95 protein-coding genes (1 of these 95 only partly in view) are annotated in these 111,013 nt (G+C 60.4%); 59 read left to right on the top strand and 36 right to left on the bottom strand.

From position 1 onward, the window contains the following. Window positions 1-237 precede the first annotated feature (237 nt). From J4E00_RS04270 to J4E00_RS04230, 9 genes are all read left to right on the top strand, one after another. The gene (locus tag J4E00_RS04270; RefSeq protein ID WP_208173761.1) at window positions 238-2,298 is read left to right on the top strand and encodes a BatA domain-containing protein; all 2,061 of its coding nucleotides are present in this window, start codon (window positions 238-240) and stop codon (window positions 2,296-2,298) included. Between the two features lie 69 nt (window positions 2,299-2,367). Continuing rightward, complete coding sequence (locus J4E00_RS04265; RefSeq protein ID WP_208173760.1) at window positions 2,368-2,928, top strand: DUF4199 domain-containing protein; 561 nt, start codon at window positions 2,368-2,370, stop codon at window positions 2,926-2,928. Between the two features lie 30 nt (window positions 2,929-2,958). Beyond that, window positions 2,959-3,483, top strand: a complete 525-nt coding sequence (locus J4E00_RS04260) for a DUF4199 domain-containing protein (protein WP_208173759.1) — start codon at window positions 2,959-2,961, stop codon at window positions 3,481-3,483. Between the two features lie 19 nt (window positions 3,484-3,502). Next, complete coding sequence (locus J4E00_RS04255; protein ID WP_317196588.1) at window positions 3,503-4,453, top strand: glycosyltransferase family 2 protein; 951 nt, start codon at window positions 3,503-3,505, stop codon at window positions 4,451-4,453. Window positions 4,454-4,565: 112 nt separating this feature from the next. Beyond that, complete coding sequence (locus J4E00_RS04250; protein WP_208173757.1) at window positions 4,566-5,696, top strand: glycosyltransferase; 1,131 nt, start codon at window positions 4,566-4,568, stop codon at window positions 5,694-5,696. 83 nt (window positions 5,697-5,779) lie between these two features. After that, the gene (locus J4E00_RS04245; protein ID WP_208173756.1) at window positions 5,780-6,346 is read left to right on the top strand and encodes a hypothetical protein; all 567 of its coding nucleotides are present in this window, start codon (window positions 5,780-5,782) and stop codon (window positions 6,344-6,346) included. Between the two features lie 29 nt (window positions 6,347-6,375). After that, the gene (locus J4E00_RS04240; RefSeq protein WP_208173755.1) at window positions 6,376-6,948 is read left to right on the top strand and encodes a hypothetical protein; all 573 of its coding nucleotides are present in this window, start codon (window positions 6,376-6,378) and stop codon (window positions 6,946-6,948) included. A gap of 3 nt (window positions 6,949-6,951) precedes the next feature. Further along, entirely contained in the window at window positions 6,952-8,130 is a 1,179-nt protein-coding gene (locus J4E00_RS04235) for a hypothetical protein (protein ID WP_208173754.1), read from the top strand. A 145-nt stretch (window positions 8,131-8,275) separates the two neighbouring features. Continuing rightward, window positions 8,276-8,446 carry a hypothetical protein gene (locus J4E00_RS04230; RefSeq protein WP_208173753.1) on the top strand — a complete coding sequence of 57 codons (171 nt, stop codon included), beginning with the start codon at window positions 8,276-8,278 and terminating at the stop codon, window positions 8,444-8,446. Window positions 8,447-8,612: 166 nt separating this feature from the next. Here J4E00_RS04230 and J4E00_RS04225 read toward each other — a convergent pair whose 3' ends face one another. The 5 genes from J4E00_RS04225 to J4E00_RS04205 form a co-directional block, all read right to left on the bottom strand. Continuing rightward, window positions 8,613-10,754 (bottom strand): WD40 repeat domain-containing protein, encoded by a 2,142-nt coding sequence (locus J4E00_RS04225; protein ID WP_208173752.1) that lies wholly within the window; start codon window positions 10,752-10,754, stop codon window positions 8,613-8,615. 55 nt (window positions 10,755-10,809) lie between these two features. Further along, the gene (locus tag J4E00_RS04220) at window positions 10,810-11,892 is read right to left on the bottom strand and encodes a WD40 repeat domain-containing protein (RefSeq protein WP_208173751.1); all 1,083 of its coding nucleotides are present in this window, start codon (window positions 11,890-11,892) and stop codon (window positions 10,810-10,812) included. A gap of 85 nt (window positions 11,893-11,977) precedes the next feature. Then, complete coding sequence (locus tag J4E00_RS04215) at window positions 11,978-13,075, bottom strand: glycosyltransferase family 9 protein (RefSeq protein WP_208173750.1); 1,098 nt, start codon at window positions 13,073-13,075, stop codon at window positions 11,978-11,980. 104 nt (window positions 13,076-13,179) lie between these two features. Next, window positions 13,180-18,351, bottom strand: a complete 5,172-nt coding sequence (locus tag J4E00_RS04210; RefSeq protein WP_208173749.1) for an IPT/TIG domain-containing protein — start codon at window positions 18,349-18,351, stop codon at window positions 13,180-13,182. Window positions 18,352-18,499: 148 nt separating this feature from the next. Then, window positions 18,500-18,883: a hypothetical protein gene (locus tag J4E00_RS04205; RefSeq protein WP_208173748.1), complete on the bottom strand. Its 384-nt coding sequence runs from the start codon at window positions 18,881-18,883 to the stop codon at window positions 18,500-18,502. A gap of 131 nt (window positions 18,884-19,014) precedes the next feature. On the opposite strand from J4E00_RS04205, the gene J4E00_RS04200 reads away from it, so the two are divergent. Further along, entirely contained in the window at window positions 19,015-19,605 is a 591-nt protein-coding gene (locus J4E00_RS04200; RefSeq protein WP_208173747.1) for a hypothetical protein, read from the top strand. A 4-nt stretch (window positions 19,606-19,609) separates the two neighbouring features. On the opposite strand, the gene J4E00_RS04195 is transcribed toward J4E00_RS04200, so the two are convergent. The 3 genes from J4E00_RS04195 to purB form a co-directional block, all read right to left on the bottom strand. Continuing rightward, the gene (locus tag J4E00_RS04195; protein ID WP_208173746.1) at window positions 19,610-21,418 is read right to left on the bottom strand and encodes a T9SS type A sorting domain-containing protein; all 1,809 of its coding nucleotides are present in this window, start codon (window positions 21,416-21,418) and stop codon (window positions 19,610-19,612) included. A gap of 77 nt (window positions 21,419-21,495) precedes the next feature. Then, complete coding sequence (locus J4E00_RS04190; protein ID WP_208173745.1) at window positions 21,496-23,154, bottom strand: hypothetical protein; 1,659 nt, start codon at window positions 23,152-23,154, stop codon at window positions 21,496-21,498. Between the two features lie 114 nt (window positions 23,155-23,268). Continuing rightward, a complete protein-coding gene (gene purB, locus J4E00_RS04185) occupies window positions 23,269-24,609 on the bottom strand; it encodes an adenylosuccinate lyase (protein WP_208173744.1) in 1,341 nt (446 codons plus the stop codon). A 203-nt stretch (window positions 24,610-24,812) separates the two neighbouring features. Between purB and J4E00_RS29950 the strand changes: the two genes are divergently transcribed. Next, a complete protein-coding gene (locus J4E00_RS29950) occupies window positions 24,813-26,939 on the top strand; it encodes a transglycosylase domain-containing protein (RefSeq protein WP_208173743.1) in 2,127 nt (708 codons plus the stop codon). Window positions 26,940-27,013: 74 nt separating this feature from the next. Here J4E00_RS29950 and J4E00_RS04175 read toward each other — a convergent pair whose 3' ends face one another. The 3 genes from J4E00_RS04175 to hemG form a co-directional block, all read right to left on the bottom strand. After that, window positions 27,014-27,940 (bottom strand): TerC family protein, encoded by a 927-nt coding sequence (locus tag J4E00_RS04175; protein ID WP_208173742.1) that lies wholly within the window; start codon window positions 27,938-27,940, stop codon window positions 27,014-27,016. 100 nt (window positions 27,941-28,040) lie between these two features. After that, window positions 28,041-28,793 carry a polyprenol monophosphomannose synthase gene (locus J4E00_RS04170; RefSeq protein ID WP_208173741.1) on the bottom strand — a complete coding sequence of 251 codons (753 nt, stop codon included), beginning with the start codon at window positions 28,791-28,793 and terminating at the stop codon, window positions 28,041-28,043. A gap of 203 nt (window positions 28,794-28,996) precedes the next feature. Then, entirely contained in the window at window positions 28,997-30,340 is a 1,344-nt protein-coding gene (hemG, locus tag J4E00_RS04165) for a protoporphyrinogen oxidase (RefSeq protein ID WP_208173740.1), read from the bottom strand. A 27-nt stretch (window positions 30,341-30,367) separates the two neighbouring features. Here hemG and J4E00_RS04160 point away from each other — a divergent pair, with 27 nt between their 5' ends. Together J4E00_RS04160 and J4E00_RS04155 are read left to right on the top strand one after the other, a co-directional pair. Then, window positions 30,368-30,973 carry a D-glycero-alpha-D-manno-heptose-1,7-bisphosphate 7-phosphatase gene (locus tag J4E00_RS04160; RefSeq protein ID WP_410779742.1) on the top strand — a complete coding sequence of 202 codons (606 nt, stop codon included), beginning with the start codon at window positions 30,368-30,370 and terminating at the stop codon, window positions 30,971-30,973. Beyond that, window positions 30,970-31,383 (top strand): hypothetical protein, encoded by a 414-nt coding sequence (locus tag J4E00_RS04155; protein ID WP_208173738.1) that lies wholly within the window; start codon window positions 30,970-30,972, stop codon window positions 31,381-31,383. Before J4E00_RS04160 ends, J4E00_RS04155 begins: the two co-directional genes overlap by 4 nt. Window positions 31,384-31,438: 55 nt before the next feature. Here the strand turns inward: J4E00_RS04155 and J4E00_RS04150 are convergent, their stop codons facing one another. Next, window positions 31,439-31,594, bottom strand: coding sequence for a hypothetical protein (locus J4E00_RS04150; protein WP_208173737.1), 156 nt, complete (start codon window positions 31,592-31,594; stop codon window positions 31,439-31,441). 95 nt (window positions 31,595-31,689) lie between these two features. Next, window positions 31,690-33,087 (bottom strand): arginine decarboxylase, encoded by a 1,398-nt coding sequence (locus tag J4E00_RS04145; protein WP_208173736.1) that lies wholly within the window; start codon window positions 33,085-33,087, stop codon window positions 31,690-31,692. A gap of 277 nt (window positions 33,088-33,364) precedes the next feature. Between J4E00_RS04145 and J4E00_RS04140 the strand changes: the two genes are divergently transcribed. The 11 genes from J4E00_RS04140 to J4E00_RS04090 all read left to right on the top strand — a co-directional run bounded on the left by J4E00_RS04140 (window position 33,365) and on the right by J4E00_RS04090 (window position 48,383). Beyond that, a complete protein-coding gene (locus J4E00_RS04140) occupies window positions 33,365-34,339 on the top strand; it encodes an arginase (RefSeq protein ID WP_208173735.1) in 975 nt (324 codons plus the stop codon). Between the two features lie 550 nt (window positions 34,340-34,889). Beyond that, a complete protein-coding gene (locus tag J4E00_RS04135) occupies window positions 34,890-35,591 on the top strand; it encodes a hypothetical protein (RefSeq protein WP_208173734.1) in 702 nt (233 codons plus the stop codon). A gap of 208 nt (window positions 35,592-35,799) precedes the next feature. Continuing rightward, on the top strand, window positions 35,800-36,987 hold the full coding sequence (locus J4E00_RS04130; protein WP_208173733.1) for an alpha/beta hydrolase-fold protein: 1,188 nt from the start codon (window positions 35,800-35,802) through the stop codon (window positions 36,985-36,987). Window positions 36,988-37,179: 192 nt separating this feature from the next. Then, a complete protein-coding gene (locus tag J4E00_RS04125; protein ID WP_208173732.1) occupies window positions 37,180-38,454 on the top strand; it encodes a sensor histidine kinase in 1,275 nt (424 codons plus the stop codon). Between the two features lie 139 nt (window positions 38,455-38,593). Next, the gene (locus J4E00_RS04120; RefSeq protein ID WP_317196587.1) at window positions 38,594-39,334 is read left to right on the top strand and encodes a LytTR family DNA-binding domain-containing protein; all 741 of its coding nucleotides are present in this window, start codon (window positions 38,594-38,596) and stop codon (window positions 39,332-39,334) included. Between the two features lie 171 nt (window positions 39,335-39,505). Further along, on the top strand, window positions 39,506-40,063 hold the full coding sequence (locus J4E00_RS04115) for a hypothetical protein (RefSeq protein WP_208173731.1): 558 nt from the start codon (window positions 39,506-39,508) through the stop codon (window positions 40,061-40,063). Between the two features lie 476 nt (window positions 40,064-40,539). Beyond that, window positions 40,540-41,436 carry an ABC transporter ATP-binding protein gene (locus J4E00_RS04110; protein WP_208173730.1) on the top strand — a complete coding sequence of 299 codons (897 nt, stop codon included), beginning with the start codon at window positions 40,540-40,542 and terminating at the stop codon, window positions 41,434-41,436. Between the two features lie 12 nt (window positions 41,437-41,448). Continuing rightward, window positions 41,449-45,027 carry a M1 family aminopeptidase gene (locus J4E00_RS04105; RefSeq protein ID WP_208173729.1) on the top strand — a complete coding sequence of 1,193 codons (3,579 nt, stop codon included), beginning with the start codon at window positions 41,449-41,451 and terminating at the stop codon, window positions 45,025-45,027. A gap of 315 nt (window positions 45,028-45,342) precedes the next feature. Continuing rightward, entirely contained in the window at window positions 45,343-46,251 is a 909-nt protein-coding gene (locus J4E00_RS04100; RefSeq protein ID WP_208173728.1) for an ADP-ribosylglycohydrolase family protein, read from the top strand. Window positions 46,252-46,551: 300 nt separating this feature from the next. Then, a complete protein-coding gene (locus J4E00_RS04095; RefSeq protein WP_208173727.1) occupies window positions 46,552-47,388 on the top strand; it encodes an AraC family transcriptional regulator in 837 nt (278 codons plus the stop codon). A gap of 257 nt (window positions 47,389-47,645) precedes the next feature. After that, window positions 47,646-48,383, top strand: a complete 738-nt coding sequence (locus tag J4E00_RS04090; protein ID WP_208173726.1) for an SDR family oxidoreductase — start codon at window positions 47,646-47,648, stop codon at window positions 48,381-48,383. Between the two features lie 117 nt (window positions 48,384-48,500). Here the strand turns inward: J4E00_RS04090 and J4E00_RS04085 are convergent, their stop codons facing one another. Then, on the bottom strand, window positions 48,501-48,761 hold the full coding sequence (locus J4E00_RS04085) for a hypothetical protein (protein ID WP_208173725.1): 261 nt from the start codon (window positions 48,759-48,761) through the stop codon (window positions 48,501-48,503). Between the two features lie 153 nt (window positions 48,762-48,914). Next, window positions 48,915-49,412 carry a hypothetical protein gene (locus J4E00_RS04080; RefSeq protein ID WP_208173724.1) on the bottom strand — a complete coding sequence of 166 codons (498 nt, stop codon included), beginning with the start codon at window positions 49,410-49,412 and terminating at the stop codon, window positions 48,915-48,917. A gap of 156 nt (window positions 49,413-49,568) precedes the next feature. On the opposite strand from J4E00_RS04080, the gene argS reads away from it, so the two are divergent. The 8 genes from argS (at window position 49,569) to J4E00_RS04040 (ending at window position 62,466) form a co-directional block, all read left to right on the top strand. Next, the gene (gene argS / locus J4E00_RS04075; RefSeq protein WP_208173723.1) at window positions 49,569-51,365 is read left to right on the top strand and encodes an arginine--tRNA ligase; all 1,797 of its coding nucleotides are present in this window, start codon (window positions 49,569-49,571) and stop codon (window positions 51,363-51,365) included. Between the two features lie 93 nt (window positions 51,366-51,458). After that, complete coding sequence (locus J4E00_RS04070; RefSeq protein ID WP_208173722.1) at window positions 51,459-52,040, top strand: TIGR00730 family Rossman fold protein; 582 nt, start codon at window positions 51,459-51,461, stop codon at window positions 52,038-52,040. Window positions 52,041-52,112: 72 nt separating this feature from the next. Beyond that, window positions 52,113-54,161, top strand: a complete 2,049-nt coding sequence (locus J4E00_RS04065) for a HelD family protein (RefSeq protein ID WP_208173721.1) — start codon at window positions 52,113-52,115, stop codon at window positions 54,159-54,161. A 141-nt stretch (window positions 54,162-54,302) separates the two neighbouring features. After that, a complete protein-coding gene (locus tag J4E00_RS04060; RefSeq protein WP_208173720.1) occupies window positions 54,303-54,890 on the top strand; it encodes a glutathione peroxidase in 588 nt (195 codons plus the stop codon). Between the two features lie 173 nt (window positions 54,891-55,063). Beyond that, complete coding sequence (locus J4E00_RS04055; RefSeq protein ID WP_208173719.1) at window positions 55,064-55,960, top strand: 1,4-dihydroxy-2-naphthoate polyprenyltransferase; 897 nt, start codon at window positions 55,064-55,066, stop codon at window positions 55,958-55,960. Window positions 55,961-56,034: 74 nt separating this feature from the next. Next, the gene (locus J4E00_RS04050) at window positions 56,035-56,859 is read left to right on the top strand and encodes an SDR family oxidoreductase (RefSeq protein WP_208173718.1); all 825 of its coding nucleotides are present in this window, start codon (window positions 56,035-56,037) and stop codon (window positions 56,857-56,859) included. 485 nt (window positions 56,860-57,344) lie between these two features. After that, a complete protein-coding gene (locus tag J4E00_RS04045) occupies window positions 57,345-59,867 on the top strand; it encodes an InlB B-repeat-containing protein (protein ID WP_208173717.1) in 2,523 nt (840 codons plus the stop codon). A gap of 316 nt (window positions 59,868-60,183) precedes the next feature. Continuing rightward, a complete protein-coding gene (locus tag J4E00_RS04040) occupies window positions 60,184-62,466 on the top strand; it encodes an InlB B-repeat-containing protein (protein WP_208173716.1) in 2,283 nt (760 codons plus the stop codon). Window positions 62,467-62,540: 74 nt separating this feature from the next. Here J4E00_RS04040 and J4E00_RS04035 read toward each other — a convergent pair whose 3' ends face one another. Then, window positions 62,541-64,304, bottom strand: coding sequence for a DEAD/DEAH box helicase (locus J4E00_RS04035; protein ID WP_236049409.1), 1,764 nt, complete (start codon window positions 64,302-64,304; stop codon window positions 62,541-62,543). 256 nt (window positions 64,305-64,560) lie between these two features. On the opposite strand from J4E00_RS04035, the gene J4E00_RS04030 reads away from it, so the two are divergent. The 6 genes from J4E00_RS04030 (at window position 64,561) to J4E00_RS04005 (ending at window position 69,089) form a co-directional block, all read left to right on the top strand. After that, window positions 64,561-65,301: a class I SAM-dependent methyltransferase gene (locus J4E00_RS04030; RefSeq protein WP_208173715.1), complete on the top strand. Its 741-nt coding sequence runs from the start codon at window positions 64,561-64,563 to the stop codon at window positions 65,299-65,301. 45 nt (window positions 65,302-65,346) lie between these two features. After that, window positions 65,347-65,679 (top strand): hypothetical protein, encoded by a 333-nt coding sequence (locus J4E00_RS04025; RefSeq protein ID WP_208173714.1) that lies wholly within the window; start codon window positions 65,347-65,349, stop codon window positions 65,677-65,679. Further along, window positions 65,676-66,371 (top strand): ATP-binding cassette domain-containing protein, encoded by a 696-nt coding sequence (locus J4E00_RS04020; RefSeq protein WP_208173713.1) that lies wholly within the window; start codon window positions 65,676-65,678, stop codon window positions 66,369-66,371. Before J4E00_RS04025 ends, J4E00_RS04020 begins: the two co-directional genes overlap by 4 nt. Before the next feature lie 65 nt (window positions 66,372-66,436). Further along, window positions 66,437-66,811: a hypothetical protein gene (locus J4E00_RS04015; protein WP_208173712.1), complete on the top strand. Its 375-nt coding sequence runs from the start codon at window positions 66,437-66,439 to the stop codon at window positions 66,809-66,811. Window positions 66,812-66,827: 16 nt separating this feature from the next. Further along, complete coding sequence (locus J4E00_RS04010) at window positions 66,828-68,003, top strand: CaiB/BaiF CoA transferase family protein (protein WP_236049408.1); 1,176 nt, start codon at window positions 66,828-66,830, stop codon at window positions 68,001-68,003. A gap of 144 nt (window positions 68,004-68,147) precedes the next feature. Beyond that, on the top strand, window positions 68,148-69,089 hold the full coding sequence (locus J4E00_RS04005) for a hypothetical protein (protein WP_236049403.1): 942 nt from the start codon (window positions 68,148-68,150) through the stop codon (window positions 69,087-69,089). A gap of 168 nt (window positions 69,090-69,257) precedes the next feature. On the opposite strand, the gene trpS is transcribed toward J4E00_RS04005, so the two are convergent. The 7 genes from trpS to J4E00_RS03970 form a co-directional block, all read right to left on the bottom strand. Then, window positions 69,258-70,232: a tryptophan--tRNA ligase gene (gene trpS / locus J4E00_RS04000; RefSeq protein WP_208173711.1), complete on the bottom strand. Its 975-nt coding sequence runs from the start codon at window positions 70,230-70,232 to the stop codon at window positions 69,258-69,260. 87 nt (window positions 70,233-70,319) lie between these two features. Beyond that, entirely contained in the window at window positions 70,320-70,931 is a 612-nt protein-coding gene (locus tag J4E00_RS03995; RefSeq protein WP_208173710.1) for a hypothetical protein, read from the bottom strand. A gap of 30 nt (window positions 70,932-70,961) precedes the next feature. After that, window positions 70,962-71,708, bottom strand: a complete 747-nt coding sequence (locus tag J4E00_RS03990) for a queuosine precursor transporter (RefSeq protein WP_208173709.1) — start codon at window positions 71,706-71,708, stop codon at window positions 70,962-70,964. 10 nt (window positions 71,709-71,718) lie between these two features. After that, window positions 71,719-72,630 carry a ribonuclease Z gene (locus J4E00_RS03985; RefSeq protein WP_208173708.1) on the bottom strand — a complete coding sequence of 304 codons (912 nt, stop codon included), beginning with the start codon at window positions 72,628-72,630 and terminating at the stop codon, window positions 71,719-71,721. A gap of 117 nt (window positions 72,631-72,747) precedes the next feature. After that, window positions 72,748-73,122, bottom strand: a complete 375-nt coding sequence (locus J4E00_RS03980) for an STAS domain-containing protein (RefSeq protein ID WP_046246220.1) — start codon at window positions 73,120-73,122, stop codon at window positions 72,748-72,750. 72 nt (window positions 73,123-73,194) lie between these two features. Next, window positions 73,195-74,058: a DUF4198 domain-containing protein gene (locus J4E00_RS03975; RefSeq protein WP_208173707.1), complete on the bottom strand. Its 864-nt coding sequence runs from the start codon at window positions 74,056-74,058 to the stop codon at window positions 73,195-73,197. 23 nt (window positions 74,059-74,081) lie between these two features. Next, window positions 74,082-75,917, bottom strand: a complete 1,836-nt coding sequence (locus J4E00_RS03970) for a glycosyltransferase (RefSeq protein WP_208173706.1) — start codon at window positions 75,915-75,917, stop codon at window positions 74,082-74,084. A gap of 184 nt (window positions 75,918-76,101) precedes the next feature. Between J4E00_RS03970 and J4E00_RS03965 the strand changes: the two genes are divergently transcribed. Beyond that, the gene (locus J4E00_RS03965; protein ID WP_208173705.1) at window positions 76,102-76,731 is read left to right on the top strand and encodes a nitroreductase family protein; all 630 of its coding nucleotides are present in this window, start codon (window positions 76,102-76,104) and stop codon (window positions 76,729-76,731) included. 89 nt (window positions 76,732-76,820) lie between these two features. Here J4E00_RS03965 and J4E00_RS03960 read toward each other — a convergent pair whose 3' ends face one another. Then, the gene (locus tag J4E00_RS03960; protein ID WP_208173704.1) at window positions 76,821-77,714 is read right to left on the bottom strand and encodes a YitT family protein; all 894 of its coding nucleotides are present in this window, start codon (window positions 77,712-77,714) and stop codon (window positions 76,821-76,823) included. A gap of 103 nt (window positions 77,715-77,817) precedes the next feature. Continuing rightward, on the bottom strand, window positions 77,818-79,731 hold the full coding sequence (locus tag J4E00_RS03955) for an alpha-amylase family glycosyl hydrolase (protein ID WP_236049401.1): 1,914 nt from the start codon (window positions 79,729-79,731) through the stop codon (window positions 77,818-77,820). Between the two features lie 194 nt (window positions 79,732-79,925). Here J4E00_RS03955 and J4E00_RS03950 point away from each other — a divergent pair, with 194 nt between their 5' ends. The 3 genes from J4E00_RS03950 to J4E00_RS03940 all read left to right on the top strand — a co-directional run bounded on the left by J4E00_RS03950 (window position 79,926) and on the right by J4E00_RS03940 (window position 81,731). Further along, on the top strand, window positions 79,926-80,630 hold the full coding sequence (locus J4E00_RS03950; protein ID WP_208173703.1) for a hypothetical protein: 705 nt from the start codon (window positions 79,926-79,928) through the stop codon (window positions 80,628-80,630). Between the two features lie 64 nt (window positions 80,631-80,694). Then, window positions 80,695-81,102 (top strand): DUF6960 family protein, encoded by a 408-nt coding sequence (locus tag J4E00_RS03945; protein ID WP_208173702.1) that lies wholly within the window; start codon window positions 80,695-80,697, stop codon window positions 81,100-81,102. Window positions 81,103-81,176: 74 nt separating this feature from the next. Continuing rightward, on the top strand, window positions 81,177-81,731 hold the full coding sequence (locus J4E00_RS03940; protein WP_208173701.1) for a fused DSP-PTPase phosphatase/NAD kinase-like protein: 555 nt from the start codon (window positions 81,177-81,179) through the stop codon (window positions 81,729-81,731). A gap of 26 nt (window positions 81,732-81,757) precedes the next feature. Here the strand turns inward: J4E00_RS03940 and J4E00_RS03935 are convergent, their stop codons facing one another. Together J4E00_RS03935 and J4E00_RS03930 are read right to left on the bottom strand one after the other, a co-directional pair. After that, window positions 81,758-83,836, bottom strand: coding sequence for a CotH kinase family protein (locus J4E00_RS03935; RefSeq protein ID WP_208173700.1), 2,079 nt, complete (start codon window positions 83,834-83,836; stop codon window positions 81,758-81,760). A gap of 324 nt (window positions 83,837-84,160) precedes the next feature. Then, complete coding sequence (locus tag J4E00_RS03930) at window positions 84,161-85,693, bottom strand: YfcC family protein (protein ID WP_208173699.1); 1,533 nt, start codon at window positions 85,691-85,693, stop codon at window positions 84,161-84,163. Between the two features lie 153 nt (window positions 85,694-85,846). On the opposite strand from J4E00_RS03930, the gene J4E00_RS03925 reads away from it, so the two are divergent. From J4E00_RS03925 to J4E00_RS03910, 4 genes are all read left to right on the top strand, one after another. Next, window positions 85,847-86,104: a hypothetical protein gene (locus tag J4E00_RS03925; RefSeq protein ID WP_208173698.1), complete on the top strand. Its 258-nt coding sequence runs from the start codon at window positions 85,847-85,849 to the stop codon at window positions 86,102-86,104. Between the two features lie 92 nt (window positions 86,105-86,196). Beyond that, a complete protein-coding gene (locus tag J4E00_RS03920) occupies window positions 86,197-87,411 on the top strand; it encodes a hypothetical protein (RefSeq protein ID WP_208173697.1) in 1,215 nt (404 codons plus the stop codon). Window positions 87,412-87,504: 93 nt separating this feature from the next. Continuing rightward, entirely contained in the window at window positions 87,505-87,948 is a 444-nt protein-coding gene (locus J4E00_RS03915) for an AAA family ATPase (RefSeq protein ID WP_208173696.1), read from the top strand. Further along, window positions 87,945-88,703 carry a tRNA(His) guanylyltransferase Thg1 family protein gene (locus J4E00_RS03910; RefSeq protein WP_208173695.1) on the top strand — a complete coding sequence of 253 codons (759 nt, stop codon included), beginning with the start codon at window positions 87,945-87,947 and terminating at the stop codon, window positions 88,701-88,703. The genes J4E00_RS03915 and J4E00_RS03910 overlap by 4 nt, the downstream gene beginning before the upstream one ends. A gap of 108 nt (window positions 88,704-88,811) precedes the next feature. Here the strand turns inward: J4E00_RS03910 and J4E00_RS03905 are convergent, their stop codons facing one another. Then, window positions 88,812-89,426, bottom strand: a complete 615-nt coding sequence (locus J4E00_RS03905; protein WP_208173694.1) for a hypothetical protein — start codon at window positions 89,424-89,426, stop codon at window positions 88,812-88,814. 353 nt (window positions 89,427-89,779) lie between these two features. On the opposite strand from J4E00_RS03905, the gene J4E00_RS03900 reads away from it, so the two are divergent. Next, a complete protein-coding gene (locus tag J4E00_RS03900; RefSeq protein ID WP_208173693.1) occupies window positions 89,780-91,333 on the top strand; it encodes a glycosyltransferase family 39 protein in 1,554 nt (517 codons plus the stop codon). A 15-nt stretch (window positions 91,334-91,348) separates the two neighbouring features. On the opposite strand, the gene J4E00_RS03895 is transcribed toward J4E00_RS03900, so the two are convergent. Next, window positions 91,349-91,867: a 2'-5' RNA ligase family protein gene (locus J4E00_RS03895; RefSeq protein ID WP_208173692.1), complete on the bottom strand. Its 519-nt coding sequence runs from the start codon at window positions 91,865-91,867 to the stop codon at window positions 91,349-91,351. Window positions 91,868-92,050: 183 nt separating this feature from the next. On the opposite strand from J4E00_RS03895, the gene J4E00_RS03890 reads away from it, so the two are divergent. Together J4E00_RS03890 and hutI are read left to right on the top strand one after the other, a co-directional pair. Then, window positions 92,051-93,181 (top strand): spore photoproduct lyase family protein, encoded by a 1,131-nt coding sequence (locus J4E00_RS03890; RefSeq protein ID WP_236049400.1) that lies wholly within the window; start codon window positions 92,051-92,053, stop codon window positions 93,179-93,181. Between the two features lie 72 nt (window positions 93,182-93,253). After that, window positions 93,254-94,510, top strand: a complete 1,257-nt coding sequence (gene hutI, locus J4E00_RS03885) for an imidazolonepropionase (RefSeq protein WP_208173691.1) — start codon at window positions 93,254-93,256, stop codon at window positions 94,508-94,510. 204 nt (window positions 94,511-94,714) lie between these two features. Here the strand turns inward: hutI and J4E00_RS03880 are convergent, their stop codons facing one another. The 3 genes from J4E00_RS03880 to J4E00_RS03870 form a co-directional block, all read right to left on the bottom strand. Continuing rightward, entirely contained in the window at window positions 94,715-95,698 is a 984-nt protein-coding gene (locus J4E00_RS03880; RefSeq protein WP_208173690.1) for a hypothetical protein, read from the bottom strand. 87 nt (window positions 95,699-95,785) lie between these two features. Then, window positions 95,786-97,672, bottom strand: coding sequence for a hypothetical protein (locus J4E00_RS03875; RefSeq protein WP_208173689.1), 1,887 nt, complete (start codon window positions 97,670-97,672; stop codon window positions 95,786-95,788). After that, a complete protein-coding gene (locus J4E00_RS03870; RefSeq protein WP_208173688.1) occupies window positions 97,669-98,241 on the bottom strand; it encodes an RNA polymerase sigma factor in 573 nt (190 codons plus the stop codon). The genes J4E00_RS03875 and J4E00_RS03870 overlap by 4 nt, the downstream gene beginning before the upstream one ends. A gap of 344 nt (window positions 98,242-98,585) precedes the next feature. Between J4E00_RS03870 and J4E00_RS03865 the strand changes: the two genes are divergently transcribed. The 4 genes from J4E00_RS03865 (at window position 98,586) to J4E00_RS03850 (ending at window position 102,426) form a co-directional block, all read left to right on the top strand. Then, window positions 98,586-99,659, top strand: a complete 1,074-nt coding sequence (locus tag J4E00_RS03865; protein WP_208173687.1) for a tetratricopeptide repeat protein — start codon at window positions 98,586-98,588, stop codon at window positions 99,657-99,659. Between the two features lie 422 nt (window positions 99,660-100,081). Next, window positions 100,082-100,888 carry a PhzF family phenazine biosynthesis protein gene (locus J4E00_RS03860; protein ID WP_208173686.1) on the top strand — a complete coding sequence of 269 codons (807 nt, stop codon included), beginning with the start codon at window positions 100,082-100,084 and terminating at the stop codon, window positions 100,886-100,888. Window positions 100,889-100,969: 81 nt separating this feature from the next. After that, window positions 100,970-102,037, top strand: a complete 1,068-nt coding sequence (locus J4E00_RS03855) for a tetratricopeptide repeat protein (protein WP_208173685.1) — start codon at window positions 100,970-100,972, stop codon at window positions 102,035-102,037. Window positions 102,038-102,090: 53 nt separating this feature from the next. Beyond that, window positions 102,091-102,426 carry a hypothetical protein gene (locus J4E00_RS03850; RefSeq protein WP_208173684.1) on the top strand — a complete coding sequence of 112 codons (336 nt, stop codon included), beginning with the start codon at window positions 102,091-102,093 and terminating at the stop codon, window positions 102,424-102,426. 15 nt (window positions 102,427-102,441) lie between these two features. On the opposite strand, the gene ruvC is transcribed toward J4E00_RS03850, so the two are convergent. Next, window positions 102,442-103,083: a crossover junction endodeoxyribonuclease RuvC gene (gene ruvC, locus J4E00_RS03845; RefSeq protein ID WP_208173683.1), complete on the bottom strand. Its 642-nt coding sequence runs from the start codon at window positions 103,081-103,083 to the stop codon at window positions 102,442-102,444. Window positions 103,084-103,230: 147 nt separating this feature from the next. Between ruvC and J4E00_RS03840 the strand changes: the two genes are divergently transcribed. Both J4E00_RS03840 and J4E00_RS03835 read left to right on the top strand, forming a co-directional pair. Next, the gene (locus J4E00_RS03840; RefSeq protein WP_208173682.1) at window positions 103,231-104,190 is read left to right on the top strand and encodes a lysylphosphatidylglycerol synthase domain-containing protein; all 960 of its coding nucleotides are present in this window, start codon (window positions 103,231-103,233) and stop codon (window positions 104,188-104,190) included. Continuing rightward, window positions 104,190-105,341, top strand: a complete 1,152-nt coding sequence (locus J4E00_RS03835) for a glycosyltransferase (protein WP_208173681.1) — start codon at window positions 104,190-104,192, stop codon at window positions 105,339-105,341. Before J4E00_RS03840 ends, J4E00_RS03835 begins: the two co-directional genes overlap by 1 nt. Before the next feature lie 9 nt (window positions 105,342-105,350). Here the strand turns inward: J4E00_RS03835 and J4E00_RS03830 are convergent, their stop codons facing one another. Further along, window positions 105,351-105,893 carry a hypothetical protein gene (locus J4E00_RS03830; RefSeq protein ID WP_208173680.1) on the bottom strand — a complete coding sequence of 181 codons (543 nt, stop codon included), beginning with the start codon at window positions 105,891-105,893 and terminating at the stop codon, window positions 105,351-105,353. A gap of 243 nt (window positions 105,894-106,136) precedes the next feature. Between J4E00_RS03830 and J4E00_RS03825 the strand changes: the two genes are divergently transcribed. Continuing rightward, a complete protein-coding gene (locus J4E00_RS03825) occupies window positions 106,137-106,679 on the top strand; it encodes a c-type cytochrome (protein WP_236049399.1) in 543 nt (180 codons plus the stop codon). A gap of 3 nt (window positions 106,680-106,682) precedes the next feature. On the opposite strand, the gene J4E00_RS03820 is transcribed toward J4E00_RS03825, so the two are convergent. Both J4E00_RS03820 and J4E00_RS03815 read right to left on the bottom strand, forming a co-directional pair. Continuing rightward, entirely contained in the window at window positions 106,683-107,840 is a 1,158-nt protein-coding gene (locus tag J4E00_RS03820) for an acyltransferase family protein (protein ID WP_208173679.1), read from the bottom strand. A 70-nt stretch (window positions 107,841-107,910) separates the two neighbouring features. Beyond that, a complete protein-coding gene (locus J4E00_RS03815; RefSeq protein ID WP_208173678.1) occupies window positions 107,911-108,648 on the bottom strand; it encodes a phosphodiester glycosidase family protein in 738 nt (245 codons plus the stop codon). Window positions 108,649-108,762: 114 nt separating this feature from the next. Here J4E00_RS03815 and J4E00_RS03810 point away from each other — a divergent pair, with 114 nt between their 5' ends. The 3 genes in view from J4E00_RS03810 to J4E00_RS03800 are tightly spaced (at most 54 nt apart) and all read left to right on the top strand, a layout consistent with a single transcriptional unit that may run on beyond the window. Next, complete coding sequence (locus J4E00_RS03810; protein ID WP_208173677.1) at window positions 108,763-109,020, top strand: hypothetical protein; 258 nt, start codon at window positions 108,763-108,765, stop codon at window positions 109,018-109,020. A gap of 2 nt (window positions 109,021-109,022) precedes the next feature. After that, a complete protein-coding gene (locus J4E00_RS03805; protein WP_208173676.1) occupies window positions 109,023-110,219 on the top strand; it encodes an ABC transporter permease in 1,197 nt (398 codons plus the stop codon). Between the two features lie 54 nt (window positions 110,220-110,273). Continuing rightward, window positions 110,274-111,013, top strand: partial view of a PP2C family protein-serine/threonine phosphatase gene (locus J4E00_RS03800; protein WP_208173675.1) — the 5' portion only. 577 nt of this gene lie beyond the right edge of the window; the window shows 740 of its 1,317 coding nt (coding positions 1-740); its start codon is at window positions 110,274-110,276; its stop codon lies beyond the right edge, outside the window.

Raw genomic sequence — 111,013 nt, 5'->3', positions numbered from 1 at the left:
GTCGCCGCCAACCTTGTTGCCCAATGCCCCGCGCCGCTTTCACCAGCCGCCCGGGGCATTTTGCGTTTTAAGTGTTTAAATGTTTCCGACATGCGGCCAGATAAGACCGTAAGGGAATAATTTTATATTTAGTCGATGCCATTTTTTGTGAATGCACAAAGCAGCCTTGTCGGTGCTTTATGCGGTTTAGCCGTTTTATAGGATGTAATTTCGGCTGACTTAAGCATTGCGTTACTTATGGAGTTGCTGTTTCCGTGGTTTTTGATGGGTTTGGGGGCTATTGCTATTCCAATCGTTATTCATTTGTTGCAGTTACGGCGGCCTCAAAGGCTGCTATTTACCAATACGGCTTTTATCAGAGAGGTTGAGATGGTGACGGTGCGACACCGGAACTTGCAGCATCTGTTGATATTATCGGCCAGAGTGCTGGGCATTGTGGCCCTGGTAATGGTGTTTTGCCAACCTTTTATTCCCGCCCAACGAACTGCTGTAACTCCTTCGACGGGGGTGGACGTACTGGTTGATAATTCATTCAGCATGCAGGGGAAGGCTTTGGGGCAAGGCTCATTGTTTGGAGAAGCTGTTGCGGGAGCTGAGGCGTTGGGGCGTACTGCTGCTTCTGGAGAGCGGTTTCGTTTGATAAATGGTGGGCAGGTGGCGTTGACTAAAGCTGTTTATCAGGCGAAATTGACCGAGTTGAAGCTGGCGGCGCGTAATCCACTGACGATGCTTCGGGAAACTGTTGCCGATGAGAACGAGCGGGGTCGGAGCCTGTATCTATTTGCTGATTTTCAAAAGCAAACATTCAATACTTCGCTCCTAGATAAGCTAGGAAAAAGAGAGACAGTATTAGTACCGGTAGCTGCCAAAGCCGTAGGAAACATTTATGTTGACAGTGTGTGGCTCGACGATGCATTCTTGCGGGTGCGTACGAATGTGGGGCTGCATATACGCTTGCGAAACGGTGGGGTGACAACCGCAACCGACTGTGCTGTGAAAGTATTTCTTGGGGACAGGCAAGCTGCTGCTTACCGAGTGAGCATCCAGCCGGCTCAGGCGGTGACTTCAGTGGTGCAGGTGCAGGTGAGCGACGCTGCATTGGCGCTTGGCCGAGTGGTGACGGAAGATGTGCCAGTGACGTTTGATAACACTTACTACTTCACTTTGCAGCCTGCGGCGGCAATTCGGGTAATGGAGATTGGGGAGGAGCCGATAGCACAGCAGCTTTATGGAAATGAGCCACTGTTTACGTACACGTTTGTAAAGCCAAGAAGTGTAGATTATGGCGCTTTAAGGCAAACTAATCTGGTGTTGGTTCGGGAGTTGGAGCAAGTGGATGCGGGGTTGCGGGAAGCATTGCGGGGAGTGGTGAAGCGGGGGGGAAGTGTAGTGGTGATTCCTTCGGCAGCAAGCAAAGGCCATGAGTCCTATCAGCAGCTATTTAAGGAAATGGGGCTGGGAGCGGTACAATGGGAAACTCGGGCGGGGGCGCCGGAACTACGAGAAGTGGCCATGCCAAATGCCCGGGAACCGTTCTTTCATGATGTATTTGGGGCGCAGCAGCGCGCCGTGACCATGCCGCGGGTGGCACCTGTATTGCGATGGTCACGGACAGGAAATGATATCCTGAGGCTACGGGATGGCGAGAGCTACCTAGCCAGCTTTGCTAGTGGAGCAGGGCAGGTATATGTGTTCTCGGCACCTTTCGCGAAAGAGTATTCAGACTTTGTTTCACATGCGTTGTTTGTACCTGTGATGTACCGGATGGCCATGCTGAGTTACCAGAATGAGCAGCTGCCAGCCTATCAACTGGCGCAGGCAGCGGTGAGCCTGAAGCTACCGGTAGCTGATGTTGCGGATGAAACTGCTCGAGCTGACGAAGCAGGCTTCCGATTGGTGCGCGACAGCTTAACGCTGATTCCGGCGCAACGATTAGTCGGCAGTGACCTGCACCTGGAATTGCCAGCTGGGATGGATGCGCCCGGCTTTTACCAGGTGCAACGGCGTGGGAAGGTAGTAACTACGCTGGCGTTTAATCAGGACAAGGGAGAGTCTAACCTGGTGGCTTATTCGGCGGATGAGTTGCGGCAAATGATTGGGCCAAACCGACCAAATATTCGGGTAGTAGAGGCCGGAGTTGATGGTACTGGGCTGGCAAAATTCCAGGCAGAGCAAACCGGCTATCCGTTGTGGCGCTATTTTCTGGCCTTGGCACTGGCTTGCTTGCTGATTGAAGCCCTGTTGGTGCGGTTCGGGGGGCGAGGCGCACGTGTTAGAATAGCTGGGGCAGTAGCCTGATAACGGCACTAGCCGGTGGCCTGAAGGAATGGAGGCGCGTATCTTTCGGCTTTAATTGCTGCACGCACTATGGCTGATTCTTCCTTACAACCGAAGCTTTCCGGAACTGACTCGTTGGCGGGACTGGCTACGCGACTGGCAGTGCGAGCCGGCTTGGGTGTTGGGCTGCTGGGCGTGATATGGACGGTGGGCCTGCAGCTAACCGGTAATAATGGTTTCGGACCAAAGCAAATAATGGCGCAAATGCTGGTACCATTGGTAGCCGTGGCCAACGAATGGTGGCTCGGGCAGCAGTTGAAACCGGAGAAGCCTGGCCTGGGCCGCTCATTGAAAGTTGGGTTGCTTACAGTGCTTATTGCAGCTGTCGTATCGGGCCTGGGCGTGCTGGGGCTGGCGTATGGCGCCGGTGAAACAGCCTTGGCGCGCAACCGGGCTGAGGTAACCGAGATAGTGCGGGTACAGCAGCTGGAAAACTCTAAGGTGAAGCAAAGCGAAGCGCAAATCCGACAGCAGGAGCAGAATGTGGTCAGTATGACGACGCCGCAGGGCTTAGCCATCAGTACCTTTGAACGCATTCTGCTTTTTGGATTGGTGTTGGCGGTGCCGGGAGGAATATTTTTCCGGGAATAATTCGATTTACCTTTCACTTTTCGCAAACTCATGGAAACAAACACTACTCCGGTAACCACTACAGCAATAGGTCTGCGCTACGGCTTACTGGTTGGCTTAGTAAGTATTATATTCTCCTTCGTACTGTTCGTTACCCAAACCGACCAGTCGCCCGTCAGGTGGCTGGGCCTGGCAGTGTTAATCGGCGGGATGGTGCTGGCGCATAATGCTTACAAACAGGTGAATGGCGGGTTTATGGATTATTCTGAAGGGCTGGGAATAGGCGCTTTGATGAGCGTAATTTCCGGGGCTTTATCGACGGCATTCAGCTACGTTTACATGTCTTTTGTTGACGAAGGCTACATGAGCCGCGTTATGGAAACTACCCGGGCTAAGATGGAAGCCAAGGGCAACATGACCGACGAACAGATTGACCAAGCCATGAGCATGGCGCAAAAATTCAGCTCCGGTGGCTGGATGTTATTATTCGGCATTCTTGGCTCACTGTTGTTCGGTTTCCTGATTGCGCTAGTGGTTTCGGCAATTACTAAAAATTCCAAACCTGAGTTTGAATAAATCATCTGCAACTTTTCCGGTGGAAATTTCCATCGTAATTCCACTGCTGAACGAAGCAGAGTCGTTGCCGGAACTCACGCGCTGGATTGCGCGGGTACTGGAAGCGCGTGGGTTGACCTACGAGGTAATTCTGATTGACGATGGCTCAACGGATGATTCGTGGGCTGTAATTGAAGCCTTGGCGGTGGACGACGCCACGTTGCGCGGCATTCGGTTTAACCGCAACTACGGGAAATCGGCGGCGCTGAATGTGGGCTTTGAGGCCACACGGGGGCGTGTGGTGTGCACTATGGATGCCGACTTGCAGGACTCGCCGGAAGAACTACCGGAGTTGTACCGCATGATTGTGGAGGATAAATACGACCTCGTGAGCGGCTGGAAGCAGAAGCGCTACGACCCGTTGTCGAAGACGATTCCGACCAAGCTGTTTAATGGCGCGACGCGGTGGATGTCGGGCATTCAGCTGCACGATTTCAACTGCGGGCTGAAGTCGTACGACGCGCGCGTGGTGAAGAGCATTGAAGTATATGGCGAGATGCACCGCTACATCCCGGTGATTGCGAAATGGAACGGATTCCGCAAGATTGGGGAGAAAGTGGTGCAGCACCAGGAGCGCAAGTACGGCGTGACTAAATTCGGCCTGGAGCGGTTTGTCTTCGGGTTTCTGGATTTGATGAGCATCACGTTTGTGGGTCGGTTCCGGCGGGCGCCGATGCACTTTTTTGGCACGCTGGGCACGCTTTCGTTTCTGCTGGGACTGCTGATTACACTGTGGCTGACTGGGGAAAAAGTATGGCTGTCGCTGCACAATCTGAAAGCTCGGCAGGTGACGGCACAGCCGTTGTTTTTCCTGGCTTTAACCGCGGTAATTGTGGGCGTGATACTGTTTGTTGCTGGTTTCCTGGGCGAAATGGTACAGCTGAATGGGCCAAAACGCAATGATTACTTGGTGCGGGAAACGATTAATTAAAGTGTTAAAACTTGCTGTCATCCTGAGCAGCGCGGATGACCTTGTCAAATAGGAACGAATTGTTCCAACATGAGAAGGTCCTTCGCTGCGCTCAGGATGACAGATGTTGTCTATGAAGGTTGTAATTATTGGGCCGGCTTACCCGTTGCGCGGTGGATTGGCGACGTATAACGAGCGGCTGGCGCGGGCTTTTAAGGAGGCGGGGGACGAGGCGCGTATTGTCACATTCTCGCTACAATACCCAAACTTTCTATTTCCGGGCCAAACGCAGTTCAGCACCGAGCCAGGACCAACGGACTTGGCTATCGAGGTGAGCCTGAATTCGGTGAATCCACTTTCGTGGCTGAAGGTGGGGCGCAAGCTGCGAGCGGAGCGGCCCGATTTAGTGGTGTTTCGGTTCTGGCTGCCGTTTATGGGGCCGGCGCTGGGCACGGTGGCGCGGCTGGTGCGCGGCAACGGGCACACGCGGGTAGTGGCGATTACGGACAACGTGATTCCACACGAGAAGCGGCCGGGCGATGGGCCGCTGACGCGCTATTTCCTGAGCGCCTGCGATGGATTTGTGACTATGAGCCGTAGTGTGTTGCAGGATTTGCGGGACTTGGGGTTTAGCCGTCAGCCGGCGCTGTACCGGCCGCACCCGCTGTATGATAATTTCGGCCCAACCAAAACCAAAGCAGCTGCGTTAGCGGCGCTGAAGCTAACCGATACTGCCGGTTATCTGCTGTTTTTTGGGTTTATCCGGGCCTATAAGGGGCTGGATATTTTGTTGGAGGCATTCGCAGATGAGAGAGTGGCCGCGCTGCCTGTTAAATTAATTATCGCGGGCGAGTTTTACGAGGATGCGGCGCCGTACGAGGAATTAATTAAGCGGCTGCAACTGGAGAGTCGAATTGTGCGGGCGACGGATTTCATTCCGAATGAGCAGGTAGTAGATTATTTTTGCGCCGCTGATTTGATTATGCAGCCTTACAAAAACGCCACGCAAAGCGGCGTGTCGCAGATTGCCTACCACTTCGAGCGGCCCATGCTGGTGACCGATGTAGGCGGGCTAGCCGAATTGATTCCCAATGGTGTGGTAGGCTACGTGGTTCCGCCCACGTCGGCCGCCATTGCTGACGCCATTGTGGATTTTTACGCCGGGCAGCGGGAAGGAACCTTCGCGGCAGGCGTGCGTGAGCAGAAAAAGCAGTTTTCGTGGCCGGTAATGGTGGCGGCGCTGAAGGAAGTGGCGGGCACCTGACATTCGCCTTGCTCCTGACTTCCGGAAGGATAGCGACACCGGGAATGCCGGGTTATATTAGCATGGGATTCTTAACCTTACTCATGCGAAATACGCTCTTCACCCTAACTGTTTTTTGGGGGCTTATTGCCGGGCTGGCGCGGCCGGCGCTCGCCCAAACGGCGCGCATTGCGCACTTCAGCCACAGCGGTAGTATGGCGACGCTGAATGTATTGGCGGATAATTTTGGGGAGGTGGCACCATATTTTGTGGTGGACAGCATCAAATTTCTGTCGGATACGACAACCTTAGAATACGGTAGTTGGCAGGGCCATCGAAATGTGCCCACCGATAAGACCTCCATCCATCAGTTTAACAGCCGGCTCTGGGGTGATAATCGAGTATCAGCCAAAAGTTATATTGAAGACGTAAGGAGCGCCCGGCCGCAACTAAAGGTTGTTGGCTACGATACGCTACTACCCACCCAGAAACCTACGCCAGTCCTGAAAAAGCAGAAGACCAAGCGCAAAAAATCTGCCTTTATTCCCGTTACGCCAGTCCCACCCCAACACCCCGGCGTGATGCTGGCCGTGGCAGCTATTCTGGTATTAACGGGGGCGGGTTGGCTACTGGGTGAGCGACGAGGAGGAGCACCGATGGCGGTGCGCTGAGTTGATTTTAATTGAATAATTATCGCACAATGAAAAGGCTGTTTTTCCTGCTCTTTCCCGTTGTCCTACTGGTAGCGGGCGCGATGCGGCCAGTGGCTGCCCAAACGGCGCGCATTGCCCACTTCAGTCACAGTGGCAGTGCGGCGACGCTGGATGCGGCGGTGGATAATTTTGGCACACCGCCCAGCCATTTTGTGGCCGATAGCATTGAAATTTTATCGGACAGCACAGCGCGCGAATACGGGAAATGGATGGGTTACCATTCATCGGCTGAAAAGACCAACATCGTGCAGTTTGCTTATCCCAGGCGAAACCCCGCCTATGGGAAATCGGTGAAGGACTACATTGCCGGCCAGCAGAAATACCGACCGCAAGTCAAGGTCATCAAGCACGACACGGTGACGGCTGCGACCAAGCCTGGCTCGGAGATACCCGCACCGAAAAAGCAGAAAACCAAGCGCAAAAAATCTGCGTTCCTGCCTGCCACCCCGGCCCCGCCCCAACACCCTGGCGTCGCACTAGCCGTGGCGGCTATTCTGGTATTGACGGGGGCAGGCTGGTTGCTGGGTGAGCGTCGCCCAGCCCAACCCCAAGCTGTCTAGCCGATGCCAGGAGCTTTTGCCCGCCGCTGGCTGCTGCTGTTTGCCGGGCTGTTTGCACTAACGGTGCCGTTTCGCTACCAAGTGCTGCCCAATGTGGGCGTGTGGCTGCGCCCGGTATTGGAAACTGGGCTGACGGCCCTGACCGGGCCGCGGGCGGCGCTGTTTTCTGATTCGGCGGGGCTGTGGCTGTATGCGGGCTTGCTGGCGGTGGGTACGGCTGTAGCGGCGGCACTGTGGTTGTGGCTCGGGCCCCGCACCCCGGTCGGTGAGGCGCGGCTGAGGTATGGGCTGCACACCGGCGCGGCGTGGTGGCTGGCGCTGCACCTGCTGCTTTACGGATTCGATAAGGTCTTCAAAAGTCAATTCTACCTGCCTGAGCCAAATACGCTCTATACGCCGCTCGGGCAGCTTTCGCCGGACCTAGCTTATTGGAGCGTGATGGGGACCTCTCACGCATACAGCGTGTTTGCGGGGTTGCTGGAGGTGTTGCCGGGGCTACTACTGCTGTGGGGGCGCACCCGGCTGCTGGGCGGGCTGCTGGCGCTGGCAGTGCTGGCCAATGTGCTGGCGCTGAATATCGGGTTTGATATTTCGGTGAAGCTGTGGTCGGGGTTTCTGCTGCTGCTGGCGGGTGTAGTGGCGGGGCCGGGACTGCGCACGCTGTGGGCAGGGCTGGTGGCGGGGCGTTGGGTGCCGCCGACCCGGCCGCTACGCCCAGCGGGCTGGCAGGGGCGAGGAGTGGGGGCCTTGCGCGGCCTGCTGCTGGGAATACTACTGCTGGAAACCGCCGGACCACTCATCGGTCGCGGTGCGTTCGACGATGATGCGGTTCCACGCCCGCTCCTGCATGGGGCCTATGCCGTGCAGCCTGACGTCCCGGCAGCCCCACCGGCCGGCCCACTGCCGCGGCGGGTGTTTGTGCACCGGCAGGGCTACTTCATCACTCAAAGCGCTTCCGACAACTTTCGCAGCTATACCTTACGCTACGCTCCCGGTCGTCTGCTGCTGTGTGACGAAGCCGGCCGGCCCGGCGAGCTACGCTACCACCTCGACAGTGCCGGGCTGCACCTGCGCGGCACCCTCAGCGGCCCCGACTCGGTGCAATGGCTTGCCCGGCCGCTGCCGGGGCGTGAGCTGCCACTGCTGCGGCCAGGGCGATGGTCGGCCGAGAGCGGGGAATAGCGGCGGGTTTATACCTTTAAATCATCACTCAATACCCTAACGGATGTCCACTGATAAAGCTCTGACGCTTGACGAATTCATTGCAGCCCTGCCTGCTGAGCGGCAGTAGCCCGCCGCGCAGGTGTGGCAGTTGGTGCGCCAAGCTATGCCGACGGTATATACCAAACACATTGGCCCGAAATCCCTGGAGTTTCGGGCGGGAAAAGACATGTACATCGGGCTGGCCAACCAGAAAGGCCACCTGAGTCTGTATGTAGTGCCCATATACCTGATGCCCGCCCTCCAGGAACAATTGGCAGCGGCAGCCCCAAGCTGAAAATGGGCAAAGGCTGCGTCGGTTTCAAACAGGTAGAAGAGTTGCCCTCGGAGGCCCTGGCTGGGCTAATTGCTGCCACACCGCCGGCCGGTTATGTAGCCAATCTACAGGCGGTGCGCAGCGCATCGCGCAAGAAGTAGGCGGATTAGATAAAACGCGCAGTAACCTACCGGTCGCGGTAAATTCCCCAGCAGCCCAGCGACTGCGTGCCGTCGCCGGTGGCAGTAAACTCGCCGCCCACCACAATGTCGCCATTGGAGGCCACTACCAGCGCGTGAACCGGGCCGTTGAGGCCGGCCCCATCCAAAGGCTGCCAGGCTCCGGCGTGCCAGCGGGTCAGGTTGCGGGCCGGCTGGCCAGCGGCATGGCTGAAGCTGCCTCCCGCAATGACGTCGCCATTGGCCGCAATGGCTACCGCATTCACGTAGCCATCGAAAGAGGTAGGCGAATAGCCCCAACCATCGCCGGAGGCAGGGTCGAAATGCACCAGGGTGCCATTCTGGGATTGGTATTCGTGTACATGGCTGGTAGCACCAGTGCCCACTACCGATTTGCCGTTAGCCGCCACGGCCAGACAATGGATAAACGGTTCGGCGTGGTTGCCTACCAACAGGTGCCAGCGGCGGCCATCCCAGCGCATCACCGCGGCGTGCTCACGAGGAGCAGCGCCGACAAAGTGCCCGGCTGCCACCACGTCGCCATTGGGGGGCACGGCCAGTGCCCCGAGGTAGGAAGGGTCGGAAAGGTCTTCTGCGCCGGCGGCTGGAAATGGGGTCGGCAACGGCAGCGGCTGCCAGCGCTGGCCATCCCAGCGCCTGATGCCGAAGCTGCCCCCGGCCAGCACCTCCCCGTTGGGAGCCACCACCATCGCGCGCGGAACGGCGGGCAGCCCGGGGCCGAGGGGCTGCCACCGGTGGCCATTCCAGCGGGCAATGTCGCGGATACTATCGGCCCCGTTGGCGATGGCGAATGAGCCAGCGGCCAGCACGTCGCCGTTGGGGGCTACGGCCAGCGCGGTTACGCGGCCCGCGAAACCCGGCCCGAGGCAGCGGCGGTACTGTCCATTCCAGCGGTATATCCGGGTTTGCGCCTGGTAAGAGGTGGAGCCGATGGCATCGGCGTCGAAAAAATTTCCCGCCAGCAGCACGTCGCCGTTGCGAGCTGCCGCCAGTGCCGTTACGCCCCCACCCACATAAGTAGTTGTGGCCGCAAACCCTGCGGGCAGGCTGCCGCTTGGCCAACCGGGGGCCGTAGCAGCCCCCCAATATTTACTATTGCTCAAGCTGGGGGTAGCAGCTTGGTAAGCTTGCCAATCCATGACTTGCCACGCGGTACCATTCCACTGCTCCACAATATCGCGGCGGGTGTCGAAGCCACCATTTTGCGTTACGGTGGTGGCCCTTACCTCGCCTGATGGGGTTACTGTCAGTGTTTCGACCCGGCCCTTCAGGCCGGGGCCCAGGTCCTGCCAGGCACGGCCATCCCAGCGGGCTACGTAGTTGGAGCTGTTGCCGTGCGCATCAAATAACAGGCCGCCTGCCAGCACCTCGCCGCGCGGGGTCAGCTCCAGCGCCACGGCGCTGCGGTGCACGTCGGCCGGGCCGAGGGGCTGCCAGCCCGAGCCGGTCCAATGGGCCACCGTTCGGATTTCGTACGTCTCATACGGAAAATACCCGTAGGCCACCAGGTCGCCGGTGGCGGCGACGACCAGTTTCCAGATGCTGACGCGGCGTTCGGGGCGGGCATTAGCCGGGGCCGGATTGGGAGCCAGCGGCTGCCAGCGGCGGCCATCCCAGCTCAGTACTTCGGATGGGTGGCCAGACCCGTATAAGAATCCGGCCAGCACATCCCCATTGGGCGCAATGGCCAGGGTGTTTATATGGCTGCTGGGCCAGCTGCCCACGGGCTGCCAGTGGTGGCCATCCCAGCGGGTAACGACGCTACGCGGGCCGTTTGCGCTGTCGGCCACGGTGCCCGCCGCCACCAGTCCGCCGGCCGGCAGGGCGCACAAGGCCGTGATTTCGGTGAAAGAGCCGGGCCCTTCACCCAAGGGCTGCCAATGGTGGCCGTCCCACCGAACTACAAAGTCGGCATTGGGGTGGCCGCCCACGTTGGTGAAATTCCCGCCCACAATCAGCTCGCCATTGGGTTGGAGCAGCACGGCGCGTACCCCTCCGGTCAGGCCCGGTTGGTGGAAGCCGGGGAGCCAACCCGGCTGGGCTAGGGCGGCGGGAGTAGTGAGGCTACACAGCAGCAGTAGTAGCCACCCTGCAGGGGCGCACAAACGCAAGGAAAAAGTAGCGCGCATAGTCAGTCAGAACAAAGAAGCTGGCAGCAAGTAGCTGTAATGAAACGTGTGAGGCCTACCGGTCACGGAGGATGTTGATATGCCACATGGCCAGCCCGTCGTTGCTGGTTGAAGAGCTGCCGACCACGACAATATCGCCATTGGGGGCTGCGGCCAGCGCCTGCACCGGTCCACCCTGGCCGGACAGGGCCTGCCAGCTGCCGCTGTGCCAGTGGGCCAGGTAGCTGGCGGGGGCACCATTGAGGCTAGTGAAAGAGCCGCCAGCAATAATGTCGCCGTTGGCGGCCATCACCACCGCGTACACATAGTCATTGAACCGAGCGGGCAGGGGCGGCTGGCTGAAAATGTTGGTGGTGTCGGCCCGCCACACGTTGCCCCACGAGGAGCTATTATCACTAGCCCCCGTCCCCACTAGTATCTCGCCGCTATGGCCCAAGGCCAGGCAGCTGACAAATGAATTGACGCCCCCGCGCAGCAGGTGCCAGCGCCGCCCGTCCCAATGGGCCACGGCCACGTCGTAGTAAGGTTTGCAGCAGGCAAAGCGGCCTCCGGCCAGTACACCGCCATCGGGCGTTACAACCAATGCCGTGATGGAGGGGGCGATGAACTGGGAAGCCGAATCGGCTGGTATGGGCAGCGCCAGGGCCTGCCAGCGGTGGCCATCCCAGCGGCGCAGGCCGAAGTCGCCCCCAGCCCAGATATCGCCGCTGGGGAGTGCAGCCAGCGCGCGAACAGTTGCCGGCAAGCCAGTGCCCAGCGGCTGCCAGCGGCGGCCATCCCAGTGCGTTACCACGCTGCCCATTTGGTTGGCGTCCGGCCTTATGCCCGCCACCAGCAGTTGGCCGTTGGGCAGCGAGTGTAGCGCCGTGAGCTGAGTGAGTGGCCCCGGTCCCTCGCCCAGCGGTTGCCAATGGTGGCCGTCCCAGCGGGCCACGTAGTCGGCGGTAGAGTGGCCGCCCGCATCGGTGAAGGTGCCACCCGCCACTATGTCGCCGTTGGCCTGCACCAGCACGGCCGTTACCGGCCCGTTCAGGCCGGGCGGGTGGTTGCCGGGCCGCCAGTGCCCCTGCGTTTTGGCGGCCCGGCAGCCGCCCATCAGTAGCCCTACCAGCCAGCAGTGAAGCAAAACTTTATACATACAACGAGGCCGGAAACCGCACGGGAAAGTGAGAATGCGGTCCCGGCCATCCCATAGATGCCGGGCGGGCGCATTCTGCACAAGCTTACCGCGCCACGCTTTCGCGCACGGCTTGTAGCACCTTTTCGGCCGGCAAATCCTCCATGCAGCTGGTACCAAGCTTGCAGCTGCCGCGATAGAAGCAGATGCACTCCTTGTTGGGTTGCACGAGCTGGCCCCGGCCGTAGAGGTCGAATTCGTGGGGGTTGAAGATGTTGTTCATCAGGATGGTGGGCTTGCGTAGGGCGATGCTGATGTGCATGCCCATGGTTACCTGCGTCACGATGCCGTCCATCTGGTTCATCAGGTTGATGAACTGGGGCAGGGGGAAGGTGCCGAGGTAGGCGGCGCCGGTGGCGGAGTGCAGCTCGCGGTTGCGGGCATCTTCGGCCTCGCCGCCCAGCAGCACGGGGGTGTAGCCCGCCATTTGCAGGCCCTCTATCAGCTCAATCCACTTTTCGGTGCTCCAGAGGCGGGTGGTCCACCGGTCGCCGCAGCCGGTGTTGAGGCCGATGCGGGGGTGGGCAGCGGGCAACGCACTCCAGTCGTAGCCCTTGTCGTCGTGGGTGTCGAATACGTATTCTTCGCCCCGGAAATCGAAGCCGCAGAGTTCGAAGATTTCCTGGACGTAGGGCTTGGTATTGGCCTGGCTCACCTGGTCGAAAATGCCGGTGAGGTACTTGTGCTCGGCCAGCTGGTTTACGGGCCAGGCCACGCCGTCGTAGGGTCGCAGGGCGTAGCCGTATTTCTCCTTGGCCGTGATGTTGTTCAACAGGGCGCAGGCTTCCTTTTCCTTGTCGAGGTTGATGGCGACGTCGAACTCGCGGGACTGGAGCTGCAAGGCACTGGCAAAATCGAGCTTGAGAATCTCCTCAATCTCGGATTGTGGCAGAATGGCGGGCGTGAGTGTGAGCCAGGTGATGTAGCAGCCCGGTCGCTCCTGGCGCAGGCGCCGTAGCAGCGGGGTAGTCCGAATAACGTCGCCAATGGCCCCGAGCTTGATAATCAGAATCCGACTGGTGACGGGGGCATACACCGGGCAGCCGTCGCATACGTAGCCCTCGGTTTTGTTGGGGCGGCAGGGGAGGTCGCCGCGAAAGTGGCGGCAGTCGGGATGAACAACAACGTTCAAAAGTTCGGACACAGAGAGTAGGAGCGAGTGAAGCCGTAAAAATAGGGCCGGACCGACGCACAAAAGCCGTTGCTGCCCAACGGGGCAACAACGGCTTTTGCGGATAATCACAGGTATTATTCAACCACGAGCGGCGCGCTGGCCGCGTCGCAGCGCACCGTGTAGAGGCCGGGTGCCAGGCCCGCCAGGTTCAGCGGCACGGCAGAGGCATCGGCGGGCAGGCTGAAGCGGCGCAGCTCGCGGCCCACCACATCGAGCAGAAGCACCGTACGTACCTGGGGCAGGGCCGGCAGATTAAGCTTGGTGGTACCCTGAGCAGGGTTGGGGTAGAGGGCCAGCGCCGACAGAGGCCGGGCCACCGTGCGCACGGCGGAGTAGGTGGCAGTGCCATCGGTGTCTACCTGTTTCAGGCGGTAGTAGAGCTGCGGGGCGGAGGCGGGCAGGGTGGCATCAGTGAAGGCGTAATCAGTCGGGGCCGTGCGGTTGCCTTGCGCCGGCACCTGAGTCAGTGCCTTGAAGGTGGTGCCGTCGGTGCTGCGCTCCACCTGAAAATATGCGCTGGACCGCTCGCTGGCCGTGCGCCATGCCAGAGCCACCCCAGTGCCCTGGGCCGTCGCCGAAAAGGCCGTCAGCTCAACGGGCAGGGGCGTGGAAGGGTCGCCGAGGGCCCACTGGGAGAAGCCGCTCACCCCGGCCAGGGTGATACGGTTGTTGAGGGCATCGCGGGAGTGCGGGGCATTTTGGGCGGTCCAGGGGCCAGCCGCGCTGCTGGTGGAGCGGTAGAAAATGAGCTTGTTTTCGGGCAGGCCGTTAAGCTCTTCGTCGCGGTAGCGCGCTTCCATCGTCACGTTGAGGCCGTTAGAATTGGCTGCCTGGATATCAAAATAGCGGCTGATGCCGAAGTGGCCAGCCCCCGTGGGCGCCGTGCCCGTGACGCGGCGCACGGTAGTAGCGCCAGGCAGTACGGCACTCGTCGCCGCCGGGGTAAGGGTCAGGCCCATGCCGCCGAAATCCTGGCTCTGGCCGGCCGTGGTGAGGGCGCGCGTGGCCAACAGATTGCCGATAAGGTAGCCCGTACCAGCTTCCGCAACCGTGGCCGTGGGGCCGAGCGTGGCATCGAAAGCACCCGTGCGCAGCGGTCCGTCGGACAGTGTCAGGGCTTGGGTGGCGGTCAGGTTTTGGGAAAGGGTGAGGCCGGTGGGGTTGGTCAGCGTGAAGCTGGCCACGCTGGCTGGCAGGCCCGTGCCGGTCACCTGGGCCTGGCTGCCATTGTACAGATAAGACGCGTCTGGCGACAGGCTGCGGGTGCCCGACAGCTTCACGGCTCCGGTGGCTGAGCCGTTGACCAGGCCGGCGGCATCGCACACGCCCAGGGTGGCCCCGGCGGCCAGCACGAAGTTGCCCTTGCCCACCAGCGGCTGGCAGTTGGTGAGTAGCACGCCACCCGCCTGCACCGTGAGCGTGCCAATAACGCGGGTGCTGTCGGTGAGCTGGGCCACGCCGGTGCCCGTCACGGTCAGGTCGTTGAAAATGCCGAAGGGGACCGTAGTAGGGCTGGCCAGGGCACCCGTGCTCACGGTGCGGTTTTCGGCCACAATGTAGTCGTGGGGCGTCGTCACGCTGCCATCGTCGTTGGTGATGACGACGGGGCCCGTGGTGGCCCCCGTTGGCACAATAGCCTCCAACTCGGTATCAGAAATGATGGTGAACGAGGCGGGCACGCCATTAAACGTCACGCTGGTGACGGCCGGGGCGGTGGAAGCGGTGGCTTTGCCACCTGCCGGCCCCCGTCGGAAGAACGAGCCAAAGAACGAAGTGCGCCCGCCCCAGTAGCTGTAATAGGGCGTGAAGCTGGTGAACGTGGGCGGCTGCAACAGGTAGAAAGAGACGCCGTTGCTGGTGCCGTTGGAAGTGGTCACAGTGACATTGCCGCTGCTGGCCCCGGTGGGCACCAGCACGTTGGTAATCTGGGTGCCGGCGGCGTTCACCACAAAACCACTGTTAACTGTGACGCCACCTGGGAAGGTGATGGCATAAGCTCCGGTCAGGTTGGTGCCGTTCAGGGAGATGTAGCTGCCAGTGGTAGCGGAGCCCGGGTTGAGGCTGGTGAGAGTGGGAGAGGGCAGCACTGTGAAGACCGAAGTGGTGACGCCGGTGCCGCTGCCCGTCGTGACGCCCAATGGACCGGTAGTGGCCCCCGCCGGCACAGTGGCCGTGAGCTGGGTGCTCGAATTGACCACAAAGCTCGCCGACATGCCGTTGAACGTAACCTGGGTTACACTCACGAAGTAGTTGCCCGTAATCATCACCGAGGTGCCGACGGGGCCCAGTGAGGGACCGTAGCCGGTGATAACCGGGGCCGGCAGCAGCGAGAAGGGGCTGCCGCTGCTGCCCGTGCCGCCCGCCGCCGTTACTGAAATGGAACCTGTGCCGGAGCCGGTAGCTACCACGGCCCGCACCTCACTATCATTAATAAAGGTGAAACTGGTGGCGGCAACGCCGTTGAACTTTACCGCCGTAGTGCCCGTGAAACCGGTGCCCGTGATAACGACCGTGGTGCCCACCGGCCCGCTCGTGGGCGTGAAGCTGGTGATGTTGGGCGGCGAGGCTGTGACGAGGAAGTTGGTGCTGCTACTGGTAGTGCCGTCGGAAGAAACGAGCCGGATGCGGCCCGTGGTGGCGCCTGCCGGCACGGTCACGGTAATCTGGGTGGCTGAGTTGATGACGAATCCCGGGGCGTTGGTGTTGTTGAACATGACGGCCGTGGTGCCCAGAAAGCCCGTGCCCGTGAGTACAATGCTGGTGCCCGCCGGCCCGGTGCCGGGCGAAAAGCTGGTGAGCGTGCGCGCCGTTGGCCCATCATAGAAGCCCACGGCTGTCATGGCCTTGCTGGTGTCGCCCACTGCGGAGAAGGCCCCACCCGCGGCCAGGATGTTGCCGGCCAGGCCCAGCGCATAGGCATCCGCATCGAGGCCGGTGCCCAGCGGACGCCAGGCGTTGCCGTCCCAGCGGCCAATGTTGCGCAGGGGCACGTTGGGCGCGTAGGAGCTGCTAAGGCCGGCCGTAAAGCTGCCCCCCGCATACACATCGGTGCCATTCACCGCCAGAGCGTACACAATGCCGTCGTAGAGGCCGGTGCTGAACCCGTTGGGGCTGCCGGTACTGGTCAGGCTGGACCAGACCGAGCCGTTCCATTTGGCAATTTTGTCGGCCCGTGCCCCGCCGGCCACAAACCCGCCGCCGCCCGCTTCGTAGAAGCTGCCGCCCACGTAGAGTGCCCCGTTGGCCACGACCAGGGCATTTACCTCGCTATTCACACCGTTGTTAGTGCCGCTGCCCAGGGTGCTCCAGGTGGTGCCGTTCCACTGGGCAATGTTGTTGGCGGCCACGCCGCCGGCCGACGAGAAGTTGCCGCCCACGTAAAGTGTTGTGCCTTGCAGTGCCAGCGCTCGGGCCACAAAGTTCACCCCATTGGCCGATGCCGAGCCCACCGGGCCCCAGGCCGCGCCGTTCCAGCGGGCCAGGTTGTTGACGGCCACGCCCCCGGCCGTTGTGAGCTGGCCGCCCGCATACACGTCGGTACCGTTGGTGGCCAGCGCATACACGGTGCCACCCGTGCCGGTACCCAGGCTGCTCCAGGCCGAGCCGTTCCAGCGGGCCACGCTGCCGGTGGCAAGGCCCCCCGCGTTGGGAAAGGAACCGCCCACGTACAGGTCGGTACCATTGGTAGCCAGTGCGTACACGTAGTTGTTCGTCCCATTGGCCGCGCCGGTGCCCAGACTGCTCCAGGCCGAGCCGTTCCAGCGGGCCACGTAGTTGGCTGCCACCGTGCCCACGGCCGTGAATTCGCCCCCGATATAGACATTGCTGCCTACTACGGCCACAGCCCGCACGTAGCCATTGGCCCCGGTGCCCGTGCCGGTACCCAGGCCGCTCCAGGCCGAGCCGTTCCAGCGGGCTACGCGGTTGGCGATGGCGCCGCCTGCCACCGTGAAAATACCGCCTGCGTACACATCCGTGCTCGTCGCGCTCAGGGCCAGTACCGGGTAAGTGCCGGTGCCCAGGCCGACCCAGGCGGTGCCCGTCCATTTTACCAGCCCGGGCGAGCTGGTGCCGCTGGGGGCGTTGAACTGCCCGCCCACGTACACCTCGGTGCCCACCGCCGCCAATGCACTCACCGTGCTGCCCAGGGAAAACCCATTGGTAGCCCCGACTGTCAGCGAGCTCCAGCCACTGGCCGAAGTCCACCGGGCCACGTAGTTCGCGGCTATTCCACCCCCGAAGCTCGTTCCACCCACGTAGCGGAAGGTGCCGCCCACGTACACGGTGGCGCCGGCCACCGCAATGGCGTTCACGGTGTTGTCGGTGCCGTTGGTGCTGCCCGTACCCAGGGCACTCCAAGCCGTGCCATCCCACCGGGCCACGTAGCTGGCCGCCGTTCCGCCCGCCTGCGAGAAGTTGCCGCCCACGTACATGTCCGTGCCCGATAAGGTGAGGGCGAATACCGTGTTGTTGACGCCGTTGGTGGTGCCGGTGCCAAAGCTGCTCCAGGTGGTGCCATCCCAGCGGGCCACTCCTCTGGCCGTCACGCCGCCGGCGGAGGAAAAGCGCCCGCCTACATACAGGTTGCCATTGGTTGCGATGGCTAAGGCATAAACGAGGTCATTGACGCCATTGGTGCTGCCCGTGCCCAGGGTACTCCAAGCCGTTCCGTCCCATTTGGCCAGCCGGTTGGTTACCAACTTGCCGGCTTTGGTAAACGAGCCCCCCACGTACAAGTCGCCGTTGGCGGCCAGGGCCAGGGCGCGCACGTCCGAGTTCACGCCATTGCTGCTGCCCGTGCCCAGCGCGCTCCAGGCTGTGCCATTCCAGAGGGCCACGTTGTTGGCGGGCACCCCACCGGCCACGCTGAACGTGCCGCCCACGTAAATGCGCGTGCCGGACCGCACCACGGCCCGCACCGTGCCGTTCAGCCCGTTGGGCAGGCCAAAACCATCGGCCCATTTCTCATCGCCAGCTCCTTTGATGCGGGCCACGCGGGCAGGTCGGAAGATGGGATGCCCGTCGGCCCCGTTTTCCATCACAAACTGCCGGGCATCGAAGGAGCCCTTGAGGCCGGCGCGCAGGGTGCCGTCGGGGTTGAGGGCACTCGCCAGCGAGGGAGTAGGGCTGGTCGGCTCCGTGCCGGTAGCACGGGCGGCACCGGCCAGCCCCAAGGCCAGCCACACCAACACGACCAACCGGCCTAAACGGCCCTCCGAAAGATTAAAAGGTAAAGAGTTAAGCACGGAAAAAGAAAAAGAGGCCTGATGAAAATTGCCACAAAGTTTCCATCAGGCCCACCGGCGTCACAATACCCAGTTCCGGGTATTTTGGGCTGTCAACCTGCTTTTCTACGCTGAATCAAGTTAAGAACCGGGGCGTACCAACCCACGCTCAAAGCAGAAGCGGCATTTGGGCGTGGCTCAGACCAGCTTCTACCTGGTAGAGGCCGGGCGTGAGGCCAGCCGTGGGCAGCGTTAGCTCCTGGCAGCAAGCGGGCATGGTGGCGCGGGCGGCCACGTGGCCCAGGGCATCGCGCATGGTAACAGGCAGCGCCGCTATAGCTGCTGTGGGTAGGCGCAGGGTGGCAATAGTGCCCGCCATAGTCGGGGTCGGGAACACCGCCAGCGGGGCCGCACCGGCCACCTGGTGCCTGCTCGTCAAGAGGCCGGTATTCCTCAGCGTGGCCACAAATACATTACCACTATAGGAGCAATTGGCGAGGGTGGTGGGACCGAAGGTGGCGCGGCCGTGCAATTGGCAAAAGCTTTCTGGCAATAATTATTGCCAGAAAGCTTTTGCCAAGTTTTTACGACAATATAGATTTTAAAATTATTTATGCCAAAGCCCGTTGACGGAGTCATCAAAATTATCCCGTCGGCTTCTCACGCTCTTTATCGCTACCCCAGATGCCCCAACGCTTTTCTCACCAAACCGGCCCCCGGAGCTACCAATTGGCTGGGCAACTGCTTCGCGCCTACTACGGCCTTACGCAGGACTGGCTGGCGCACTACCTGGCCGTGCCCCGCTCTACAGTGTCGATGGATGAGATAGGTCGCGCCAGCTTGCCAGTGGGCAGCCTGCTGCGTCAGCTGCCCCTGATACAAGGCCTACCCGCGCCCGACGGCCCGGCCCCCGAACCATCGGCCGAGCCTACCGCCGCGGGAAAAGCCGCCGCCCAGCTCCTGCTAGCCAAACGCGAGCGCGAGGTGCGGTACGAAATGTTACGCTTGAAGCGCCAGCAGGAAAAGCTGCTTGTGCGGCTGCGCCAGGTGCGCCTGCGGCTCCAAACCCTGCCCGCCGCGTTGGCTTCATTGGCCCCCGCCCCGGCCGATGAGCGCCAACGCCGCGTGCTGGGTTACTGGGCCGAAGATGCCCCCGGCCAGCTCCGCGACGACGAAGCCGCACTGGCCATGCTCAACCTGCGCCAGCGCGTGCTAGCCTTCGAGTTGGCCGAGCTGGAAACAATGCTGGCTACGCCAGTGACTCCGGCCGAATAGGTAACTACTCCACCACCAGCCGGCCCGAGGCCGCGCCGCAGCGCACCACGTAGAGGCCGGGCGCGAGGCCGGTGAGGTCGAGCGTGGCGCTGGTGGCGCAGGCGGCAATGGCATAGGTACGGATGACCCGGCCGGCTGCATCTGAGATGGTAGCTGTAGTGGGCGCAGCAACAGTGAGCAGCTGCACAGTAGCTTGGCCATGGGCCGGATTGGGAGAGCATGTGAGTGCCGCTTCGGCCGTACTCGTGCGCGTGGCCAGGGTGGTCGCGTTGGCCAGCTTGGCCAGTACCGCATCGCCGTAGTTGGGATACGTAACGGTAGGTGCGTAGCTGCCGGTGAGCGTGGTGTTGCCCAGGGTCAGGCCGCCGCGAAAAGTGCCCGTCATGTAAAGACCATTGTTGGCATCGAGAGAAATAGCGGTGGGACTGAGTCCGCTACTCAGGGTAGGCTGGGGCACTGGTGCAACATAGCGCCACTGGCCAGCGGTGTTCAGCGTAGCTACGAAAAGCAGCAGGTCGGTACCGGTTGAGGCGAGCGGCTGGCTGCCCAGCGTGGCCTGCACGGAGCCGGTAAAGCCCACCAGGCCGCCCAGGGTTACGGCATTGCCTGCCGCATCCACGGCGAGGGGGCCAGCCACGGCCAGGCCGCTGCTAGCGGGCGAAAATTGCCGTACCACGCCCCACTGTCCGTTGGCCGACAGCTGTCCTACAAACCCGGCAAAGCTGGTGGGGCCGCCGCCGGTGGGTGCCACCAGCGTCGTAGTGCCCAAGGCCGTGCCGTTGGCACCCCGGCCACTCACCCACAAGGCTCCTGATGCCGTGTAGGCGGCCCCGATAGTCCAGCTGCTGGTACTGCTGGCACCGCTGCCCACGGCCCAGTCCCACTGGTTGGCCGGGCTGAGCTGGGCTACGACATAAGATTGGTCGGTGCCAGCCGGGGCCGTCAGGGTGGTGGTGCCAAAGGTGATATCACCGGCGCGCTGACTCGTAGCCACGGCTACCTGGCCCGCATTGCCCACCGCAACGGTGACAGCTGTCAGAGCTCCCGTAGTGCCCCCTGAAGCGGCGGCCCCTTGCCATTGGCCAGCGGCGTTCAGGCGAGCTACAAACACAGCACCACCGGTCGCCCCCGAGCTCGCAGGCAGGGCTGTGGTACCAAAAGTAGGTGTGCCGACATAGCTGCCCGCCACCACCACACCGCCCGTGCTAGGGTCGAGGGCTACGGCTGATGTATTTAAGCCACCCGAGCTTACCGCCGTCGTTTGCACCCATTGGCAGATGCCTGCGCTGTTGAGGCGAACCACAAACATGCCCCAGACCGGAAGGCTGGTGGTGGTTAAGGACTGAACCTGGCCTCCTACCAATATTGACGTGCCAAACACGGTGCCGGTCGCGTACACGTCACCGGTCGCCGTAGCAGCTATGCCCGTCACCTGTGTATAATAGCCATTGCTGCTGTTAGCACCTGTTGCAACCACTGGCATCATCCAGGCCCATTGCCCGGCCGCAGTGGCTTGCGCCACAAACCCCGTCCGTCCGGCTACGGTGCTGCCTATATTACCAAAGCTGCGAACTGGTGCCCCATTGCCACCCGTTATGCCGGGTTCCTGCAATCCGCTGATGTATACTCGGCCAGCGGCGTCGGTTGCTACGGCGGTACCCTTGGCCGAGCTATTGTCGGTGGGCGAGGGGTTGGTCGTTTGCAGGCCCCACTGCCAGGCGGGCGCCTGGGCCAGCGCCCCGCCCGTGCAGAGGCAGAAGGCGGCCGACAAAGCAAGAATAAACGAAAAGAATCGAGTAAAAGTAGGAACCATAAGTAATGAAAATAAGGGGGTGATTATGCTGTAATGCTACGTTTGGAGAACCTAACTATTACGAGGGGTTAATCCACTTATTCTACTACAAGCTTGCCCGCAGCCGCGCCGCAGCGCACCACGTAGAGGCCGGGCGCAAGGCCGGCGAGGTCGAGCGTGGCGCTGGTGGCGTGAGCCGGCAACGCATAGGTGCGGGCGATGCGGCCAAGGGCATCCAACAAGGTAGTGGTAGTCGTTTCAGAAGCGGCGGGCAAGGCGAGGGTGGTGACGCGGGCAGCGGGGTTGGGTGCCATTGCGACCTGGGAAAGGCCTGCAATGGCCGCTGAAGCTAATGGCGCCCCCCCAATACGTGCAACGAAGCCAGTATAAGCGGCCGGCGTCGTAACAGTAAAGAGGCCGAACGAAGCGGGTGAATTCCCAAAACTGCCGGCTATCAGCGCTCCGTTGCCATCTAGCGCCAGGGCATTGGCCCCATCAGCTCCCAGCCCCCCAGCCTGAATGGCGTAAGTCCAACTGCCCGCCGGGTTGAGGCGGGCCAGAAACACATCGCCGTTGGCAGCAGTGAGGCTGGGGTTTGGGTTGGCATTAGCGAGGGCGGTGTTACCCAGCGTGAGAGATGACGAATAAAAGTAGCCCGCTACCAGTACATTGCCTCCTTGGTCGAAAGCGATGGCGGTGGGAGAGCTACCGTTAATGCCGCTTGCCTGGGCCGCATAGGTCCAGACGCCGCCGCTGCTCAGCCGCGCCACGAACAGGTTGTCAGAATTCCGTGCCGGGCCCGTCATCCCCTGATAAGTGAGGGTGGTGGTGCCAAAGCGGATGTCGTTATCAGAAAAAACGCCGGCCACCACTACATTGCCACTGGCATCGACGGCCACCGGGCCAGAAAAAGCATACCCGCCACTATTAATGGCCTGGGTCGCCTGCGTCCAGGCGTTGGTGCGGCTTAGGCGAGCCACAAAAACGGTAGTGGAAGCTGTGTAGTTGGTCACGGTGGTGGTACCCAAAGCTAGGGTTCCGCCGGTGTAGAGGTAACCGCACACCACCGCGTTGCCGTTGGCATCCAGTGCCACGCCCGTCAGGGTGCTGGGCGAACCGTTGCTAGTAGCGCTCATGGCCGCCGACCAGCTACCTGCACTGCTCAGACGGGCCACGAACAGGGCCCCGCTGATTGCCCTGGATGAGACAGTGAAGGAACCGAACGTAGCCGTGCCTCCAACAAACGAGCCTACGACCACGGCAGTCCCATTGGCGTCGAGTGCCACGTCCTCGGCTATGTCGATGCTGGGCCCACCGGCGCCGGTGGCCCGCGTCCACTGGCCGGCCGTGCTGAGCGTGGCCACGAATACATCGGAACTGTACGGGTTATTCGTCGATGCCGCGTTGGTGAGTACGGTAGCGCCAAAAGTAGCCGTCGGCCCGTCGAAGTCACCGGCCACCGTAACGGCCCCGATAGCATCGAGTGCCAGTGCCGCCGCGCGGTCATAGCCCAGACCTCCGGCCCGCACGGCTTGGGTACATTGGTTGGCCGCATCGAAACGAGCTACGAAGATGTCCTGGCTGCCAGCGCTGCTGAGGGTGGTGGTTCCCAAAGTTATGGTTCCAGTGAAGTCGCCCGTCACCACGTAGCCGCCTATCCCGTCGGGAGCCAAATCAACAATCGCGGAACTACCACCGACTGCTGTGGGAAGCGCTACCACCGACTGCCAGCTTTGTGCTGACAGCCATAAAGGCATTGCGAAGAGCAGGAGGAGTAGGCCAGCTTTCAAGTGGAGAAAATTAGAAAGCATAGGTTGGCTGGTTGGCTAAAAATGGAAAGGTATCAGCTGCTTATGCGGTAGCCAAGGTCGCTACCGCCCCACGTAGCTATGCGGCGTTATGCCGCGCAGTTCCGCCTTCACGCCCTCGCCCACATTCAATCCATCAATAAACGCCCCAATGCTGGCCGCCGAAATGGCCTCTCCGGTGCGGGTCAGGGCTTTGAGGGCGTTGTAGGGGTCGGGGTAGGCTTCGCGGCGCAGGATGGTTTGGATGCCTTCGGCCACTACGGCCCAGTTGGCTTCCAGGTCGCGGTGCAAGGCCGACTCATCCAGGGCCAGCTTGCCCAGGCCCCGCTGCAGAGCACCCAACGCAATCAGGATGTGGCCCAGCGGCACGCCCAGGTTGCGCAGCACCGTGGAGTCGGTGAGGTCGCGCTGGAGGCGGGAGATGGGCAGCTTGGCGGCGAAGTGCTCCAGCAGGGCGTTGGCCACGCCCAGGTTGCCTTCTGCGTTCTCAAAGTCGATGGGGTTCACCTTGTGCGGCATGGCGGAGGAACCCACCTCGCCGGCCTTGATGGTCTGCTTGAAGTAGCCGAGCGAGATGTACTGCCACACGTCGCGGGCCAGGTCCATCAGTATCGTGTTGAGGCGCTTGAGGGCGTCGCAGTGGGCTGCCAGGTGGTCGTAGTGCTCAATCTGGGTGGTGGGGAAGGAGCGGGACAAACCCAGCCGCTCGTTCACGAACGTGGTGGCGAAGGCGTGCCAATCGGTGCCGGGGTAGGCCACGTAGTGCGCGTTGAAGTTGCCGGTGGCTCCGCCAAACTTCGCCCCAAATGGCACCTGCGCCAGCAGCGTTACCTGCGCATCAAGCCGCGCCACAAATACCTCTATTTCCTTGCCCAGCCGCGTGGGAGAAGCCGGCTGGCCGTGGGTGCGGGCCAGCATGGGCACGGCCAGCCACTCCTGGGCACGGGCGGCCAGCGCGTTGCGCACCTTGGCATAGGCGGGCAGTACCTCGCCCATCAGCGCATCCCGGAAGCTCATCGGAATGGCGGTGTTATTCACGTCCTGCGAGGTCAGGCCAAAGTGGATGAACTCAATAAAATCGGCCAGTCCGAGCTTCGTAAACTCGTCGCGCAGCCAGTATTCCACGGCTTTTACGTCGTGATTGGTCACGGCCTCGTGGGCTTTGATGGCTTCGGCATTAGCCTCGGTGAAGTGCTCATACAAGCCGCGCAACGGCGCGAAAGCCTCCGGCGCTACACCCGCCAGCTGGGGCAGTGGCAGCTCGGCCAGGGCAATAAAGTATTCGACTTCGACCAGCACGCGGTAGCGTATCAGGGCCATTTCGGAGAAGCGCGGGGCCAGGGAGGCGGTGGCGCGGGCGTAGCGCCCGTCGAGGGGCGAGAGGGCGAGTAGGGGACTGGGCATGGGGCAAAAGTACGGGCCAGCCGGGCGGTACCGAACGAAAATCCGCCTCCTTAGCTCCACCGATGCCTGGTTGGAACGTTGAACGATAAGCCCCCATCTTGCATTTGCAACTTTCGGCCGCCCAAGTCCACTATGCCGTATTCTGCCTACGGCCCCGTTATTCTTACCTTTGGCGTTGGCTAGCCTGCCCCTAACTACGTTCCGTGCGCATAACTCCTTCCACCAAACGACTCCTTATCGGCATTCTGAGCGGCCTGGCCGCACTGTTGCTCGTAGCCTTCGCCGTGTTTCAGTGGAAGCGCCAGCAGCTCTTGGACTACGCCCTGAAGGAGGTGAAAGCCAAGATTGAGCGCAAGTATCCGGTTATTCTCACGCTGGGCCCGGCCAAGTTTGCCGGCTTCAAAACCGTTGAAATTGCCGGGATGAGCCTCGTGCCCCGTTCCACGCCCACCGACACCCTGCTCACCGCCCGCCGCCTGCAAGCCAGCCTGAGCGTGCGCTCGTTGTTTGCCGGCCGGCCCGTTTTCAGCGACCTGCAAATCCTCACGGCCCGGCTCACGGCCCGCAAAACCGATACCTCCGACAACTACGGCTTCCTCATCAAACGGCAGAAGGCCAGCACTGCCCCGCGCGATACCACCAAGGGCACCAACTACGGCCTGATGCTGAATCAGGCCCTCGAAACGGCCTTTGATAACGTGCCCGGTGAGGCCAATTTCAAGGATTTCTACGTGAGCTACCTGGGGCCGCGCCATACGGCGCTGCTCCGCCTGCCGCAGCTCAAAATCCAGGACGGCGATATCTCGGGCCGCCTCACGGCCAACATCGATTCGGTGTCGAACGAGCTGGGCATCAGCGGCCATATTGAGCCCGGCGACTATGCCCTCACGGCGCGGGTGTACGGCATTGGCGGCTCGGTACAGCTGCCCTATGTGCCGCGCCGCTTCGGAGCACTGGTGAGCTTCGACACGGTGCAGGTGCGCCTCGATAGCAAGGATTTTGACGACGATGAGACCGGCGGCCGCCTCACGGTGCGCGGCTCGCTGGCCGCCCGCAACTTCAGCCTCTACCATCCCAAGCTGGCCTCCAACGAAATTGAGGTGAAGCGTGGGGCCCTGAACTTCATCGCCACCCTGGGCCGGGGCACGGCCAGCCTCGACAAAGGCTCCGAAGTGGTGATGAACAAGCTGCACCTGTTCCCCGAAATCAGCGTGCGGATGAAGCCCAGCCGGGCCGTGAGCATCAAGGTAGAATCGGCCGAAACGGAAGCGAACGACTTTTTCTCCTCGCTGCCAACAGGCATTTTTGACGCCACGCAGGGCGTGCGGGGCAAGGGCACGCTCACCTACCGCATGCACGGCGACGTGGATTTGGCTAACGTCGACAGCCTGCATTTCGACTCCAGCCTGCGCGGCAAGAACTTCGCCGTCACCAGCTTTGGCGCCGAAAACCTGAACCAGCTCAACACCGATTTCGCCTACACGGCCTACAACGACAAGGGCGACTCACTCCGGACATTCAACGTTGGCCCGTCCAACCCCGATTTCACGCCTTATAATAGCGTGTCGCCCTACCTGCGGGCGGCCATCACCACGGCCGAGGACCCGCGCTTTTTCTCGCACAAAGGCTTCATGGAAAAGGCATTTGTGAAATCGGCCATCCAGAACATCAAGGAGCACCGCTTTGCGCGGGGCGGCAGCACCATCAGCATGCAGCTGGTGAAAAACGTGTTTTTGAGCCGCCAGAAAACCGTGGGCCGCAAAGCCGAGGAGGCGCTCATCGTGTGGCTCATCGAGAATACCCATCTCGTGAGCAAGCAGCGCATGTTTGAGGTATACCTCAACATCATCGAATGGGGCCCGAGCAAATACCGCTGGCCCAGCGGCAAGCGCGGCGTATACGGCGTGAAAGAGGCGGCCCTGTTCTACTACGGTAAGCACCCCGACGAGCTCAGCCTGGCCGAAAGCCTGTACCTGGCCAGCATCATTCCCAAGCCGAAGTTTGCCCGCTACTCCTTCGATGCCTATGGCGACCTGCGCCGCAGCACGCGCTACTTCTTCCGCCTCATTGCCGACATCATGGCTACGCGCAACCTCATTTCGGGCAATGACCGCGAAAACCTGCCTTATTCGCTGCACCTCGGCGGCCCGGCCCGCCAGTTCATGTCCTTCGCTGCCCGCCCCGATACCACGCGCACCGTGGCCCCGGCCGATTCCAGCCAGTTTGAGCCCCTCAACCTGATTGACCTGCTCAACACTGGTGCCGCGCCCGATGCCGGCGTAAACTCCAACGCCGCCGAACCGACTGAGCCAGCCAAGGCTCCGAAGTAAGCACCAAGGAGAAAAAAAGGAACGTCGTGCCGAGTGTAGTCGAGGCATGACGTTCCTTTTTTTCTCCTTGGTGCTTACTGCTCACCGCTCTTCTTCGGCCAAAGCAGTGAAGCCAACACACTCAGCGCCAGCAGGCCGCCCACTACACCCAGTGCTACGGGCATGGGAATCGGGTAGATGTTCTCAAACAGAATCTTACCCCCGATGAACACCAGAATCAGTGACAGGCCATAGTGCAGGTAGTGAAATAGACGCATCATGCTGGCCAAAGCAAAATACATGGCCCGTAGCCCCAGCAGGGCAAAAACGTTGGAGGTGAAGACGATAAAGGTATCGCGGGTAATGGCCAGAATGGCCGGAATGGAGTCGGCCGCGAACACCACGTCGGTTGTTTCCACCATCACCAGCACCACAAAAAGTGGCGTGGCGAAGCGCAAACCGTCCTTTTTGATAAAGAACTTGCCGCCCTCCAGTTGCCGGGTGATGGGTAGGTGCCGGCTCAGGAAGCGCACCACCGGGTTGTTGTCGGGGTCAATTTCGGGGGCATCGCCGCTGAAACCCATGCGAATGCCCGTGTACACTAGAAATGCCCCCAGCAGGTAGAGCAGAAAATGGAATTTGGCCAGCAGCGCCCCGCCAATCAGAATGAACACCGCCCGCAAAAGGAGCGCGCCCAGCACGCCCCAGAACAGGATGCGGTGCTGGTACTGCGGCGGTACCTTGAAATAGCTGAAGATGAGCAGGAAAACAAATAGGTTATCTACACTCAGCGCTTTCTCTACCAAGTAGCCGGTCAGCCATTGCAGGCCGGCCTGGTGGCCCATGGTACGGTACACCAGCGCGTTGAAGCCCAGCGACAGTGCCACCCAGAAGGCGCTCCAGCCAAGGGCTTCGCGCAGCTTGATTTCGTGCGCCTTGCGGTTGAAAACCAGCAAGTCGAGCAGCAGCAGCCCAATAACAAAACCCGTGAAGGCCAGCCAGAACAGGGGGGTATTTTCCATGTGTTAAGGAAGATACGCCGGGCGTGCACCCCTGGTTGAGCCAGCGGAGCGGCGTAGGCTGGTTCGTCGCCGGACAGTTGCCGGGACCCTACCAAGCAGGCTATTCTGTCGATTCAGTAGCTGCCGGCTTCACCGGATGCACCCAGCTGCTGATTTTCATTTGCAGCACGCCAAACAATGCTTCCTGAAAAATGCCCGATGACATTTTGGAGGTGCCCCGGGTGCGGTCGGTAAAGATGATGGGCACTTCCTTAATTCGGAAGCCCAGCTTGTAGGCCAGCCATTTCATCTCAATCTGGAAGGCGTAGCCCACGAAGTGAATCTTGCTCAAGTCGATGGCGCGCAACACCCGCGCCGTGTAGCATTTAAAACCGGCCGTGGCGTCGTTCACGGGCATGCCCGTCACCAGCTTCACGTACCACGACGCGAAATATGACATTAGCACCCGCGACATGGGCCAGTTCACCACATTCACGCCCTCGATGTAGCGCGAGCCAATGGCGAGGTCGTAGCCATCCACAGCGCAGGCATCGTAGAGGCGCAGCAGGTCGTCGGGATTGTGCGAAAAGTCGGCATCCATCTCAAACACATACTCATAGCCCCGGGCCAATGCCCACCGAAAGCCATGAATATAGGCTGTGCCCAGGCCCTGCTTGCCCGTGCGCTCTTCCAAAAACAGGCGGTCCGGGAATTCGGCCTGTAAGCTCCGCACAATGGCGGCCGTGCCATCAGGCGAGCCATCGTCTATAATGAGCAAATCGAAGGCTCGCGGCAGCGACATCACCTTCCGGATAATCAGCTCCGCATTTTCGCGCTCGTTGTACGTAGGAATTAGGACGAGGCCTTTGCTCATGGAGTGTAATCTTGCCCCAAAGATAGGGTTTGGGCGCACGAAGCTGCATTGGCGCTTTGCTTAATGAATGAGGAATTAGAAACGTCTGTCATCCTGAGCAGCGCGAAGGACCTCCTCGCGTCTACGCTGATTGAATTACTGCCAACTGTTCTTCGGTGATAAGGTCTTTGGCATTGCTCAGGATGACAGACGTCTCCAATCTCTCATTCCTCATTCATTAAGCGAAGCACTTCCGCCTGCTTGCGGGCGTAGCGAATGCAGTCGGGCACGCCCACACCGGCGCGCCAATTGGCTATGGAAATGACATTCTCGGCAGTCAGCGCATCGGCGGCAGCATGAGCAGCGATAATGTGCGTATCGAATTGCGGAATACTGCGCGGCCAGCTGTAGCGGTACTGCCAGCGCGGAGCCCCCGAAATGCCGTAAAACTTGCTCAGTTCGGCGTGCACAGCAGCTTTCTGGGCGGCTTCTGGTTGGCGGGCGGCTTCCTCGTATTGCGCCCCGCCCACGAAGGTGGTGAAGAGTACCTGTCCCGTCGGCACCCGCTGCGGGTAGATGCTGCTGGTCCAGATAGAGCCGGCCGCGTAGGTGCCTTCCACCTTGGGATTTAGGGCGCCGAAACCGTTGAGCGGGTGCGTTACGGCGGCCCGGTCATAGGCTGAGTACACGGCGCTCATTGGCGGATAGTTGACGGCGGCCAGTGCGGCAGCGGCCTGCGGGAACAGTGTTTCGAGCAGCGGCGCGGCGGCGTAGGCGGGCAGTGCCAGGGCGAGGTGGGTGTAGCCGGGCGCGGCTTCCAGGCCTTGTGGGCCCCTCAGCTCCACTTGGTAGGTGCCATCGGTGGCCCGCGAAATGGCCGTGACGGAGGTGCTGGACTGGTAATTGGTGAGCTGAGCGGCGATGGTTTGCGGAATGGTTTGTGCCCCGCCTTTGAGGGTGATGATGCGCCGGCGGCCCGCGCCTTTGCCGCTTTTCATCAGCCCGCGCAGCACCGAGCCGTGTTGCTGCTCCAGTGCCGCCAGCTGCGGAAACGTCTTGTTGATGAGCAGCTGCTCCGGGTCGCCGGCGTAGATGCCGGCCATGAAAGGGTTGACAGCGTAGTCCACGATTTCCGGGCCGAAGCGGCGCCGGAAAAAATGCGCTACGGTTTCGGTGGGGTCAAGGGGCGCGGCGGGCTGGCGGAATTCTTTCAGCAGCTGCCACTTCGCTTTGAGGCTGAAAAAGCCGTTGGTGAGCAGGGTAGGGGGCGAGCTGGGCAGAATCTGGTAGCGGCCGGCGCGCAGCACGTAGCGGTTTTGGCTCACGGCGGCGGCATCCTCAATCTGGTCGGTCAGGTTGAGGTCGGCTAGCAGCTCTTCCAGCTCGGCGCTTAGTTGCAGCGAGTTGGGGCCGATTTCGAGCAGGTAGCCTTCCGGCGCAGCCCAGCTGTGCAGGTTGCCGCCGGGTTGGGCGTCGGCCTCAAAGAGGTCGTAGGGTATGCCGCTTTTTTGTAAGTACCAAGCCAGGGTAAGGCCGCTGATGCCGCCGCCAATAATAGCAATTTTCATGTAGCGCGAACTTTAGCTGCCGCTGTCCTGCGGTGTAGTGCGCGTTCCCATGCCGTGTTTACGATTCGTTGGCGGCGCGGGAATGCGAACTACAAAGTTCGCGCTACTTCCTTTGTTATAATGACAGCAAAAAACAAAGCCATTTTCCTTGACCGCGACGGCGTGCTGAACGAGGAAATCGGCACCTACGTGTGGGAGACGGAGAAATTCATCATCTGCCCCGGTGTGCCCGAAAGCCTGGTCCGGCTCAAAGCCGCCGGCTATTATCTGATAGTAGTCACCAACCAGGCCGGCATCGCCAAAAAGCTCTACACCGCCGCCGCCGTCCGTGCCTGCCACGCCAAGCTGCAAGCCGCCTGCGCTGATGCTATTGATGCGCTCTACTTCAGCGATGCGCACCCCAGCGTGAGCGAGTCCATCCTGCGCAAGCCTGATTCGGGCATGTTAGAAAAAGCCGTGGCGCGCTTCAACCTAGACGTGGCGCAATGCTGGATAGTGGGCGACCGGTTGCGCGACATGGAGGCCGGCGCGGCGGTGGGCGTGTGCGGCATTCTGGTGGGGGAGGAAGAAGCTGGCTTCGCGCCGCACGTGGCCGATTTGCGGGCGGCTACTGAAATTATATTAGGGCAATGACAGACGCCGATAAAAGGCCAGGCTGGCTGGCTAAGAACCGCAACACCGTTTTTCTGATGGCATGGGTCATTGTGGGTCAGGTAATCTTTTACTTCACCACAACGGCTGGCAATAAGCGCGAACTAGAACGCTACAAAGTATTGCCGTTATCCAGTCGCGTGGACAAGATATTGTCTAATTCCCCTGGAACTCAAAAGGTGAAGCTGGCCACCGGCGAAACGCAGGCGCTCGTTCTTACTGCTGCCGGGCAACAATATATTCAAGTGGGTGATTCGGTGGTGAAGGCAGCGGGCAGCGAGAGCATCACCATATACCGCCGGTTTCCAACCTATACTGAGGTGTCTGTTTTCGGCCCGAATCCAACAGATAAAACGGGTTTTATCAAGCGCTACCGAATCAGCAAGCCATAAAAAAGGCCGGCCTCCCATGCGGGAGGCCGGCCTTTTTATTTCATAACCAATAAGACTACTGGCGCGCGGCGGGTGTAGCAGTGCTGGCCGTGATGGGCGAGGAAACGCGGTTGGCTTCCTTGGTGCTGCTGTAGGCGGGGCACTTCTGGCGGTTGCAGGCACCGAGGGTCAGGGCGGCACCGGCGGCGGCGAGCAATACGAACTTTTTCATAATTTATATTAAAACGAGTGAGGGATGACGGGCTGGGCTTCAAAGATAAGCAGCCAACCCTATATTCTGCTAAGTTTTCTAACGGCGAAATTGAATTATTCGTATCCGAGGATGCGCATCATACTGCCGGCTTCCTGCTGCGGGGCGAAAACGGTATCGGTGAGGGTGCCGTCTTCGGCGCGGTCGAGGATGACGTGCTGCGGCGCGGGGATAAGGCAGTGCTTGATGCCGCCGTAGCCGCTGAGGCTCTCCTGATACGCGCCGGTGTGGAAGAAGCCCACGTAGAGCGGCTGCGCATCGGCGGGCTTGCGCTCGGGCAGGAAGGTTTGGTAGATGTGCTTTTCGGAGTTGTAGTAGTCCTGTGAGTCGCAGGTGAGGCCACCGAGCTGGATTTTCTTGTAGGACTTGTTCCAGCCGTTGAGGGCCAGCATGATGAAGCGCTGGTTCAGGGCCCAGGTGTCGGGCAGGTTGGTGATAAACGAGCCGTCAATCATGTACCAGAGCTCCTTGTCGTTCTGCAGCTTCTCGTCGAGAATGCTGTAGATGGTGGCCCCGCTTTCGCCCACCGTGAAGATGCCGAACTCGGTGAAAATGTGGGGCTCGGGCACGCCTTCCTCCTTGCAGATGCGCTGGATGGTGCGCAGGATTTCGGCTACCATATAGGGGTAGTCGTAGTCGGGCTGGATGCTGGTTTGGATGGGCAGGCCGCCGCCAATGTCGATGGTGGTGAGGGTGGGGCACACCTTGCGCAGCTCGCAATACTTGTGCACGAAGCGGCTCAGCTCCGACCAGTAATAGGACGTGTCCTTGATGCCCGTGCTGATGAAGTAGTGCAGCATGGTGAGCGTGAAGCGCGGGTCGTCCTTGATGCGCTGCTCGTAGATGGGGATGGCGTCGGCGTAGCGCACGCCCAGGCGCGAGGTGTAGAACTGGAAGCGCGGCTCCTCATCGGAAGCCAGGCGCATGCCCATGTTTACTTTCTCGTTGACGTGGTCGTGGTAGTACTCGATTTCGTTGGGCGAATCGATGATGGGCATGCAGTTCACAAACCCGTCGTTGATGAGGTCGGCAATTTCCTTCTTGTAAGCCTCGGGTTTGAAGCCATTGCAGATGATGTGCTTCTGCTTGTCGACCTTGCCCTGCTGGTGCAGGTTGCGGATGATGCTGATGTCGAACCACGACGAGGTTTCGAGGTGGATGTCGTTTTTCAGGGCTTCTTCGAGGATGAAGCGGAAGTGCGACGACTTAGTGCAGTAGGCGTAGGAGTAGGTGCCGGTGTAGCCGGTGCTGGCAATGCCGTCGGCAAACCATTTCTTGGCCCGCTGAATCTGGGAGCTGATTTTGGGGAGGTAGGTGAGGCGGAGCGGGGTGCCGTATTTTTCGACCAGCGCCATGAGGTCGATGCCGTGGAATTGCAGCTCGTGGTCCTGCACGGTGAAGTCGGCCGTGGGAAAGTCGAAGGTCTGGGAGATGAGGTCTTGGTACGTATCCATTCGGTTTTGAAAACGGCGAAAAAGCCCGACCTTTGCGGCGGGCAGTACAAAAGTACCGCCGGGGCCAGGATAACGGCCGGCATAACAATTCGTTGTTCTGGCCTTATCCCGCCTCGCATCGTGACGATGGAATATTAGCGACTTGGCTACGGCAGATTCTTCTGCCGCAAGGCAGCGCTCGAAGACTTGATTTTAAGTTTTAAGCCTGCGGCTTGAAACCTAAAAAACAGTTTTGGAACGATGCCGCCATCCTGCTATCCCAAAATCCCACCCTCCGATGAAACGCATCAAACTTCTGGAAGTCCGCTCCGAGCTCGGGGCCGGTACCCGTGGCTCCAGCATGGGCATCGACGCCCTGCGCGTGGCCTGCCTCAACAAAGGCTCCGACTATTTCCGCCGGTTCAACTCCGTGGTGCTGCCCGATTTGAACCATGTGCTGTTCGAGAAAAACCACTTCCCGTTTGCCAAGCACATCGACAGCATTTATACGGTGCAAAAAGGCATTGCCAATGCCGTGGAGCAGACGCTGCGCTTCGGCGAGTTTCCGCTGGTGCTGGCCGGCGACCACAGCTCGGCCAACGCCACCATTGCCGGCATCAAGGCCGCGTACCCGGCCAAGACGCTGGGCGTGATTTGGATTGATGCCCACGCCGACATCCACTCGCCCTACACCACGCCCAGCGGCAACGTGCACGGCATGCCGCTGGCCGCCTCGCTGGGCGTCGATAACCTGAAGCACCAGCGCAACATCCCCGACCCGGAAACCGAATTCTTCTGGCGCCGCCTGCAAAACCTGGGCGAGCCCGGCCCCAAGCTCAAGCCCGAACACCTGGTGTACGTGGTGGTGCGCGACACCGAGGAGGAGGAAGACGCTCTCATCGAAGAGTTAGGCATTAAATGGATTCGGCTGCCCGAAATCAAGGCCAAGGGTTCGCGCCGCCTCGCCCGCGAGATTTACGAGCACTTGCGCTTCTGCGACCTGGTCTACATTTCCTTCGACGTGGATAGCCTCGATTCCAGCTTCAGCATCGGCACGGGCACGCCCGTGGAGGACGGACTCTACCTCTCCGAAGCCGAAAACCTCTGCCAGGACCTGCTGGAAAACGACCGAGTGGTGTGCTTCGAGATGGTCGAAATCAACCCCACGCTGGACAACGGAAATACAATGGCCAAAAACGCCTTCAACATCCTGGAAAAAGCGACGGAAGCCATTGAGCGGCGGCTGCGGCTAGACGAGGTGGTGAGTAGGTAGTAGCGCGAACTAAAAGTTCGCGCTACGCCGCGTCTTTTCATGTGGAGAATAGAGAAAAGAAGGTCGTTATTGCAACCACCTGCTTCTTTAAAACCCCGGTTGCGCCAACAACCGGGGTTTCGTCTTTTATTAGGAACTAGCTAAGGTGGAATAACCATGCGATGCGACGAAGAAGGTGCATAGCAGCAGGGTCGGGTCGGTGTTGGGACGGAAGGCCCGCGCTTGTGAACGAAGGTCTGCACCTGTGAACGAAGGTCCGCACTTGTGAAGCGGTTGGCGGCGCTTGCGAAACGGTTGGCGTGGCTTTTAGCCCAGGGTTCGTCGTTGCGAAACGATTGGCGGGGCTTGTGCAGCGGTTGGCGAGCCTTGCGAAGCGGTTGGCGCGGGTTGTGAAGCCCTTGGCGGGGCTTGCGAAGCGGTTGGCGGCGGTTGCGAAGCCGTGGGCGGGCGTTGGGACGGAAGGGGCGGGGCGGCAGTGCCCGAAAAACCTCGACCCTATCAAAATTTTCGCTACGTTTGACGCATACTGCTACCCCTAACGCTCAGCGACATGAACAACAATAAACTCAACGCGCAGCTGCTGCGCGACACCGCCACTGCCGCCGGCCTGCTCGCCGACCAGGCCAACTACGCGCCCCTCGAAGACGACCTCGGCCCCCTGCGCACCGAGCATGCCGCCAACCTCGCCCAGGCCCGCCTACTGGAAACCACCGTGATGGGCGACGACAGCGGCACCGCCACCGAGCAAAAGGCCGGGGCCAAGACCCTGCTCAAGGCCCTGGCGCCCCGCCTGGCCGCCGCCCTGCAAGCCTACGCCGCCAGCAAAACCAACCCCGACCAAGACCTGGCCGGCCGCGTGCGCTACAGCACCAGCGAAATCAAAACGGCCAACGATGCCACCTTCGCCACCACGGTAGCCGCCCTGCTGAAGGAGGCCGCCGCCCTGGACAAGGAGCTGGCCAAGCGCGAGTTCACGGCCGACGACCTGGCCGAAACCACCCGCCAGCTGGCCCGCTTCGAGAAAAAGCAAACCAGCCAGCGCACCACCGTGGTAGCCGGCGCCACCGACCGCAAAACCCTCATCGCTCTGCTGCGCCGCAACGCCAACCTCATCAAGGAGATGCGGGTGCAGCTCAAGCCCTACCAAAGCTCGCCCACCAAGCACGCCGTGTGGCTACGTTTCCAGGGCTACACCAAGCTCATCATCCTCGGCGGGGGCGGCCCCAAAGGGGAAGATACCACCAAGCCATAAGCAGGCTAAGCCGCTGAAGAAACAAAAAGCCCCGTCAGCAGCTAGCGGGGCTTTTTTGGTAGCTGTGGTTTCGTTACATAACCAAAGACTAATATTGTGCGAGCAACAAAGGCACGCTAAATGCTGCCTTCAGTGCTTAAAATCGTTTTACACTTGTTTTAGCTTGCATAATCCTGTGAGAAATTTCCTCTGTTTTTACATCTTTCTATTGATTTCTTTCGGTGCAAGTGCGCAAGAGAACAGTCTCTTTACCTCAGGCTTTGAGGAAACCATTTCCTCGAAAATATTAGGGCAAAAACGGAACATATTGATTCATATTCCTAACAGCAACGGTGGAAATAGAATTAAAGACCGAGGGCATTATCCGGTAGTTTATTTGCTGGACGGAAGTGATAATTTCAATGCAGTGGTAAGTATTACAGAGCACATGGAAGAATCAAGCCTTTGTCCTCCCACGATTGTGGTTGGAATCGTACAGGGAGATAGGTTGACTGAACTCACCACTGGTACGGATAAGGAGTTTCCTGCCTCTGTTGGTACCGGTGATAAGTTCATGTCTTTCATTGAAAAAGAATTGATTCCTTACATCGATGCGACTTATCCAACTACCACTTACAGGACCTTTATTGGCCATTCAGTGGGAGGCTTGACGGTTGTGAATACACTCCTGCATAATCCGAATTTATTTAATTCGTATGTTTCTCTCGATGGAGCTTTGTGGTGGAACGACCAAAAGGTGGTAAAAGAAGCCCAAGTAATTTTGCCTGCTCATAAATACAAAGGGAAAAAATTGTTCATGGCGATGGCCAATCGGTTAGAAAGAGGAATGGATACGCTAAGTGTTCAAAAGGACACCAGCTCGTCTACAGAGCTTATGCGTAGCAATATTGCCTTCATTAAAGAGCTTGCTAAAAATAAAACAAACGAATTAGGTTTCAAATACAGATACTACGAAGACGACAATCATTCTTCTGTAAAATTGATTGGAGAATACGATGCCCTTCGGTTTGTTTACGGTTTTTACAAGCTGAAAATTTACGATAGCGAATTAAAAAACCCTGATTTTAATTTAGAATCATTGTTGGTAACCCATTATAAAAAGGTTTCTGAGCAGATGGGTTATACGGTCAAGCCAGATGAAACCCAAGTTAATAATCTTGGTTATCAAATGTTGCGAACGAAGCAATTTAAAAAAGCTGAAAATTTATTTAAGCTTAACGTGGCTAATAATCCCGGTAGCGCCAATTGTTATGACTCCTTGGGTGATTTTTATCTTGGGGCAGGGATTAAAACCAAAGCCGTTGAGTGTTTTAAAAAAGCATTAACTCTGAAAGAGATTCCGGAAACGAGAGAAAAATTAGGGATACTGCTGAATGGTAAGGGGACAGGCAAATAAGTATTAGCCTAAAGTGCTGACTGACTATAGCCGGATAGGAGTTTTATGAACTTCATCCGTGCAACAAAAAGCCCCGCCAGCTACTGGTGGGGCTTTTTGTTGCTGCAAGTTTCGGTGGGGTATTCGGCCGGTAGGGCGCAATAGGCGCGTCTAGGCCTGCCAGATTGCGGCATATTCTCCTACTTTTGACGAATGGGAATAGACGTGATAATGCCGCGCTGGCTGGCATGCCTGGGGTTCCTGGTTTCACTATCTGCCGCTGGCCAAGACGTGCACGCATTACCGGGTGGGGTAGCACGGCTAATCGACCAACAGGGCCGCGTGTGGGAGGCTGCGAGGCGGGGCCTCTGGCTCAGCGAAGGTGCCGGGAAAACCCATTTCACTACCCAAAATGGCCTGAGCAACGATACCATTACGGCGCTTGCCCAGGACGCCAGCGGCCAGGTCTGGGTGGGTACCCGCGAAGGCTTGCTGGTGTACGAAGGTGCCGGGTTTCGGGAAATTACCTATACGCAGGGGCTGCCCAGCAAAGGCATCACGGCGCTTTACCAATCGCCCGGCGGGCCCTTCTGGATTGGTACCCAGGCCGGCGCGCTGCGCTACGCCGACCGCCGGCTGACACCGACTGTGCTGCCGGGCCTTGCCGTGCAGTTCATAGGCGAGGACGCCCACAACTGGGTTTTTGTGACGAGCGAGGGCATCCGGCGCCTGCCCAAGGGGCAACCGGTGAGCTGGCAGTGGCTGGGCTGGGTGGCGGGCGGAGCCGTGGTGCTGGGCGGGAGCCTGTGGGGCCGCCGGCAGCTGCGCCGGGGGCAGCATGTGCAGCTGCGCCTGGCCCAAACCGAGCAGCGCGCCTTGCTGGCCCAGATGAACCCGCATTTTATCTTCAACTCCCTGCAGTCCATCCAGAACTACATCCTGCGGCACGAGGCCGAGGCGGCGCAGCACTACCTCACCCGTTTCGGGGGGCTGATGCGGCTGATTCTGGAGCAGTCGCGCCAGCCGCTGCTCACGGTGCGCGCCGAACTGAACATGCTGCGCCGCTACCTGGAGCTGGAGGCCCTGCGTTTTGAAGGGCAATTCACCTACGAAGTGGCCGCCGAGGATGCCCTGCTCGACGAGGAAATGCCCGCCATGCTCCTGCATCCGCTTGTGGAAAATGCCGTGTGGCACGGCCTGGCGCACCATTCCGGCCAAGGGCAGGTGGTGGTACGCCTAACCAGAGAGGCCGATTACCTGGTGGCCGTGGTGCAGGACAATGGGGTGGGGCGCCAGCGTGCCGCTGAGCAGCCGGGCAACCATGCGGGCTATCCGTCGCGCGGGTCGGCCATTCTGGAGGAACGCATTGCCCTGCTGAACCGGCAAGCCCGGCGCCCCATCACCGTGGCCTATACCGACTTGGGTAGCCCGGATTCGTCTGCCCAGGGGACCCGCGTGGTGGTGCGCATTCCGCGCCTGCATGCCTGATTAGCCAGCGCGTGGCCAGCAGGGAGTCAGGCTTTTCTTCTTTCTGCATGAATTCCCTCTGACCGGCTTTTTTGCTCAATTTTACTGTAATATCCCTCACCATTTACACCCCCTAGCACAAGAGCCACCCGTTTCTGCCGTGACCCGAACCATTCTCATCGACGACGAATCGAACACCCGCGAGGCCCTGCGGGCATTGCTGCAGCATTATTGCCCCGATGTAACGGTCATTGGGGAGGCGGCTTCGGCCGAAGAAGGCCTGCAACTGCTGCGCGAGCAAACGCCCGACCTGCTGTTTCTGGACGTGGAAATGCCGCTGGGCTCCGGCTTCGATTTGCTGGACATGCTGGGCCGCGCTTCGTTCGACATCATTTTCACCACGGCCCACGACCGATATGCGCTCCGCGCCATCAAGTTCTGCGCCCTCGACTACCTGCTCAAGCCCGTGGGCGTGGCCGAACTGCGCGAGGCCGTGGCCAAAGCCCAGCGGCAGAAAGCACCGGTGGCGGCCCAGCTGCACACGTTCTACGACAACATGCGGGAGCGCACGGGCCTCGCTGGCAAGGTGGTGCTGCCGACCATGGAGGGCTTCGAGGTGGTGGAAGTGGCCCGCATCGTGCGCTGCCAGGCCGACGACAACTATACCCTCTTTGTGCTCGAAGGCAAGGAGAAAATCCTGGTCAGCCGCACGCTTAAGGAGTACGAGGAGCTGTTTACCGACTACGGCTTCATCCGCATCCACCAGTCGCACCTCGTCAATGCCGCCCACGTGAAGCGCTACATCAAAGGCAGCGGCGGCTACGTGCAGCTCACCGACGACTCCATTATTGAAGTGTCGCGCCGCAAGAAGGATGAGTTGATGAAGCGGTTTCAGGGGTGAGGTCGGCCCATGCCGAGCTGCCTTAGCCTCCAGCCTATGCTCCTCCTTACTAGCCAAACCAGCCTACCTTAGCTCACGGGCTGTTTTACCAGACCACTCCAATTTTACCTCTTCCATTCGTGTACCTGCCGACAAATGAGCTATTGCCAGGACATCGCCCCTAATTACCAAATGAAAAACATTTCCCTTATACTGCTCCTAACAACTGTTTGCGCTTGCAGCGACCCCAAGACCGACAAAAAATCCGACCCTGTTCAACAAGCTCCAGTAGCTAAAAATGAACAACGGGAAGACAAAGAAAAGCCTGTTGTTAACGATTCAGAACAGGCGAAAGCCTGGCTAATTAAAAGTATAGAAGACAACTTCAATATTGAAAAGGAAAATAAAGAGTCCGATAAGACGCCGAGTATTTACACTGCAGACTACGAGGCCTATAAGCAAGATGGTATAAACCTGGAATATGATGACACGATGACTTTGGAAGGGTTTAAAAAGAAATGGGGCGATAAATACAACACTGAACACGTAGGCTCAGGTGGTTTTTTAATTTCGGGCCAGGATAACGGCCACATAACCGTAACACGTTGCGAGCTAAAGTCTACAACAAAGGAAAATGACTTTGTCTTTGATGTTGTCATCCATGATTCTTTCAAAATAGATTACAAGGAAGATATCCGGGTAACTCATACCAAGGATGGGTATAAAATTGATGATGTAATAGAACACTAATGCCGGGTAGTTCACAACCCGAAGTAGTTTTAGTACGCGCATATGCACGTATTAAATAGGCAGCTGGGAGGCCATCCAACTGCGCCTTCTTACAGTAGCGGGGATATTATAAACTGGTTTAAAAGCAAGTCATTAGGCGGGCGTCTCAGCAAAACAGGGCTGATACGGGATGACTTATTTGACGATGCTACAGGCGGCCTGCTTGAGTAGCTTATGAGGGGTTGCCAGTGGGCAGGCCCGGGCACGATGTAGGGCCATGAGCGCCAGCTTGCCGGCTTCTATTAGGGGAGGCCAGCCGTTGGAATCATATCAGGAAGCAAGGTTGGCAGCCAATGGCCTAAGCCAGGGCTACCGGATTCTAGCTGGGGTCTACCACTTACTCATTTCAACTTGCGGGGCGGCCGTGAGTGGGGGATGTTTGAGCCAGAAAACCGCGTGGCAGGTGCCACGACACCGCCTCTTAGCCGCCCTTCCGTATGGAACTGACCATCAAAAATCTGTCGAAAACCTACCCCAACGGGGTGAAGGCCCTCGACAACGTGAGCCTGACTATTCCGCAGGGCATGTTTGGCTTGCTCGGCCCCAACGGCGCCGGCAAGTCCAGCCTGATGCGCACCATTGCCACCCTGCAGGAGCCCGACAGCGGCAGCATCCACCTCGACGCCATTGATGCGCTGCACGACAAAATGGCCCTGCGCCGGGTGCTGGGCTACCTGCCCCAGGAGTTTGGGGTGTACCCCCGGGTGTCGGCCGAGGACCTGCTCGACCACATGGCCGTGGTGAAAGGCATCGTGAACCGCAATGAGCGGCGCGAGACGGTGAAGGCCCTGCTGGAGCAAACCAACCTCTACGAAGTGCGCAAGCGCAGCATCAGCACGTTTTCGGGCGGTATGAAGCAGCGCTTCGGCATTGCCCAGGCCCTCATCGGGGAGCCCCTGCTCATCATCGTGGATGAGCCCACCGCCGGCCTCGACCCCGGGGAGCGCAACCGCTTCTATAACCTGCTGAGCGAAATCGGGGAAAACATCATCGTCATCCTGAGCACCCACATCGTGGACGACGTGCGCGAACTGTGCCGCAACATGGCCATCATCAACCAGGGGCGGGTGCTCTACGCCGGGCAGCCCCAGGCCGCCATGCGCGAGCTGCAAGGCCGCATCTGGGAGCGCACGATTGAGAAAGCGGAGCTAGCGGAATACCAGCGGGAGTACGACGTGATTTCAACCAAGCTGCTGGCCGGGCAGCCGCTGCTGCACGTGCGCGGCCAGCAGCTGGAGGCGGCCGGTTTTCAAGCCGTGGAGCCCAGCCTGGAAGACGTGTTTTTCTCCGCCATCCAGGGGCAAGCTGCGCAATCAACACTTCTCCCCGCCTAAGCCCGCCTGCTCATGTTTACTGCCTTTCTCCGCTTCGAGCTGGCCACCTGGCGCAAGCAGCCGCTCAGCTACATCTTCCTGGCCGTCACCTTCGGGCTGACCTTTCTGGCCATGCTTTGGCCCAGCCTGCAAATGGGCCAGGATTTGCGCAACCTGCACGTCAACGCCCCTTTTGCCATTCTGAGTCGGGCCGGGGCCATGACCATGCTGTGCCTGCTCTTTATTACGGCCATCATGGCCAGTACTGCCACCCGCGACTCGGGCTCCGGCTATGCTCAGGTGCTGTACGCTGCGCCCCTGGAAAAGAGCGGCTACCTGTGGGGCCGCTTTGCTGGCGGGGTGCTGGTAGCGGTGCTGGCCTTGCTGGGGATGCTGCTGGCCATTGTGCTGGGGGCGCCGCTCAACGAGCCGGCCCGGGTGGGGCCGTTCCAGCTGATGCCTTACCTGCAGGCAGTGGGCCTGTTTATTGTGCCCAACGCGGTGCTGGCCGGGGCCATCATCTACTGCCTCACGGTGCTGACGCGCAACACGGTGTACGCCTTCATCGCCGCCCTGGGGCTGATGGTGGGCTTTCTGCTGGTGGGCCTGCTGACCCCCAACCTCGACACGCCCGCCAGCGTGCTGCTACTCGACCCCTTCGGCCTGCGCACCTTCAGCGCCCTGACCAAATACTGGACGGTGGCGGAAAAAAATACCGAAGTGCTGGACTTCGTCGGCCCGCTGCTTACCAACCGCCTAGTTTGGCTGGGCATTGCCGGCGCCCTCATGGGCCTCACCCACGGTGTGTTTTCCTTCACAACGTCAACGGGCAAAGTCAAAAAGCAACGGCTGACCGAGCCCGCGGCCCCGGTGCGGACTGCTGCCCCCACGCCCCGGCCCCGCGTGCAGCCCCGCCACGACCGCGGCGCCGCGCTGGTGCAGCTCACGCAGCAGGCCCGCCTGGACTTGCTGGGTATCCTGAAAAGCGTGCCGTTCTGGATAATTCTCGGCCTGGGCGTACTCAACCTGCTCAGCGTTGCCGCCACGGCCTCGGAGCGGGAGGGCGGCCACTTTTACCCGGTCACCTACACCATGCTCGACGTGATTAACGGCACCTACGGCACATTCGTCATTGCCGTGCTGGTGTACTACGGCGGGGTGCTGGTGTGGAAAGAGCAGGACGCCCGCCTCGACGGCATCCTGGATGCTGCACCCCGCCCTTCGTGGGTGTCCTACACGGCCAAGCTGCTGACGTTGGTGTTCGTTGCCGCCTTGCTCACGAGCGTGGGCGTGCTGGTGTGCGTGGCGGCGCAGGCCCTGCAGGGTTATACTAATTTCGAGTGGAGCCTGTACGGCAAAGCCGTGTTCGGCATCGAATTTACCCGTTACGTGATGGTGGCCGTGGGCACAGTGTTTCTGCACGTGCTGCTGCGCAACAAGTTCCTGGCCTATGGCCTCACGGTGGCCCTCATTCTGTTTCAGGCCATCAGCGGCGCGGCCCTCGACTGGAACAACAACCTCTTCCGTTTCGCCGACACACCCGCCTTCACCTATTCCGACATGAACGGCTTCGGGCCCTTCGCGGCGGGCATCGTCTGGTTCAAGCTCTACTGGGCGGCCTTTACCGTGCTGCTGGTGGCCCTCACGGCCGGGCTATGGGTGCGGGGCCGGGCCGTGGGCGTGGCCTTCAGCGCCGCACAGCTGCGGCAGTCGTTTACCCCGATGCTGCGGGTGGTGGCCGCCACCGGCCTGCTAACCTGGCTGGGCCTGGGTGCCTGGATTTACTACAACATTGACGTGCGCAACGATTATACTACTGAGCACGAGGACCAGGCCCTGGCGGCCGACTACGAAAAGCAGTACAAACGCTACGAACACGCCCCGCAGCCCCGCGTCACGGCCGTGAAGCTGCAGGTGGACCTTATGCCCGCGGCCCGTGCCGTGCAGGTGCAGGGCCAGCTCACGCTCACCAACAAAACCAGCCGCCCGCTCGATACCCTGCGCCTGTCTTATAGTAGCTACCTGGAAAACTACCAGTTCCGCATCCCTGGCACCCGGCCCGTGCTCGACGACCAGCGCCTGCACTTCCGCAGCTTCGTACTGCTGCCCGCCCTGGCGCCCGGCGACTCGCTGCTGCTGCGCTACTCGGCCAGTTACCAGGCCCGCGGCTTCGAAAACAAGGTGTCCCGCCCTCTGATTAACGGCAATGGCACTTTCCTCAACAACTTCGACCTGGCGCCCACCATTGGCTACACCCGCAACCTGGAGCTGGAAAGCGCCACGGACCGTGCCAAGCTCGGACTGCCCGAACGGCCCCGCATGGCCCCGCAGAGCGACTCGGCGGCCTACGCCAATACCTACATTTCCACCGATGCCGACCGGCTGCGCTTCGAAGCCACGCTGAGCACCAGCCCCGACCAGATTGCCGTGGCCCCCGGTGCGCTCCTGAAGGAATGGCAGCAAAACGGCCGCCGCTATTTTCACTACCGGCTGGCCGTGCCAGTGCTCAACTTCTACTCCATTACCTCGGCCCGGTACCGGGTGCGGCGCGAGCGGCAGAATGGGGTCGACCTGGAAATCTATTACCACCCCAGCCACCCCTACAACCTGGACCGCATGATGCGCTCCATGCGCGCCTCGCTGGCCTACTATGGCGAGCAGTTTGGGGCCTACCCCCAGCAGCAGGCCCGCATCATCGAGTTTCCGCGCTACCAGAAGTTTGCCCAGGCTTTCCCAGGCACCATGCCCTACTCCGAAGGCCTAGGCTTCATCGCCCAAACCAGCCCTGAGGACCACGACGTGGACCGTACTTACCGCGTCGTGGCCCACGAAATGGCCCACCAGTGGTGGGGGCACCGGGTAACCGGTGCGGCCGTACAGGGCGCCACCTTCCTCTCGGAGTCGGTGGCCGAATACCTCTCCACGCTGATGCTGGAGCGCCAGTATGGCCCGGACCGGGTGCTGAAAATGCGCCGCTACGCCCTCGATTACTACCTGCGCGGCCGGGCCAGTGAGAAGGTGCGCGAGCTGCCCTTGCTCTACAACGAAGACCAGCCGCACATTCACTACGCCAAAGGCTCGCTGGCTTTGTACGCCCTGCGCAGCTACCTAGGCGAAAAACGCCTCCACGGCGCCCTGGGCAGCTTTATCCAAGACTATCAAAACCGCCCGGCGCCGTACCCCACCTCCGAAGACCTGTACGGCTACATCGTGCGCGCCACGCCCGATTCGCTCCGCTACTTTGTGGCCGACCAGTTGAAGCAGATTACCCTCTACGACAACCAGGTGCAGGAGGTCGCCTACCAGCGCCTCCCCGACGGCCGCTATCGGGCCATTGTGCAGCTGGAGGTGCATAAGCGCTACGCCGACCAGCTCGGTAAGGAAACGGAGGCGCCCTTGCACGATTACATTGATGTCGCCCTATACGGGCCGGGCAACAAGGTGCTGTACCAGCAGCGCGTGCTCGTCACAACCTCCCGGAAAATCCTGCGGCTTCTTGTGCCCGTAGCTCCTCAAAAGGCCGTCATCGACCCAAACGTTCTGCTCGTAGACCGCCGGCCGGAAGACAACAGCCGAGCCGCGATAGAAATGGGCCAGGTCGCCAGCCAATAAGGCATTTCCGCTGGCGCATCCAATGAATGCGCCAGCGGCAGCTTTGAAGCGCCAGTTTTTTCCGTAACTAAGCGACCAGGGCCGCGGGGTAGGGCAAGGGAGCGCTAGCCCCGGCGTGGTTGATGTTCAGCAATTGGGCCGTTTCGCGCTGGTTCGGGCAAAGTGGCACGGGTGGCGGTCAGCTGCTCGTCGGGGGCACAAGGAAGCGCGTACACAGAGAACAACAGCAAGCCCCGCCAGTAGCTGGCGGGGCTTTTTTGGGTGAGGTTATATTCGTGATTTCCCTTGTAATTACCTGTCTAGCGACTTTTGCTGATGACCAAACAAGAACGATTGGCAGGCTGTATTCTCGGCGGAGCCATTGGGGATGCCTGGGGCAGTGGTTCCGAAAACCTGCCGAAGGGTCCGGACCGGTCCACCTTTTATTTGCAGCCGCCGCCCAAGCGCGCACCCGTGTGGCAGTTGACCGATGACACCCAGTTAACGTTGGTGACGTTGGAAGCTCTCTGCCGCGCGCCGTTTCTGTTGCCGGCAACGCTCGCCACTGAATTGGCTGCCGCCCATGCACAAGGCCAGCTAACGGGGCTTGGAGCGAGTACCCTGAAAGCCTTGCGGGAATTACAAGCAGGTGGGCATTGGAGCCAGGTGGGACGTGAAGGAGCGTATGGGGCAGGGAATGGTGCCGCGATGCGCATCGCGCCTTTTGCCTTCTGGGCGCAGTATTCCCCAACCGAGCTCCACGACTTCTGCCGAATTACTCACCGCCAAGTGGATGCGTACGTGGGTGCACTGGCGGTAGTCCTAGCCATTCGAGCTATCCTTGCCGGGCAGTGGACAGGAGCAGCGCCGCTGCTGGACCTACTTGTGCCCCAATTGCCGGATACCCGCTTGCGTGACCGGCTCCTGGAAATACAAGCTTTGCCAGCGCACTCGTCCATTACCGACGTAGCACGTTTGGGCACGAGCGGGTACGTGGTGGATTCGGTGCCATTTGCCTTGTTTTGCGCATCGCAGGTGCCGTGTTTGGGGTTCACAGAGATGCTTGCGGCTATTATAGCAGCGGGTGGCGACACCGATACAAACGCGTCGCTAGCTGGTCAAATAGCCGGAACGCTGCTCGGGCAGCACCGCCTTCCTCCAGAACTGCTCCAAAAGCTTGTTCGAGTAGAAGGGTACGCTTGGTTAAATCGAGTGCTGCAAACTGCCCAGCAGAATGTAGGATAGTGCCTCGCTTTTTCTGCATTACTTAAGCGTACATGCTGGTCGATGCTACGGCAGCAGAAACAGAACACAAAAGCCCCGCCAGCCACTGAGGGGGCTGGGCGTTGCGGCAGGTTTCGAGGGCTATTCGTTCAGTGGCGCGGGAGCGGAACTGCTTGTATCTGCTACGTGAGCGTGCTGGCCCGCTGAGCAAAGCAACTTCGGTCTTTTGAGCAAAGTACTCCGGTGCTGGGTGGCCTAATTTTGTATTGTCAAGCAGCACTTCCCGCCGAAGCCTGCCCGCCTAGCCAGTACCCACCCGTCATGACCTCGAAGCAAACCAATCCCTACGCCGACCTGGTGGTCGTCTGCCGCGGCGACCAGCGCTACGGGAGCGAGAAAACCTACGAGGACCATGTGCTGGTGAGCGTGCTCGCCGGCGAGCTGCGCGTGGTGCAGGCCGACCGCACCCACCACTGCGGTGCCGGCGACACCGTGCTGCTGCCCCGCAACCAGCCGGCCACCCTGCTCAAATACCCCAAAGACGGCGCGGACTACCAGGCCGTGGTGATGGCGCTGCCCACGGCCCTGGTGCGGGCCTACTACGCCGAGAATACCCCCGCGCCCGCCGGGCCAGCGGCAGCCGGCCTGCTGGTGTTCTCTAAAAATCCGCTTCTGCAGAGCCTCTTCGCCTCCCTGCTGCCCTACCTGGAGCTGGAACACCACCTGCCGGAGAAGCTGCTGGCTCTCAAAACCACGGAGGTGCTGGAAGTCCTGCGCAGCCTCGACCCGCACAGCGACGGCGTGCTGGCCGATTTCGCCGAGCCCGGCAAACTGAACCTGGTGGCATTTATGGAAGCCAACTACCGGTTCAACATGCCCCTGGCCACGTTCAGCCGCCTTACCGGCCGCAGCCTCACCACTTTCAAGCGCGACTTCAAAAAAGCCTTCCAACTGAGTCCTCAGCGCTGGCTCACGCAGAAACGGCTGGCGCTGGCCCATTACCAGCTGGCCGAAAAAAGCCGTAAGCCCGTGGAACTGTACCTAGAGGTAGGCTTCGAAAACCTCGCGCATTTTTCATACGCCTTCAAAAAGCAGTTTGGCTACTCCCCAACGGCCCTGCTGGGCCAGGGCGAAACCCAGCGGCCCGCCACGGGCTGATAAGGCCAGCATCTGAGCGGTTTAGCCGTCGGTGCATCGTTGAACGAGGTAGGGGCGGGGCTTTCTCCCGCCCACCGTTCGCTCCGTCTCAACGATTATGCTCAACGACGGGCGGGGACAAGCACCACCCTTACACACTCCAAAAACGCTTAATCAGGTATTTGTAAATGCCTGCTGGCAGGGGTATCCCCTTGCCATAGTTGCCGGGTCGGAACGGTTCCACCGGTTCATTTTCTACATAAGCTTAAGTAAAGCACATGAAGTCAGCATTGGTCACCGGCGCAAACAAGGGCATTGGCCTGGAAGTCGCCAAACGGCTCGCCCAGCACGGTTTTTTCGTGTACCTCGGCAGCCGTAATCTGGAAAGCGGGGAGGCCGCGGTCCGGCAGCTCAACGGACTCGGGCTCACGGCCCTCGAAGCTGTGCAACTAGACGTCACCAGTCCTGAATCCATCTGGGCTGCCCGGGCGGCAATTGGGGTCAAAACCCCGGTGCTGGACGTGCTGGTCAACAATGCCGGGATTTCGGGCGGGCAGCCGCAGGCGGCCCTGCACGCCACACTGGAGCAGTTTCGGGCCGTATTCGAAACCAACGTGTTCGGCGTGGCCAGCGTCACGCAGGCCTTCATCGACCTGCTGCAACAGGCGCAGCAGCCGCGCATCGTCAACGTGAGTACCGCCATGGCATCCCTGTCGCTGTACGCCGACCTCGATAACCCTAATTTCGCCTTTCGGGTCCCCGTTTATCAGGCCTCGAAAGCAGCCCTGAACATGTACACCATCAACCTGGCCCACGAGCTGCGCGGCACTGCGTTCAAAGTCAACGCCGTATGCCCAGGCTACACCCAAACTGACTTCACCAGCCACCAGGGCACCAGCACTGTAGCCGAGGCTGGCGAGCGCATCTTGAAGTACGCCCTGCTTGGCCCGGACGGCCCCACCGGCCAGTATTTCAGCGAAGAATACTTCCCCGCCCCCGCCACCTGCCCATGGTAAACCGGCGGAGGCGCCCGAAAGGCGCCTTACAGGTCGAATAGCCCGCTGGCCAAATAGCCCCCAAAGCTCCGCTGGTATCTAGCGGGGCTTTGGGGGCTATTTGGCCAGCGGGCGCACCTACCGAATGGAGCCCGGCTTGGCCGGGGGGCGGCGCATGGCGGCGTCCACTTCCCGCTTGTGGGCTAGCCGCTGGTCAGCTGGCGTGAGGGGCCTTTTGGCGGGGCGCTTGCCGGAGAGTTGGGCTTTGCGGTCGCGCTCGGCGTGGCCCCGCATCATGCCGGAGAGCACCTGGCCCTGGGCTACTGCCGCGGGGTCGACTTGCGCCTGGGCCGCCGGAACGCACAAGGCCAGCAAACTGAAAACGAGCAGAACTTTCATGCCAATGCCACCCGACTGGATGAGTGCGCCGGTCAGGTGGCCAGGTACTATACGTAGCCAGCGCGACGCTGGTAGCCGCTGAAACCCGGCAAGGATGAAAATCGACTGGCGCAGTTATGATGATGCCTTGGGCTAAATGTCCGGAGCAGCGGCTTAGAACTTGATGTCGAATTTGCCGTTGGTCACCGTTTTGGTGCCCGCGCCGTTGGGGTCGGTGCCCGTGAAGGTGAACGTGCCCACCACATGGGATTGCCCGGCGGTGGTCGACGGGGCATAGGTGGTGACGGTAGCGCTGCCACCGGAACCTATGTAATTTTCACTCGGGCTGACGGTATACGCTGCCGAGTATCCGGTAGTGGCGCTGGCTGCCAGCGGGTAAGTACCTACCGCCCGGCCCATGTTCAGGGTCGTCATAGTCCCCCCCGAGCCATTGGTTAGTTTGCCCACCACAGTCAGCAGCGGCAGGTTGCCTAGCGAGATGAGGCCTCCCGTGGTGAAGACGGCCGTTTCCGTTTTGCCGTCTACCGTCCAGCTCATCTCATCGCTGCCGCTGGTATTGGGGGTATCGCTTTTATCTTTCGAACAAGCTCCTGTAAAAAGTAGCGCGCAAATGGCTACACCAGCGCGAAATGAATGATGATAGGTTGTCATAAAAAGAAAGGAGAAAGAGAAGGTTATTGCTAGTGCATTTATACGAACAAATATAATTAGGTATTAAAATTGATGATATTAATTTAGGTTTTCCCTTCTGGCTGGCTCCCAAGGGCAGGGGCTAGGTTGACGCCCGGTAGCCCGTACCTTTGCCCCGTGCAACAGTTAGAATCCTCCCTCAAAACCGCCCTGCAAACCGCCGCTCAGGCTGTTTTTGGCGTTGAAATCCCCGCCGCCAGCCTTACGCTCCAGCCCACGCGCAAGGAGTTTGCCGGCAGCTTCACCCTCGTCACGTTCCCGCTCACCAAAGCCTTGGGCAAGGGGCCCGAGCAAATCGGCCAGGCGCTAGGGGAGTGGCTGAAAACCCACGAGCCCCGCGTGAGCGGCTACAACGTGGTGAAGGGCTTCCTCAACCTTGAAATTGCCGATGCCGAGTGGCTGGCCCTGTTCGAGCAGCTGCGCCAGCAGCCTGCCGCCGCGCCCGTGCCCACCGAGGGCGCCCCGCGCCGCGTGGTGGTGGAGTACTCCTCGCCCAACACCAACAAGCCCCTGCACCTGGGCCACTTGCGCAACAACTTCCTGGGCTACTCCGTGGCCGAGATTCTGAAAGCTACCGGCGCCACGGTCACCAAAGCCAACCTGGTGAACGACCGTGGCATCCACATCTGCAAGTCGATGATTGCCTATCAGCACTTCGGCCAGGGCGAAACCCCCGAGAGCGCGGGCATCAAGGGTGACCACCTCGCCGGCAAGTACTACGTGCTGTTTGAGAAGCACTACCGCGAAGAAATCAAGCAGCTCGAAGCCGAAGGCGTGGCCACCGACATTGCCAAAAAGCAAGCCCCCCTCATGGCCGAGGCCCAGCAGATGCTGCAAGCCTGGGAGGCCGGTGAGCCCGCCGTGAAAGCCCTCTGGAGCCAGATGAATGGCTGGGTATACGAAGGATTCGACGCTACTTATAAGAACATCGGCGTCGATTTCGACCAGTACTACTACGAGTCCGAAACCTACCTGCTGGGCAAGGAGCGGGTGGAAGAAGGCCTGGGCAAAGGTGTGTTTTTCAAGAAGGAAAACGGCTCCGTCTGGGTCGATTTGCAGGCCGAGGGCCTCGACGAGAAGCTCCTGCTGCGCGCCGACGGCACCAGCGTCTACATCACCCAGGACCTAGGCACGGCTGAGCTCAAGTATCAGGATTTCGGCTACGACAGCAGCATCTACGTCATTGCCGACGAGCAGAACTACCACATGCAGGTGCTGCAAGCCACGCTCAAAAAGCTGGGCAAGCCCTACGCCGACGCCATCCACCACCTCAGCTACGGCATGGTGGACCTGCCCTCGGGCAAGATGAAATCGCGCGAAGGCACCGTAGTCGATGCCGACGAGCTGGTGCGCGACGTAGTGGCCGCCGCCAAAGCCGCTACCCTCGAAAAAGGCAAAACCGAAGGCCTCAGCGACGAGGAGCTCGAAGAGCTTTACCACCTGCTGGGCCTGGGCGCCCTGAAATACTACCTACTGAAAGTGGACCCCAAAAAGCGCATGCTCTTCAACCCCGAAGAGTCGGTGCGGTTAGAGGGCGATACCGGGCCCTTCGTGCAGTATTCGTACGCCCGGATTTCGAAGATTCGGCGCGACGCGGAAGAATCAGGTGTAGATGCTGCTGCTGATTTCAGTAAGCTTGTTTCATTAGAAGTAACTGAACGTGAGTTGGTGCAGCAGTTGGCCGGTTATGCTGGCGTAGTTGCTGAAGCTGCTCGTGCCCTTTCGCCCGCTGTAGTAGCGCAGTATGTGTACGAAGTTGCCAGAAGCTATAACCGCTTTTACACAGAAGTGCCTATTTTAAAAGAAGGCGACCCAATCAAAAAAGCCTTCCGGGTCGCATTGTCTGCTAAAACAGCTGAAATCATCAAGGCGTCGCTTGGCCTGCTGGGCATCAATGTGCCCGAGCGCATGTAGCGTGGATTTTGCGAGTCCGCGCATTATAAGAACGAATACCAGAACGGCCTATCAAGGCGCGGACTCGCAGCGTCCAAGCTACAGTTCTTACTTATGAAAAGCATTGCCGTTTACTGCGGTTCCAGTGCCGGAACCAACCCGAACTATATCACCCAGGCGCAAGCCCTGGCGAAGGCCATGGTAGCCCAGGGCCTTACGCTGGTGTACGGCGGGGGCCGCGTGGGCCTCATGGGCACCATTGCCGATGCTGTGCTGGCGCAGGGCGGCCAGGTCATCGGCGTTATTCCCGATTTTCTGGATGCCAAGGAGTTGGCCCACAAGGGCTGCACGGAGCTGCACGTCGTGAAATCCATGCACGAGCGCAAGCTCATGATGGCCGACCGCGCCGACGGCTTCATTGCCATGCCCGGCGGTTACGGTACCCTCGAAGAGCTGTTCGAAGTCCTGACCTGGGGCCAGCTCGGCCTGCACCGCAAGCCCGTGGCCCTGCTCAACGTGGACGGCTACTACGACCACCTCCTGCGGGCCCTCGACCGCATGCGCGACGACCAGCTTTTGCGCACTGAAAACCGCGACCAGCTTCTGCAATCAGCCAATCCCGAAGAGTTGCTGGCGCAAATGGCCGTCTACCAGCCCGTGGAGCTGGGGAAATGGCTGACGCCGCCAACCACCTGATGTAGCGCGGAATTTTAGTCCGCGAATCTGAACCATTGCCATACCCGGATTAAAAGTCCGCGCTACTACTGAATGAACGCAACGGAACAAGAAGAACGCGAATACCTGGAAGAAATAAAGGAGCAGCTCACGTTGGCGGTGCGGCGGGTTGATGACTCTGTGCGGCAGTTTTCCAGTGAGCTGCGGGAGAAGAAGGAGTACATCCACGAGCACCAGTCGGGCATGGATGATGCCGACATGGTGGCCGCCGGCCAGTCCATCGACCGCATGGCCTACACCGGGGCTGGGGCCGTGGCCCGCAAACGCAAGCTTATCAAGCTGATGCAGTCGCCGTACTTCGGTCGCATTGATTTCACCACTGCCAACGACGTAACCACACCGGTATATATCGGCGTGCATTCGTTCGTGGACGAGCGGCAGCGCCGCGGCCTCATCTACGATTGGCGGGCGCCCATTTCGTCTATGTTTTACGATTTCGAGCTGGGCGAAGCGTCATACACCACCCCATCGGGGCCCATCCACGGCCGCATCGACCTGAAGCGGCAGTATAAAATTCAGGACGGCCGCTTGGAATTCCTGATTGAAAACGGCGTGAACATCCACGACGAGGTGCTGCAGCGCGAGCTGGCCAAGTCCTCGGACGACAAGATGAAGAACATCGTTGCCACCATTCAGCGCGACCAGAACGCTGTCATTCGCAACGAGGAAGCTACGGTGATGGTCATTCAGGGGGTGGCCGGCTCGGGCAAAACTTCTATTGCCCTGCACCGCATTGCCTTCCTGCTCTACCGCTACCGCGACACCATCGGGGCCAAAGACATCCTTATTATCTCGCCCAATAAAGTCTTCGCCGACTACATCTCGAACGTGCTGCCCGAATTGGGTGAGGAGCACATTCCCGAAACCGTGATGGAAGAGCTGGCCGCCGACTTGCTCGGCAATCAGTTTCAATTCCAGACCTTTTTCGAGCAAGTGGCGGCCCTGCTGGAGCATCACAACCCCGCATTCATTGAGCGAATCCAGTTCAAATCCTCGTTTGAGTTCCTTAGCCAGCTCAATAAATACCTGCTGCACGTTGAGAACAACTACTTCAGCGCGGGCGAGCTGCGGGTAGGCCGCACCGTGGTGCCGCGCCAGCTGCTGCTCGACAAATTCAAGGCCTACCACCGGGTGCCATTGCTGAAACGGTTTCCGCTAGTGGCCGACGACGTGCGCGCCTACGTGCGCACCGCCGCCAATCGCAAGCTGACCAATGGGGAGAAAAACACGATAGGGGAGGCCCTGACGCGCATGTTCCGGTTCAACAACGTGCTGGATTTTTACCGCGACTTCTACCGCTGGATAGGCCGGCCCGAGTTGTTCCGCTTTGAACACGGCCAGACACTGGAGTATGCCGACGTGTTTGCCCTGATTTATCTGCGCATCCGCCTGGAAGGCATCTCGGCCTACGACCACGTGAAGCACCTGCTGGTGGACGAAATGCAGGACTACACGCCGGTGCAGTACGCCGTATTATCGCGGGTATTCAACTGCCGCAAAACCATTCTGGGCGATGTCAACCAGACCGTTAACCCCTACAGCGCGTCATCGGCCGAAGTCATTGAACGCGTTTTTCCGCAGGCCGACGTGGTGAGGCTTTACCGCAGCTACCGCTCCACAATAGAAATTACCGCATTTGCCCAGCGCATCACGCCCAACCCCAACATCATTCCGCTGGAGCGGCACGGCCGGGAGCCCGCCATCGTGCGCCACCCCGGCCCCGCCGAGGAACTGGAAGGCCTGCGGCAACTGGTCGCGGACTTCCGAAGTGGCGGCAGCAACTCGCTAGGCATCATCTGCAAAACGCCCCGGCAAGCCGAGCAGGTACAACAAGCGCTGGCGGAAGCTGGTGGCGGGCAACTGCTCACCGAGGAGTCCACCCATTTTAAGGAAGGCGTCATCATCACCACGGCCCACTTGGCGAAAGGCCTGGAATTCGATGAGGTCATCGTGCCCTTCGCCTCGGCCCGCAACTACAAGACGGAGGTCGATAAAAGCATGCTTTATGTGGCCTGCACCCGCGCCATGCACCAACTCACGCTGACGTATTCAGGCGACATTACCGCATTCTTGGGTGCCTAGAGGCTGCGGTTTCCTGGCAGCAATGTTGCTAAGCAGCCGTTCAATTCATTACGTAAAATAACCAGCAAGCGCAGTACCAAAACCCTACTGGCCCTCGTATGGTTAGGCACACAGTCGAGTAATCTCTGCATTTCCCAAACCATGAAAAATTCCCTGTTTCTCACGCTAGCCACTGCCGCTACGGCCGTGGTTTTCATCGCCGCCAAGCCCACAGCCCCCACCGCCATGACCACGCCCACCGAAACCACCGCTGCGCCTGCTTCGGTCTACGATTTCACTGTGAAATCCATCGACGGCAAAGACGTGACGCTAAGCCAGTACAAAGGCAAAAAGCTGCTCATCGTGAATACTGCTTCGAAGTGCGGCTTTACTCCGCAGTATAAAGAGTTGGAGGAGCTGTCGAAGAAATACGGCAATAAGGTGGTGGTGCTGGGCTTCCCGTCCAATAGCTTTAAACAGGAGCTAGCCTCAAACTCGGAAGTGGCCTCGTTTTGCGAAAAGAACTACGGCGTGACATTTCCGCTCTTCGAAACCGTAGCCGTGAAAGGCGATGACGCCGCCCCGCTCTACAAATACCTGTCGGACAAAACCCAAAACGGGGCCGTTTCCGACGCTCCAAGCTGGAACTTCTGCAAGTACCTGGTTGATGAGAAAGGCCACGTGGTGAAGTTCTACAACTCCAAAGTGACGCCCCTGAGCCCCGAGTTGGTGGCCGATATCACGAAGTAGGTTTTGACGCTTCTGATTTAGCAGCACGTCATGCTGAGCAGAGCTGAAGCATCCCTGGCGCATAGCGTAATCCAATCAACCGGGTTAGGTGCGCAAGTAGAGATGCTTCGGCTCCGCTCAGCATGACGTTCTTTTGTTTATTGATTGACTCCCTCTCGCTTCAACTGCTGTCCATGTCCCCCTGGATTTCCGCCTTCCGCCCCCGCACCTTGCCACTGGCCTTGGCCAGCATTCTTACAGGTGCCTTCCTGGCCGCCGCCAATGGCCAGTTCAACGGCCTCGTGGTAGGCCTGGCAGCCCTCACCACCATCCTGCTCCAAATCCTCAGCAACCTTGCCAATGACTACGGCGACTCCCAGAACGGGGCCGACAGCATCCACCGGCAGGGCCCGCAGCGCGCCGTGCAAAGCGGGGCCATCACCCCCGCCCAGATGAAGCGCGGCATGTGGATTTGTGGTCTGCTGGCGCTGGGCAGCGGCCTGGCGCTGCTGTGGGTGGCGCTGGGCGCGGCCGGATTAGGCTTGTTTCTCGGGTTTCTGGCGCTGGGGCTGGCGGCCATTTGGGCGGCGGTGAACTACACGGCGGGCTCGAACCCATACGGCTACGCCGGGCTGGGCGACATTTCGGTATTTCTGTTCTTCGGCATGGTGGGGGTGTGTGGCACCTACTTCCTGCAAACCCATACGCTGCCGCTGCAAGTGCTGCTGCCCGCCGCCGCGCTCGGCTGCTTCGCCACGGCGGTGCTGAATGTGAACAACATCCGCGACATCAACTCCGATGTACTGGCGGGCAAAATCACCATTCCGGTGCGGCTGGGGGCGATACACGCCCGGCGCTACCACTGGCTGCTGCTGCTCATTGGCCTGGGCTGTGCCACGGTGTTTGTGGCCCTCACGTACCATTCGCCGTGGCAGTGGCTGTTTGCGCTGGCCGTGCCGCTGTTCGCCTTCAACGCCATTCAGATATGGCAGCGGCAGGAATCGATGCAGATTGACCCGCTGCTGAAGCAAATGGCACTGAGCACGCTGGTGTTCACGCTGCTGTTTGGGGTGGGGCAAGTGCTGGGATAAAGCATTTATTGGCCGGTTACGTCTGTTTTGACAACCAAGCTATTTCGGCTTGCGGCTCAATTCACTTCCTAACCATGCCCAAAACTGTTTTTATCACCGGCACTTCCACTGGTATCGGTGCGGCAGCGGTGCGCCTCTTCGCTCAGCACGGCTGGCAGGTGGCCGCCACTATGCGCAACCCCGCCGACGCTAAATTTCAGGACCTGCCCAACGTGCGCGTTTATGCCCTCGACGTGACCGATGCGGCCGCTGCACCCCGCGCCATTCAGCAGGCGCACGCCGATTTTGGCAGCCTCGACGTACTCATCAACAACGCCGGCTATGGGCTCGTTGGCCCATTCGAGGCGGCTACCGATGAGCAGATTCAGCATCAGTTTGCCACCAATGTGTTCGGGGTTTTTGCCGTGACGCGGGCGGCGCTGCCCATCTTGCGTGCCCAGCAGTCCGGCGTCATCATCAACATTACCTCGGTGGGTGGGCGCACGGCTTTCCCAATGAATTCGCTCTACCACGCCACCAAGTTTGGACTAGACGGCTTCTCGGAGTCGCTGTGGTACGAGTTGGCGCCGTTTGGTATTCAGGTAAAAGTGGTAGCGCCCGGTGGCGTAGCTACCGACTTCGCCACCCGCTCCCTCCAGATGACCATCGACCCAGCCAACGACGCCGACCCCTACGCCGGGCAGGTGCGTAGCGTGCTGGCCGCTTTCAATGACCGCAGCGGCAACGCTTCCTCCGCCGAGCAGATTGCCGACGTCATCTACACCGCCACTACCGATGGTACGGCCCAGCTCCGCTACATTGCTGGGGAGGATGCCAAAGGCATTTTGGGTGCCAAAACCCAGATGAGCGAGGCCGAATTTTCGACCATGATTAAGCAGAATTTCGGACTGAACGGATAGTTTGAGTAGCACCTCCCATGTTGAGTGCGGAATCCGTCAGGTAATATCCGCCGGCTGTTGTCCGATGATTGTCATCACAAGCGTTTCAGCTATTTAGAATTCTGCAAATCAAGAAAGCGACTCCTGCGAGTCGCTTTTTTTGTGCTTTATCAATATAAAAATGACAGGCAGGCACGGCTGCATATAATTGGTTATCAGATGTTGGTGGCGCAAACGTTCCCGGCATCGATTGCGCAGATATATACTTGCTGAAGAGGACAGAATCTGGCTTATCTCGCTCACCTTGTGGGGGTAATAGGAACTTTAGAAGGAGGGCCGCAGGTGAATTCCCGGACAGATTCGGGTTGATTCAGCGGTGTGCCTTTACCATCCGGGGCGTATGGGGCCCACAGTAGAAAAGAGATTTTAAGGGAAGCGCAACGCTTCATAACGCTTTAAGAATTTGCTTATGCCTACTCCACACCTTTACCAACCCCCAAATTCCCATGAAACAAGTTCTTCAACACGTTTCCACGCGCGTGCTGCTTTCGGCGGCATTGCTGGCTGGCTACCCGGCTGCCGCGCAAACCACTCTCTACGTCGGGCCCGCGGGCACCGATAGCAACTCGGGAGCCTCTACCGCGGCACCCACTACGCTCACGCGGGCCATCACCGCCATTGCCGACGGCGGAACCATTTACATGCTGGGTGGCACGTACTCTTATTCTACTGGTGTCACCATTGCGTACGGCAACAACGGCACTACGGGCAAGCGCATTGAGGCCTACCAAGGCCAGGTGCCGGTACTGAACTTCTCTGGCCAGGCCACCGCCAACGCCAACCGGGGCTTCACGGTGAATGGCAACAAGTGGTACATCAAAGGATTGATAGTGGAGCGCGCCGGCGACAACGGCATCTACGTGGGTGGCAGCTTCTGCACTTTTGAACTCTGCACCACTCGCTACAACAAGGATTCGGGCCTCCAGCTGGGACGCTACGCTTCAACGGCCACCCGGGCCCAGTGGCCCCACGATAACCTAATTCTCAACTGCACCTCCTACGACAACCAGGACCCCGGCAACGAAAACGCCGACGGGTTTGCCTGCAAGCTGACCACCGGGGCCAACAACAAGTTCAAGGGCTGCATTTCGCACCACAACATCGACGACGGCTGGGATTTTTACGCCAAAACAGACACCGGGCCCATCGACCCCGTGACCCTGGAAGACTGCGTGGCTTACAGCAACGGTGCCCTCAGCGTGGGTTCCACTTCGGGAAGTGGCGACAAAAATGGCTTTAAGTTGGGTGGTTCCGGCATTGCGGTAGCCCATCTGGTGGTGCGTTGCGTGGCCTTCAACAACGGCCACCACGGGTTTACCGACAACGATAACCCCGGACCGATTACCCTCATCAACAACACGAGCTACAACAATGCCGTGTCGAACTACAGCTTCCGCGAAGGTGGCACCCACCGGTTTATCAACAACTTGTCGTTTCAGGGAGGCTCAAGCGACAAAACCATCGGTACGCTCGTGAGCAATTCGAACGTGTTCTGGGTGAGTGGGGCCAGCTCAAATGGCAAAGGCCTGGTGGTAAGTGCCGCCGATTTTGTGAGCACAACGGCTCCCGCCACGGTGGGCCGTACCTCCGGCAACGCGCCCGACTTAGGTAACTTCCTGGCCCTGGCCGCGGGCAGCGACCTCATCAATGCCGGCGTGGTGCCCACCATCCCCACTAACTCCGCTCCGGTTTCTTATACCTACAGCGGTTCAAACCCCGATGTGGGAGCACGGGAGTCGGGCAATACCACCACGCCTACTTCGTACACGCTGACTACGGCAGCCAGCCCCGCCGCCGGTGGCACCATCACGCGCAGCCCGAATGCCACTAGCTACGCCGCTGGCACGGTGGTCACGCTCACGGCGGTACCCGCGGCGGGCTACGTGTTCGCGGGCTGGAGCGGAGCGGCCAGCGGCAGCAGCGCCACGACCACGGTGACGGTGACCGCCAACAGCACGGCCACGGCCACTTTCACGCCGAGCACCGCCACCACGTATACGCTCACCACGACGGCCAGCCCAACGGCCGGCGGCACGATTACACGCAGCCCGAACGCCAGCAGCTACGCGGCGGGCACGGTCGTTACGCTCACGGCCACGGCGGCGGCGGGCTACGCCTTCAGTGGCTGGAGCGGGGCTTCCACGGCCACGACGGCCACGACCACGGTGACGGTGAATGCCAACAGCACGGCCACGGCCGCCTTTACAGCCACCGGCGGGGGAGCTACCACGCTCCGTATTGAGGATGCCGCAACTTTCGGTAATGGCTATTGCGGGGCCGACGGTTCGCGGCAAAATTCATACACGGGCGCCGACAATGGCTACTACATCAACCTGTCAAATTCAGCGGCCAAAGGCATCAACTGGAGCGTGAGCGTGCCCGCTGCGGGTACCTACACCCTGCGCTGGCGCTACGCCAATGCCGGTGGCAGCAGTGCCACCACGGCCAAGGTGCTGGTGAACGGGGCCACCGCCGTGAGCAGCGTGCCCTTCCCCAAAACCAGCAGCTGGACTACCTGGACCACTACCACGGCCAGCGTAGCACTCGCCGCCGGGGCTAATGCCATCCGCCTGGAAACCACGGTAGCTGCCGAGTTTGCCAATATTGATTGGATTGAAGTCGTGGGCAATGGCCCCACCGCCGGTGCCTGTGGTACCGCCCGAATGGCGGCCCCCGGTGCGACGGCCAATAACTCGGAAGCGCCGGCCCAGCCCGTAGAATCGCTGCGGCTGTTCCCCAACCCGGCCACGTCCAGCACAGCCTTGCGCTTTGAACTGGCGGCGCAAAGTCGGGTGAGCATCCGGGTGGTCGACGCGATGGGGGTGTTGGTGAAAACCCTGCCCGAGCAGCTCTACGAAGCCGGTGCCCACACCATCGCACTGGGCAATGCCGGGCTGAAGCCCGGGACCTACACGCTACTCCTGCTCAGCAACGAGGGCAAGCAGAACCTGCGCCTGGAAGTACGCTAGAGCGGTTCTTGAAACGCTGTATGAGTGCTTGAGTACGTCTATCCGCAGCGTGAACTGCAAAGTTCCCGCTGCGGATAGACGGCCCAGCAGCGGCCCGTTTTGGATAAATATCCAGCAAAAGCCGGCAAGCACAGAGCAAAATCTTTACGGGTTCCGGCAGCGGGTTCGGGGCCAACCGGGCTGCTTTTAGCGCAGCAGTTGGCTGGTGCCCCTTGGGTTTAACGGCAGGCTGGCCTGTTGGGGCCGGCGATTTTTCGACATGTCAGCTGATTTTGTAAATGCCCATTATTCATCCTTCACCAATTCCCACATTCCCATGAAAAACAGCTTTATTTCCTTGTTTGTCCTGCTGGGGCTGCTCGTCGGCTTCAGTGCGGCTGCCCAGACGTGTGCCGTTACTGGCTGGGCCACGCAAAACGGCGGTACCACCGGTGGCGGTACGGCCACGCCTACGGTCGTAAGCAACTACACCGATTTTAAAAATGCGGTGACCAATGCCGCCGTGAAAGTCGTCCACATCTCAGGAACCATCACTTTCCCCGCGGCAGGCAGAATCAGTTTTCAGGACCAAACCGGCAAAACCATTTACGGATTGCCCGGCTCCAGGCTGGTAACCTCCGACCGCACGGCGAGTGGCTCGGGCGCGATGTACATCAAGCGGTGCAGCAATATTATCTTCAAAAACGTCACGTTTGAAGGTCCTGGGGCCTACGACACCGATGGGAATGACAACATGACCATTGACAACTGCACCAACGTCTGGGTCGACCATTGTGATTTTCAAGATGGTGTGGACGGCAACCTCGACATCAAGAACCAGGCGGATTATATCTCCGTCACCTGGTGCCGGTTTGTTTACCTGAAGCCACCCATTGCCGGCGGCTCGGGCGGGGCTGATGACCACCGGTTCTCCAATCTGTTTGGTTCCAGCGATGGGGCCACCAGCGACCGGGGCAAGCTGCGCGTCACCATGCAGAATTGCTGGTGGGCCCAGGGCTGTAAGGAGCGGATGCCCCGCGTACGGTTTGGGAAGGTGCACATTGTCAACAGCTACTTTAGCTGCGCGGGCAACAACCACTGCGTGCGGGCCGGCTTCGAATCGGACCTACGGGTTGAGAGCAACTATTTTGAAAACGTGAACAATCCCATCGACTTGTTCGAGAATGATTTCACGGCCGTTTCCTCGCTGAACAATGTGTTTGTGGGCACCACTGGCAATACTGCTGGCAGCGGCACCGCTTTCACGCCGCCTTACTCGCTGACCATCACTCCGGCTGCCAATGTGAAAGCCCAGGTCACCAGCGCCACTTGTGGGGCCGGCGCTACCCTAAGCAGTCCCACCAGCTGCTGTGGCGGTGGCACCACACCTACTTCGTACACGCTGACGACGTCGGCGAGCCCCGCCGCCGGTGGCACCATCACGCGCAGCCCGAATGCCAGCAGCTACGCCACTGGCACGGTGGTCACGCTCACGGCGGTACCCGCGGCGGGCTACGTGTTCGCGGGCTGGAGCGGGGCGGCCAGCGGCAGCAGTGCTACGACCAGCGTGACGGTGACCGCCAACAGCACGGCCACGGCCACTTTCACGCCGAGCACCGCCACCACGTATACGCTCACCACGACCGCCAGCCCAACGGCGGGCGGCACGATTACGCGCAGCCCGAACGCCAGCAGTTATGCCGCTGGCACGGTCGTTACGCTCACGGCTGTGCCGGCGGCGGGCTACGCCTTCAGTGGTTGGAGCGGCGCTTCCACAGCCACCACGGCCACGACCACGGTGACGGTGAATGCCAACAGCACGGCCACGGCCAACTTCACGGCCACCAGTGGCGGGGGAACCACCACGCTCCGTATTGAGGATGCTGCAGCTTTCGGTAATGGCTATTGCGACATTGAGGGCTCCCGCCAGAGCTCCTACACCGGAGCCGACAATGGCTATTACGTCAACATCTCCAACTCCGTGGCCCGTGGCATCGACTGGCGGGTGAGCGTGCCCGCTACGGGTACCTACACCCTGCGCTGGCGTTATGCTAATGCCAGTTCTAGCAGCGCTACCTCCGCCAAAGTGCTGGTGAATGGGGCCACCGCCGTGAGCAGCGTGCCCTTCCCCAAAACCAGCAGCTGGACTACCTGGACCACTACCACGGCCAGCGTAGCACTCGCCGCCGGGGCTAATGCCATCCGCCTGGAAACCATTGTCGGCAATGAATTCGCCAACATTGACTGGATTGAAATTGTGGGCAACAGCCCAACTGCTGCCTCCTGCGGTGCCGCCCGGGCAACTGCTGCCGCCTCTGAGGGCATGCAAACTGCTGAAAACAGGGCTGAAAAAGCCACCCAGCCCCTGGCAGCACTGCGCTTATACCCTAATCCCGCTGCGCCAAACTCGGTGTTCACCTTTGAATTGGCTGCCAAAAGCCCGGTCACCGTCCGGCTCGTGGATGCCATGGGCCTATTAGTGAAAACCCTGCCTGAGCGAACCTACGAGGCTGGCTCGCACTCCGTAGCCCTTGGCAATGCCGGCCTGAAGCCTGGTACCTACACCTTATTGGTTGTGAGCAACGAGGGTAAGCAGACGCTGCGGGTGGAAGTGCGCTAGCACCCAGCCCAAATGCAATCAAAAAAGCCCTGTCGCCAAACGGCGACAGGGCTTTTTTGATTGCATATCAGAAGCTACTCGGCGGCAACCGGTGCGGCTGGGGCATCGCCCCCGGCAGGAGCCGACGAGCCTTCCGGATGGGGGCCCCGGCCTTTGCCACGGTTGCGGCCACCGCGGCTGCGGCGACGTTCGCCTTCAGCGCGGGGCTCGCGGGTTTGGCTTGCGCTGTCCTTTGGTTCGCCTTCGAGCCGGGGCTCACGGGGCGGGCGGCCTTCGCCTTCCGGGCGTGGTGCGCGGGGCTCGCGGGGTGGGCGGGCTTCACCTTCCGGGCGCGGGGTGCGCTCGGGGCGGGGGCCCCGGTCGCGCCGTTCTTCGCCTTCGGGGCGGGGTGGACGCTGATAGGGCACGCTGGGTGCATGGCCGGCATCGAGGGCGGCCAGGGCATTTTTGGCATTTGCCAGACGCTCCAGGTGTTTGGGGTCTTTGGGGTCGGGCGCGTCGCGGCGGGGCGGGCGGCTGCCGTCGCGGCCACCGTCCCGGCCTCCACCGCCACCTTCGCGGCGTGGGCCACGGTCACCACCTGCGGCACGGGGCCCACGCTCGCGGCTTCCGCCACCAGGTCCGCCGCCGTTGCCGCCACGGGCCGGGCGGCCCCCGATTTTACCACCCAGGCCGGCGAAGCGTTTGGGGTCGAATTCCGGCGCTTCGCCCAGGCCAAGCTCTTCGGTGATTTTCTGCTTCTCGATGTCGCGCTCAATGAGCTTCTCAATCTTCACCACCCGGTCCTGGTCCTGGTCCGAGATGAAGGTGATGGCCGTGCCTTTGGTGGCGGCGCGGGCCGTGCGGCCGATGCGGTGCACGTAGTCCTCGGCGGCGCGGGGAATGTCGTAGTTCACCACGTGGCTTAGCGAGTCGATGTCGATACCGCGGCTCAGCACGTCGGTGGCTACCAGAATGGGGAACTGCTTGTTTTTAAAGGCGCGCATGATTTCCTCGCGCTCTTCCTGAGTGCGGTCGGAGCTGATGCCACGGGCTTCGATGCCGAGCTTGTTCACAGCTTTCACAATGCCGCCCACAGCCGCCTTCTGACTGGTGAAAAGCACCATACTCTGCACATCCTGGGTTTTGATGATGTGCTCCAGAATGTAGATTTTCTGGCGGTCGTACGCCATGTAGAACTGCTGGTCGATGCCAGCGGCGGGCTTGGAAACGGCCAGTCGGATTTCGTCGGGGTTGTTGAGAATCTGCTGCGAGAACTCCCGGATTTTGCCCGGCATGGTGGCCGAGAACAGCAGCGTCTGGCGCTCCTTGGGCAGCTGGCGCACGATGTTGAAGATGTCATCGCTGAAGCCCATGTCCATCATCTTATCGGCCTCATCCAGCACGAGGTACTTGATTTGGTCGAACTTCACGTAGCCCATTTGCAGGTGCGCAATGAGGCGGCCGGGCGTGGCAATGATGATGTCGGCTCCCGAAGTGAGGGCGCGTTTCTGCTGCTCCCAGTTCTCAGATTTGCCGCCGCCGTAGATGGCAATGCTGCTGGCTTCCACGTAGTAGCCAAAGCCCATCACCTGCTCGTCGATTTGGGTAGCCAGCTCGCGGGTAGGCACCAGGATGAGGGTGGTAGTGTGGCCGTGCTTAGCGTGCGAAATCTTGTCGAGCAGCGGTAGGAGGTAGGCGGCAGTTTTGCCGGTGCCGGTTTGGGCGCAGGCAATCAGGTCTTTGCCTTCGATGATTTTGGGGATGGCCTGCTCCTGAATGGGAGTGGCCTGCTGGTAGTTCATGGCGTCGATGCCGGCCAGCAGGTCGTCATGGAGGCTAAATTCGTGAAACGTCAAGGTTCAGCTAATAAAAGTTGTAAAAGGCTGACCTTGATGCCGTGGTCAGCAAACCGCTTGATTTGAGGTAAAGATACGGCAGGCGGGGCGGAGGCTGGCATGCGAGTCAACCGTTGCATACTGAACGTTATGCGGAGCGTAGCCGAGGCATCTCGCGTGCCATTAGCTGGGTAGGCTCACTGTATTGCCATGCCACGCAAAATGCCTCGGCTACGCTTCCGCATGACGTTCTTTAGGGTTCTTAATAAGCCCACTCATGTCCTCCCTCGACCGTTTTTCTGCCCAGGCTGCCGATTATGCCCGCTACCGCATCGATTACCCCGCAGAGCTCTACGACTGGCTATTGCCCCAGGTGGAGAGCCGGGAGCGGGCCTGGGATTGCGCCACCGGCAACGGCCAGGTAGCCGTGGTGCTGGCCGATTCTTTCGTGCGCGTCGATGCCACCGACCTCAGCGAAAAGCAGTTGGCCCAGGCCCCGCCGCGCTCTAACATCAGCTACCAGCCTGCCACCGCCGAGCACACACCCTTCCCCAACCAGCGTTTCGACCTTATTACCGTAGCACAGGCAGTGCATTGGTTCGAGCCCGAAGCCTACCACGCCGAGGTGCGCCGCGTGGCCCGGCCCGGCGCCGTGCTGGCCGAGTGGGGCTACGGCCTCATCCAAATCAGTCCGGAAGTCGACCCGCTCGTCCAGCATTTTTACCGCGACATGATGGGGCCTTATTGGGATGCCAACCGCTGGCACATCGACGATGAGTACGCTCGCATCCCGTTCCCATTTGCGGAGGTGCAGCGGGCCCATTTCGCGGTGCGGCGGCAGTGGTCGGCCGCGTGGTTTTTGCAGTACCTGCGCACGTGGTCGAGCGTGGCGAAATACCAGAAGGAGCGGGGCGAAGACGCCGTGGCACTGATTGCAGAGGAGCTGACGCGGCTGTGGGGTGCCGGCGAGCGGGAGGTTACGTTTCCGGTATTTGCGCGAACGGGCCGGGTAGAATAATTAGGGCCGCTCCACGTTGGAACCTCCCAATTACTTTGCCATCGTATGATTCGAGTGGTTACCCAGATGCGGGCCGTCCTGCTTTTTTACCGCAGCGTCGCGCCGTTTGTATTAGGTGTGAGTGCATTGTTGCTCGGGTTTGTGCTGCTGCCGCTATTGCTGGAGGGAAAAGCGGGCGGGAGCCTGCCCACGCTGCTGCTGGTGAAGGTGCTGACTTACCCAGTGGTGTGCTACCTGGCCGAGCAAATGCGGCCCGACCAATACTGGTTTTTCTTCAACCTGGGCCTGACGCGCCGACGCCTGTGGACCAGCCTGGCTGCGCTGGACAGCCTACTGTTCCTGGGCGTGGCAGTCCTCCTAAAGTCTTTGCTTGCATGAGCCCGCTCCTTCGCGAAGCTGCTGGGCCTGGTAGGGCCGTGCTCGAAGCCGATGGCATTCAGCTGGCGTTTGATGGCCGCAAAATTCTCAGCGACATTTACCTGCGAGCTCAGGCTGGCCAGATAACCGGCTTGCTGGGCCGCAACGGCAGCGGCAAATCCACGCTGCTTCAAACCATCTTTGGGGCCCGCACCGTGCCCGATGCCTCCGTGCGCGTGGATGGCCACCGGACCGTGCCCGCCTTCCGCACGCCGGGCCTGCTCAACTACCTGCCGCAGGCGCAACTGCTGCCGCCAAATCTGTCGCTCCGCCAGGCAGCCCGCATGCTGGGCGTCGGGCTGGACGAGGCCACGGCCGCATTCCCGGAGTTGCGGGCGCAGCTCAACCACCGGCCCGGGGAATTATCGGGTGGCACCTTGCGGCTGGTGCAGGTGTTGCTGCTGCTTCATGCCGACACGGTTTTTTCGCTGTTTGATGAGCCTTTCACTGGCGTTATGCCGGTGCACATCGAAACCCTTGGCGCGGAAATGCGTCGCGCCTGCCAGCGCAAAGGCATTGTACTCACCGACCACCGCTATGCCGAGGTGTTGCCACTGTGCGACGTCGTTTATTTGCTGCACCAAGGCCGCTTGCTAAAGCTAGGCGCCCACCCGCGCGAAGAGCTGCTCGACTACGGCTACCTGGCTCGCTGAGGTCCCGCATGAAGCCATCGGCTCTTGCGGCTGAAGTGTCGATTATGTACCCTTTCCCTAAAAGTATGCTCATTGCCCCCAACTACCTGCCCGCTACGCCCGTGCTGCTATACGATGGCTTTGAGGCAAATTGGTGGACGCAGCCGCTGCTTCTGCCAAGGCGTGGCGGTGGCACCTTTGCCGCCCTGCTGGGTACTGACGCGCAGCCCATTCGCAACGCAAGCGCGTGGTTGAGCAAGGACGATTTTCAGCAGGTTTTGCGCGATGTACGGGCGCAGGTCCGGGACTGGTCCGGCCAAGGCGATATGGTGTATCTGGGCTACAATGACTTGCACCTGCAATGCGTGCGCGATGGCAACGAGCTGTGGGTAATAGCGGCCGGTGAGCGGCAGCCCGCTCGCTATCAAACGTTCCTGCACGGAAGCTGGCCATTGGCTTAACCAATTGATTCGAATTATGATACCTGATTTCCCAGTGGCATTACCCTTTGCTCAGCTGCGTATCCTTGAGCTGGCCTCCGTGTTGGCCGGCCCGCAGGTGGGCCAGTTTTTTGCAGAGCTGGGGGCCGAAGTGCTGAAAATTGAAAGCCCGGCCGGCGACGTCACCCGTACCTGGAAAACAGCGGCTGAAACAGCGGCTAGTTCTGAGGCGGGCGATGCTTCGGTTTCGGCTTATTTCGCGGCCTCCAACTGGGGCAAGCAGTCGCTGATACTGGACCTGACTACGGCCCCTGGCCAAGCTGAGCTGCACCGCCTGGCCGCTTCTGCCGACATCATTCTGGCCAGCTATAAGCCCGGCGATGCCGAGAAGCTGCGCGCCGACTACGCCACGCTTTCCAAAGCAAACCCGCGCCTTATCTACGGCCACCTCACTGGCTACGGCCCCGATGCGCCCCGTGCCGGCTACGACGCCGTGCTGCAAGCTGAGGCCGGCTTCATGCACCTCAACGCCGCCGGTCCCGGCCAGTCACCCCAGAAAATGCCTGTGGCCATGGTCGACCTGCTGGCCGCTCACCAGCTGAAGGAAGGCCTGCTGACGGCGCTTTACCAACGGGAAAAAACCGGGCGCGGGGCACTGGTGCAGGTAAGCTTATTGGACAGCGCTCTGGCTTCGCTGGCCAATCAGGCCGCCACATACTTAGTGACGGGCCGTGACCCGCAGCCACTCGGGTCGGGCCACCCCAGCATTGTGCCCTATGGCACTGTTTATACCGCTGCCAATGGCCGGCAGCTGGTGCTGGCCGTGGGCTCTGATGGTCAGTTTCGGCATCTATGCCTGGTGCTGGAACGGCCTGATTGGGCATCCAATGGCCGCTTCGCAACCAATGCGGCCCGCGTGACCCATCGCGCTGAGTTGGAAGCCCTGCTCACTGAGCGCATTGCCGAGGTGAATGGCGACGAGCTGCTGGCTGAGCTGGAGCGCCGGGCCGTGCCCGCTGGTGCCGTGCGCTCGGTGGGGGAGGCGCTGGCCCAGCCTTCGGCGCAGGCCATGCTGCTGCCTGGCGCAGGCGGCCTGCGGGCGGGGCTGCGCACGGTAGCATTTTACAGTACAGGGTGGGCAGCAGCGGCCCAACTGGTGGCCCCACCAACCTTGGGCGCACATGCCAAACCCGTTGATTCTGAATTAGAATAATAATTCACTGAAACTAAGCGGCGGCTTGCCTTCGTACCTTTTACCAGCAGCAACATAACCGGGTGCGGCATCCCATCCGTACCGATACTGCCCACTGTCTTCTTTTCTTGCGCCGCTGTTTGTAGAGCGCTATTCCCTTTTCGCATGGCCAAATCAACCACCCAAAAAAGCACTAAGCCCGAGCTGTTCACCACGGTTGAGCCAGCGGCTACGCCTGCCGCCGACCCTATCAGTGCCCCGCTCCGCACTCCCCGAAAGCCGGCCAGGCCCAAATCCGGCAAAACCGCCAGCACGAAGAACGAGAAAACGCCGGCCACGCCAGCCCCTGTCGTGTCCGATACCGGGCACAGCGGCGCCACTGCTACCAACGACCATCCTACGGCCGAAGCCGGCTCACCGGTACAAGCGCCTGCCGACCGCCTCGACCAGATTTTTGAGGGCCTCAAGCAAAAGTCCACCGCTAAGCAAGCCATATTTCGCAATACACAGGCGGCCTTTGACTGCTTGCGCCTGGTGTCGCAGGAACTGGTGGTGGAGCTCACGCGCCGGCTCACGCCCCTCGATTCGAGCGTGGTGATTGAATATCGGTCCATCAACGACATGGAGTTTCACATTCGGTTTTCGGGCGACTTGCTGGTATTCGTCATGCATTCCAACATTGTCACCTTTCCCGACGAGTACGGCCCCATGCCCAGCAAATACGTGGAGGCTGATTTCCGCCGCCGCTTCTTCGGCCACATCATGGCCTACAACTTCATGGCCGACAGCATCAAGTACCAGCGCATGAATGACCCCGGCTACCTCGTGGGCCGCCTGTTGGTCAACATCGAGAACCACTACTTCCTCGAAGGCGTGCAACAGCTGGAGCTACCCGACAATGACATGTCGGATAACATCATTTCGCCCGATGCCATGCGCCTCTTCGTGGAAAGCGCTATGATTGCCGCCGTCAACAATGACCTGGTAGCCCCATTACTGCCCGAAATTCAGAAAATCAGCGTCAAGCAAAAGCTGGAAAACCAGCAGGTAAGCCGCGGCAGCAAAGTCGGCTTCAGCTTCTCGGCCCAGCAGCAACAGACATTCTAGGTTCAGCGCCTGCTATTGCGGGCAGGTACGACAAAATAAAGCTAAGCCACACTCAAAAGATGAGAAAAGCCCCGATTCAATCCAGAATCGGGGCTTTGTTATACCGGCTTCATCACTTATCAAAACCAGTCGCATTGCGCTGCGTTCTACTTGCAATGAAGGCGAAAACTACCTGCCGTAGCCCACCTTCTGGCGCACCTTGGCCAGCACGCCAGCTCCGTATTCCTGCGCCCGCTTCGCCCCGATGGCCAGCTTGGCATCAAGCTCCGGCAGGTTGTTCATGTAGAAATTGAACTGCTCCCGCTCTGTGGCAAAGCGGCGCAGAATCAACTCGTACAGCTCTTTTTTGGCGTGGCCGTAGCCGTAGCCGCCGGCCAGGTAATTCTGGCGCATGGTTTCAATCTCGGTTGGCGAGGCGAGCAACGAGTAGAGCTTGAACGTAACGTCCGTATCCGGATTCTTGGGCGCTTCCAGCGGCGTGCTGTCCGAAATAATGGTTTTAATAGCCTTCAACAGGTCTTTTTCGGGTAGAAAAATGTCGATAATATTGCCGTAGCTCTTGCTCATCTTGGCGCCGTCGGTACCGGGAATAGTCATCAGCTGCTCGTCGGCGCGGGCTTTGGGCAGCACCAGCGTTTCCCCGTAGCGGTTGTTGAAGGCGCTGGCAATGTCGCGGGCAATTTCCAGATGCTGAATCTGGTCTTTGCCCACGGGCACGATTTCGGCATCGTAGAGCAGAATATCAGCCGCCATCAGCACCGGGTAGGTGAACAGGCCAGCATTCACGTCCGACAGCTTGTCCGACTTATCCTTGAAGCTGTGCGCGTTGGCCAGCATGGGGTAGGGCGTGAAGCAGCTCAGGTACCAGGTCAGCTCGGTCACCTGCGGCACGTCGGACTGCCGGTAAAACAGGTTTTTCTCGGTGTCGAAGCCGCAGGCCAGCCACGCGGCGGCCACGGCGTAGGTATTGGCGCGCAGCACTTCCGCATCGCGCACAGTGGTGAGCGAGTGCAGGTCGGCGATGAAGTACAGCGAGTCGTTGGCTGGGTTTTTCGATAGCTCGATGGCTGGGAGGATGGCGCCAAGCAGGTTGCCCAGGTGGGGGCGGCCCGTGCTCTGGATGCCGGTAAGGATGCGGGACATGTGGAGATTTTAGATGTCAGTTGTCAGGTGCACGTTGGCTAAGTATTTAGTTGACTAACACCGGGCAACAAATAACTGACAACCAAATTAAGGAGTTAAGCGCACACCCTGGTTGTAGGCGTGCACGGCGGCCGCGAGCTGAGCCCGGCTCACGGCGTTGGTAGCAAATTGGCGCTGGAGCACCGGGTCGGCCGGAAACAGGGCTGCCACAAAGGTGCCAGGTGCTAGCTTCTGGTCAAAACCCGGTGTGCGGCCGGGACTATATGCAAAGAACGTACTCGTACCGGCTTTGCGCAGCATCGGCAGCCTTACGTGGGCCTTAAAATTGGTCCCCATTTCTACCTGATAGTGGTAATAGAACAGTTCGACCGGTCCGGTTTCCAGCATTTCCAGCAGCGCGGGTTCTTTAAAATCCGCATCGGTGCCGCTGAGGAAGCGAAAGTCATTCACCCGCACAAATTGGTGGCTTTCAACGGTGAAGGAAGTGACCTCGGCGGCCCGAAACTTGCGCTCCTTGCCGTTTTTTACACCTACCATCATCGTGGGGCTGCCGTTTTCGGCCAGCATCAGCTTTAGTGAAGCTTCGCCCTTTGAGCCGTTGGCGAGCTGGTAAGTGCCCGGCGCAAAATTGAACTGGGCACGGGCTTCAGTAGACAGTAGCGAGGCACCGGCCGCCAGCAGAAAGAAGTATGGTCGCATGGCGGTGAAAGGATGGCGAGCGCAAAAAAGTTACACACTCAGGTTTTCAGCGGCTTCTTCCTGTAGCTCGGTTGTTTCCTCTTTGCCCAAGTACTTGTCAATCAAAAAGTGCGACAGATACAGGACCGGCGTGAGCAAGATGGCTGCCGCGAACTTGTACCAGTAATTAGTATTAGCTACCGAAATAACCTGGTCGAAAGTCCAGTTGCCGAACACGTAAAACGCCACGTACAGCACCACAAACGAATCGACCAGCTGCGAAACCAGCGTGGAGCCCGTGGCCCGCAACCAGATAAACCGGCCATTGGTAGCGTTGCGCAGGGCTGCAAAAATGGTGGCGTCAAGCACCTGCCCCACGGCGAAGGCCACAATGGACCCGGTGATGATGCCCAGTCCCTGGCGGAAGATACTCTGATAAGCAAAGTCAATGTTGAACGGCCTGCCCTGGTTATCAGTCTTGTTCACATCGAGCCAGAAATCGGCCGGTGGGAGCTTGGTGGTGAGGTAGATGACCCCGAAGGCAAACAAAATCAGGACCACTGTGAGGTAGCTGATGCGCAGCACCCCGGCCTTGCCGAAATACTCGTTGATGATGTCCGTAGTCACAAAAACTACCGGCCAGATGAGCACGCCGGCCGTGAGGTTGCCGGGCAGCCCCATCAGCTTATCAGCCGAGAAAATCTTAACGCCGATGATTTCGGCAAGCAGCGCATTTACCAGGAAAATGCCGCTGAGCACAAGGTAAAGCTGCTGTTTTTTGTTGGCGAAAGAGGTCATGAGCGCAAAGCTACAGGCTCACGACCAGTCCCTCCGTGGCAAGCTCAGCATTGGGGAAAACGGCCAGGGCTTCATCCAGTAGCGGGTCGAGGGCTTTGTAGCGGCTCGAAAAGTGGCCGATGAGCAGGCGCTTGACCCCGGCAGCCTGGGCAATCTGGGCGGCCTGGCGGGCGGTGCTGTGGTGGGTTTGAGCGGCGCGCTCGCGCATCTCTTCCAAGAAAGTGGCTTCGTGGTAGAGCAGGTCGACGCCCGGAATGAGGTCGACAAGGGCGGGCGTGTAGAGCGTATCGGAGAAGAAGGCGTAGCGGCGCGGCGTGGGAGCGGGGGCCGATACGTCGGCGTGGCGTACGCCCGGCTGCTGGTCGTCGGCGGGCAGGTCTTCGCCTTGGGCCAGGCGTGCCAGCTGCGCCGGCGTAAGGCCGGTGGGCAGCTTCTCCTTCAGAAGGTTGGCGCGGCGCGGCTTTTCCGCGAACAGGTAGCCGGCACATGGGATGCGGTGGCGCATGGGCAGCGAGGCCGCCGTTATGTTCTCATCCTCATACACCACGGCATTGACGGTGGTATCCACCGGAATAAATTCCATGGCAAAGCCCAACTGCATGTTCGATACCCGCGCCTGGGTCACCAGCACTTCATCAAGGCCGGGCGGGCCGATGATGGTGAGTGGCTGCGTGCGGCCCTGCAAGTGCATGGTGCCCAGCAGGCCAAATAGCCCAAAATAATGGTCGCCGTGCAGGTGCGAGATAAAAATGGCCCGCATGTGGTGGGGGCGTACGCGGTACTCCAACATCTGCCACTGCGTGCCCTCGCCGCAGTCGATGAGGTAGTTGGATGCGCCCACCGTGAGGACCTGCGCCGTGGGATGACGCCCGGCGGTAGGAGTGGCCGAAGCCGAGCCCAGAATCTTCAGCTCAAAAGTCAAGATGAAATAGTTATTAGTTGCTCGTTATTCGAACGGAGCAGAAACAAAAGTTGGTTGTCGGCTGCCAGCTTCACTAAACTGACAACTGACAACCAACAACTGGCAACTATAAAAAAACTACTCCTTGTCCGTCAGGTCGCGCTCGATGGCGTGCAAAAACACGCGGTCAATACCTTCTTCTACCGTGGGCAGAATGTGCAGAACCGATTCGAGCTTGCTGATGGTGATGAGTTTCAGCACGTGGTCTTGCAGGCCGGTGAGTACCAACAGGCCGCCCGTGGAATTGCAAAGACGGTTGGCAATGAGAATGGAGCTGAGGCCCGACGAATCCGTGTACTTCACGTTAGTGAGGTCCAGAATCAAGTTGTTAATGCCTTCAGCGTTCAGCTTCACGAACTCCGACTTGAGGTCCGGCGCAACAGTCGTGTCGAGCTTCTTCTCCTCAATCGTGATAATGGTGTAGCTTTCTTTTTTATCAATCGTGTACTTCATACAGCGTAAGCAAGGAGGGTAAGAGAACGGCGAAGGTAAAGAAAAAACCCAAAATTTTGGGTGAGTTGCCTGCTATTTTATGGTAGGCCGAACCGTGGCGGGCGGTCCGGCAAAGGTGAGTGAGGCCCAGGTCGATTGCCAGTCGGCGCGGTCGTGCAGTTTGGCGGGCGAAACACCCATTTCAACGGCAGCTAGCAAGTATGGCCCGGGTCCGGACAGACGTAACAAAATTCTTCCGTTTTGGTTGGCGCGAGTGGTGTAATGCGTGGTGGGCAAGCTGCCGGGCTGCCGTTGCCACACCTGCACGGCCACGCCAAAGGCTGGCTTGCCGGCTCGCAGCACGCGTACGGTTAGGGCTTTATCGGCGGCCAGGCGGTAGGGGTTTTGCTCGGGCACCAGCTCCAGCGGCAAGCCGTAGACGTGACGGCAAGCGCTGTCAGTAGCCGTGGCGGTGGCAGCTGCTTCGCCCACCTGAATCAGGGCTTTGGCGCAGCGGCGGTAGGTTTCGCGGCCGGGCTTGGCCATTTCGTCGCGCTCCTGACGCAGCTTCAGGGCGTAGTCGAGGCCTTCTTCGCGCAGGTAGGCGGTGAACTGGTCGGCGGGGAGCTCAATAAAGGAATTGGTAGAGCGCAGCAGCACAACGTGGGTGCCGGGCTGCTTGAAGTAAAAAGCCGTGTGGAAAGTGTCTGCTTCGGTGGGGCTGATGGGGGTGAGGCTGGTACTGTCCGTCGGGGTGGGGCCGTAGCGCACGAGGCGCTGGATTTTGGTGGCCTTGGTGGTCCAGGGCTCGCCCTTAAAATCAGCTCCGACAAAGGTGTGCACGCTCACCGTCTGGCCCGGTTGCAGGCGGAAGCGCGGGGCTTCCAGCCAAAACTCATGGGCGAGGGCAGCGGAAGTAGTCAGCAGGAGGAGAATAGGTAAAAGGCGCGCCCTCATAAAGTTAATTAAACAGCAGATTTTTACTGCCGCTCCAGCGCCAGGGCGTAGGCCCGGTCGTAATACACGCGCAGGTTTTTCCAGTCGAAAAGCTCGGCGGAGCTTTCCACGGCGTTGCGCTGCATGATGCGGTCGCGGCGGCTGAGTTGCACAAATTGCCAGAGCATGTCGCAAAGCTCATCGGCCGATTCGTCGAAGGATTTTTCTTGGCGATGCACCACAAAAATGCCTTTGCCTTCCGGGTCCGGCACGTTCTGCAGGGCGTAGTCGCCAAAGCCCGACAGGTCGGATGTGATAGCGGGTACGCCGCGGGCCACGCACTCCAGCGGGGTGTAGCCCCAGGGCTCGTAGTAGCTGGGGAACACGCCCATGTGGCAGCCGCGCACAAACTGGCCGTACTCCATGCCCAGCAGAGGCGAGGAGGGGGATACAAAATCGGGGTGGTACACCATCTTCACCCGGTCGTGGCGGTGGTTGAGCAGGTTGGACCGCCGTAGGTAGTTCAGGATGTCGTCGTTCTGGTCGTTCACCAGGTTGTGGGTGATGACTGGGGGCAGCGCGTTGGTTTTCCAGCTTTGGAGCTGGCGGCGGTAGCGCAGGCGCCAGTAGTCGTCCACCATCGTGCTGAGCTCGGGTAGCTTGTGGTCCTGGCTGGCGGCGGCGGCGTAGAACAGCCGCTCGCCCACCTGCTGCTCAATGGCGCGGCAGGTCTGGCGCACTTCTTCTAGCTGCGCACGGCGCTCCAACACCTGCGGGTTGATGCTGGTGTAGGGCCGCTTGGTGATGAAAAACATCACCACCTGCACGTCAATCCCGCTTTGCTGGAGGCGGTAGTTGAGCCGGGCCAGGGCTTCCAGCGTCAGGTCGAACCCCTTGTTATGGTACTCGTAGCGGCCTGAGGTGAAGAAATACAGCGTCTTATCCAGGTCGAAGGAATACGACTGGAAGAAATGGGCCATCACAAACTCGTGAATCTTGGCCTTGTACTGCTGGTGCAGGTTCTGGAACTCGTGCAGGGCCACGAAGCGCTCGATATTCAGGCCATTGGGCAGCACGGCGTCGGGAATCCTATCCAGTAAATAGATGCACTCGCGCACTGTCAGCTCACTCACGGTGGTGAACACGTGGCTGCCGTGGGCGGCGGCGCGCTCCATCTTCACAGCCGACTCAATGTTAAAGTGCTTGGCTTCGGCCTCCCAGTTCACCCACATGAGGTGGTCGTAAAAGGCCGGGTCGTTCATGGCCAAGTAGCGGCCCAGCAGCGTGGCATGGGTGGTGAAGAGCAGGTGCGCGGGCACTTGCAGGCGCCGCAGGTCGGGGATGGCCACACCGGTCATCCACTCGTGGAAGTGACCCAGCAGGCGCCGGCCGGCCAGTTGGGCCGCTACGTGCTGAAAGAAAATGGTGGTGAGGTGCCCAAAGGCGATGACCTGGTGCAGCAGGTCGTCATTGTCCGGCGAGGGAATACCGTGGCGCTGCCAGAGGTCGGATTTGAGCTGGCCGAGCCGGTTGTAGGCCTGAAATGGATTGATGAGCACCACGCGGGGCCGGCCCGTCACCAGCCAGGTGCCGTAGCACACGTCGTAGCCCTCGGCCCGCATGGCCCGCACAGCCGCCCCGAAAGCGTCGGGAGCGGTGTGCACGGTCAGGTCGTCGAAACTTTCGAACTCGCCCTGTGCCATGTTGGGGAAGTAGGGGCCTACCAGGCAGTACCGGTCGCCCCAGGCGGGCATGGTGGCCGGCACCTTGCTCCGGATAACGGTATAGATACCACCCACTTGGTTGCATACCTCCCAGGCCACCTCTACCAGTAGAGCGTCAGGATGGAGGGCGTCGGGGGTGTGGGGTATGGATTGCATAGGGGTGGGAATGGACTATCAGGGGAAAGAACGCGGCGAAAGGTAAGCCGGTTGCCGCTCAGAAACCACCGCCAACGGCCTTTTTTGGAGCCGTGACCAGAAAATACCGGGAATGCGCTGCCCAAAACATTGCTTCTTACTGGTTGTTAGCTCCGCTGTTATTTCACCAACAACCTTCCCGATTATGGCTGATAAGACCAACGTTCTTACCTTCGAACACGAAATTCTGCCTGTGCTGACGCAACGCCGCAGCCCCCGTGCCTATACAAACAAGCCCATCCCTGCTGAAGTGGTGGAGCAGGTGTTCACCGCCGCGTCATCGTCGGCTTCCTGCTTTGGCGAGCAGCCCTGGCGCTACATCCTGGGCAACCAATCGACCAGCCCCGAGGCTTTCCAGAAAATTCTGGGCAGTATGATGGAGTTCAATCAGGTATGGGCCAAGAATGCCGGCGCGCTGGTCGTAGGCGTAGCCAAGCTGAATTTCTCGCACGACAATAACCCCAACAACTGGGCGAAGTACGATGTGGGCCAAGCCACCGCTACCCTGGCAATTGAGGCCACCGAATTGGGCCTGCAAATCCACCAGATGGCCGGCTTCAAGCCCGACGTGCTGCGCACGTCCTTCAACATCCCCGAGGGCTACGAGCCCGTGGTAGTGTTCACGTTGGGCTATCCCGGCCCCGCCTCCGACCTGCCCGACCCGCTCCGCGAGCGCGAAGAAGCCCCCCGTACCCGCAAGCCTTTGGCCGAATTCCTATTTGAAGGTGCTTGGCCTACGCCGGAAGGCGAACGCTACGACCAGGCAACCGTTTAGCGCCAGGGGTTAAATAGAACACCGTCATGCCGAGCTGAGCGGAGGCATGACGGTGTTTTATTTAAGGCATTTCGTAGGAAGTACTCCTCCTAATGCAACGCCCGCTTCTTGATGATGCCACCCTGCGCGTCATCAATCCGGTACTGCACGATAAAGGCTTGCGGGTCTACTTCCTGCACGGCGGTGCGTAGGCCCGGCAATTCCAGACGGGTAACGACGGTGAACACAATGTCGCGCTCTATGCCCATTTCGCCACGCTTGCCGTAACCCGATTTGCCCTGATACATGGTGACGCCGCGGCCCAGCTTTTCGGTGATGACCTTCCGAATGGCATCGCTGTGTTCCGACACGATGGTGACGCCCGTGTACTGCTCGATGCCGTTGAGCACGAACTCCAGCACGCGGGCGGCGGCGAAGTAGGTGAGCATGGAATAAAGCGCCGGCTCGGTGCCCAGAACCAGCACCGCCACGCTGAAGATGACAACGTTGAGAATCAGGATTAAGTCGCTGACTTTGAGCAGCACCAGGTAGCGGCTCACGAGCAGGGCGGCAATTTCGGTGCCGTCGAGCACAGCCCCGCCGCGCATGGCCAGCCCGATGCCGGCCCCAATAAATACCCCGCCGAAAACGGCCGTCAGCAGGCGGTCGGAGGTAATGTCGGGGAAATGCACGAAGGCCAGCACCAGCGCCAGCCCGCCAATGCCCAGCGCGCTACGCAGGGCAAACCGGCGGCCCAACTGCCGGTAGCCCAGGGCAATAAACGGCAGGTTGATGACCAGAATAAGAACGGACAGCGGCAGGCGAAATGCCGCCGCCAAGAGCATGGAAACCCCCGTAACGCCGCCATCAATAAAGTGACTGGAAAGAAGAAAGGATTCGAGCCCGAACGCGGCCGAAATCACGCCCGCTATAATGAAAAGAGCGTTTTTTAGTTCAGAATTAGGGTTGTTGATGTTTTGGGCGGTGGGTGGAGTTGGGTCCATAAGCAGAATGAAGGGAGGGCGGTTGTAATCGTTCTTAAATCAAAGAACGTCATGCTGCGCGCAGCATGACGTTCTCTTTGGATAAATAATAGCGTGTTCAGGCTTAGGCTTCCTGCGACAAAATCAGGGCCGCGTAGGGGGCAACCGCAATGCTGCCGTGGAAGGGAAAACCGTCGTATTCGCCTTCCTCGGCGTCCATGCCGAAGCTGGGCATGTCGCCAAAATCGCCGTCGTAGCCCTGCCAGTCGCTGTTGAAGCGTACGCGCCAGTGGCCGGGACCAGGCAGGCCGACGGTGTAAGCTTCGTGCGCCTGGTTGGCGAAGTTGGCCAGCACAATAGTCGTGTCGTTGGGGCCACCGGCACCGTCGGCCCAGCGCACGAAGGCCACCAGCTTATCGGTGTTGTTGACGTGCGACACGCGGGTGTGCTGCCCGCCCAGGCCCCGCGTGGTGCCGTGGTAGTTGCGGCGTAGGCTGATGAGGTCGCGGTAGAGGCCCACCAAACCGGCGCGTTCCTCCACGCGCTGCCACTGTAGCGGCTCGGTATCGACAAAAGACCCATCAGCCAGGAATTCCTGGCCCTGAAACAGCATCGGAATGCCGGGTGCGGTGAGCACCAGGGCCGCGCCCAGCGTGGCCCGTTTCTTTGGGTACCAATGGTCGGCCGCGCCAGGCATGATTTCCTCGGGCACGCGGCTTTTGCCGTTGGCCACTTCGTCGTGGCTTTCGGTGTAGATGACGCGGCGGAAGGCGTTGTCGTTGTAGCTCTGCGTGAGGGCTTCGGCCACGGCGTTCATGTCGCGGTCGGCATCGTTCTGGGTAGTGAGGGCGTCGCGAATGGGGTACACAAACGAGCTGTCCCATTGCGAATCGAAGCCCTGGCCGCCATTGGCCACGCTTTCGGTGATGCCGGCGTTGCCGCGCATGTCCTCCGCGATGGTGATTTTCCAGGGCATGGTCTGGTCGATTTCCTCGTTAATCCAGCGCATCAGGCTCCAGCCATCGGGCAGGTTGTCGCCGGGGTCTTCCTCCCCTTTCACGTTGCGGATGAAGGCAATAGCATCGGCGCGAAGGCCGTCGCAACGGTAGTCATTCAGCCACATCAGGGCATTGTCGCGGATGTATTGGCGCACTTCGGGGCGGCCGTAGTCGGGGCGGTTGTCGCCCCAGGGCGTGTGGGCGCGCCAGTCGTTGTAGAAGTAGATGCCGCCCCCGTCGTTCTCGCTCCAGCCATCAAACTGCCAGAGGTCGAGGTCGCCGGGGCCGAAGTGGTTGTATACCACGTCCAGCACCACTGCAATGCCGTGCTGGTGGGCAGCTTTCACCATTTCCTTGAAGGCCACGGGCCCGCCGTAGTCGCTTTCCAGCGCAAACGGATTAGCGGGGTTGTAGCCCCAGGAGCGGCTGCCGGGAAACTCCGTGGCGGGCAGCAACTCGATGCAGTTGATGCCTAAATCGCGCAGGTAGGGGAGCTTTTCGGCCACGCTGGCGAAGGTGCCAACGTGCTCCTCATCGGGGGCGTTGAAGGTGCCGACGTGCAGCTCATAAATCACCAGCTCGTTCCAGGCGGGCATCTGGAAATTGTCGTCGCCCCAGTCAAAATTGGGGTCGTGCACTACCGAGGAGCCAGCCGAATTGGTCACTTGGCGGGCATACGGGTCGTTGCGGTCAATATCGTTGCCTTGGTTGGTGATGCGGAATTTATACTCAGCGCCAACGCCGGCTTCGGCTACATCAGCAGCCCAGTAGCCATTTTCTTCTGGTTGCAGCGGGTTTTTATCGCCCTGCCAGTCGTTAAAAGTGCCGACAACAGCTACTTTCTCAGCATTGGGGGCCCATACGCGGAAGGTGGTACCGGCGGCGTGGGGCACCGCACCCATGCCGGGCTGCAGATTGGGGCTGGGCGGAGCAGCCGGGGCCGTTTTGGCCGGGACCATTTTAGCGGGGGCCGATTTGGAAGATGCCAGGGGAGCGGTTTGAGCGCGGGAAGCGGGTTTGGAAGCGGAAGCGTTGGACATTGAATAAGCAACTGCCCACCGCCGGGGCAGCCGAAAATGCGGCCGATACTGGACGGTAGGTAACCCAGGCATACGAAACTGACCAGCTTTTGGCCAAAAAAGCCCCGCAATGGGACTCAGTCCCGCTGCCAGCCAGCTAAATGGCCCCACTGCTATATTTGAGCCAGCCATCCACTTTGCGTACTTTTTGGGTTATGCACACCACTGAAACAGCCACTGAGGCCGCCGAGGGTCCCACCATCCTTTACCACCGCCGCCACGCCAGGCAGCAGGTAGCCAAAGCCATTGGGCATGTGGGCCCGGCGGTGTTGTTTCTGCTGGGCGTAATGCCCATTCTCCTGGGCGAGGAGCATATCTCACTGATGAGCGGGCTGGAAATAGCCATCGGTGCGCTGTACCTGGTGCTGATGGTGCGCGAGCTGCGGCACCTGCGGCACAACCCATTTCACCGCGAGCGGGTGGCATGGCTGGAGCTGGCAGCGGCTGCCATTCTGGCCATGGAGAGCTACCACATTTGGCACCGCCACCACGAAGCCGAACTGGCCGGCGCCCCGCACCGGCTGCACACGCTGCCGTGGCTGTACGCGGTGCTGGCCGTGGTGTATGTGGTGCTGGCCTTCCGGATGCACAAGCTCGGCAGCCGCCGCTTTCTGCACCTGCACTCGGAGGGGTTTGCGGTGCGCACCAAGCATTTGGCACCAGTGCAGGAACTTCGCTGGGCCGATATTGCCACCGTCGCGCCCGATGGCCCTGCCGGTGTGCTTGTGTGCCAGCCTAATGGCCGGGAGTACCGCATTTCTTTTGCCAGTGTGCACGATGGCGCCGCGCACCGCGACCGGCTGCTGGCGCATGTACGTCAGCAAGGGGTGCCCGATTCGTCGGCCGAGGAAGTGCTTTGATGGGCAACTTTGACCCTTGGTTTGGGGTTTTGGAGGTAATCTTTGCCCCGCTTTTATTCAACATATGCCCCGCCCCAAACCCGTTATTTTTGGCCTCTACGGCTGGTCGCCCGACTACGGCTTCCGCTACATTCACCCTGCCAACCGCCGCTCCTTTGAACTGCTGGAGCCCGTGGGCAAGCTATTCGAGAAAATATCTGAGGACGACGAAGGCGAGTGGATAACCATTCGCTACGATGAGCAGCAGTTCCTCGTGCGGCCCGAGCTGTTTAAGGAAATCTATCACAAGCCCAAGTTCAGCTTCGGCGATGCCGTGGAAGAAGTGACGCCCCAGCCCGGCCAGTACCGCCACTTCGGCCACATTTCCGACGTATTCTGGAACGACGCCACCGATACCGCCACCTTCCAGATTGTGGAGCGCAAGCGCAAGCTGCCGCACGTGTTTGCGGCCAGCGAGCTGCGCGCCGACTAAGTAGGGCAGCCGCGCGACTAAACGTTCGCGCGGCTGTCCGGCGCCTCAGTCCTCTCGTTTTAATCAGTCTGAAAATGCCTGCTCCCCGCCCCATTCCCAATTCCTATTGGGCCACGCCGCTGCTACTCGCCTGCGAATACCCCGGCGCACCCACCGATGCCGATGCCACACCCAAAATCGATGCGCTGCTGCAGGCCGGCATCCGTGACTTCTACGACCTGACCGAGCCCGGCGAGCTGCGTCCCTACGAGGCGTTGCTCCAGCAGCGGGCCGCATACCTTGGCCTGGGGCCAGAGGAGGTGCGTCACCACCGTTTCCCGGTGCGCGATAGAGACGTGCCCACCCGCGAGCGGCTGGACGAGGTGCTAACTGCCCTGGCCGAGAGTACTGGCGCTGGTCGCCCGGCCGCCGTGCACTGCTGGGGAGGTATTGGACGCACCGGCACCGTGGTAGGCTGTCATTTGCAGCACGTTCATGGCCTGAGCGGCGAGGAGGCCCTGGCCCGCATTGCCCACGAGTGGCAGACGGTGGCCAAAGTGCACCGCGCCCCCATTTCACCCGAAACACCTGCCCAGTTTGCCCTGGTCCGGCAGTACCTGGCGGGGCAGGGCAAACTGGGCAGTGTGTAAGCAACAGTGCCAGAAGAGGCGAAGCGCTACTGCTTCACCACTTTCACATTGTAGGTGGCTGCCGCAATGCGCGCCTTGAGCACATAGATGCCCGGTGCCAGCGCGGCAGCCGCTTTAATAGGCAGCTCGTGCGGGCCGGTGCTCACGGTGCAATAGTCCTGCCGGGCCACGCGCCGGCCGGTCACGTCATACAGCTCCAGCAGCACCGGTGCGCTGTTCGGCAGCGTGGTGCGGAACAGCAATTCGTCGTTGAAAGGGTTTGGGAATACCTGGGGCTCGGGTGTGGGGCCGCCGGCCAGGGTGGCGGTGGGCACGGCGCAGGTACCGGGCATGTTGGCGTCGAGCCAGGCCAGGCGCTGGCGTATCCAGCTTTTCATGGCCGCGATTTCGGCGGGGTAGCTGGCCGGAATGGGGGTGGGGTTGGGCCAGGTGTACACGCCCAGAATGGGCCACACGGTGAAGTGCCGGGTCTTGGCCTCGTTGAGGTGGGCAGCCGTGGTGTCGATGAAGGCGCTGAGGGTATCGGCGTGCAGGGTGGTGCGGCGCAGGGTGGTCCAGCGGCACTTCAGGGCGTTGGCAAAGGCAGGGTCTTGCAGCAGGCGCGCCCACCAGAAGGGAATCTGGTTGGGGTCGGTGGCGCACACGGTGTTGAAGTTGTAGGCCCAGCCGGTGGCCAGGTTGCCGGCGCAGTAGTTGGCGTTCCACCAGGCAATGTTGTAGTCCCAGGCCGGCCCGGCGTAGAGCCTGCCGCCGTCGCTGCGGCGCTTTTTGTGCAGGAAGGTGCTCAGACGCAGGCCGTCCACGTTGCGCGTTACTTCGTTCAGCAGGAAATAGTCGACGAAGGAGTTGACGTCGATGTACTTGGCGTAGCCCGTGGTGGGGTTGGCAAAGTTGGGCGAAGCCAGAGCCGTTTCCACCGAATCGACGTAGGCCTGGAGGTAGCGGGCCTGCTTCGGTACAATGTTCACATCCTTGGGGTACTCGTAGAGAAAGCGGATGGTGCGACCACCGGACGACAAATGCGTCGAGTTCCAGCCGGTGTTGCCGCCGCTGCCGGTGGGCTTGTCAATCTTGAAAATGTAGCCGCCCGTGAGCTTGTTGCCCACGGTATCCACGGGGTCCACCTTCTTGATGTTCACCCGGTCGGCGCCCCGCTTTATTTTCTCCATCATCACGTAAATGCCCTTGTACTGCCCGTTCAGCACCAGCTCGCAGTACCGAGTGCGCGAGGCATAATGACCGGTTTTGTTGGCAATGTCGAAGGTCAGTACATTGCGCATGCAGGTTTTGTCGTCGTAGGGAGCATACAGAATCCAGGCGTTTTCGGCGGGCATGCCCAGCACCGTGGTGTCATGCTCGACGTTGCGGGCGTCGCGGGTTTCGATGCTGTAGGACTTCTGGGGAAAGCTCTGCGAGGTGCTGCCGCGCAGCTCAATGCCAATCTTGTTGTGGAAGTCGTTGAACGGGTCCGTAACGAGGTTGCGACGGCCCCGGCCGTTGTTGATGATGCCCATGTAGGCGTCAATCTTGGGGTCATCCACAATGGGCTGGCCCTGGGTATTCACCACCACAATGGGCAAATTTGAGGAGGTGAAGACGAACGGCGGCGCGGGCGCATTGCCAAACGTGAGTTGCCACGAAACCACTTGGCCCACGTCGCCGGGCGAGGTATCGCGCACCAGCAACTGCCAGGTATTGTTGGCATTCTGGCCGTTGTTCACCGTGCCCAGAATGCCCTGGGGCCGGAAATTGCCACTAAACGGCGGTGCGCCCGCCGAAATAATATTCGTGGCCGTGCTATTGAAACAGGTGCCCGTGTAGTTGTCGCCGCTGCCGCCGTTGTTTACCGACAGGTCGAGCACGGTGCCATCGGGGGCCTGCAATTGCAGCAGCAGGTCGCCTACCCAGGGGTGCGTGATGGTAACGCACACCGATTGCAGCCCAAACGTGCCGTTGATGGTGGCCGGCGTCAGCCCCCGCACCGCTACCGGAAAGCTGGTCAGCACGTCGTTATCCGGAATGGCTCCGCCGATGCCCATAATCGTTTGGGCGTGGGCAAACCAGGAGCAGCATAGCAGGCAAAGGAAGAGTAAGCGTGTTTTCATACAGGGCTTTAGGGAGTGAGTAGGAAGCCCCAAGGTACATCCGGCAAAGCCCCTTTCAGACTTGATGAAGCAATTTTTCATGCCGTGCCAGGCGCACCAGCCGGAACAACAGTCCCGACTCAGCACACGCGAGTACTGATTCTTCGGCCACCAATAGGATATCTTTTAGCATCAGTAGGATAACTGCTAAGTGAAGTAGGATATCTTTCAGGGCGAGTAGGATATATTTTATCGAGAGCACCATGTCGGGGCCATTGAGTAGGATATCTTTCAGCGCCAGTAGGATATCTGCTGGCGGCAGTGGCGTATCGGGTCCAAATTAGCTCACACGCCCAGCCAGATGGCCGCCACCACGCCCACCACGCCCAGCCCCAGCAACAGTGCGTAGAGCGGCCCCACAAAGCGCAGCCATTGGTCGAATCGTATCCCGCAAATGGCCAGTATGGCCAGCAATGACCCATTGGTGGGCGTAATCAGCTCGCAGAGCCCGGCCGCGTACTGAAAGCAGAGCACCACCACCTGGCGCGACATGCCAATCAAGTCGGCCAGCGGAGCGAAGAGGGGCATGGTGAGCGTGGCCTGCCCACTCACGCTGGGCACGGGCAGGTGCAGCGCCGTTTGCACCACCATCATGCCCAGTGCCGAGAGCGTGACCGGCAAATGCGCCAGCGGCGCCGACATCCCCTGCACGATGGTATCGACGATGTGCCCCTGCTCCAGCACCACGAAAATGGCCCGCGCAAACCCAATCAGCAGCGCCGAAAAAGCAATGTCGCGGAAGCCCGTCACGAAGCCCTCGGCCGTGCCCGATAGCCCCATGCCGCCCAGCAAACCCGCGCCCACGCCCAGCACAAAAAACAGTGCCCCCATCTGGTCGAAATCCCAACCCAACCGCACTACCCCGTAGCCGAAGATGGAGAAGCACGCCAGCAGCAACAGCAGCACCGCAGCTTCTCTGTTCAAGCCTTTTATCAGGATATAAATGCCGAGAGCGAACGACAAAAAAGATGCTGCTGCGGCAATTACACCGATTTCGGTGTGCACTTGCAAAAGCGAAGCAGCCAAAGGATAGAAGAACCAAACACTGGCAGCCAGCATCAGCCACCCGGTGCTTTTGGGAATCTGCGTGCCAGTAGCTTCAGGGGCCACTTCCTCAGCTGTCACGTTTTCCTCAGTTGTCACATCGGGCGCGATGCGGTGCCGCGTGGCGTGGCGCATGGTGCCCGCAATCCAGAGCCCCACCGCCGGCAGCAGCAGCGCCAGCCGGAACCCGCCGCCCGAGAGCAGCGGCAGCAGCGCCAGCTTCTGGGCAATGCCCACCTGAAACGGGTTTATTGGACTGAACGCCGCGCCTACAATGGCCGCCCCAAGGCTGGCCGCCACCGCCGTGATAACCGGGTAGCCCAGCCGCCGCATCAGCACCAGCAGCACCGGGATAAGGGGAACCACTTCCTCGCCCATGTTCTCCAGCGCGCCCATGGTGGCAAACAGGAGGCTCACCACGGGTATCACGAGCACCTCGCGGCCGTGGGCGCGGGCCAGCAGCCAGTCAACGCCGTGGCGCAGCGCCCCGGTCTGGTCGAGCACTGTGAAGGCCCCGCCCGCCAGGAAAATCAGGAAGATGACGCCCGCCGCATCGGCCATGCCCTTGGGGATGTCCACCAGCATATCGAGCGGGCTCACCGGCGTGGCTGGCACTCGCTGGTAGGAACCGGGCACCACCACTTCGCGGCCGTCTGCCTGCGCACTCTTCTGGCGGGCAAACTGGCCGGCTGGCAGCACGTAGCTCAGCGCCGCCGCCAATATGATAAAGCCCACCAAAAGCACCAGTGGGTGAGGAAAGCGAAAGGTATTCATGCGCAGGAGGAGGTAATCAGGGAACAAAAGAACGACCTGCGGAGCTTGTCGAGGCAGCCCTGCTGCGAGCGTAAGTAGATTTAGTATTGTGGTAGAGCTGCTCCAACAAGCTCCGCAGGTCGTTCTTTTGTGCCTTGTTCTGTTTCCATCCGCATGACCATCACCGCCTTCAAAGCCCTGCACCAGTGTCGCCAGACCGAGTACCTCGCCCGGCACGGCACCCGCCTGGCTGAGCGTGAGGAAGACAGCTTCGACCTGACGCTGTATGCCGTGGAGGGCTTTTATGCCGAAACCTGGCGCAGCAGGGGCGAGGAGCACATCCTCTTCATCCACGTTTTCCAGAAGCCCGCCGGACTGGGCGACTACCTCAAACTGGTGCGCCTGCCGGGCAATCTGGGCAATACCCTATAAGTTAGTAAGCAGGCCGCTGATTACCTACAGCATTCGGAATATGGCGGGTTTGTGCGCAATTTAGGGCATCTTCCAATCCACACCGTTTGCCCATGCCATTCCGCTACTGTTGGCTGTTGCTCCTGTTGCTGGGCGCCGCCCCAGCCAGCCACGCCCAAACGCCCACCGATACCGTGGCCCGGCAGCTCGATGCCAACCTGCGCCAACTGCTGGTGAGCCCCACGTTTCGCGTGGTGCAGGTGCGTACCGAAATGGTGCAGGACCTGCAGCACAATCGGGTAGCCCGCCTGCCGGGCCTGCTCGACTACCTCCAGCACCGAATTATGTTGGCTGATTCCATTGGCCGCATCACTAAAAACGAGCGGGCGCTGGTGTTGGCGGCGGCTGGTCAATTTCGGCCGTTGCTGGCGCAGGTAGCCGCCGACCCGCCTTATTACGGACGTAGCTGCCTTGTACCCTGGCCCACACCGCCTACCGACGGCCTCCAGCAAGCGGCCCAAACCTACGTAGCCGCCCACCTCGACAGCCTCGTGCAGGCCGCGCGGCAAGCCCACCTACCCACCGCCGATTCTATCTTCCTAACGCTCTACCTACCAATACTGGCGAACCCCCACGAAACCATTTCGGATTCGCTCAATGCCGGGCTGCGGCGCTTCGTGCGGCGCTACCCGAATTCGGCTTTGGTGCCCACAGTGAAGGGCAGCATCCGCTACGAAATCATTCCTTCTTCCATCACCCTGGGATTGAATTTTAGCCTGGGCGCCACTTTTTTGCAGGGTGGGCTGGCTGATGCTTTCACCAACTCGGTGCGGCTGGGGCTGGGCGGTGAAGCCAGTTGGAAGCGCTACGTGCTGTATCTACGGGCCAGCACCAGCAACCTGAAGCCCCGCACCACCTACACCTTTGGCAACGCCGTGTGGCTCGACGACCAAGGTCTTAATATGGCCCAGTACGAGCTTTTGGTGGGATACTGCGTGCTCGAAACCAAGTGGTTTCGGGTGCTGCCCTTCGCCGGGGCGTCGCTGCTCGAAATAGCGTCCTACAAGGTAAACAACCAAATTAAGCCCGAAGCCGACCACCGGCTCTGGTTCGGGCACCCGCTCACCGCGGGGCTAAACATGGAGCTGAACTTCAGCAACGAGCGGCGCTTCGGTCCCGGCAAGCTGGGCACCGAAGGCTGGTTCGTCCAGGTCCGCAATGGCTGGCGGCAGGCCCAGGCCCTGGCCGGGCCGCCCACGGCCGGCAGTATTTACTTTTTCGAAGTCGGGGTTGGCGGATTTGCCCGCAACGCCGGCACACGCCGCTGAGCCCCCGGCCATTGCGCAGCCTTGCTGTGGGTTCTGCCATCTTTATTTTTGTTTCAACGGCCCAATTATTCATTCCTGAGCGTCTCATTCTTCATGCAGGCCATTCTTTTTTGCGGCATCCAGGCCAGTGGGAAGAGCACGTTTTACTGCCAGCGGCTGCTCAATTCCCATGTCCGCATCAGCCTTGATTTGCTGCGCACGCGCCACCGCGAAGCGCTGCTGCTGAAGTTTTGCCTCGACACCCAGGCAAAATTTGTGGTCGACAACACCAACCCCACGATGGCAGAGCGGCAACGCTACATCGGGCCCGCCAAGGCCGCCGGGTACGCGGTGGTCGGCTACTACTTCAGCTCCTCGGCCAGTGAGGCGCTATTGCGCAATCAGCAGCGCTCGCCGGCCGAGCAAGTGCCGGCCGTGGGCATTCGGGGCACGCGGGCCCGGCTGGAAATGCTGAGCTTTGCCGAGGGGTTTGATGAGCTGTACTTCGTTCGAATTGCCGACGATGACCGCTTTGTAGTCGAACCCTGGCAACTATGAAATTCGACGACCTTGATTCCCGCCTGCGGGTGTTCGAAACCGCCCACGACCACTGCGCGCTGCCCGGGCTCTACCTGGTGGCCCGCCTCGATGGCCGCAACTTCACGCGCCTCACCAAGGAGGTGCACAGCTTCGAACGGCCTTTTGATGAGCGGTTTCGCGACCTGATGGTGGGCACTGTGCAGCACCTCATGCAGTGCGGCTTCCGGGTGCGCTATGGCTACACCGAAAGCGACGAAATCTCCTTGCTCCTCGACCCCGCCGAAGACACTTTTGGCCGTAAGCTGCGCAAGTACCACAGCATTCTGGCCGGCGAGGCATCTGCTAAGTTTTCGTTGCTGCTTGGCAGTATGGGCACGTTCGACTGCCGGATTGCGCAGCTACCACGGGCTGCCGACGTAGTGGATTATTTCCGCTGGCGTGCTGAAGACGCCCTGCGCAATGCCCTCAATGCCCATTGCTATTGGCTCCTGCGCACCGAAGGCGCGACCGAAGTAGGGGCCACGCTCCAGGTAAGCGGCCTGAGCACCGCCGACAAGCATGAGCTGCTGTTTCAGCGGGGCATCAACTTCAATAACCTGCCCGCCTGGCAAAGACGAGGGCTCGGCATCTATTGGCGCATGGCCGAGCGCGAAGGTTTCAACCCCGTGACGCAACAGCCCACCCAAACGCTACGCCGCGAGCTGCACACCGACTTTGAATTGCCCGTGCGTGAGGCGTACATGCAGTTTATCGAGGGATTTATCAGCGAATAGCTGCTCTATAAGGACAACTATTGGGAAAAAGTCGGGGAGGAGTTTCTGCGCTGGGCCGGGCTGTGGGGCGAATCAAAGTAAGTATGAGCGCCTGCAGCAACCAGCAGGCTATTCAGGCCGGTCCACGTCGATGATTTGGTCTTTGTTCTGCATGATTTGCAACTCGAACTGCGTCATCGAGAAGGGCTCCTTGCTATACTTCTCGGGCGAGTTAAGCTCGCTGAGGGGGTGGCGGTTGTCGATTTCATACTCGTTGGCCACCAGCTCTACAGTGTTGCCTTTGGCGCTTAGTACTTTCAGCAGCGAATACTTGGTGCTGTCGCCGGGTGAGTGCACGGTGTAGATATCACCGGCGCGGGGCGCGGCCAGGTAAGCCTTATTGGCGCGGGCATCCCGAGTGGCAGCCACGGCTCCCCAGGCAATGAGAAGGGCAATAAGGCCCAGGCCCGACCAGTGCCACCACGGGGCGCGGGTTTGCTTTTTGAGGTCGGCCACGGCGGGTTGCAGCGCGGCGGGAGTGCCTTTGGTGTCCCAGGCTTGCTGGCAATGGGCGCACTGCACCACGCTGGGTTTGCTGTAGGGGAACAGCGGAATCCAGTAGATGTGCGCGTAGCGGCTGAACACGCTCAGCTGCAAGCTTTCGGGGGCGGCACAGGCTGGGCAGGCCACGCCGGGCAGAGGCGCGGTGCGCACGAGGGCGCCGTTGGTTCCGTAAAAAATCATGGAAAAGTAGTGGGTTAACTCAAGTAAAATGGAAAAGGAAGTGGGGAGGCGGCAAAGTAAAGAAACGTTTCCCGCAGAGACCATAGCGTACGTCAAAATGCCTGCTATCCTAAACGCAGGGCGCAGGACCTTGGCACGGCCGAATGCCCTTCGTTCGATAAGATTCCAGCCGCGAAAAGGTCCTTTGCCAAGAGGCTGCTTGAGGTAGCAAAAACGGGCTGGAGCATTGTGCCCCGCAGCTGCGGTTCAGCTCGTAATCAGGGCAAATTATCCATCGCAAGCCGACGCGCAGCTTTGAGGCACATCCAAACATAGCATTTGGGCTAAACTCCGTCGGCGCTACCTTGCCGGGTATGAAACGCTTCTTGCCACTTGCCTTCGCGGTACTCAAGTTCGTGTCTGGCTACTTCCTCATCAGTTCGGCCTATGACCTTCAGCGCGATGAATACCTCTACCTCAACCAGGGCCAGCACCTGGTCTGGGGCTACCTCGAAGTGCCGCCGCTCATCGCGGCGCAGGGCTGGCTGAGCCTGACGCTGGGCGGTGGTTTTTTCTGGGTGAAATTCTGGCCGTTTCTGTGGGGCGCGGCCACGCTCTACCTTGTGATGCGGCTGACGCAGCGGCTGGGCGGCAGCTGGTTTGCCACGGCGCTGGCGGGCACCTGCTACCTGGGCACGGCTTTCGCCCGGCTCAACCTGCTGTTTCAGCCCAACTCGTTTGAGGTATTCGGCTTCGTATTTTGTCTGTACTGGCTGGTGCGGTATTTCCAGGAGGAGAGGCCTAGGTTTCTCTACCTGCTGGGGCTTGGTTTGGGTTTGGGCCTGTTGAATAAATACTCCACGCTGTTTTTCATCGCGGCGCTGGGTGGGGCGCTGCTGCTCACACCCTGGCGGCGCCTGCTGCTGAACCGGCATTTCTGGGGCGCAGCGGGGTTGGGACTATTGGTCTGGGCACCCAATCTGGCCTGGCAAATTGGCCACGGCATCCCGTTTCGGCACCATATGGCGCTGCTGCACGACAGCCAGTTGGTGCACGTGTCGGCCCTGGACTTCTGGAGGCCACAGCTATTGATGTGCCTCACGGCGCTGTGGGTGTGGGTGCCAGGGCTGCTGGCGCTGCTATTGGAGCCGGCGTTTCGACCGTATCGGGCGGTGGGCTGGGTGGCGGTGCTAGGCGTGGGGCTGCTGTTTGCGCTGCACGGCAAGGATTATTACGCCCTGGGCTACTACCCGGTGCTGTTCAGCTTTGGCGCGTGGTGGTGGGAGTTGCGCATCAAGCGTTTTGGGAGGCTGGATGTACAATGGAAAAGATTCCTCCAGCCGGTACTGGTGGCCTTGCCGCTGCTGCTTATGCTGCCGCTACTGCCCTTCATATACCCCTTGCGTGTCCCGGCCAAAATGGCGGCCCTGCGCCCCCGTTACGCCAGCCTGGGCTTCTACCGCTGGGAAGATGGCCAGAACCACGACCTGCCCCAGGACTACGCCGACATGCGGGGTTGGCGCGAGCTGGCCAACCAAACCTGGGCCGCTTACCAGTCCCTGCCCGACTCGGCCCGCGCCCACACCCTCATTCACTGCGCCAACTATGGCCAGGCCAGCGCCCTCAACTACTTCAACAGCCACCGCGCCATCCCAACTGCCAACAGCCTCAACGGCAGTTTTCTATTCTGGTATCCATTCCAACAATTGCAGCAGTACCAGGCCATCCTCATCATCGACGACGAGTTTCACCCCGAGCTGGCCTCCCATTTCACCCAGTACCGGCGCTTTGCCAGCATCACGGACCCGTACGCCCGCGAACAGGGCACGTCCGTTATTATCGGTCTGCAACCCGATGCCGCCGTGCAGGCCCAAATATTAATGGAGTGGCAAAAAGGATTGGCAGAATGGGAGAGTGGCGGGAGATGAGGCCCCGTCCGCTCGCTATCCCCTAAAGCCAAACTCCGCCACGCTGGCCCACGGCCCGCCGCGATATTCCCACAGGTGCAGCCCCGTACCCAACGCTTCAAATGGCGTAAAATCGGCCTGCATTTCGGCCAGTAATTGGCGGGCTACCGCAGGGTCGACCTTGTTCTGGATGGTGACGTGGGGCTGAAGCTTCTGCTGGTCCTGGGGCGTGAGGCGCGGGGCAAATGCGGCTTGCAGCTGGCGGTGTAGGGCGCGCAATTCCTCATTCTCCAGCAGGAAGGCTACCCCCCGGCCCAGCGAGCGCAGGCCCGTAACCTGAAGTGGCAACGGGCGCTGGGCGTTGCTCAGTTGCCGCAGGGTGGTGCTGATGTCGGCCAGCTCGTGGCCGGGTAAGTGGTGAAACAGCGTGAGATGGGCCGCCAGGTAGTTGATTTTTGGTGGAAAATGTTGCTCCCGCAAGCGGTTGAAATACGTTTGGGACGCCGCATCCAGCGTCAGGGTGAGGATGAGCGGAGCAGGTTCGGTGGGCAGCATAAATACGGGGGCGGGCAATTCTTTGGGCCTTACGAAAACCACCGGTAAGCCGATGGATTTAGCCGGATTTTAACCGGCTACTGCTACTTGTAAAAATGGCCTGATAATACATTTTAAGCGGTTTTGCTGGACTTATTTGGCCTGCAAAAGTGTTGGTAAATTATCCGCCACCAACCTGCTTTTATGCTCCCTGCCAGCTCCTTGGTTTCCCTTTCCGATACCCTGCTCACCGACCAGCCCGTGCCTGCGCCACTGGCTCCGCGCACCCACTCGGCCAAGCTGTGGCTGCCCCAGCGCGTAGTGTTCACGCCCGATGCCCTGGACGAAGAGTTCGGCCAGCAAATTCTGGCCCGCGTCTCGGCTCAGAACCTGGAGGTAGAGCTGCTGAAAAGCAACCGCCTCACTGGCCTGCGCGACCCCGGCGGCGACGTGCGCGCTACCTACCGCACCGCCAAAAATACCCTGGCCGTGGTGAAGGCCCCCGCCGGTGCCTTGCGCCTGCAACCCACCCCGCCCTCCGCCGACTGGCAGCTGAACCTGGCCGAAGGTTGCCCCGCCCACTGCCAGTACTGCTACCTGGCCGGCTCCCTAAGCGGCCCTCCGGTCGTGAAAGCCTTCGCCAACCTGCCCCAGCTGCTGGCCAATACTGCCAGCTACGAGCAGTCCGGCCGGGTGGTCAGCTTCGAAGCCAGCTGCTACACCGATGTGCTGGGCATCGAACACCTCACCGGCAGCCTGGCCGAAGCCGTGCGCCATTTCGGCACCCGCGAAGGGGCCCAGTTGCGCTTCGTGAGTAAGTACGACCACATTGGGCCGCTATTGGGCCTGCCGCACCAGGGCCGCACGCGGGCTCGCTTCTCCCTCAACGCCGAGCCCGTAGTTCGGCGTTTGGAAGGCGGCACCGCCTCGGTAGAAGCGCGGATACAGGCATTGCGCCGCTTAGCATTGCCGGCAAGTGCGGGCGGAGGGGGCTACCCGGTGGGCGTGGTGCTGGCGCCCATTATGCCCATTCCCGGCTGGCAGCTGTATTACAGTGAGCTGTTCGACCGCCTGCAAAACGCCCTGAATTTCGACTGCGACCTGACCGTGGAGTTCATCACCCACCGCTTCACGCCCGGCTCAAAAGACGTCCTGCTGCAGTGGTACCCCAACACCAGCCTGGACCTCGCCGAAGAAGGCCGTGCCGTGAAGCGCAATAAGTTCGGCGGCCTGAAATACGTGTACCAACCCGAGCAAATGCGGGAAATGAAGGCGTGGTTTTACACCGAGTGGCAGCGCCGCTTCCCCAACGCCCCCGTGCAGTACTGGACGTAAAACGTGAGCAGTGTCTGTCGTCCTAAGTTCCGCTCAGGATGACAGATACTGCTCACGTTTTACTTTTACCCCATGCATTCCTACACGCTCCTGATTCAACACGCTGCGCAGGTTCTGACCCTGGCCGGTGGCCCTACTGACCGTCCGCTGGCTGGCCCCGACCTTGCCGGCTGGACTATTATCGAGTGGGGGTACGTGGCTTGTGTGGACGATAAAATCGTGGCCGTCGGGCCGATGGATGAGCTGGACCTGGCCCGCATCAGCCCCGAAACCCGCCTCATTGATGCCACCGGCTGCGTGGTGATGCCCGGCCTGGTGGAGTGCCATACCCACCTCGTGTTCGGCGGCAACCGTGCCCACGAATTTGAGCGCAAGCTGCGGGGCGAAAGCTACCTCGACATCTTGGCCAGTGGCGGCGGTATCCTGAGCACCGTGCGCGCCACCCGCGCCGCCTCCGAAGCCGAGCTGCTGGAAAATGCCCTACACCACTTGGCTGGTTTTCAGGCTTACGGCGTGACCACCGTGGAAGCCAAAAGCGGCTACGGCCTAGACCGCGACACCGAGCTGCGGCTGGTGCGCGTGGCCCGCCAGGCGGGCCGTCAGCAGCCGGTGCGGGTGGTGCCCACCTTCCTGGGAGCCCACGTGGTGCCGCCCGAATTTAAAGCGGCGGGCCCGCAGGCTTATGTCGACTTTATTTTACGCGAAGTGCTGTCGGACCTGAAAGGGGAGGCGGCCTACGTGGATATTTTCTGCGAGCAGGGCGCGTTTCCGCTCGATGTGTCGCGCTACTACTTGGAGCAGGCCCACAAAATGGGCTTCGGCCTGAAAATCCACGCCGAGCAACTGCACGACCTGGGCGGCTGCGAGATGGCCGCCGCGCTGGGCGCTACCAGCGTCGACCACTGCGACTACCTCACGCCCGCCGCCGCCCGCCGCATCGCGCAGCAAACCCAGGGGCAAACCGTGGCCGTGCTGCTGCCGCTGGTGCCATTATTTCTGCGCCAAAGCCAGTATGCACCCGGCCGCGAGTTCATTGACAATGGCTTGCCCGTGGCCCTGAGCACCGATTTCAACCCCGGCTCGTGCCCCAGCAAAAACCTGTGGCTGGCCCTATCGGTGGCCTGCCTCAAAATGGGCTTCACGCCCAAGGAGGCCGTGGCCGCCGCCACCCTCAACGCCGCCTGGGCCATCGGTCACGCGGCCGACTGCGGCAGCCTGGCCCCCGGCAAGCGCGCCGACCTGCTGGTGCTGAATGTGGGGAGCGTGGCCGAAATCCCGTACTGGCTGGGCGAAAACCCAGTGCGCGAGGTGGTAATCGGTGGGCTATAGCACCTTTGATGACCCCTGGTAAAGATTTGAGGCCACCCCTTAAACGTTTAAAGGCCCTACGCAAAGAATGAAATAGGTTCCTCAAACGTTTAAGGGGCCTATTTACGGGCTTGAGGACCATCGTCAAACGTCTGAGGGAACCCCTGAAATGTTTGACGAGGGTCCTCAAATATTTCAGGGACCTGCTTAAAGTGCTGAAACCGTCTATAGTTGACGGATGCGCTGCACCACTTCGGCACTGCTGAGGGCTTCCAGCGTAGGAGCCATGACCACATTAGGCTGCCAGTTATAACGCTGGGTGCCGAAGTAGAACTGGCCATCCCGAATCTGAATCACGATGGCTTGCACGTCAGTTCCATTCGGGAAGTGGTTTTCCCACAGGGTGGGGTCGTTGGTGCCGAAAGTGCGGCAAAGGCTGGTGTAGCCAGCTGGGCGCAGGTAAACCCTGCTCTCGGAGGCCCCGGCCGGCACCCGCACCTGGTTCCAGGTCCAAACGGCATTGCTGGTGGGACGCCAATACTGGTCAAAATTGGTCCAGCTAATGGAGTCGAGGGGCAGCACGGCGGTGTAGAGGCCGCTGCTGGCGGGGAGAGAAGGCCAAAAAAACTGTCCTTGTGGATTGACCTGTAAAGCGGCCGGCTGCCATCCAACCGAATCAGCTTTGACTGGGAGCGCGCCATTGGCCGCAAATGGCAGCTTCCACAAAAACATACGGGTGGTGTCGAGCCCACTGGCAGGGACGGGAGTAGAGAGTGTCGGTTGTGGAGTATTAGCGGTGGTCACCGACCGCTGCCACTGCAGGCGGGTCGCACCCTGCCAAAACTGGATATTGAACTCGCCTGCTGAAACCAGCAGGGCATTGGTCCTACCTCCTACGTCGGTGTGCAGACCAGCCAATACCATGTCGCTCACCGAGTGCAGCTCCCGTACCCGGAGTGTAGCCTGGCCCGTAGCCAAGGTGCCGTTGGGTAGGGCAAAGGAATTGGCCGGGAAGGAGATAGTAGCTCCGCCCGTGGTGCGCAGGGACTGAGCCCGGCCCAGGTCGAAGGTAAAGGTCTGGACGGCCGGCGCGGCGGCGCGCAGGTCGGCGAAAGTAGCCGTGGCTAACGGGTCGCAGATAATGACGTCGTCTTTGCGGCAGGCGGCCAGCAGGGCCACGCCCAGGCATAGAAAAGCAAGTTGCTTCATGAGTTGAAAAGGAAAATATGTGAATCCCTGAGGTGTGGGTGCCTTCCAGCCGCTGGCCAGCCAACCGAAAGCAGCCCACTTGGGTAATTAGGGCAAGGTGTAGGAAGCGCCCAGCAGGGCCGTGCCGCCCAGTAAATGGCGTCGGGAATATGCCGTGGTGCTCTGGGCCAAGGGGGTGAGCATGTAGGTAGCCGTGGGCTGCGCCAGCAGCTCCCAGCGCCCGTTGAGGCGGTAGCGCACCTCAGCTCCGAGGCTGGCGCCCACGCTCACGCGGCGGTACGGGCTGCCCGTGAGGCCCCAGGACTGGGTTTGGCAGGCGCAGGTGCTGCCCTCAGTGCTGCTGCCGCCGATATAGACGGCCACATCGGCCCCGGCCAGCAGGCCCACGCTCCAGCGGGGCGTGAGGGGCCGGGCGTAGCCCACCCGCAGGGGCAGCGTTACGAAGCGGTAGGTATCGCGGCGGTGAATACTGGTAGTGGCTGAATCCTGGCTGGGGGCCGTGTTTGCCACGCTGCCAACTCTGGTCGTGACATGTACCTGCTGCAGGGCCAGCCGGGTGGCATACTCAGCGTAGCCCAGGCCGGCGCTCAGCGTCCAGCGCTCGGTGAGGGAGCGGCGCACATTCACCTGGAAACCGCTGCCCAGCGCCGGGCGCTCCAACTCCGCGACACTGGTGGTAGATGAGGTACGCGAGCTAAAGGAAGTACCCGGACTTGAGGAAGGGCTGGTGGTACCGATACCACCAGATGCCGGACTGCTTAGCTGCCGGTAGGTGAGGGCTGGGCCGGCCAGCACCTGCACCGCCCAGCGCGGCCGCACCGAAGCCGGCGGCTCGTTGGGCGCCACGGTTGCTGCCTGGGGCTGCGGCAGCGCCGGCCCGGCCGCTAGCTGCAGCGCCACGGCGCGGGCTTGCAGCCAGTCTGGGCCTGATGCCGTGGCCAAGCCAGTGCTGCTGAAGGATTTTACAGTAGCTTCTGGCACTCCATCAACTGATGCAGCAGGAGCTGCTGCGGCTGGCTGGCCGGTGGCCGATTGTACCCGTGCAGCTGCCGAACGCGCCGCTATGTCTCGGGCCGTAGGTCCGGTTAAGGGCTGGCGTTTGGCCGACTGCCTGCTCAGTGCAGTAGCTGCGATAGAGGCGCCCGGTGCCCGCCGCGCTGCTGATTGCCGGGTAGCTGCCGCTGTTTTTGCGGCCGTCCATGGGCTAGTAGTACCCGGTTTTTTAGATAAATTCGCGGCCACTTCATTGCCCAATGAGTGCTGGTTCAGGCCTTGCCCTTGCCGGGCGGCAGTTCCGCCCGAAATGGTGGCTACCGTCGCGCCATCAGTGGCTGGCTCGTGCGCCTGACGCTTTGGTGTGCGCCGCACCGCTAGTGGTTTGGAACCGTCTATCAGCGCACCAGCCACCACGGCTTTCGAAGCCATTTTTGCACCAGCCGCGGCGCTGGCAACTGAAGCAGCTGCACCATTGCGCGCTATTGGGCTGCCAGTTGCCACGCCCGAATTCCCGGCACTCACCTCGTTGCTTCGGCCAGTCGAAGGCACGGAGCCAGCCGCTGTACTGGTCCCTGCTAGACCAGGGCTTAAGGTTTCGTCAGGCGCAGTTGGTTGGGCAGAGGCAGAAGAAGCAGGCGTAATGGCACGTTCTCGTTCAGCTTGCGAATGGGCTAATGCTGATTTCTGATTGCTTAGTTCAGCGTTTTTTGAAGTCAAAATCGCCAGTGGCGAATTGGCAGAGCCGCTGTTCTTTGGCTGCTGCCACCAGTGCCAGCCCACGCCACTGGCCGTTGCCAATAGTAGAAGCAACAGCACCACTGAGGCTCGCCGCCGTTTGGGGCGTAGCTGCGGCTGGGCCACTGGTGGCGGCAGCTGCGCCCGAATGCCGGCCCACAGCGGCGCCGGCGGCTCCTGGCCGTAGTCGGCCAGGCGGTCACGCAGGGCATCGTATAAGTCATCGGGTTCGCGGTCGGTCATGGCAATTGAGTGTGGTGTTGGGCCGCCAGGCGGGTTTCGAGCAGCCGGCGGGCCCGGGCCAGCTGCGATTTGGACGTGCCCTCGGCAATGCCCAGCAACTCGCCGATTTCCTGGTGCGAGTAGCCCTCCACGGCGTAGAGGTTGAGCACCGTGCGGTAGCCGGGAGGCAGGGTAGCCAGCAGCGCCAGCAGGTCGGCAGTGGCCAGATGGTCGAGGGCAGAGGGCTCGGCAGTGGGCAAGTCGGCGGCCAGTTCATCGAGGGCCTCGCCACCGGGGCCGGGATGGCGCAGGCGGTGCTGCTCCAGGGCATGCAGCGAAGTGGTGACGGCGATGCGCCGCGCCCAGGCCTCGAATGGTCCCTGCCCCCGGTACTGGTCGAGGCGGGTGAATATTTTTACGAAGGTGTTTTGCAGGGCATCTTCGGCTTCGTCCCGGTTGGGGCAATAGCGCAGGCAGACGCCCATCAGGGAGTAAGAAAGTTTTTGATAGAGTTGGTACTGCGCTGCCGATTCGCCCCGCCGGCACGCAGCCAGCAAAGCCTCATCAACCAGGGTAATGGATGGCGGCATGCAGAGGAAAACTAGTAGTGAAGGCGTGCGGTACCGGCCCGCCTTATGCCCCCCTGACCGGCCAGTAGTCGGCAGGGTTGCGTGGGCCCAAAAATATTTCTGAAAATACTAGCTGCTGGTTACTAAGGCGGTTTCGGAATCAGCGGCAAGTAGCGCGAACTTTCCGTTCGTGTCCCTGCGCCATTCGGGTATCGTCCAGGGACTCGAACTGAAAGATTGCGCTACGGCCCGGCCGGTACATGGATGCCGAAACGGCCCGAATGCTTGGGTTTGTGGTAGTCAGGGTTTCTAAATCAAGCCCTTTCGCTGTTACTTGCCAGCCAATATTTCCCTCCCTCGATTTGATGAAAAAACTACTGTTCCTGCTGTGGTCTGCCAGCATTGGCGTTGCAGCTGCCCAAACCAGCGGCAATCCGGCCCAGCGCGATTTAGTTGAGCAAGGCGTGCGCCTCTACGACGATGGTAAGTACGACGAAGCCGTAACCAAATACCAGCAGGCACTGGCCACCGACCCCGCCGATGAAGTGGCCAACAGCGAGCTGGCGCTCACTTACAACGCGCTGCATCGCTACGCGGAAGCTGCCGCTGTGTGCGAAAAGCTGCTGAAAACCAATCCCGAAATAGCAGGCAGCGTGTACGTAACCTACGGCAATAGCCTTGACGGCCAGAAAAAGGTGAAACAGGCCCTGCAAGCCTATGACGACGGACTCAGGCACCACCCCAACTACTACGCCCTGTACTATAACAAAGGCATTGCCCAGGCTGGCAGCGGCGAAGCGGCCGGTGCCATTAGCAGCTTTCAGCAGTCGGTCCTGCGCAACCCGAACCATGCCAGCTCGCACATGAGCCTGGGGCTGGTGCAGTCGCGCACCGATGCGCGCATCCCGTCCATTCTGGCCCTGGCGCGCTTTCTGGTGCTGGAGCCGGGCAGCCAGCGGGCCACCCAACGCCTGCCGGTGCTCGACAAGGAAATGATGGCCGGGGTTACGCAAACCGGAGAACAGGCCATCACCATCAGTCTATCGGAAAAAGCGGTGAAAGATGCGGGCCGCAAACGCGAAATCCCGGACAATTTCGGGCAGGCCGAGCTGGTGCTGGCGGCCGCCGGCGCGCAAAATCTGGGCGAGGACGGCCAGGCCGTGAGCAGTATGGAGCGGTTTAGCAAACAACTCACTGTTCTCTGTGAGGACTTGGCCGAGCTAAGCGCGAAAAAGCCTACGGGCTTTACCTGGGGGTATTACGTGCCCTATTTTGTCGAGCTGGAAAAGAAGGGCTACGTGCCGGCACTCACCTACCTCATTCACTCTTCCCAGACCGATGCGCCCGAAGTTCAGCAGTGGCTGGTGGCCCATCCCAATGAGGTAGCCGTGTTTCGGGAATGGTCCAAAAACTACCTGTGGCCCAAGCCCCTCAAGTAGCAAAAAGGACAGGCATTCGTAATGCTAACCAGTCGTGTGCTCATTGATTGCATCAGGGAGCTGGCGCGCGTTTGCAATGTGCTGCCACTTTGCAGCTGTTCATCGCCGGCCCGGCCCGCCACTAAAAAAGCCACGGTTGTCGGGCTTTGGGAGTGAAGAGCCGGGCTTTTGCAGTCACCCGTCGACCTTTTGGAGCGGCATTCCGAGCTTCTGCCGCGGAAACCCGATAAAGAAGCCTGGAGCCCCACCGAAATACCCCGGCGTATCACTAAAATAGCCTGGCCCACCGGGTTATTTCATCCACGTCCCGGGCTTTTCTGACGGCGCGCCGGGGTCGGACCCCGGCGCGCCGTCCCCGACGGGCGGCGCTAGTGCCACCGCCGCCGTATCCTTGCCAACAGAAATCAACCCTCCCCGAACCCGTGCTCCGCTACTTCCACATCGATGCCTTTGCTCAGGCGCCCTTTACCGGCAACCCAGCTGGCGTTTGCCCACTCGAAACTCCTTTGCCGGCTGCGCTGATGCAGCAGCTCGCGGCCGAAAACAACCTGGCCGAAACGGCTTTCATCGTGCCCCGTGCCGGAACGCCGGCCGAATACGACATCCGCTGGTTTACGCCCGCCGTGGAAATTGATTTGTGTGGCCACGCCACTCTGGCCTCGGCGCACGTCCTGTTCACGCACCTCAATTTAGCGGGCACCGAAGTCACATTTCACAGCCAGAGCGGCCCGCTACGGGTCACGCGCGAAAGCACCAGCCGCCTCACCCTCGATTTTCCCTCTCGGCCGCCGCAACGCCTCGAAACGCCGCCCGCCACCTTGGCCGAAGCCCTGGGCGCGGCCCCTCACGCCGTGCTGGCCGCCCGCGATTTGGTTGCCGTATTTGCTACTGAAGCAGAGGTGGCTGCCCTGCGTCCCGATATGGCCGCCCTAGCTGCGCTCGACTACACAGGCATCATCGCCACGGCTCCTGGCACGGGCGAAATTGACTTTGTATCGCGCTTTTTTGGCCCCCGCGTGGGCGTGCCCGAAGACCCCGTTACCGGCTCGGCGCACAGCACCCTCATCCCATTCTGGGCCACCGAGCTGGGCAAGCCTGAACTGCGTGCCCGCCAGATTTCCGCTCGTGGCGGCGACTTGTGGTGCCGCTTGCGCGAGGGCGAGCGGGTCGATATCAGTGGCTACGCCGTGACGTATGCGGTAGGGGAGTTGCTGGTGGCTTTTAGTTAAAACAGGATATTGTTTTCTGTTAATCAGGCGTTGGTGAGCAATAAGCTGATACCTTTCTACTGTTCATTAGCCCATTTTCGAATGATGAAAGCTTTCCTATTTCTGCTACTGATAAGCTGTGCCAGAAGCGTAGCAGCCCAGACAGCTCCCGCTGCCCACGACTTGGTTGAGCAAGGCATCAAGCTTTACGATGCTGGCCAGTACGCCGAAGCCGAGGCCAAATACAAACAAGCCCTAGCCATCGCGCCCAACGATGCCCTGACCCTCAGTGAGCTGGCATTGACCTACAACTCCATGGGCCGTAACAAAGAGGCTGCGGGCATTTGCGAGCAACTGGTGAAGGCGGACCCCAATGCTGACCAAAGCGTCTACGTAACCTATGGCAACAGCCTCGATGCGCTGAAAAAGACCAAAGAAGCCATCCACATCTACGAGGATGGGCTGAAGCACCATCCTGGTTCGAGTGAACTCCACTTCAATATGGGAGTGGCCCAGGCCACCAGCGGCCAAGTGCCGGCCTGTATCGGCAGCTTTCAGCAGGCCATTGCGCTGAGCCCCAACCACGCCAGCTCCCACATGAGCCTGGGCGTGATGCAGCTAGCCAACCAGTCGCGCATTCCGGGCATCCTGTCGCTGGGGCGCTTTCTGGTCCTGGAACCGGGCAGTGCCCGCTCCGCGCAGCGCCTTCCGATGCTGGATAAGGCCATGTCCCTGGGCGTGACGCGCACAGGCGAAAAGTCTATAGCCATCAATATATCCAGCAGTGCGCTGAATGGCACCAATGGCAAAAGCGACGGCCCCGACAATTTTGGCCCGGCCGAACTGCTGCTGTCCATCACCCGGGCCAGCACCCTCGACAAAGGTGTTCCGGCACTGAGTAGCCTGGAGCAGTTCAGCCAGCAGTTTGCTGCGCTCTGCAAGGGGCTGGGGGAATTGAGTAGCAAGCAACAGGGCTTCACGTGGAATTACTACGTGCCGTACTTCGTCGAGATGGAGAAAAAGGGCTTTGTGCCGGCGTTCACCTACCTCAGTCATTCCTCCCAAACCGAGGTGCCTGCGGTGCAGAAGTGGCTGGCGGCCCATCCCAACGAAGTAGCCGTGTTTCAGGAGTGGTCGAAAAACTACGCCTGGCCGAAGGCGCTGAAGTAGCTGGGTAGGTAACTTGCTAAACGGGTTTGCTATAAAAAAATCATCAGATAGAAATGTCAATTCCAAAAAAAGGAACAAGAAAAATAGTTGTTGGGGGTGAACACTACTTATGGCTCATCCGAAGAAAAGCTACATACCTTCAAGCTGATTATGGAGATGGTTGCCTCCATGTAGCAATTGAACTTGCTGAAGAGCCGGGCACGACGCTTGTGGTACATACCGATAGAAAGCACCCAAAAGATTGGGGAACCAATGAGGTAATGCCGGTAATACCATCTGATATTTCTCAATGGATATTACAAGCACTGGAACTGGATTGGAAACCACAAGAATCAGGACCCCAACTATCTGTTAGAGTAGAGGGAAGCGAAATGAGCGTTGCAGGATAAACCACAGCTGCTTTGCTACTTAGTAGCTGCTTTTTTCTTGCCTGAACTCGTGCTGGCGCCCAGCCGCTCCGGGTTGTCGGCCAGGAACTTGCCCCAGCTTTTGCCACCACTCACGCCCGCATTGTTGCCCTTCTGGTAGTGGTGGCACATGGCCACGGAAAGCGCATCGGTCGCATCCAGAAACTTGCTGGCCTCGGCAATGGGCGGCAGCGTGAGGGTTTGGCGCAGCATATGGGCCACCTGCTCCTTCGTAGCCGAGCCGGAGCCCGTGACGGACTGCTTCACCTTGGTGGGTGCGTACTCCACGTAAGGAATCTGGCGCGACAGGGCCGCTGCGATGGCCACGCCCTGCGCCCGGCCCAGCTTGAGCATGCTTTGCACGTTTACCCCAAAAAACGGGGCTTCGATGGCCAGCTCATCGGGCAGGTATTCATCAATCAGCTCCAGCATGCGGTCGAAAATCCGCTTTAGCTTTACGGCGTGATTCGACCCGAGCGCCTTCATATTGATAACGTCGTAGCACAGCACATCCACGCGCTGGCCGCGCACCTCAATCAGGGCGTAGCCCATAATCTGGGTGCCGGGGTCGACGCCCATGATAATTTTGGGCAGCAAATCCGGGGCGGGAGCGGGGCGGGGGCGAAGGGGAGCAGGCATCTGACACAAAGTTACAACCCCAGCCAAGGGGTTCCGCCAGCCGCTGAAGTTTCAGCCCCTACTTCGGCAACAACTACTGCCGACACCGGACCCAACCCTGGCCCGGCCGAACCCGAAACCCGGCGCGCCCGACAGTGGCGGCGGCTGGTGTTCTGGGGCAAGATTGGGGTGACGCTGCTCACGCTGGGCCTGCTGTACAATTCCATTTTCGCCGCGCCCGATACGGCCGCCGCCTGGCGGCAGCTGCTCAGCACTACGCTGGGTGGGGCCGGGCGCGGGCCGGTGCTGCTGGCCCTGGCCCTGGTGCCCCTCAACTGGGGCCTGGAGGCCTGGAAGTGGTACCGCCTGGCCCGGCACCTGGAGCCGGTTACGTTCGGGCGCAGCTTCCGGGCGGTGCTGGTAGGCCTCACGCTGGGCTTCGCCACCCCCAATCGAGTGGGCGACTACGCCGGCCGCATCATCGAGCTGAAAAGCCGCCGGGTGAGTGCGCTGGGGGCGGTTTTTCTGGGGCGCTACTGCCAGCTGGTGGCTACGGTGCTGGCCGGCATGGCAGGCCTGCTCTACTTTCTGCTCACCTTTTACTTAAAAGGCTACCCGGCGGCGGGGCTGGGCGTGGCGGCCTCGGCGGTGCTGCTGAGCGCGCTGGTGCTGGTGCCGTTGTACCGCTCGCGGCTGCTGCTGGCGGCGTTGGGCGTGTGGCGGCCGTTGCGGCGGTTCCGGCCGGCGCTGGCCATCATGCCCACCTATCCGGCGCGGGCGCTGCATGCGGTGCTGGCCATTTCGGGGCTGCGCTATGCGGTGTTCTGCGGGCAGTTTATGCTGCTGCTTGCGGCCTATGGGGTGCGTGGGCCGGTAGGGCCAGGCCTGGCGGCGGTGGCAGGCACTTTCTTTTTGAAATCATTGGTGCCCTCGCTCAATGCCCTGGCCGATGTGGGCGTGCGGGAGCTGTCGGCCACGCACTTGTTCGGCCTGCTGGGCCAGCCGGCGCTGCCCGTGCTTTCGGCTAGTCTGAGCTTGTGGGTCATCAATATTGCGCTGCCCAGCGCTGCCGGGCTGCTGCTGGTGCCAGGCCTGCGCGTGCTGCGCGAGAAGCGCGCCGGGAAATAATGACAGTCCTGCAAATCAGCCTGCTGGCATTCCCCGTAGCCTACGCCGCCGTGATGGTTTGGCTACGTAGCGGCTGGGACGCGTTGCTAAATGCGGAATCTGGAATGAAGCATGAGGAATCGGTAGATGATAATTCCGAATTAAAATTCTCCGTTCTCATTGCTGCCCGCAACGAGGCCGAAGCCCTGCCTCAGCTCATCCGCGACCTTGTGGCCCAAACCCTGCCCGCCGCGCAGTTTGAAGTGCTGATTGCCGATGACCACTCCACCGATGCCACCGCCGCGCTAGTCGCTGCGGCTGCGCGGGAAACTGGCTTCACCCTGCGTTTAATCAGCTTGCCGGCTGCTCAGACCGGTAAAAAAGCTGCTTTGCAAGCTGCTTTGCAAGCGGCTCGCGCTCCCTGGCTCGTGTGTACCGACGCCGACTGCCGACTTGGTCCCGGCTGGCTGGCGGCCTACGCGGGACTTATGATGCAAAAGCCGTCGGCTAATTTCATCAGCGGGCCGGTGCTGCTTACGGGACCGGATACTTTTTTTGCCGCGCTTATGGGATTGGAATTTGCTGGCTTGGTGGGAGTGGGCGGCGCCTGCCTGGCCCGTCAGTACCCCACCATGTGCAACGGCGCTAACTTAGCCTACCGCCGCACCGCCTTCGACGCCGTGGGCGGCTACCTGGACAATAACCACCTGGCCAGCGGCGACGACGAGTTTCTGCTCCATAAAATGCATGCAGCCTTTCCCGGCACGGCGCATTTTCTGACCGATGCAGGGGCCATTGCCCGCACGGCCGCGCCCCCCACGTTGCAGGCACTGCTACGGCAGCGGGTGCGCTGGGCCAGCAAGTGGCGCCATTACCAGAGCGGGGCCTCGCGCTACTTGGCGCTGTTAGTGCTAGGGGCTAATGTGGCGCTGGCGGTCGGGGCCGTGGCGGGACTGTGCCGGCCGGCGCTCTGGCCCTGGGTGCTGGCTGGCTGGGCCCTCAAGCTGGGGGCTGATGCGTGGCTGCTGGGGCCAGTATTGGGGTTTCTAGGGCGGCGCGAGTGGCTGTGGGGACTTATGCCATTGCAGGTGCTGTATGCGCCGTATGCACTGGCGGTGGGCTTGGCGGGCCTGCACGGCGGCTACGAGTGGAAGGGCAGGGCAGTGCGGTAGCCGCTGCTCTCAACCGCGATTGGCTGCCAGGTTCTGCCTCTTCCGGAACCAGCGCATGGCTCGTAGAATTATGAGAAAGCCACCCGCGTAGGCCAGCAGGCTAAGATAGCTCGGTTCTATGCCCCAGCTTGACGGGAGGTAGTCACGGAATAGAAACGGTAAAATTGGCGCGTACAACGTGAAGGCCAACCCGGCCACTATCACCGCCGTGAGGGCTATGCTATGCCGGAGTCTTTTACGCCAGAAAAGCTGGGGCAGTAGCACCTTCCAAACCACAATAGCCCAGAAAAGAAACCAATAGGGCCCGGTTATCCGGTTCGCAAAGGCGAACCAGTCCCATTCATTCTTGAATGGCACAAGCTGGAATATTTCCCAGGCCATCAGCAGTATAAGCAGCAGGGCGCCGAACAGCAGCAGCGTATTTGCCTGGGCCAGCAAATGCCTGTTTGATTTGCGGTGCCTTGGCAATAGCATGAGCCCGCTGAGCAACATAGCGACGCACAAAATGTAGCCATCGAGCAGCACCGAGGACACAGTTAACAACAGGCTCATAAGGGGCGGCACGGCGTTCGGGTTTCCGGCAAAGCTAAAGAAGCTGTTTAGCTAGTTGAAAGAAAGTCGGGTTGACTGCTTTAACCGACTTCTTAAACCGCTTCGAAATTGCCAGCACGTCGTTGTCGCGCCATTGCTACTAACTGGATAGGAAATGCATCAAAAACGAGCTATCAAAAAACACCTCAACGGGCTTGGATGGTAAATTTGCCGCATATATATTCCACCAACGCTCAATGTCTTATGAAGCGCAATCCGGTTGGTTTCGCCCTCACCGTGGGCATGGCTCTGATAGCCGTCCTGTTTGGATTTACCCTCTTGAGCGCGGCCGGACTCGCGGGCTTCGCGGCCGATGACATAGCAGCGGTAACGCAGGCGGCAAATGACACGACAAGCGTCCGTGGCGAGGTGGTTGTTCCAACGTGCGGCAATATGCAGAGCGTCACGGCATCAGCACAAACCGATGAGGTAGCCGCCGGCGATGCCCTTTTCAAAGGCAATTGCGCCCAATGCCACGCCGTAAATGAGCAAGTGGTTGGCCCCGCGCTTGCGGGCATCAGCAAGCGCCGGCCAGTGGCCTGGATTCTGCCGTGGGTAAAGAATTCCAGCAAAGTAGTGGCCAGCGGCGACGAGTACGGGGTGGCACTGTTCAATAAATTCAATAAGCAGCAAATGCCGTCGTTTGCGCTGTCTGACAAGGAAATTACCTCAATCATTGCCTATATCAATTCGCAGGAAGGGAATGTAGCGGCCCGGGAAGTAGCAGTGGTTGTTGGCTGCCAGTAAATGCTATGCTGCCAGCCGGGGCCGGGTAAGGCGTTCGCGTAGCCGGAGAAAGGGCTGCTCGAAGTAGTGAAAAGACAGGCTGCTCACGGCCACGGTTGACCCAAAAATGCCCGCAACCAGCAGTATGTTCTTGCCCACGGTATCGATGAGAATGCCGTGTCTGGTGCAGTATTGGCCAATAACGTGGATGGCGATGATATGAGACACATACAGCCCGTAGCTGATGCGACCTAGGTAGGCCAGCACCGGATTGGTGAGTTGAATAGCAGAATGAGCCGGCAAAAACATGGCAATGAGTGCCGCAAATAATGTGGCCACAACGGTCGGCCGGAATACATTGAACCAACTGCCCGGCACGTAGGGCAGCACTTCGACCTGAAATACCACGGCCAGCACGACCAACGCAATGAGCCCGTAGCGCCAACGCAGTCGCCAGCCGTTGACCCGGGCCGAAAACCCTGCATAATCCACGGCCACCCAATAGCCCAGCAGACCGCCGATGGCAAATACATCAATATGAGTAAGCAAGTCGTTGGTTTCCATTGATACATTTTGTGGGAAAACCAGCGGCTCCACGTAGCGGCAAGCGTAGGCCAGCGGCAGGCAAGCCAGCAGAAAGACAGGAACGTGCCGACGCGCTACCAGGAAAATGGCGCCCACCCACACCAGGTAAAAATGCTCCTCAATGCACAGCGACCAAAATACCGGCAGCGGCGTGGTGCGCGGAAAGTTGTCCATCAGCAGCATCTTGTAGTTCTCCAAAAACGTGAACGAGAAGCGCCAGTCGGGTGCATAGCCGCCGCTCACCGTGTGAAATCCCCAGTGGTCGGCTAGGTCATCGGGCAGTAGGAACGCCAGCAATACCCCGCCGTAAAATAGTGGCCAGATGCGCAAGCTTCGCCTAATCAGAAAACTGCGTGCATCAACTTGGCCTCGGACCTGCTTGTCGGCCACCAGTAAGTAGGTGATGAGAAAGCCGCTCAGCACGAAAAAAAACTCCACCCCGATGCCGCCCCCGCGCTTCAGGTACTGCAACACTGGCCAGTCGAGCTGAATGGGAACGTGGAAGAAGAAGACCTTGAGAAAGGCAAAAAATCGCAGCGCTTCGAGGGAGGCAAAATGCAGTTTGGGAGGGGGCGCTGGCAAAAGGTCGGGCCGCATCGGCAACAAAAGCAGGGGTGGAGCCCAAATGTATGGCCCCGGCTGCACTACGCCAGCCGATACTAGTCCCCTATTGTTTTGGTGTGGTAACCCCGATGATGACGCCAAAATCGCCATCAGTCTGCACCCAGCCGGCGGCCGGGGCGTAGGTGCGCGACACGTAGCCATCGAGGTACAAGGCATTGCGGCAGCCGGCCCGGCGAAAATAGTCGGCAAAGTCATACAGGCTGACCGGCGTTTTGGACATGGCCAGCAGCACCCGCTTATCGGGCAGAATGCCCACGCCGTTGCGGACGTACTTATTGGAAGAGCCCGGCCGGAAGGCAGGATGGATGTTGCCGTCAATCACCAGCATCGGCCCCGACTGCGTGGCGTAGCGCACCTGGGAGCTGGCCCGAAAATCCGTCGTTGGGCAGATGCGTGCTTCATTGGCCGTGGTGAGGTAAAAGATGCCGTTGGGCTTGAGGTAGAAATTGCCGTCGCCAGCGCTGGTGTCGGCCAGAACGATGGTTTTGTCGGCCTGGATAAAGAGGCCCTGCGGCGCGTGGCTGGCCGTAAACATGCCCGCGTTCATGGCAAAAACCAGCGTGTCGCCTTGCGCGGCAGTGACTTTTTCTAACCGGAGTAAGCTGCCAATGCGCTGGTTTTGCGCGTCTTTCCAATACAGGCGAAGCTGCTCCCGTCGCAAATCGACCCGGTAGCTGACGTAAGCAACCGGAGCTTCGGGCTGCGCTAGTGCAAACCAAGCAGCTACCAGCGCTGCGAAGCCAGTCAGGAGGAAGAGGACTTTCTGTTTGGTGATGCGCATGGAGTGGAATAGGGTAGGGCAACCCCGGAGACGAAAATAGCGGACCAAGCCGGCTGCCAACAGTCAAGGGCGCCGGACTTACATTTGCCCAAACTCTGCACGCCCCTTTTGCCCGTGACTGACCCCGAATATGACCTGCTCGACGAACTCTACTTCGTCACCCCATTCCGCACCTTGCTTCAGAAAACTGGCCTACCCGCCGCTGAGCTCGAAGACCAGTTGCGCAGCCTGCTGGAACAGGGCCTTGTGCGCAGCTATTGGCCCGACCCCGACACCGAGCTGGCTTACGAAACGACCTCCTTCGGCGCCATTGCCCGCGATGCCGCCTACCTGGCTTCGAAGGAAGGCCTCCTGAAGCACAACACCCGCTAAGCGTGGCAACCACGGCAGTATCGGCCGCCTCCGCCAGTGCCACGGCGGCTGCCCGGCCGCCGGGCTACTACGTGCGCCAGCGCCTGTGGCAAAACCGGCCCGCCGTGGCCGGCCTGGCCTTTATTGCCCTCTGCACGCTGGTGGCCCTGCTGGGCTACTGGGTTATGCCTGACAACTCGCCCAATGCCAACCACGGCTTCGTGCAGATTCAGAAAGAAGCTCCGGGCCTGCGGGTACTCCTGCTACGCCAGCCGCTGCCTGACTCGGCGCGCAATGGGGTGGGCGGCAATAACATCTTCGCTACCTGGCTGCGTGGCCACGAGCCCGAAACCCAGGAAACGCCCATCGGTGGCTATGAATTTGCTGGCGACTCACTGTTATTGAAGCCATTGGGCGAGCATTCTGCCGAAGCCGGCCGGCTTCGGCGCGTAGCGCTGAGTAGCATAACTGGCCACGCAGGTCCAACTGCCGAGCTACAGCGTGAAGTCAAAGCAAACCACCTCATCACCCGGACTTACGCGCTGGGCACCGACAAAGCCGGCCGCGACGAGCTGAGCCGCCTGCTGTTGGGCACGCGCATCTCGCTGGGCATCGGGCTGGTGGCGGTGCTGATTTCGCTGGCACTGGGCATGGCCGTGGGCGCGGTGGCCGGCTACTTCGGCGGCTGGGTCGATTCGCTGCTGCTGGGCCTGATGACGGTGGTATGGAGCATTCCAGGCATCATGCTGGTCATTGCTATTTCGCTGGCGCTGGATAGCAAAGGCGTGTGGGTCAGCTTTGTAGCCGTCGGTCTCACCATGTGGGTAGACGTGGCCCGCGTGGTGCGCGGCCAGATGCTCAGCCTGCGTTCCGCTACTTTTGTGGAGGCCGGGCGTGTGCTAGGCCTGCCCACTTGGCGCCTCATTGCCCAGCACCTGCTCCCAAATATGCGTGGGCCGCTCATTGTGTTGGCTACCAGTAATTTTGCTTCGGCTATTCTGCTTGAGGCCGGCCTGAGCTTCCTGGGCCTGGGCGTGCAGCCACCCGCGCCCAGCTGGGGCCTCATGGTGAAGGAGGGCTACGACCTGCTCGGCACCCAGGCCGGGCTGTGGCTTACGCTGCTGCCGGGCACGGCTATATCGTTGCTGGTACTTAGCTTTAATCTGCTTGGTAATGGCCTTCGCGACGCTTACGACCCCAAAACGCCCGTAGCGGTGTAAGTTTGTACCCCCGCGTGGATTTTAAAATTCGCTTTCGCCGCATTACTTTGTTGTATGGCCGCTGCTGCTCCACTTTCTTCTGCTGAGTCATCAGCTGACCTTGCGGCCGCTCAATCAGCCGCGCTAGCCGCTCGCGACGAGCAGTTGAAATTGCTGCGCCGTCAGCTGCAGCTCAAGCAGTTCGAACTGGATACCGTGCTGGGCGTGGCCCACGACATGACGGCCCGCGACCACTCCGTGGACGAGCTGTACCACATGCTGCGCCTCACCCTGCAAGGCCAGCGCAACGTGGTGCAGCTGGTGCTATTTGTGAAGGAAGGCAATGATTTTCGGGTGCGCTTATGCCTCGGCTGCGACCTCGGCACCGCCGAGAAGCTCCAGCTCTCGACCCATTTGCTCGAAGGTGGCGTGACGCAGCCCCAGGCCGTGGAAGACCTGCTCCTGGGACCCGCCTGGGACCCCTACGAGTTGGTGCTGCCCATTATGCGCCAGCGTCAGGTTGCGGCCTACGTATTTGTGGGCGGCCTGCGCAACGATTACGACCGTCAGCAGCTGATTCCTTTCCTTAGCTCGCTGGCCAACACCCTGATTGGGGCCGTGGAAAACCGCCGCCTGCAAGCCCAGCGCGTGGCCGATGCCGCTGTGCGCAAGGAAATCGAAATTGCCCAGGAAGTGCAGTCCATGCTTTTCCCCCGCACCCTGCCCAACGACCGCGACCTGGCCATTGAGCGCAGCTACGTGCCCCACACCGAAATCGGTGGCGACTACTACGATGTGGTGGAGATAGACGCTGA

The organism is Hymenobacter negativus (genome assembly GCF_017571495.1).
GTDB classification, from domain to species: Bacteria; Bacteroidota; Bacteroidia; order Cytophagales; family Hymenobacteraceae; genus Hymenobacter; species Hymenobacter negativus.
This window is presented reverse-complemented; position numbering and strand designations above follow the sequence as displayed.

Excerpts from the sequence above, each read along its gene's own strand:
- J4E00_RS04270 (WP_208173761.1), top strand. The coding sequence starts at position 238 with ATGGAGTTGCTGTTTCCGTGGTTTTTGATGGGTTTGGGGGCTATTGCT.
- J4E00_RS04265 (WP_208173760.1), top strand. The coding sequence starts at position 2,368 with ATGGCTGATTCTTCCTTACAACCGAAGCTTTCCGGAACTGACTCGTTG.
- J4E00_RS04260 (WP_208173759.1), top strand. The coding sequence starts at position 2,959 with ATGGAAACAAACACTACTCCGGTAACCACTACAGCAATAGGTCTGCGC.
- J4E00_RS04250 (WP_208173757.1), top strand. The coding sequence starts at position 4,566 with ATGAAGGTTGTAATTATTGGGCCGGCTTACCCGTTGCGCGGTGGATTG.
- J4E00_RS04245 (WP_208173756.1), top strand. The coding sequence starts at position 5,780 with ATGCGAAATACGCTCTTCACCCTAACTGTTTTTTGGGGGCTTATTGCC.
- J4E00_RS04240 (WP_208173755.1), top strand. The coding sequence starts at position 6,376 with ATGAAAAGGCTGTTTTTCCTGCTCTTTCCCGTTGTCCTACTGGTAGCG.
- J4E00_RS04235 (WP_208173754.1), top strand. The coding sequence starts at position 6,952 with ATGCCAGGAGCTTTTGCCCGCCGCTGGCTGCTGCTGTTTGCCGGGCTG.
- J4E00_RS04230 (WP_208173753.1), top strand. The coding sequence starts at position 8,276 with ATGCCGACGGTATATACCAAACACATTGGCCCGAAATCCCTGGAGTTT.
- J4E00_RS04225 (WP_208173752.1), bottom strand. The coding sequence starts at position 10,754 with ATGCGCGCTACTTTTTCCTTGCGTTTGTGCGCCCCTGCAGGGTGGCTA.
- J4E00_RS04220 (WP_208173751.1), bottom strand. The coding sequence starts at position 11,892 with ATGTATAAAGTTTTGCTTCACTGCTGGCTGGTAGGGCTACTGATGGGC.
- J4E00_RS04200 (WP_208173747.1), top strand. The coding sequence starts at position 19,015 with ATGCCCCAACGCTTTTCTCACCAAACCGGCCCCCGGAGCTACCAATTG.
- J4E00_RS04195 (WP_208173746.1), bottom strand. The coding sequence starts at position 21,418 with ATGGTTCCTACTTTTACTCGATTCTTTTCGTTTATTCTTGCTTTGTCG.
- J4E00_RS04190 (WP_208173745.1), bottom strand. The coding sequence starts at position 23,154 with ATGCCTTTATGGCTGTCAGCACAAAGCTGGCAGTCGGTGGTAGCGCTT.
- purB (WP_208173744.1), bottom strand. The coding sequence starts at position 24,609 with ATGCCCAGTCCCCTACTCGCCCTCTCGCCCCTCGACGGGCGCTACGCC.
- J4E00_RS04175 (WP_208173742.1), bottom strand. The coding sequence starts at position 27,940 with ATGGAAAATACCCCCCTGTTCTGGCTGGCCTTCACGGGTTTTGTTATT.
- J4E00_RS04170 (WP_208173741.1), bottom strand. The coding sequence starts at position 28,793 with ATGAGCAAAGGCCTCGTCCTAATTCCTACGTACAACGAGCGCGAAAAT.
- hemG (WP_208173740.1), bottom strand. The coding sequence starts at position 30,340 with ATGAAAATTGCTATTATTGGCGGCGGCATCAGCGGCCTTACCCTGGCT.
- J4E00_RS04155 (WP_208173738.1), top strand. The coding sequence starts at position 30,970 with ATGACAGACGCCGATAAAAGGCCAGGCTGGCTGGCTAAGAACCGCAAC.
- J4E00_RS04150 (WP_208173737.1), bottom strand. The coding sequence starts at position 31,594 with ATGAAAAAGTTCGTATTGCTCGCCGCCGCCGGTGCCGCCCTGACCCTC.
- J4E00_RS04145 (WP_208173736.1), bottom strand. The coding sequence starts at position 33,087 with ATGGATACGTACCAAGACCTCATCTCCCAGACCTTCGACTTTCCCACG.
- J4E00_RS04140 (WP_208173735.1), top strand. The coding sequence starts at position 33,365 with ATGAAACGCATCAAACTTCTGGAAGTCCGCTCCGAGCTCGGGGCCGGT.
- J4E00_RS04135 (WP_208173734.1), top strand. The coding sequence starts at position 34,890 with ATGAACAACAATAAACTCAACGCGCAGCTGCTGCGCGACACCGCCACT.
- J4E00_RS04125 (WP_208173732.1), top strand. The coding sequence starts at position 37,180 with ATGGGAATAGACGTGATAATGCCGCGCTGGCTGGCATGCCTGGGGTTC.
- J4E00_RS04115 (WP_208173731.1), top strand. The coding sequence starts at position 39,506 with ATGAAAAACATTTCCCTTATACTGCTCCTAACAACTGTTTGCGCTTGC.
- J4E00_RS04110 (WP_208173730.1), top strand. The coding sequence starts at position 40,540 with ATGGAACTGACCATCAAAAATCTGTCGAAAACCTACCCCAACGGGGTG.
- J4E00_RS04105 (WP_208173729.1), top strand. The coding sequence starts at position 41,449 with ATGTTTACTGCCTTTCTCCGCTTCGAGCTGGCCACCTGGCGCAAGCAG.
- J4E00_RS04100 (WP_208173728.1), top strand. The coding sequence starts at position 45,343 with ATGACCAAACAAGAACGATTGGCAGGCTGTATTCTCGGCGGAGCCATT.
- J4E00_RS04095 (WP_208173727.1), top strand. The coding sequence starts at position 46,552 with ATGACCTCGAAGCAAACCAATCCCTACGCCGACCTGGTGGTCGTCTGC.
- J4E00_RS04090 (WP_208173726.1), top strand. The coding sequence starts at position 47,646 with ATGAAGTCAGCATTGGTCACCGGCGCAAACAAGGGCATTGGCCTGGAA.
- J4E00_RS04085 (WP_208173725.1), bottom strand. The coding sequence starts at position 48,761 with ATGAAAGTTCTGCTCGTTTTCAGTTTGCTGGCCTTGTGCGTTCCGGCG.
- J4E00_RS04080 (WP_208173724.1), bottom strand. The coding sequence starts at position 49,412 with ATGACAACCTATCATCATTCATTTCGCGCTGGTGTAGCCATTTGCGCG.
- J4E00_RS04070 (WP_208173722.1), top strand. The coding sequence starts at position 51,459 with ATGAAAAGCATTGCCGTTTACTGCGGTTCCAGTGCCGGAACCAACCCG.
- J4E00_RS04065 (WP_208173721.1), top strand. The coding sequence starts at position 52,113 with ATGAACGCAACGGAACAAGAAGAACGCGAATACCTGGAAGAAATAAAG.
- J4E00_RS04060 (WP_208173720.1), top strand. The coding sequence starts at position 54,303 with ATGAAAAATTCCCTGTTTCTCACGCTAGCCACTGCCGCTACGGCCGTG.
- J4E00_RS04055 (WP_208173719.1), top strand. The coding sequence starts at position 55,064 with ATGTCCCCCTGGATTTCCGCCTTCCGCCCCCGCACCTTGCCACTGGCC.
- J4E00_RS04050 (WP_208173718.1), top strand. The coding sequence starts at position 56,035 with ATGCCCAAAACTGTTTTTATCACCGGCACTTCCACTGGTATCGGTGCG.
- J4E00_RS04045 (WP_208173717.1), top strand. The coding sequence starts at position 57,345 with ATGAAACAAGTTCTTCAACACGTTTCCACGCGCGTGCTGCTTTCGGCG.
- J4E00_RS04040 (WP_208173716.1), top strand. The coding sequence starts at position 60,184 with ATGAAAAACAGCTTTATTTCCTTGTTTGTCCTGCTGGGGCTGCTCGTC.
- J4E00_RS04030 (WP_208173715.1), top strand. The coding sequence starts at position 64,561 with ATGTCCTCCCTCGACCGTTTTTCTGCCCAGGCTGCCGATTATGCCCGC.
- J4E00_RS04025 (WP_208173714.1), top strand. The coding sequence starts at position 65,347 with ATGATTCGAGTGGTTACCCAGATGCGGGCCGTCCTGCTTTTTTACCGC.
- J4E00_RS04020 (WP_208173713.1), top strand. The coding sequence starts at position 65,676 with ATGAGCCCGCTCCTTCGCGAAGCTGCTGGGCCTGGTAGGGCCGTGCTC.
- J4E00_RS04015 (WP_208173712.1), top strand. The coding sequence starts at position 66,437 with ATGCTCATTGCCCCCAACTACCTGCCCGCTACGCCCGTGCTGCTATAC.
- J4E00_RS04010 (WP_236049408.1), top strand. The coding sequence starts at position 66,828 with ATGATACCTGATTTCCCAGTGGCATTACCCTTTGCTCAGCTGCGTATC.
- J4E00_RS04005 (WP_236049403.1), top strand. The coding sequence starts at position 68,148 with ATGGCCAAATCAACCACCCAAAAAAGCACTAAGCCCGAGCTGTTCACC.
- trpS (WP_208173711.1), bottom strand. The coding sequence starts at position 70,232 with ATGTCCCGCATCCTTACCGGCATCCAGAGCACGGGCCGCCCCCACCTG.
- J4E00_RS03995 (WP_208173710.1), bottom strand. The coding sequence starts at position 70,931 with ATGCGACCATACTTCTTTCTGCTGGCGGCCGGTGCCTCGCTACTGTCT.
- J4E00_RS03990 (WP_208173709.1), bottom strand. The coding sequence starts at position 71,708 with ATGACCTCTTTCGCCAACAAAAAACAGCAGCTTTACCTTGTGCTCAGC.
- J4E00_RS03980 (WP_046246220.1), bottom strand. The coding sequence starts at position 73,122 with ATGAAGTACACGATTGATAAAAAAGAAAGCTACACCATTATCACGATT.
- J4E00_RS03975 (WP_208173707.1), bottom strand. The coding sequence starts at position 74,058 with ATGAGGGCGCGCCTTTTACCTATTCTCCTCCTGCTGACTACTTCCGCT.
- J4E00_RS03970 (WP_208173706.1), bottom strand. The coding sequence starts at position 75,917 with ATGCAATCCATACCCCACACCCCCGACGCCCTCCATCCTGACGCTCTA.
- J4E00_RS03965 (WP_208173705.1), top strand. The coding sequence starts at position 76,102 with ATGGCTGATAAGACCAACGTTCTTACCTTCGAACACGAAATTCTGCCT.
- J4E00_RS03960 (WP_208173704.1), bottom strand. The coding sequence starts at position 77,714 with ATGGACCCAACTCCACCCACCGCCCAAAACATCAACAACCCTAATTCT.
- J4E00_RS03955 (WP_236049401.1), bottom strand. The coding sequence starts at position 79,731 with ATGTCCAACGCTTCCGCTTCCAAACCCGCTTCCCGCGCTCAAACCGCT.
- J4E00_RS03950 (WP_208173703.1), top strand. The coding sequence starts at position 79,926 with ATGCACACCACTGAAACAGCCACTGAGGCCGCCGAGGGTCCCACCATC.
- J4E00_RS03945 (WP_208173702.1), top strand. The coding sequence starts at position 80,695 with ATGCCCCGCCCCAAACCCGTTATTTTTGGCCTCTACGGCTGGTCGCCC.
- J4E00_RS03940 (WP_208173701.1), top strand. The coding sequence starts at position 81,177 with ATGCCTGCTCCCCGCCCCATTCCCAATTCCTATTGGGCCACGCCGCTG.
- J4E00_RS03935 (WP_208173700.1), bottom strand. The coding sequence starts at position 83,836 with ATGAAAACACGCTTACTCTTCCTTTGCCTGCTATGCTGCTCCTGGTTT.
- J4E00_RS03930 (WP_208173699.1), bottom strand. The coding sequence starts at position 85,693 with ATGAATACCTTTCGCTTTCCTCACCCACTGGTGCTTTTGGTGGGCTTT.
- J4E00_RS03925 (WP_208173698.1), top strand. The coding sequence starts at position 85,847 with ATGACCATCACCGCCTTCAAAGCCCTGCACCAGTGTCGCCAGACCGAG.
- J4E00_RS03920 (WP_208173697.1), top strand. The coding sequence starts at position 86,197 with ATGCCATTCCGCTACTGTTGGCTGTTGCTCCTGTTGCTGGGCGCCGCC.
- J4E00_RS03915 (WP_208173696.1), top strand. The coding sequence starts at position 87,505 with ATGCAGGCCATTCTTTTTTGCGGCATCCAGGCCAGTGGGAAGAGCACG.
- J4E00_RS03910 (WP_208173695.1), top strand. The coding sequence starts at position 87,945 with ATGAAATTCGACGACCTTGATTCCCGCCTGCGGGTGTTCGAAACCGCC.
- J4E00_RS03905 (WP_208173694.1), bottom strand. The coding sequence starts at position 89,426 with ATGATTTTTTACGGAACCAACGGCGCCCTCGTGCGCACCGCGCCTCTG.
- J4E00_RS03900 (WP_208173693.1), top strand. The coding sequence starts at position 89,780 with ATGAAACGCTTCTTGCCACTTGCCTTCGCGGTACTCAAGTTCGTGTCT.
- J4E00_RS03895 (WP_208173692.1), bottom strand. The coding sequence starts at position 91,867 with ATGCTGCCCACCGAACCTGCTCCGCTCATCCTCACCCTGACGCTGGAT.
- J4E00_RS03890 (WP_236049400.1), top strand. The coding sequence starts at position 92,051 with ATGCTCCCTGCCAGCTCCTTGGTTTCCCTTTCCGATACCCTGCTCACC.
- hutI (WP_208173691.1), top strand. The coding sequence starts at position 93,254 with ATGCATTCCTACACGCTCCTGATTCAACACGCTGCGCAGGTTCTGACC.
- J4E00_RS03880 (WP_208173690.1), bottom strand. The coding sequence starts at position 95,698 with ATGAAGCAACTTGCTTTTCTATGCCTGGGCGTGGCCCTGCTGGCCGCC.
- J4E00_RS03875 (WP_208173689.1), bottom strand. The coding sequence starts at position 97,672 with ATGACCGACCGCGAACCCGATGACTTATACGATGCCCTGCGTGACCGC.
- J4E00_RS03870 (WP_208173688.1), bottom strand. The coding sequence starts at position 98,241 with ATGCCGCCATCCATTACCCTGGTTGATGAGGCTTTGCTGGCTGCGTGC.
- J4E00_RS03865 (WP_208173687.1), top strand. The coding sequence starts at position 98,586 with ATGAAAAAACTACTGTTCCTGCTGTGGTCTGCCAGCATTGGCGTTGCA.
- J4E00_RS03855 (WP_208173685.1), top strand. The coding sequence starts at position 100,970 with ATGATGAAAGCTTTCCTATTTCTGCTACTGATAAGCTGTGCCAGAAGC.
- J4E00_RS03850 (WP_208173684.1), top strand. The coding sequence starts at position 102,091 with ATGTCAATTCCAAAAAAAGGAACAAGAAAAATAGTTGTTGGGGGTGAA.
- ruvC (WP_208173683.1), bottom strand. The coding sequence starts at position 103,083 with ATGCCTGCTCCCCTTCGCCCCCGCCCCGCTCCCGCCCCGGATTTGCTG.
- J4E00_RS03835 (WP_208173681.1), top strand. The coding sequence starts at position 104,190 with ATGACAGTCCTGCAAATCAGCCTGCTGGCATTCCCCGTAGCCTACGCC.
- J4E00_RS03830 (WP_208173680.1), bottom strand. The coding sequence starts at position 105,893 with ATGAGCCTGTTGTTAACTGTGTCCTCGGTGCTGCTCGATGGCTACATT.
- J4E00_RS03825 (WP_236049399.1), top strand. The coding sequence starts at position 106,137 with ATGAAGCGCAATCCGGTTGGTTTCGCCCTCACCGTGGGCATGGCTCTG.
- J4E00_RS03820 (WP_208173679.1), bottom strand. The coding sequence starts at position 107,840 with ATGCGGCCCGACCTTTTGCCAGCGCCCCCTCCCAAACTGCATTTTGCC.
- J4E00_RS03815 (WP_208173678.1), bottom strand. The coding sequence starts at position 108,648 with ATGCGCATCACCAAACAGAAAGTCCTCTTCCTCCTGACTGGCTTCGCA.